The 115343-nt window shown below is 61.7% G+C and carries 103 protein-coding genes, 4 tRNA genes and 1 riboswitch (1 of these 108 running past the window's edge); of the genes, 74 read left to right on the forward strand and 33 right to left on the reverse strand.

Translation table 11 applies throughout. The annotated features are described in order from the left end of the window. Window positions 1–307 precede the first annotated feature (307 nt). Both L4X63_RS15630 and L4X63_RS15635 read left to right on the forward strand, forming a co-directional pair. Window positions 308–1021 (forward strand): response regulator, encoded by a 714-nt coding sequence (locus tag L4X63_RS15630; protein WP_250679585.1) that lies wholly within the window; start codon window positions 308–310, stop codon window positions 1019–1021. A gap of 13 nt (window positions 1022–1034) precedes the next feature. After that, window positions 1035–2435: an ATP-binding protein gene (locus tag L4X63_RS15635; RefSeq protein WP_250679586.1), complete on the forward strand. Its 1401-nt coding sequence runs from the start codon at window positions 1035–1037 to the stop codon at window positions 2433–2435. A 380-nt stretch (window positions 2436–2815) separates the two neighbouring features. Here the strand turns inward: L4X63_RS15635 and L4X63_RS15640 are convergent, their stop codons facing one another. Next, a complete protein-coding gene (locus tag L4X63_RS15640; RefSeq protein WP_250679587.1) occupies window positions 2816–3526 on the reverse strand; it encodes a response regulator transcription factor in 711 nt (236 codons plus the stop codon). Between the two features lie 217 nt (window positions 3527–3743). Between L4X63_RS15640 and L4X63_RS15645 the strand changes: the two genes are divergently transcribed. The 3 genes from L4X63_RS15645 to L4X63_RS15655 all read left to right on the forward strand — a co-directional run bounded on the left by L4X63_RS15645 (window position 3744) and on the right by L4X63_RS15655 (window position 8738). Continuing rightward, complete coding sequence (locus L4X63_RS15645; protein ID WP_250679588.1) at window positions 3744–4973, forward strand: molybdopterin molybdotransferase MoeA; 1230 nt, start codon at window positions 3744–3746, stop codon at window positions 4971–4973. Window positions 4974–5000: 27 nt separating this feature from the next. Then, on the forward strand, window positions 5001–6950 hold the full coding sequence (locus L4X63_RS15650; RefSeq protein ID WP_250679589.1) for a molybdopterin biosynthesis protein: 1950 nt from the start codon (window positions 5001–5003) through the stop codon (window positions 6948–6950). Window positions 6951–7115: 165 nt separating this feature from the next. Further along, on the forward strand, window positions 7116–8738 hold the full coding sequence (locus tag L4X63_RS15655) for an NADP-dependent glyceraldehyde-3-phosphate dehydrogenase (RefSeq protein WP_250679590.1): 1623 nt from the start codon (window positions 7116–7118) through the stop codon (window positions 8736–8738). Window positions 8739–9473: 735 nt separating this feature from the next. Here L4X63_RS15655 and nhaA read toward each other — a convergent pair. Further along, window positions 9474–10670, reverse strand: a complete 1197-nt coding sequence (gene nhaA / locus L4X63_RS15660; RefSeq protein WP_250679591.1) for a Na+/H+ antiporter NhaA — start codon at window positions 10668–10670, stop codon at window positions 9474–9476. Between the two features lie 317 nt (window positions 10671–10987). On the opposite strand from nhaA, the gene speD reads away from it, so the two are divergent. Genes speD through L4X63_RS15685 form a run of 5 tightly spaced genes read left to right on the forward strand, consistent with a single transcriptional unit; the run spans window position 10988 to window position 15362 of the window. Continuing rightward, window positions 10988–11368 carry an adenosylmethionine decarboxylase gene (gene speD, locus L4X63_RS15665; protein ID WP_250679592.1) on the forward strand — a complete coding sequence of 127 codons (381 nt, stop codon included), beginning with the start codon at window positions 10988–10990 and terminating at the stop codon, window positions 11366–11368. Further along, window positions 11358–12005 (forward strand): DUF4178 domain-containing protein, encoded by a 648-nt coding sequence (locus L4X63_RS15670; RefSeq protein WP_250679593.1) that lies wholly within the window; start codon window positions 11358–11360, stop codon window positions 12003–12005. The genes speD and L4X63_RS15670 overlap by 11 nt, the downstream gene beginning before the upstream one ends. Further along, the gene (locus L4X63_RS15675) at window positions 12002–13417 is read left to right on the forward strand and encodes a spermine/spermidine synthase domain-containing protein (protein WP_250679594.1); all 1416 of its coding nucleotides are present in this window, start codon (window positions 12002–12004) and stop codon (window positions 13415–13417) included. The genes L4X63_RS15670 and L4X63_RS15675 overlap by 4 nt, the downstream gene beginning before the upstream one ends. Next, window positions 13414–14493: a lipid II:glycine glycyltransferase FemX gene (locus L4X63_RS15680; RefSeq protein ID WP_250679595.1), complete on the forward strand. Its 1080-nt coding sequence runs from the start codon at window positions 13414–13416 to the stop codon at window positions 14491–14493. Before L4X63_RS15675 ends, L4X63_RS15680 begins: the two co-directional genes overlap by 4 nt. Beyond that, window positions 14490–15362, forward strand: coding sequence for a DUF350 domain-containing protein (locus L4X63_RS15685; protein ID WP_250679596.1), 873 nt, complete (start codon window positions 14490–14492; stop codon window positions 15360–15362). Before L4X63_RS15680 ends, L4X63_RS15685 begins: the two co-directional genes overlap by 4 nt. Here L4X63_RS15685 and L4X63_RS15690 read toward each other — a convergent pair. The 3 genes from L4X63_RS15690 to L4X63_RS15700 form a co-directional block, all read right to left on the reverse strand. After that, a complete protein-coding gene (locus L4X63_RS15690) occupies window positions 15317–16153 on the reverse strand; it encodes a hypothetical protein (RefSeq protein WP_250679597.1) in 837 nt (278 codons plus the stop codon). The two genes, L4X63_RS15685 and L4X63_RS15690, sit on opposite strands and share 46 nt — an antisense overlap. Before the next feature lie 119 nt (window positions 16154–16272). Beyond that, the gene (locus L4X63_RS15695; protein ID WP_250679598.1) at window positions 16273–16647 is read right to left on the reverse strand and encodes an HVO_A0114 family putative DNA-binding protein; all 375 of its coding nucleotides are present in this window, start codon (window positions 16645–16647) and stop codon (window positions 16273–16275) included. Next, window positions 16628–16951: a toxin-antitoxin system TumE family protein gene (locus L4X63_RS15700; RefSeq protein ID WP_250679599.1), complete on the reverse strand. Its 324-nt coding sequence runs from the start codon at window positions 16949–16951 to the stop codon at window positions 16628–16630. The genes L4X63_RS15695 and L4X63_RS15700 overlap by 20 nt, the downstream gene beginning before the upstream one ends. Before the next feature lie 38 nt (window positions 16952–16989). Here L4X63_RS15700 and L4X63_RS15705 point away from each other — a divergent pair, with 38 nt between their 5' ends. Continuing rightward, on the forward strand, window positions 16990–17175 hold the full coding sequence (locus L4X63_RS15705) for a hypothetical protein (RefSeq protein WP_250679600.1): 186 nt from the start codon (window positions 16990–16992) through the stop codon (window positions 17173–17175). A 140-nt stretch (window positions 17176–17315) separates the two neighbouring features. On the opposite strand, the gene L4X63_RS15710 is transcribed toward L4X63_RS15705, so the two are convergent. Continuing rightward, the gene (locus tag L4X63_RS15710; RefSeq protein ID WP_250679601.1) at window positions 17316–17753 is read right to left on the reverse strand and encodes a DUF2442 domain-containing protein; all 438 of its coding nucleotides are present in this window, start codon (window positions 17751–17753) and stop codon (window positions 17316–17318) included. A 297-nt stretch (window positions 17754–18050) separates the two neighbouring features. On the opposite strand from L4X63_RS15710, the gene L4X63_RS15715 reads away from it, so the two are divergent. Further along, window positions 18051–18215, forward strand: a complete 165-nt coding sequence (locus tag L4X63_RS15715; RefSeq protein WP_250679602.1) for a hypothetical protein — start codon at window positions 18051–18053, stop codon at window positions 18213–18215. 394 nt (window positions 18216–18609) lie between these two features. Here the strand turns inward: L4X63_RS15715 and L4X63_RS15720 are convergent, their stop codons facing one another. The 3 genes from L4X63_RS15720 to L4X63_RS15730 all read right to left on the reverse strand — a co-directional run bounded on the left by L4X63_RS15720 (window position 18610) and on the right by L4X63_RS15730 (window position 20918). Beyond that, window positions 18610–19323 carry a caspase family protein gene (locus L4X63_RS15720; RefSeq protein WP_250679603.1) on the reverse strand — a complete coding sequence of 238 codons (714 nt, stop codon included), beginning with the start codon at window positions 19321–19323 and terminating at the stop codon, window positions 18610–18612. A gap of 23 nt (window positions 19324–19346) precedes the next feature. After that, on the reverse strand, window positions 19347–20129 hold the full coding sequence (locus tag L4X63_RS15725) for a hypothetical protein (RefSeq protein WP_250679604.1): 783 nt from the start codon (window positions 20127–20129) through the stop codon (window positions 19347–19349). Window positions 20130–20831: 702 nt separating this feature from the next. Then, a tRNA-Leu gene (locus tag L4X63_RS15730) sits at window positions 20832–20918 on the reverse strand. Between the two features lie 270 nt (window positions 20919–21188). Here L4X63_RS15730 and cydD point away from each other — a divergent pair. After that, on the forward strand, window positions 21189–22913 hold the full coding sequence (gene cydD, locus L4X63_RS15735; protein ID WP_250679605.1) for a thiol reductant ABC exporter subunit CydD: 1725 nt from the start codon (window positions 21189–21191) through the stop codon (window positions 22911–22913). After that, a complete protein-coding gene (gene cydC / locus L4X63_RS15740; protein WP_250679606.1) occupies window positions 22910–24550 on the forward strand; it encodes a thiol reductant ABC exporter subunit CydC in 1641 nt (546 codons plus the stop codon). Before cydD ends, cydC begins: the two co-directional genes overlap by 4 nt. 63 nt (window positions 24551–24613) lie before the next feature. Here cydC and L4X63_RS15745 read toward each other — a convergent pair whose 3' ends face one another. The 5 genes from L4X63_RS15745 to L4X63_RS15765 form a co-directional block, all read right to left on the reverse strand. Further along, window positions 24614–26929 (reverse strand): ATP-binding protein, encoded by a 2316-nt coding sequence (locus tag L4X63_RS15745; RefSeq protein WP_250679607.1) that lies wholly within the window; start codon window positions 26927–26929, stop codon window positions 24614–24616. A gap of 431 nt (window positions 26930–27360) precedes the next feature. Then, window positions 27361–27642, reverse strand: coding sequence for a hypothetical protein (locus L4X63_RS15750; RefSeq protein WP_250679608.1), 282 nt, complete (start codon window positions 27640–27642; stop codon window positions 27361–27363). Between the two features lie 28 nt (window positions 27643–27670). Beyond that, on the reverse strand, window positions 27671–28141 hold the full coding sequence (locus L4X63_RS15755) for an ankyrin repeat domain-containing protein (protein ID WP_250679609.1): 471 nt from the start codon (window positions 28139–28141) through the stop codon (window positions 27671–27673). Next, window positions 28128–28484: a hypothetical protein gene (locus L4X63_RS15760; RefSeq protein WP_250679610.1), complete on the reverse strand. Its 357-nt coding sequence runs from the start codon at window positions 28482–28484 to the stop codon at window positions 28128–28130. Before L4X63_RS15760 ends, L4X63_RS15755 begins: the two co-directional genes overlap by 14 nt. A 93-nt stretch (window positions 28485–28577) precedes the next feature. Beyond that, a complete protein-coding gene (locus L4X63_RS15765; protein ID WP_250679611.1) occupies window positions 28578–29018 on the reverse strand; it encodes a hypothetical protein in 441 nt (146 codons plus the stop codon). Window positions 29019–29294: 276 nt separating this feature from the next. Between L4X63_RS15765 and L4X63_RS15770 the strand changes: the two genes are divergently transcribed. The 4 genes from L4X63_RS15770 (at window position 29295) to L4X63_RS15785 (ending at window position 31488) form a co-directional block, all read left to right on the forward strand. Next, complete coding sequence (locus L4X63_RS15770) at window positions 29295–29834, forward strand: hypothetical protein (protein ID WP_250679612.1); 540 nt, start codon at window positions 29295–29297, stop codon at window positions 29832–29834. Window positions 29835–30126: 292 nt separating this feature from the next. Then, window positions 30127–30585: a hypothetical protein gene (locus L4X63_RS15775; protein WP_250679613.1), complete on the forward strand. Its 459-nt coding sequence runs from the start codon at window positions 30127–30129 to the stop codon at window positions 30583–30585. Between the two features lie 105 nt (window positions 30586–30690). Beyond that, on the forward strand, window positions 30691–31008 hold the full coding sequence (locus L4X63_RS15780) for a hypothetical protein (protein WP_250679614.1): 318 nt from the start codon (window positions 30691–30693) through the stop codon (window positions 31006–31008). A 126-nt stretch (window positions 31009–31134) separates the two neighbouring features. Then, complete coding sequence (locus tag L4X63_RS15785) at window positions 31135–31488, forward strand: hypothetical protein (RefSeq protein WP_250679615.1); 354 nt, start codon at window positions 31135–31137, stop codon at window positions 31486–31488. Window positions 31489–31878: 390 nt separating this feature from the next. On the opposite strand, the gene L4X63_RS15790 is transcribed toward L4X63_RS15785, so the two are convergent. Beyond that, window positions 31879–32202, reverse strand: a complete 324-nt coding sequence (locus tag L4X63_RS15790) for a hypothetical protein (RefSeq protein WP_250679616.1) — start codon at window positions 32200–32202, stop codon at window positions 31879–31881. Between the two features lie 56 nt (window positions 32203–32258). On the opposite strand from L4X63_RS15790, the gene L4X63_RS15795 reads away from it, so the two are divergent. Both L4X63_RS15795 and L4X63_RS15800 read left to right on the forward strand, forming a co-directional pair. Then, window positions 32259–33167, forward strand: coding sequence for a site-specific integrase (locus tag L4X63_RS15795; RefSeq protein ID WP_250679617.1), 909 nt, complete (start codon window positions 32259–32261; stop codon window positions 33165–33167). Continuing rightward, a complete protein-coding gene (locus L4X63_RS15800) occupies window positions 33164–33565 on the forward strand; it encodes a hypothetical protein (RefSeq protein WP_250679618.1) in 402 nt (133 codons plus the stop codon). The genes L4X63_RS15795 and L4X63_RS15800 overlap by 4 nt, the downstream gene beginning before the upstream one ends. Window positions 33566–34462: 897 nt before the next feature. Here the strand turns inward: L4X63_RS15800 and L4X63_RS15805 are convergent. The 9 genes from L4X63_RS15805 to gap form a co-directional block, all read right to left on the reverse strand. Continuing rightward, a complete protein-coding gene (locus L4X63_RS15805; RefSeq protein ID WP_250679619.1) occupies window positions 34463–36043 on the reverse strand; it encodes a site-specific integrase in 1581 nt (526 codons plus the stop codon). A 101-nt stretch (window positions 36044–36144) separates the two neighbouring features. Then, window positions 36145–36231 (reverse strand) — tRNA-Leu (locus L4X63_RS15810). An 81-nt stretch (window positions 36232–36312) separates the two neighbouring features. Beyond that, window positions 36313–36801, reverse strand: coding sequence for a ferritin-like domain-containing protein (locus tag L4X63_RS15815; protein WP_250679620.1), 489 nt, complete (start codon window positions 36799–36801; stop codon window positions 36313–36315). 244 nt (window positions 36802–37045) lie between these two features. After that, window positions 37046–37132, reverse strand: a tRNA-Leu gene (locus tag L4X63_RS15820). 130 nt (window positions 37133–37262) lie between these two features. Further along, window positions 37263–37349 (reverse strand) — tRNA-Leu (locus tag L4X63_RS15825). A gap of 51 nt (window positions 37350–37400) precedes the next feature. Then, complete coding sequence (gene secG / locus L4X63_RS15830; protein WP_250679621.1) at window positions 37401–37838, reverse strand: preprotein translocase subunit SecG; 438 nt, start codon at window positions 37836–37838, stop codon at window positions 37401–37403. Window positions 37839–38084: 246 nt separating this feature from the next. After that, on the reverse strand, window positions 38085–38840 hold the full coding sequence (gene tpiA, locus L4X63_RS15835) for a triose-phosphate isomerase (RefSeq protein ID WP_250679622.1): 756 nt from the start codon (window positions 38838–38840) through the stop codon (window positions 38085–38087). A 257-nt stretch (window positions 38841–39097) separates the two neighbouring features. After that, on the reverse strand, window positions 39098–40297 hold the full coding sequence (gene pgk / locus L4X63_RS15840) for a phosphoglycerate kinase (protein ID WP_250679623.1): 1200 nt from the start codon (window positions 40295–40297) through the stop codon (window positions 39098–39100). Window positions 40298–40384: 87 nt separating this feature from the next. Continuing rightward, window positions 40385–41380, reverse strand: coding sequence for a type I glyceraldehyde-3-phosphate dehydrogenase (gap, locus tag L4X63_RS15845; RefSeq protein ID WP_250679624.1), 996 nt, complete (start codon window positions 41378–41380; stop codon window positions 40385–40387). A 273-nt stretch (window positions 41381–41653) separates the two neighbouring features. Here gap and L4X63_RS15850 point away from each other — a divergent pair, with 273 nt between their 5' ends. From L4X63_RS15850 to L4X63_RS15895, 10 genes are all read left to right on the forward strand, one after another. After that, window positions 41654–43729 carry an ATP-binding protein gene (locus L4X63_RS15850; RefSeq protein ID WP_250679625.1) on the forward strand — a complete coding sequence of 692 codons (2076 nt, stop codon included), beginning with the start codon at window positions 41654–41656 and terminating at the stop codon, window positions 43727–43729. A 117-nt stretch (window positions 43730–43846) separates the two neighbouring features. Beyond that, complete coding sequence (locus L4X63_RS15855; protein ID WP_250679626.1) at window positions 43847–44620, forward strand: MBL fold metallo-hydrolase; 774 nt, start codon at window positions 43847–43849, stop codon at window positions 44618–44620. 185 nt (window positions 44621–44805) lie between these two features. After that, complete coding sequence (gene purB, locus L4X63_RS15860; RefSeq protein ID WP_250679627.1) at window positions 44806–46101, forward strand: adenylosuccinate lyase; 1296 nt, start codon at window positions 44806–44808, stop codon at window positions 46099–46101. Next, window positions 46094–47173, forward strand: coding sequence for a mechanosensitive ion channel family protein (locus tag L4X63_RS15865; RefSeq protein ID WP_250679870.1), 1080 nt, complete (start codon window positions 46094–46096; stop codon window positions 47171–47173). Before purB ends, L4X63_RS15865 begins: the two co-directional genes overlap by 8 nt. Next, complete coding sequence (locus tag L4X63_RS15870; protein WP_250679628.1) at window positions 47163–50150, forward strand: phosphoribosylformylglycinamidine synthase subunit PurS; 2988 nt, start codon at window positions 47163–47165, stop codon at window positions 50148–50150. The genes L4X63_RS15865 and L4X63_RS15870 overlap by 11 nt, the downstream gene beginning before the upstream one ends. Before the next feature lie 304 nt (window positions 50151–50454). Then, window positions 50455–51279, forward strand: a complete 825-nt coding sequence (locus L4X63_RS15875) for a phosphoribosylformylglycinamidine synthase subunit PurQ (RefSeq protein WP_250679629.1) — start codon at window positions 50455–50457, stop codon at window positions 51277–51279. Between the two features lie 149 nt (window positions 51280–51428). Continuing rightward, on the forward strand, window positions 51429–52856 hold the full coding sequence (gene purF / locus L4X63_RS15880) for an amidophosphoribosyltransferase (protein ID WP_250679871.1): 1428 nt from the start codon (window positions 51429–51431) through the stop codon (window positions 52854–52856). Beyond that, entirely contained in the window at window positions 52853–53401 is a 549-nt protein-coding gene (gene pyrE / locus L4X63_RS15885) for an orotate phosphoribosyltransferase (RefSeq protein ID WP_250679630.1), read from the forward strand. The genes purF and pyrE overlap by 4 nt, the downstream gene beginning before the upstream one ends. 242 nt (window positions 53402–53643) lie before the next feature. Further along, entirely contained in the window at window positions 53644–54336 is a 693-nt protein-coding gene (locus tag L4X63_RS15890) for a YkgJ family cysteine cluster protein (protein WP_250679631.1), read from the forward strand. 2 nt (window positions 54337–54338) lie between these two features. Then, complete coding sequence (locus L4X63_RS15895) at window positions 54339–54887, forward strand: YaeQ family protein (RefSeq protein WP_250679632.1); 549 nt, start codon at window positions 54339–54341, stop codon at window positions 54885–54887. A 237-nt stretch (window positions 54888–55124) separates the two neighbouring features. Here the strand turns inward: L4X63_RS15895 and L4X63_RS15900 are convergent, their stop codons facing one another. Next, window positions 55125–55325, reverse strand: a complete 201-nt coding sequence (locus L4X63_RS15900) for a cold-shock protein (protein WP_250679633.1) — start codon at window positions 55323–55325, stop codon at window positions 55125–55127. A gap of 215 nt (window positions 55326–55540) precedes the next feature. Next, a complete protein-coding gene (locus L4X63_RS15905) occupies window positions 55541–56488 on the reverse strand; it encodes an ADP-ribosylglycohydrolase family protein (protein WP_250679634.1) in 948 nt (315 codons plus the stop codon). A 310-nt stretch (window positions 56489–56798) separates the two neighbouring features. On the opposite strand from L4X63_RS15905, the gene L4X63_RS15910 reads away from it, so the two are divergent. Next, window positions 56799–57935, forward strand: coding sequence for a molecular chaperone DnaJ (locus L4X63_RS15910; RefSeq protein WP_250679635.1), 1137 nt, complete (start codon window positions 56799–56801; stop codon window positions 57933–57935). Window positions 57936–58096: 161 nt separating this feature from the next. Here the strand turns inward: L4X63_RS15910 and L4X63_RS15915 are convergent, their stop codons facing one another. Continuing rightward, complete coding sequence (locus L4X63_RS15915; protein WP_250679636.1) at window positions 58097–59233, reverse strand: trans-sulfuration enzyme family protein; 1137 nt, start codon at window positions 59231–59233, stop codon at window positions 58097–58099. Further along, window positions 59230–60378, reverse strand: a complete 1149-nt coding sequence (locus L4X63_RS15920; RefSeq protein WP_250679637.1) for a trans-sulfuration enzyme family protein — start codon at window positions 60376–60378, stop codon at window positions 59230–59232. The genes L4X63_RS15915 and L4X63_RS15920 overlap by 4 nt, the downstream gene beginning before the upstream one ends. Window positions 60379–60445: 67 nt before the next feature. Continuing rightward, window positions 60446–60549, reverse strand: a riboswitch (SAM riboswitch). A 502-nt stretch (window positions 60550–61051) separates the two neighbouring features. Here L4X63_RS15920 and L4X63_RS15925 point away from each other — a divergent pair. Next, window positions 61052–61579, forward strand: coding sequence for a Ros/MucR family transcriptional regulator (locus L4X63_RS15925; RefSeq protein WP_250679638.1), 528 nt, complete (start codon window positions 61052–61054; stop codon window positions 61577–61579). 367 nt (window positions 61580–61946) lie between these two features. Here L4X63_RS15925 and L4X63_RS15930 read toward each other — a convergent pair whose 3' ends face one another. Then, window positions 61947–62954, reverse strand: a complete 1008-nt coding sequence (locus tag L4X63_RS15930; RefSeq protein ID WP_250679639.1) for a sodium:calcium antiporter — start codon at window positions 62952–62954, stop codon at window positions 61947–61949. A gap of 111 nt (window positions 62955–63065) precedes the next feature. Continuing rightward, entirely contained in the window at window positions 63066–64628 is a 1563-nt protein-coding gene (locus tag L4X63_RS15935) for a DUF3943 domain-containing protein (RefSeq protein WP_250679640.1), read from the reverse strand. Window positions 64629–64854: 226 nt separating this feature from the next. Between L4X63_RS15935 and L4X63_RS23715 the strand changes: the two genes are divergently transcribed. From L4X63_RS23715 to L4X63_RS23720, 21 genes are all read left to right on the forward strand, one after another. Further along, on the forward strand, window positions 64855–67332 hold the full coding sequence (locus tag L4X63_RS23715) for an AMP-binding protein (RefSeq protein ID WP_284694670.1): 2478 nt from the start codon (window positions 64855–64857) through the stop codon (window positions 67330–67332). 185 nt (window positions 67333–67517) lie between these two features. Then, complete coding sequence (locus L4X63_RS15950; protein ID WP_250679641.1) at window positions 67518–68783, forward strand: spinster family MFS transporter; 1266 nt, start codon at window positions 67518–67520, stop codon at window positions 68781–68783. A gap of 11 nt (window positions 68784–68794) precedes the next feature. After that, window positions 68795–69535, forward strand: a complete 741-nt coding sequence (locus tag L4X63_RS15955; RefSeq protein WP_250679642.1) for a class I SAM-dependent methyltransferase — start codon at window positions 68795–68797, stop codon at window positions 69533–69535. 106 nt (window positions 69536–69641) lie between these two features. Next, window positions 69642–70463: a polysaccharide deacetylase family protein gene (locus L4X63_RS15960; protein WP_250679643.1), complete on the forward strand. Its 822-nt coding sequence runs from the start codon at window positions 69642–69644 to the stop codon at window positions 70461–70463. Then, window positions 70448–71110, forward strand: a complete 663-nt coding sequence (locus L4X63_RS15965; RefSeq protein ID WP_250679644.1) for a glycosyltransferase family 2 protein — start codon at window positions 70448–70450, stop codon at window positions 71108–71110. Before L4X63_RS15960 ends, L4X63_RS15965 begins: the two co-directional genes overlap by 16 nt. Before the next feature lie 238 nt (window positions 71111–71348). Beyond that, complete coding sequence (locus L4X63_RS15970) at window positions 71349–72722, forward strand: radical SAM protein (RefSeq protein ID WP_250679645.1); 1374 nt, start codon at window positions 71349–71351, stop codon at window positions 72720–72722. Window positions 72723–72853: 131 nt separating this feature from the next. Beyond that, window positions 72854–73864 carry a lysophospholipid acyltransferase family protein gene (locus L4X63_RS15975; protein ID WP_250679646.1) on the forward strand — a complete coding sequence of 337 codons (1011 nt, stop codon included), beginning with the start codon at window positions 72854–72856 and terminating at the stop codon, window positions 73862–73864. Then, window positions 73788–74045: a phosphopantetheine-binding protein gene (locus L4X63_RS15980; RefSeq protein ID WP_250679647.1), complete on the forward strand. Its 258-nt coding sequence runs from the start codon at window positions 73788–73790 to the stop codon at window positions 74043–74045. The genes L4X63_RS15975 and L4X63_RS15980 overlap by 77 nt, the downstream gene beginning before the upstream one ends. Continuing rightward, a complete protein-coding gene (locus L4X63_RS15985; protein WP_250679648.1) occupies window positions 74042–75331 on the forward strand; it encodes a B12-binding domain-containing radical SAM protein in 1290 nt (429 codons plus the stop codon). The genes L4X63_RS15980 and L4X63_RS15985 overlap by 4 nt, the downstream gene beginning before the upstream one ends. Continuing rightward, window positions 75328–76170 (forward strand): ACP S-malonyltransferase, encoded by an 843-nt coding sequence (locus L4X63_RS15990; protein ID WP_250679649.1) that lies wholly within the window; start codon window positions 75328–75330, stop codon window positions 76168–76170. Before L4X63_RS15985 ends, L4X63_RS15990 begins: the two co-directional genes overlap by 4 nt. After that, on the forward strand, window positions 76160–76600 hold the full coding sequence (locus L4X63_RS15995) for an acyl-CoA thioesterase (RefSeq protein ID WP_250679650.1): 441 nt from the start codon (window positions 76160–76162) through the stop codon (window positions 76598–76600). The genes L4X63_RS15990 and L4X63_RS15995 overlap by 11 nt, the downstream gene beginning before the upstream one ends. Then, window positions 76600–77976, forward strand: a complete 1377-nt coding sequence (locus L4X63_RS16000; RefSeq protein WP_250679651.1) for a lipid biosynthesis B12-binding/radical SAM protein — start codon at window positions 76600–76602, stop codon at window positions 77974–77976. Before L4X63_RS15995 ends, L4X63_RS16000 begins: the two co-directional genes overlap by 1 nt. A gap of 9 nt (window positions 77977–77985) precedes the next feature. After that, entirely contained in the window at window positions 77986–78726 is a 741-nt protein-coding gene (gene fabG, locus L4X63_RS16005; protein WP_250679652.1) for a 3-oxoacyl-ACP reductase FabG, read from the forward strand. 68 nt (window positions 78727–78794) lie between these two features. Continuing rightward, window positions 78795–80009, forward strand: coding sequence for a beta-ketoacyl-[acyl-carrier-protein] synthase family protein (locus tag L4X63_RS16010; RefSeq protein ID WP_250679653.1), 1215 nt, complete (start codon window positions 78795–78797; stop codon window positions 80007–80009). Beyond that, window positions 80006–81124: a beta-ketoacyl synthase N-terminal-like domain-containing protein gene (locus L4X63_RS16015; protein ID WP_250679654.1), complete on the forward strand. Its 1119-nt coding sequence runs from the start codon at window positions 80006–80008 to the stop codon at window positions 81122–81124. Before L4X63_RS16010 ends, L4X63_RS16015 begins: the two co-directional genes overlap by 4 nt. A gap of 46 nt (window positions 81125–81170) precedes the next feature. Next, entirely contained in the window at window positions 81171–81491 is a 321-nt protein-coding gene (locus L4X63_RS16020; protein ID WP_250679655.1) for a 3-hydroxyacyl-ACP dehydratase FabZ family protein, read from the forward strand. Between the two features lie 2 nt (window positions 81492–81493). After that, window positions 81494–82093, forward strand: coding sequence for an outer membrane lipoprotein carrier protein LolA (locus L4X63_RS16025; protein WP_250679656.1), 600 nt, complete (start codon window positions 81494–81496; stop codon window positions 82091–82093). A 114-nt stretch (window positions 82094–82207) separates the two neighbouring features. Continuing rightward, window positions 82208–82906 (forward strand): outer membrane lipoprotein LolB, encoded by a 699-nt coding sequence (locus L4X63_RS16030; protein WP_250679657.1) that lies wholly within the window; start codon window positions 82208–82210, stop codon window positions 82904–82906. A 427-nt stretch (window positions 82907–83333) separates the two neighbouring features. Continuing rightward, a complete protein-coding gene (locus L4X63_RS16035; RefSeq protein ID WP_250679658.1) occupies window positions 83334–85085 on the forward strand; it encodes an ATP-binding protein in 1752 nt (583 codons plus the stop codon). Further along, a complete protein-coding gene (locus tag L4X63_RS16040; protein ID WP_250679659.1) occupies window positions 85082–85720 on the forward strand; it encodes a response regulator in 639 nt (212 codons plus the stop codon). The genes L4X63_RS16035 and L4X63_RS16040 overlap by 4 nt, the downstream gene beginning before the upstream one ends. A gap of 245 nt (window positions 85721–85965) precedes the next feature. Continuing rightward, window positions 85966–87981 (forward strand): bacteriohemerythrin, encoded by a 2016-nt coding sequence (locus tag L4X63_RS23720; RefSeq protein WP_284694671.1) that lies wholly within the window; start codon window positions 85966–85968, stop codon window positions 87979–87981. On the opposite strand, the gene L4X63_RS16055 is transcribed toward L4X63_RS23720, so the two are convergent. Further along, complete coding sequence (locus L4X63_RS16055) at window positions 87982–88374, reverse strand: acyloxyacyl hydrolase (RefSeq protein WP_250679660.1); 393 nt, start codon at window positions 88372–88374, stop codon at window positions 87982–87984. Window positions 88375–88542: 168 nt separating this feature from the next. On the opposite strand from L4X63_RS16055, the gene L4X63_RS16060 reads away from it, so the two are divergent. The 4 genes from L4X63_RS16060 to L4X63_RS16075 all read left to right on the forward strand — a co-directional run bounded on the left by L4X63_RS16060 (window position 88543) and on the right by L4X63_RS16075 (window position 91869). Further along, complete coding sequence (locus L4X63_RS16060) at window positions 88543–88821, forward strand: hypothetical protein (protein ID WP_250679661.1); 279 nt, start codon at window positions 88543–88545, stop codon at window positions 88819–88821. Between the two features lie 52 nt (window positions 88822–88873). Then, window positions 88874–89947, forward strand: a complete 1074-nt coding sequence (locus L4X63_RS16065; protein ID WP_250679662.1) for an AI-2E family transporter — start codon at window positions 88874–88876, stop codon at window positions 89945–89947. A 466-nt stretch (window positions 89948–90413) separates the two neighbouring features. Beyond that, window positions 90414–91442 carry a hypothetical protein gene (locus tag L4X63_RS16070; RefSeq protein ID WP_250679663.1) on the forward strand — a complete coding sequence of 343 codons (1029 nt, stop codon included), beginning with the start codon at window positions 90414–90416 and terminating at the stop codon, window positions 91440–91442. Window positions 91443–91536: 94 nt separating this feature from the next. Then, the gene (locus L4X63_RS16075) at window positions 91537–91869 is read left to right on the forward strand and encodes a hypothetical protein (RefSeq protein ID WP_250679664.1); all 333 of its coding nucleotides are present in this window, start codon (window positions 91537–91539) and stop codon (window positions 91867–91869) included. A 149-nt stretch (window positions 91870–92018) separates the two neighbouring features. Here L4X63_RS16075 and L4X63_RS16080 read toward each other — a convergent pair whose 3' ends face one another. Beyond that, on the reverse strand, window positions 92019–92879 hold the full coding sequence (locus L4X63_RS16080; protein ID WP_250679665.1) for a sensor histidine kinase: 861 nt from the start codon (window positions 92877–92879) through the stop codon (window positions 92019–92021). 247 nt (window positions 92880–93126) lie between these two features. Between L4X63_RS16080 and L4X63_RS16085 the strand changes: the two genes are divergently transcribed. The 17 genes from L4X63_RS16085 (at window position 93127) to L4X63_RS16165 (ending at window position 114536) form a co-directional block, all read left to right on the forward strand. Further along, complete coding sequence (locus L4X63_RS16085) at window positions 93127–93825, forward strand: ABC transporter ATP-binding protein (protein ID WP_250679666.1); 699 nt, start codon at window positions 93127–93129, stop codon at window positions 93823–93825. Beyond that, window positions 93822–96362: an FtsX-like permease family protein gene (locus L4X63_RS16090; protein ID WP_250679667.1), complete on the forward strand. Its 2541-nt coding sequence runs from the start codon at window positions 93822–93824 to the stop codon at window positions 96360–96362. Before L4X63_RS16085 ends, L4X63_RS16090 begins: the two co-directional genes overlap by 4 nt. 2 nt (window positions 96363–96364) lie before the next feature. Then, window positions 96365–97501 carry a lipocalin-like domain-containing protein gene (locus tag L4X63_RS16095; RefSeq protein ID WP_250679668.1) on the forward strand — a complete coding sequence of 379 codons (1137 nt, stop codon included), beginning with the start codon at window positions 96365–96367 and terminating at the stop codon, window positions 97499–97501. Window positions 97502–97712: 211 nt separating this feature from the next. After that, complete coding sequence (locus L4X63_RS16100; RefSeq protein WP_250679669.1) at window positions 97713–99158, forward strand: ammonia-forming cytochrome c nitrite reductase subunit c552; 1446 nt, start codon at window positions 97713–97715, stop codon at window positions 99156–99158. A gap of 264 nt (window positions 99159–99422) precedes the next feature. Next, window positions 99423–99899 (forward strand): desulfoferrodoxin family protein, encoded by a 477-nt coding sequence (locus L4X63_RS16105; RefSeq protein ID WP_250679670.1) that lies wholly within the window; start codon window positions 99423–99425, stop codon window positions 99897–99899. A gap of 103 nt (window positions 99900–100002) precedes the next feature. Next, a complete protein-coding gene (locus tag L4X63_RS16110; RefSeq protein WP_250679671.1) occupies window positions 100003–101001 on the forward strand; it encodes a methyltransferase in 999 nt (332 codons plus the stop codon). 157 nt (window positions 101002–101158) lie between these two features. Next, entirely contained in the window at window positions 101159–101974 is an 816-nt protein-coding gene (locus tag L4X63_RS16115) for a DUF1499 domain-containing protein (protein ID WP_250679672.1), read from the forward strand. Between the two features lie 217 nt (window positions 101975–102191). Then, window positions 102192–103505 (forward strand): HAMP domain-containing protein, encoded by a 1314-nt coding sequence (locus tag L4X63_RS16120; protein WP_250679673.1) that lies wholly within the window; start codon window positions 102192–102194, stop codon window positions 103503–103505. Beyond that, complete coding sequence (locus tag L4X63_RS16125; protein WP_250679674.1) at window positions 103502–103984, forward strand: tetratricopeptide repeat protein; 483 nt, start codon at window positions 103502–103504, stop codon at window positions 103982–103984. The genes L4X63_RS16120 and L4X63_RS16125 overlap by 4 nt, the downstream gene beginning before the upstream one ends. A 348-nt stretch (window positions 103985–104332) precedes the next feature. Further along, window positions 104333–105478: a homocitrate synthase gene (gene nifV / locus L4X63_RS16130; protein ID WP_250679675.1), complete on the forward strand. Its 1146-nt coding sequence runs from the start codon at window positions 104333–104335 to the stop codon at window positions 105476–105478. Window positions 105479–106139: 661 nt separating this feature from the next. Continuing rightward, a complete protein-coding gene (gene nifH, locus L4X63_RS16135) occupies window positions 106140–107009 on the forward strand; it encodes a nitrogenase iron protein (RefSeq protein WP_250679676.1) in 870 nt (289 codons plus the stop codon). A gap of 246 nt (window positions 107010–107255) precedes the next feature. Beyond that, window positions 107256–108701 (forward strand): nitrogenase molybdenum-iron protein alpha chain, encoded by a 1446-nt coding sequence (gene nifD / locus L4X63_RS16140; protein WP_250679677.1) that lies wholly within the window; start codon window positions 107256–107258, stop codon window positions 108699–108701. A gap of 57 nt (window positions 108702–108758) precedes the next feature. Further along, window positions 108759–110228, forward strand: coding sequence for a nitrogenase molybdenum-iron protein subunit beta (nifK, locus tag L4X63_RS16145; protein ID WP_250679678.1), 1470 nt, complete (start codon window positions 108759–108761; stop codon window positions 110226–110228). Between the two features lie 146 nt (window positions 110229–110374). Beyond that, window positions 110375–113131 (forward strand): bifunctional nitrogenase iron-molybdenum cofactor biosynthesis protein NifEN, encoded by a 2757-nt coding sequence (locus L4X63_RS16150; RefSeq protein ID WP_250679679.1) that lies wholly within the window; start codon window positions 110375–110377, stop codon window positions 113129–113131. Between the two features lie 147 nt (window positions 113132–113278). Further along, the gene (nifX, locus tag L4X63_RS16155; RefSeq protein WP_250679680.1) at window positions 113279–113668 is read left to right on the forward strand and encodes a nitrogen fixation protein NifX; all 390 of its coding nucleotides are present in this window, start codon (window positions 113279–113281) and stop codon (window positions 113666–113668) included. A gap of 105 nt (window positions 113669–113773) precedes the next feature. Next, window positions 113774–114037, forward strand: a complete 264-nt coding sequence (gene fdxB / locus L4X63_RS16160; protein WP_250679681.1) for a ferredoxin III, nif-specific — start codon at window positions 113774–113776, stop codon at window positions 114035–114037. A 169-nt stretch (window positions 114038–114206) separates the two neighbouring features. After that, complete coding sequence (locus tag L4X63_RS16165) at window positions 114207–114536, forward strand: NifB/NifX family molybdenum-iron cluster-binding protein (RefSeq protein ID WP_250679682.1); 330 nt, start codon at window positions 114207–114209, stop codon at window positions 114534–114536. A gap of 140 nt (window positions 114537–114676) precedes the next feature. Here the strand turns inward: L4X63_RS16165 and L4X63_RS16170 are convergent, their stop codons facing one another. Next, a protein-coding gene (locus L4X63_RS16170) for an efflux RND transporter periplasmic adaptor subunit (protein WP_250679683.1) crosses the window boundary here: on the reverse strand, window positions 114677–115343 show its 3' portion. 479 nt of this gene lie beyond the right edge of the window; the window shows 667 of its 1146 coding nt (coding positions 480–1146); its start codon lies beyond the right edge, outside the window — the gene reads right to left on this strand; the stop codon is at window positions 114677–114679.

Consider the following 115343-nt stretch of genomic DNA (forward strand, 5'->3'; position numbering starts at 1 on the left):
CTTCATCCTTGAACTGCGGAGAGTAACGGTTGCGAGTCTTCTTTTGTGCTTCTGCTTTCTTCACGGATCACCTCTGTCGCGAACTTTACTCGCTTAACAAGGCGTCCGTCAATGGCGGGCAAGATCAATTTTTACCTGCGCCGGCCGTCCTGATGAAGCTCTGTGTATTTTTGTGAGGCGGGATGCCCGGACCGGCTGCCCGGTAAGTTTCGGTGAAGGGTTTTTACCCTCTTTTACAATTCTTAACAGTAACGGCGGCGGAGTTACCGTTTATACTGCGGATGAAAAAGGGCGGGATATACTGACCATGCTAAAGAGATTGCTGCTCATCGATGACGACGCCGGACTATGCGAGCTTCTCGCGAGTTACCTGCTTCCCGAAGGCATGGAGGTTCAAGCGGTCCACGACGGTGGCGAGGGGGCCGCGCTCGCCCTGGCTGGGAGTTTCGACATCGTGGTGCTCGATGTGATGCTCCCGACCCTGGGCGGTTTCGAGGTGCTGCGCAGGATCCGGCAGAGTTCGCGGGTCCCGGTGCTCATGCTGACCGCCTGCGGTGACGAGGTCGACCGCATCGTTGGCCTGGAGATGGGGGCCGACGACTACCTCGCCAAGCCGTTCAATCCGCGCGAGCTATTGGCCAGGCTGCGCGCCATCCAGCGGCGCTCGGCGGAACTCCAGCCGGTTGCCGAGGAGAAGCCGTCCTTTCTCGAGGTGGACGACGTGGCGATGAATCTGGGGACGAGGACGGTGCAGCGGGGCGGGGGTCCGCTGGAAGTCACCTCACTGGAGTTCTCGGTTCTCGAGGTGCTGTTACGGCTGGCCGGAACGGTGGTGACCCGCGAGGAGCTGACGCGGCAGGCATTGGGGCGGGACTTCAGGAGTTACGATCGTAGCATCGATGTTCATATCAGCAGCCTGCGCCGCAAGATGGGCCCGGCTGTGAACGGGGGCGAACGGATCAAGTCGGTACGGGGGGTTGGATACCTGTACAGCCATTCCGCGCCCGGGTATGGCCGCTGAACGGAGGTAGAAGGTGCGAAGTCTGTTCGTAAAATTGTTTCTCTGGTTCCTGCTGACCATCATCGTTTCCGGGGTGGTCTTTTTCTTCTTCGCCTTTAACCTCAGGATTGCGCCGATGCGGGAACAGCACATGCGTCACGTCCGCGAGGAACGCAACCGGACCGTGGCCCAGGCGCTGGTATTGGCCGGACGCGCTGGCGCCGCTCTCGAGGAAAAGGGTGGGAAGGCTGCGCTCTCCGTTTGGCAGCCGCAAGGGGCGGGGACCCTGAAGGTCTATCTCTTCACCAGCAGTGCCGTCCCTCTATCGGACGGAGCGCCGACCCAGGTATGGGATGCCGTTCGTCATTTCTCCGAGACGGGTCAGCAGGAACCGGGTGCGCCGGGCGGCCGGGATGTCATTGTCGAGAGGGTAACCGCTCCCTCCGGGACCCCCTACCTGGCGGCCACCCGGGCCATCCCGCTGCCGGGCTCTCCGGAGCCGCGCCGTTTTCCCTTCCCTCCCGATTTCTGGCTGCAGATGGCGATCACCCTGGTGGTGAGCGCGCTGGTCTGTTTCGGGCTCTCCTGGCATATTACCGCTCCGGTCCGCAAGCTCCGGTTCGCCGTGCAGGGATTCGCCCTGGGCGACCTCGGAACGAGGGTGGCCGTCACCGGTTCTAAGACCGGCGATGAACTGACCGACCTCGGCCGGGATTTTAACCTGATGGCGATCCGCATCGAGAAACTGGTCAACGCCCATAAGAACCTGGTGAGGGATGTCTCCCACGAGCTCCGTTCGCCGTTGGCGCGCCTCAACGTTGCCCTGGGGATCGCGCGCAACCAGACCTGCCCGGGTCAGGAGGCCGCCCTCGACCGTATCGAACAGGAAAGCGAGCGGCTCAACGTCCTGGTGGGCGAACTGCTCACCCTGAGCCAATTGGACGGCGGGGTCACCGGGGAGAAGAGCGTCTTCGATCTCACCCTGTTGGCCGAGGAAGTCGCCAGCGATGCCCATTTCGAGGCATCCGGCTGCAACCGCCGGGTGGATATGGTTTCACCCGCTCCGTCCCTGCCGGTTGAGGGGAACCGGGAGCTGCTGCGCAGGGCTCTCGAAAACGTATTCCGAAATGCCATCCGCTACACCCCGGAGGGGAGCCCGGTTGAACTGCGGATCGCCGCAAGTGCTGGGCGGGCGGTGGTCACCGTGCGGGACTTCGGGCCAGGCGTCCCCGAGGACCAGCTCTCCGACATCTTCCGTCCATTCCACCGGGTCGCGGATGCGCGGGACCGGAAAAGCGGCGGCACCGGCATCGGCCTGGCCATCTCCGAAAGAGCCGTCACCCTCCATGGCGGAACCATCGGTGCCACCAACGCCCCCGGCGGCGGTCTGCAAGTCGACATCAAACTCCCCCTGACCGATAAACCGCTATCCTAGGGACGCAGCCCTCCTTTGTCGACGCCGTTCCCCCCTTTGGAAAAGGGGGGACAGGGGGGATTTTAGCCCAAGCCGGCCCTGCCGCCGTACCTGCCTCGCTAAACCCAGCCCAAGCCCGGTCCTGCAGGAGAGCGAGAAAGGGGGAAAAAGGGGAGAACAGAGGGGGCGAAAAGGGGGAGTGGAAGTCGAAAGCGAAGGAAGGCGAAAGAAGGCGAAAGAAGGCGAAAGAAGGGAAAGAAGGGAAAGAAGGGAAAGAAGGGAAAGAAGGGAAAGAAGGGAAAGGAAGGGAAAGGAAGGGAAAGGAAGGGAAAGGAAGGGAAAGGAAGGGAAAGGAAGGGAAAGGAAGGGAAAGGAAGGGAAAGGAAGGGAAAGGAAGGCGGTCATCGTCCCGACGCCGCGAGCGCGTAGATGTACCCAACGCCGCGCACGGCCTTGATCCTTTCGCTTCCGTCGGCGAAGTTGCCGAGCTTACGCCTGATGTTGCTGATGTGGACGTCGATGGTCCGGTCCTGGTAGTTGAGGGTGCGGCCGAGCGCCTGGAGAGACAGATCGTCGCGGCTGATCACTTTCCCCGCCTGGCGGAGGAGGGTTTCCAGCACGCCGAACTCCACCGAGGTGAGCTCCACGAGATGCTCTCCGCAACGGGTGGTGCGCGCTCCCATGTCGAGAGTGACATCGCCAACGGCAAGGGTTTCGGGGTGAGGAGCGTCGGGCTGGGTGGATGAGGGGACCCGCCGCTGGATGGCGCGCAGGCGGGCAATCAATTCACGGGGGTTGAACGGTTTAGGGAGGTAGTCGTCCGCGCCCAGCTCCAGGCCGACGATCCGGTCGACGTCGTCGCCGCGAGCGGTCAGCATGATGACCGGAACCGACGACCCGCTCCTGATCGAGCGGAGGACCTCCAGCCCGTTCATTCCGGGCAGCATCACGTCGAGGATGACCATGTCGTACCGCTGGGAGAGGGCCTGCTGAACCCCGTCGCGCCCGTCATGGACCGACTCGACCACCAGCCCCTCGGCGCCCAGGTATTCCTCCAGAAGGGCGCAGAGCTCAACATCGTCATCGATTATCAGAATGGTACTGGAATTCACCGCCTCTCCTTTCGCCCGCCACTATACCTCAAAGCATCCACCCTCTGGGTAAAGATTTGTAAATAGGGGCTCTCTTGCCGTTTATACGGGTGAGCCGGCCGCCACCACCCTGCTTCTACTGGCAAAAATCTTCCTTTTGAGGTAACAAAGGGCTGACAATGGCTGCCGGTTGAAGCATACTGACGCGGCAGGTTTGGCTTAATGGTAAGGAGCAGCAATGCCGGAAATGTTCAATGTGCTTCCCCCCGCGGATGCTCTTAAAGTCCTTCTTGACCGTCTCGCCATCACCATCCGATCCGAGAATGTCCTCACCGCCGAAGCACTCGGCCGCGTCCTGGCTGAAGATCTGACCGCGCCGCACTCGCTTCCCGCCTTCCCCCGCAGCACCATGGACGGCTATGCCGTGCTCGCCGAATCCACCTACGGCGCGACCGAAACGCTTCCCGCCTGCCTCACCATCACCGGCGAGGCCCCCATGGGGCGTCAATGCACGCTTGCGGTCTCGGCCGCCGAGGCGGTGCTCGTCCATACCGGGGGGATGATTCCGCAGGGGGCCGACGCCGTCGTCATGGTGGAGAGGACCCAGAAGGTCGACGCCACCACCCTGGAGGTCCTCCGTCCGGTTGCCCCGGGGGAGAACGTCGTCGGGGTGGGGGAGGACGTCATGGAGGGAAGCCCGCTCTTCCCGGCGGGGCACCTGCTCAGGCCGCAGGATATCGGCGGGCTCATGGCTCTTGGGTTGACCACGGTGAAGGTGGCCGCGAGGCCGCGGGTGGCCATCGTCTCGACCGGCGACGAGGTCGTCCCGCCGGAGAGCGTCCCCGGCCCCGGCCAGATACGCGACATCAACAGTTACACGGTGGCTTCCCTCGTGAGCCGTGCGGGCGGCACCCCCATCCTGTGCGGGATCGTCGGGGACGATTACGGCCAGCTCCTCGATGCTCTCACTGCTGCTCTTAAAGAAGCCGACATGGTGGTGGTATCCGCAGGCTCCTCGGTTTCCGCCCGGGACCTGACCGCCAAGGTGGTAGGCCAGCTCGGCGAACCTGGCGTCGTGGTGCATGGCGTTGCGGTAAAGCCCGGAAAGCCGACCATCCTCGCCGTATGCGGCGGGAAACCGGTAGTGGGGCTTCCCGGGAACCCGGTTAGTGCCATGGTCGTGGCGAGCCTGTTTGTCACGCCGGTAGTGGAGCGGTTGCAGGGAATGAAGCAAACGCTACGCCGGACGGTGACCGCGAAGCTCACCCGTAACGTCGCCTCCGCGCCCGGCCGCGAGGACTTCGTGCAGGCGAGGCTCGTGGAACGGGATGGCGAGCGGTGGGCGGAGCCGGTCTTCGGAAAGTCGAACCTGATCTATACCCTGGTCCGGGCGGACGGAACCGTGAAGGTGCCGCTCAATGCGAGCGGGCTTTACCAGGGGGACCAGGTCGAGGTGGAATTATACTGACGGCACTGATGCCGGTTGGAGTATGCGATGAGCAAGAGGAAAAATTTCTATCTTGAGAACATACCGCTCGATGAGGCGTGGGCACGCTTCATCGCTGCCATGGAAGCGGCCGGTTGCTGGAAGGCACTCGATGGCGAGGAGGTGCCGATCGACCAGGCCCTCGGCCGGGTGACGGCGAAACCGGTCTGGGCGGCACTTTCCTCTCCCGGGTACCATGCAAGCGCCATGGACGGTTACGCGGTCAGGTCGTCCGATACCATCGGCGCCACCGAGACGGCCCCGCTGCGGCTTGCGGTAGGCGAAGAGGCCCAGTACGTGGACACCGGGGATCCAATCCCCGCCTGGGCCGATGCCGTCATCATGATAGAGAATGTCCAGCCGATGGAGGAGGACGGCGGCGCATCCATAGAGATCCAGGCTAGCGTCGCCCCCTGGACCGCCATCCGGCCGATGGGCGAGGACATGGTGGCGACCGAGCTGGTGCTTCCCGCCAACCACCTCCTGAAGCCGGTCGATCTCGGCGCGCTGGCCGGATGCGGGCATCCCACCGTCAGCGTCCGCAGACGCCCGCGGGTGGCGGTGATCCCGACCGGGACCGAGCTGGTGACGGTCGAGAGTGCGGCCCGGGCCGGCATCAAGCCGGGAGACATCATCGAGTACAACTCGCTGGTGCTTTCCGCCAAGGTCCGCGAGTGGGGAGGGGAGGCCACCCGCTATCCCGTCACCGTCGACGATTTCGAGCTCATCAAGGAAACCGTGCGCGAGGCGGCGGCGGGGCACGACCTCGTGGTGATCAACGCCGGTTCCTCGGCGGGGAGCGAGGATTTCACCTCCAGCGTGGTCGAGAGACTCGGTACCCTGTTGGTGCATGGGGTCGCCGTCCGTCCGGGGCATCCGGTCATTCTCGGAATGCTCGAGGGAGGCACCCCCGTGGTCGGTACCCCCGGCTACCCGGTCTCCTGCGCGCTTACCGCTGACACCTTCATCGAGCCGCTCCTCGCCCGTCTCCTCGGGCAAACCCCGGCCCGCAAGCCCAAGGTCGAAGCGGTCATCACCCGGAAGCTCCTCTCTCCCATCGGCGAGGACGAGACGGTTCGCGTGACGGTCGGGCGGGTAGGCGAGCGGATGGTCGCCGCTCCCCTTTCCCGCGGCGCGGCCGCCATCACCTCGCTGGTCCGCGCGGACGGCATCGTCCGCATCCCGCGCTTTTCCGAAGGGGTCGATGCCGGCGACACCGTCGACGTGGAGCTGTTCCGCGATCCCTCCGACCTGGAACGGACCCTCGTCCATATCGGAAGCCACGACCTCTGCCTCGATCTCTTGGCCCAGTTCCTCGCCGACCGGGGACGCCGCTTCACCAGCGCCAACGCCGGGAGCCTCGGGGGATTGCTGGCGCTGCGCCGCGGCGATGCGCACCTGGCCGGCTCCCACCTGCTCGATCCCGCCACCGGGGAGTACAACGCCGCCTACGTGAAGCAGCACCTGGGAGCCCTCCCGGTGGTGCTGGTAACCTTCATGCACCGCGAGCAGGGGCTGATGGTGGCCCCCGGCAATCCCAAGGGGATCTCCTGTCTCTCCGATCTCACCCGCGACGACATCCGGATGGTCAACAGGCAGCGGGGGGCGGGGACCCGCGTCCTCCTCGACTACCGCCTGGAAAAACTCGGCATCGAGACCGGCCGGATCAAGGGATACCGGCGGGAGGAATTCACCCACATGGCGGTGGCCGTTGCCGTCCAGTCCGGGATCGCCGACTGCGGATTGGGTATCGCGGCGGCCGCGCGTGCCTTGGGGCTCGATTTCGTTCCCCTGGAGAAAGAGCGTTACGACCTGGTCATCCCGCTCAAGCACTACGAGAGCGATCTCCTCCGGCCCCTGCTCGATCTCCTGCATGATCAGAGCTTGCGCGATGCTATCGGAGCCCTCGACGGTTACGACACCGCGCAGATGGGGGAAATCGTGGCCGAACTGCGGTGACCCCGGCCATCTCTTGTTTCATGCGGCCATCGGTGCTACTATTCCCCCTTCCCAAAAATCCCATCTCGCGGTGGGAGGGCAACGCCCCCCCATCCTCACCTTGTCCCTCTCCTTGAAGGAGAGGGTACCTGCCGCGGGATATCCCACTGCATTGCGAGAGTTGTGATGACCAACGAATTGAAGACCCTGTTTCCCACCGTAGAAGAGATCCCCGCCCCGTACCGCTTTGAAGCTCCCCTTCGCCAGGATTACTTTCTGATCGACGGCGAGCTCCGCCATTGGCCGGGCCCCATGCAGCCGATCAATTCCCCCGTGCAGGTGCGGGAAGGGGAGGGGGAGGCGACGCCGCACCTCGTGGGTGAGGCTCCCTTGCTCGACCAGGCGGCCGCCCTCGAAGCGCTCTCCGCCGCCGTCCGCGCCTATAACAACGGGCGCGGCAAATGGCCGACCATGACGGTGGGGGAGCGGATTCAAGCCGTGCAATGTTTTTACGGGGAGGTGGCCAAGGCCAAGGACGAGGTGGTCAGGCTCTTGATGTGGGAGATCGGCAAGTCGGTGAAGGAGGCGACGGCCGAATTCGACCGCGCGCTGGCGTACGTCCGCGACACGCTGGAGGCCCTGAAGGACCTCGATCGGCAGTCGTCCCGGTTCGTCATCCAGCAGGGGATCATCGGCCAGATCCGGCGTGCCCCCCTTGGCGTGGTCCTCTGCATGGGCCCCTACAACTTCCCCCTCTATGAGACCTTCACCACCATGATCCCGGCGCTGGTGATGGGGAACACCATCCTGCTTAAACCGCCCCGCTTCGGGATCCTGGTATTCCAGCCGCTATTGAAGGCCTTCAAGGAGTGCTTCCCCCCGGGAGTGGTGAACACGGTCTATGGGGACGGGGATACCGTGGTCCCGCCGCTGATGGCCTCGGGGAAGGTCGATGTGCTCGGCTTTATCGGCACCCACAAGGTGGCCGATGCCCTGCGTGCCATTCACCCGCGCCCCCACAGGCTCCGTTGCGTGCTGGGGCTGGACGCCAAGAATCCTGCCATCATCCTGCCCGATGCCGACCTGGAACTGACGGTTGATGAATGCATAAGGGGAAGCCTGACCTTCAACGGGCAGCGCTGCACGGCGCTCAAGACGATCTTCGCGCCCCGCTCGCTGGCGGACAAGCTGGTGGCCGGCATGTCCGAAGGAATCGCCAAGCTCGCCTGCGGGATGCCGTGGGAGGAGGGGGTGACGGTGACCCCGTTGCCGGAGCCGGAAAAGCCCGCCTATCTCAAGGGGCTGATCGACGATGCCCAGGCCAAGGGGGCGCGGGTCGCCAACCCGGGTGGAGGAGCCGCCGCCGGTTCGCTCGTCTACCCCGCGCTCCTCTTCCCGGTGACCTCTGCGATGAGGGTCTACCACGAGGAGCAGTTCGGACCGGTGGTGCCGGTGGTGCCGTACGACGATCTCAGCGAGGTGATCGACTACGTCGTCTCATCCCCCTACGGTCAGCAGGCCAGCATCTTCGGCCAGGACCGTAACCTCATAGCCCGGCTGGTCGATGCGCTGGTGAACCAGGTTTGCCGCATCAACATCAACAGCCAATGTCAGCGCAGCCCCGACAGTTTCCCCTTTAACGGCCGGAAGAACTCCGCCGAGGGGACCCAGTCCGTCGCCGACGCCCTGCGTGTCTTCTCCATCCGGATCGTGGTCGCCGCGCGCGAAACCGAGCTCAACCGGGACATCATCAACGACATAGTCCGTGAGCGCAAATCCCACTTCCTGACCACCGACTTCATCCTCTAAACAGGGAAAAGGACATTAGAACGCGGATGACGCGGATTTAGCGGATCAACGCGGATACTTCCAAGTCAAGTACTACAAGATCCGGGGGGAACCCCATTGAATCTAGGGGGAATACCTTTGAATCTGGGGGTAACCCCTTTAAAGTTTATCCGCGCGAATCCGCGCCGGCCGCGTCATACGCGTTCAATTTTTGTGAGATTACCTCTGCGTTTTCTCCTTTTTCTCGGTTACCGTGAAGTCATCTCCCTCCGCGGGTCCGCGAAATGGGGTCCCCTGTTCCCACCGCTCATGAGTCGGTGACATGATGTCCATGTCGGGCCCCTCCGCGGGCGCCCGTCCCGGTGTCATATCGGTCCCGGTCATTCTGCCGAAACCTTCCCTGTCTTTTTCTATTTGCTTTCTCATATCCAAACCCCTTCTCTGTCTCAGAGGCGCAGGTCTCCTGAGTCGATTGGCTGGCAGCTCTACACCAGCCTTTCTTATATTACTCCTTTTCCTCTAACCAATGCGTGAGTCGACACTCAGTCAACGGTCATGAACATCGCGCAGGAATCACCGGGGCATGCATTGATAAACGCCACCCGACAGGTACTATCGCCCCACCCCGGAGAGGGGAGGTATTCTCTGTAGATCTGTGGCTGGTACTCTGGGAGGTTGATGGGGTGCGCGTAAGGTAGGGGCTTTAAGGTAGCGACGGGAGAATTTAGGAGCGGCGAAGTTATGGCCGGGAGTTCGCTAAGCCCCGCTATGGTCTGGCTTCACGCTCCGGCCAGGCCTGGTAACGCGGTTCAAAAGAAAATATCCGGTTGTCCCCGCCACCAGTGACGAGAGCAAAATACTGAGCTTGGACGCCTCGATCACTTCCGGCGTGCCGAAAGCGAGCAGGGTTATGAAGATCGACATGGTGAACCCTATGCCGCCCAGGAACGCCACGCTGAAGATATGTTTCCATCCGACGCCGGTTGGCAGTTTCGCCAGCCCCGATTTGACGGTGAGGTAGCTGAAAAGACCGATTCCGAGGGGTTTGCCCGCCATCAAGCCGGCGAAAATGCCGAGACTGTTCGCCGTTACCAGCCCCTGCGCCCAATTTCCGGTCAGGGTGATGCCGGTATTGGACAGTGCGAACAGCGGCATGATGATGAAGGCAACCGGTTTATGTAAAAAGTGCTGGAGCCGGTAGGAGGGGGAGCAGGAATCACCATCCCGGAAGGGGATGGCAAAGGCCAGTAGGACCCCGGCAATGGTGGCGTGGACCCCGGACTTCAGCATGAAGTACCACATGACCGTACCGAGGGCGAGATAAATGGAGAGCCAATGTACCTTGCAGCGCTTCAATACCAGGAGTAGTGCAAAAATTGCCAAGGCGGCGGCGAGGTACGGCGGCGAAAAACCCGCAACGTAAAAAACGGCGATGACGACAATGGCGCCCAGATCGTCGATTATCGCCAGTGCGGCAAGAAAGATTTTCAGCGAGGTGGGGACCCTTTTCCCCAACAGCGATATTGCTCCCAGCGCAAAAGCGATGTCGGTAGCCATGGGGATACCGGCGCCTTGGGCGGTTGCCGTACCTCGGTTAAGGAGAAAGTGGAACAGCGCCGGCGTCACCATGCCGCCGATTGCCGCGGCAACCGGGAGCATGGCGTTTTGCGGTGTGGATAGTTCGCCCACATACAGTTCCCGCTTGATTTCCAGTCCGATCAGCAGGAAAAATATCGCCATCAAACCGTCATTGATCCAGTGCGAAAGGTCGTGATTCAGCAACGGCATATGCCAAAAGTCGTGGTAATCCGAACCCAAAGGTGAATTGGCAATAATAATGGAAGTCGCGGTACAGACGAGGAGGAGGATTCCCGATGCTCGCTCATTCTCGAAAAATTCGCCAAAAAGGGTAACGAGGTTGCGGATCTTCTTTTTAACGTGCCTGACAGCCACAGGTGTGGACCTCCACGCTTTATGAGCGCTGGTTTTGGAAGGTGAACCGTAAGTGATTACGGAGAGACTGTCAAGTTCGGTAGAGTGGCAGGGACAAGGTGACCAGGGGTAATCACCAGGGATGAGCAATTACCAAGGGATTAGAGGACATCGACAACGAGGCGCTTTCCCAAGGCAGCAAGTGCAGTCTCGATCTGCTTTTCGGACAGGCAGGCATCAGCGCAGAGCGTGCAGGCAGGCAAAATGCCCCCGCCGGGCCGGAAACGCTCCGAATTGCCGTTGACGACTCTTATTAAAAGATGATAGAGAAACCGGTCATGAAACGATTCGGGACCCACTTCATCGTCGACGGCTGGCTGGCCCCCGCGGATCTCCTCAACGACGCGGAGGCAATCCGTGCCGCCCTTTTGGAGGCGGTCGAGGCCGCCGGGGCCACCCTGATCGAGCTCTGCGTTCACCGCTTCAGCCCGGTCGGCGTTACCGCCACCGCTACCCTCGCCGAGTCCCACATAGCGCTCCACACCTGGCCCGAGGAGGGGTACTTCGCCGCCGACTTCTTTTTTTGCGGAAGCGGCAACCCCAAAGATGCCCTCCTCCACCTTACCTCGGCTCTCGGGGCGGAAAAGTACGCCATCCGGGAAGTGGAGCGGGGGAGGGGGCTCCTTCCCCCCGGTCAAGGATCCCCGCATGAACAGTGACCAGCTCGAACAACTGGCGGTGGGAGACAGCTTCATCCTCTCCGGTGTGCAATGGGCCGTCCGGGAATTGAACCTTTTCCAGGATCCCTCCGGCTACCGGACCGTGGAGTGGCGGGTGCAATCCTCGCGCGCCGGTGAGTACTACCTGATGGTCGAGCACGACCCCGCCCACCCGGCAGGCCCGATCTGGTATCTCAGCGAAAGGCTCCCTTCCCCCAAGCTGATCCGTCCCGACACCGGCGGGAACGTTTTCGGCAAGCTCCAGGAAACCTTCTCCTCCCACGCGGCTCCCCCTCCCGCCCTGGCCGTCAACGGCACGACCTTCCTCTTCGAAAGCAGTTCGAGCGGGACCTTTACCTCGGACGGCGAGACCCAGCACCGCTCCACCTGGGAGTACTGGGACCAGACCCACTCCCGGAACCTCGCCCTCGAGTTCTGGGACGACGGGAATCTGCTGGTGTATCAGGCCAGGACCATCCGGCCGGAGTCGGTGATCACCCTGCAGAAGGGGGGAGCGAAGGAGGTCCCCGACCGCTTCTTCGGGCAGAGCAAACCGGGCACCGCCGAGTGGATCTGTGCGCTGGCCTTGACCATCATCGGGTTGATGATGTTCTTTGCGGGGATCTCCAGGCCATGAGAAAACCGTCCCTCTTTGTTGAGCAGAATACCGACCGCATTGCCTTCTACCTCGACGGCGACCTCCAGTTCGACAGTTCCGACGAAGCCGTCTACCACGAATACCTCGTCGTCCCCGCTCTCGATCTTGCCCGCCGCCGTCACCCGGCCGAGCGTCTGCGGGTGCTCATCTGCGGGGGCGGGGACGGCCTGGCCGCCCGCGATGTCCTCCGCTTCCCCGAGGTCGGGGGAATCGACCTGGTCGATTACAACCCGGAGGTGGTTCACCTCGGCCGCACCCGTTTCGCCCCCTTCAACAAGGACTCCTTCTCCTCTCCACGACTCTCCGTCCACGAGGAGGACGCTCTCTCCTTCGTGGAAAGGCTCGCCGAGGGCTCCTACCACCTGGTCGTTTGCGATTTCACCCATCCCCGCTGCGAGGAAGACGCCGCCGTCTACAGCGTCGAATGGTTCGAGGCGCTCCGGCGGATCCTGGTGCCGGGAGGAATCGTCGCCACCAACGCGACCTCGCCCGAAAACTCCCCCGAGGCGTTCTGGTGCATCCACCAGTCCATCCTGGCGGCGGGGCTCGGTTCCTTTCCCCTGCACCGGGACATCCCCTCCTTCACCCTGGCGGGATACGGGCGCTGGGGCTTCTTCCTTGCCTCGCCCGAACCGCTTACCGCGCTGGAGGCGAAGGGGATCGTCCCGGCCGTTCCCACCGTCAGCTTCCGCACCCATGACTTCCTGGCCGCCTGCTGTTTCCCCCGAAGCCATGCCGAGGTCCGTTACAGCGTGACCTGTCATACCCGCAGCGTCCCCAGCCTTTGCCACTACCTCTGGAACTCCGAGCGCGACGACGCCTTGCGCGGCTGTTTCTCGGCTCCTCCCCGCGACACGGTCGAGTTCTACACCGCCCCCGACCGGTGGAATTCCCTTCGTCCCGAACATTCCCTGGGGTCGCTTGCGCACCTCGCCCGGACCTGGCTGGAGCTCTCCAAAGGGGAGGGCGGGGGCGAGGCGGCGCCGAACCTCTTCCCGGTCCGCCACCCCTACCACACCACCGAGATGACCAACTCCTGGGTGGCCTCCCTCCCCGACGCCGTCAGAGGGGTCGATCTGGCCGAGCTGGTGCGGCAGATGCTGAAGAGGGCCAAGTCGCTCCCCGCCGGCATCGTAGACGACCTGCGTGTACTGGCGGCCTCCCTGCAGTGCGGAACCCTCCCGAAGGAGCTTCCGCCCCGGCTGCAGAACATCCTCTGGCTGGTCGTCGCCACCCTGCTCACCTTGAACCTTTCCCATCCCGACGCCGTCTTTGCCAAAGGGGGAGGCGGGGGAGGCTCATCGGACGGCGACGACCTGACCTTCTGGGGGACCATGGCTTCCGGAGGCGGGATCGCGTGGCTGATCAATCTCTACAACAGGTCCAAATGATGGACGGGACGAAGGTATCTCCTACCCCGCTGGCCGAAGGGTGCTACTCCGTGTCCCTTCTTTCTCCCGGGGAGATCGACGGCTGGGATGAGCTTGCCGAGGCGATACCCGACTCCTGCTTCATGCAGTCCGCCTCCTGGGCGCGCTTCAAGGAGCGGGAAGGGTACCGCGTCTTCTTCGCAGGGGTGCGCAAGGAGGGCGAGCCGGTCGGAGGCATCGTCTTATACTGCTACCCTGGCGGCCGGGGCCCATCGCTATTGGCCGCTCCGGGCGGGCCACTTCTTCCCCCCGGGGAGTATGCCGCCGGCTTGCGGCTTTTGACCCGTTTCTGCGGGGATCTGGCGGGGCAACTCGGGGTGGCATCGCTGCGGATCGAACCGGCGGTTCCGGTCACCGCGCGGCACCGGATGCCGCTTCCCCGGCTGCTGGACGAACTGGGCTTTGTCCGGTCGCCTGCCGACATCCTCCCTTCCGAAAGCTGGGTGGTCGACCTCGACCGGGACGAGGCGGCACTCTCTGCGGGGATGAAGCCCAAGGGGCGCTACAATGTGCGGGTGGCGCGCCGCCACGGCGTACAGGTCCGCTTCTCCACCGAAGACCGGGACATCCCGCTCTTTTACCGGATCTTCGAGGAGACCGCGCGCCGCAAGCGGTTCTTCGGCGAGCCGTACGCCCACTTCATCAACCTCTGCCAGACCCTCTTCGCCGCCGGGCGGGCCGAGCTCGTCTTCGCCACCCTCGATGGCGAGACGCTGGCCGCCATCCTGGTGGTCTACTGGGGGGGGAGGGCGACCTACCTGTACGGCGGACGCTCCTTCGAAAAGCGGGAGGCGATGGCTCCCTACCTGCTGCACTGGGAGGCGATGCTGAATGCCAAGGCGCGCGGCTGCAGACTCTACGATTTCTACGGCTATTCCGGCGATCCGCGCCACTCGTACTTTCCCTTCTCCCGCTTCAAGAGGCAGTTCGGCGGCCGTCCGGTGGCCTATCACGGCGCCCATGATCGCTACTATTACGGCATTCTCGCCGACACCATGGTGAATCTCCTTCGCGACCTTTCAGGAGAACTGGCATGACTGAATTCTTCGGCACCCCCATCGGCAGGTACGGGCTGGTCCTGATCCAGGTGGTATCCGGGCTCCTATTCTTCTGGCTTGCCCAGCGCCTCTATCAGCTGCTGTTCCGCCGCATCCACCTGAACGAGGAGCTCTTCGTCCGTGACAACGTCGCCGCCGCGGTGGCCCTGTCCGGCTTTTTCCTCGGCGTGCTGCTGGCCCTTTCCGGCGCCGCCACCGCGAGCGCCCTGACCGGGCTGGACGCGCTGGAGGACTTCTTCTATCACGCCGCCGCCGTCATCGTCTTCATGCTGCTCGGGGCCTTCGCCGGCGACCGGCTGATCCTCAAACGGTGCGACTGCTTTCGCGAGATCTGCGATCACCGCAACCTCGGAGCGGGATTCGTCGAAGGGGGAACGCACGTCGCCAACGGCCTCTTGCTGAGCTCGGCCCTGGCGGGAGATTCCGGTAGCTGGGCGGCGGGGGTGGTCTGCTGGATGGCGGGGATGGTGGTACTGTGGGGGGCGGCGCTGGTGTACCCGGTGGTGGCCCGTTTCGACGTCAACGGAGAGATCCGCAACCGGAACAACGTGGCGGCCGGGATCGCCCTGGCCGGATTCCTGGTCGGGGTCGGAAACATCCTGCGCATTTCGCTGGAGGGGGAGTTTACCCGGTGGCAGGAGATGCTGCCGCAGTACGCCTTGACGCTGGCGGTCTCCCTGCTGCTGATGGGTCTCGTGAGGTGGCTTGCCGACCTGATCCTGGTCCCGGGGGTGACCTTGTCGGGGGAGATCGCCGGGCAGGCGGTACCCAACGCCGGCGCCGGGTTAATCGAGGCCTTCTGCTACATCGCCGCTTCCTTTCTCATCGGGTTCGCCTTTGTGGGGTGATTCCGCGCCCCGGGCTTCTCGCTTGGCGGCACCGCCGGCGGCATGAACAGCTCGGGTGGAATCTTGCGGTTGATGGCGATGTCGTCGAGAACGATCCCCGCCAGCCGGAGACCACCGGCTGAGGTGGTCAGCCTGAAGGGGAACTGCACTCCGGCGACCGGGCGATAGTCGCCGTATTCGGTGGAGAGTTTGCCGGTTCCTCCCATGCCCACCCCGAAAATGGCATCGATACGAACGATGAGGCTGGTTTTCGCGTCGACGAGGACTCCCATGGTGGGAGCATCTTTCGGCTCGACCAGCAGGAGCTGGGTTTCCTTCCCCTGGTAAAGCTGTTTGCCGCCGTACCTTGCGTGGTAGCTTCCGTTGATGAGCGCCATGGGGAGATTCAAATAGCTGTACTGGTACAGCATGGACTGCAGTTCCAGGTCGGTTACCGGGACGAACCCTTTCCCGGTGGCTTGCCAGCCGCGCCCCTTGTTGAGAATCCTCACCTCACCCTTCTGTTCCGGCATGACCTCGATCCGCAGCTTCCCCGGGTGCTCGAAGTAGCGGGCGTACTCTCCGCTCTTGCCGGTCACGAAATCGGTGATCCTTCCCTTGGCGGTCACCGAGACGACCTTCCTGATCGCATCGGTACCTCCGTAGGCCTTGATCATGGAGGCGACGATCCCGGCGGCGTGTTCGTTGTCCGCTCCTTTCCCCCGTTCCTCACCGCGTGCGGTGCCCCACACCACGAGCAACACCAGCGCCAAAATCGAAGCGGTCCTCGCCGCGAAGCCACGGTATCTCATCTAGTCTCCTCTCCTTGCTCGTCTCATCTGTTTTCTCGACCGGCTGCATGGAAAGCCGGTGATCCGTCAGCGGTCTCAGGCTGCCGCCCCCAACCTACGGCTCAGCGGGCGAACAGCGCTCACGCGACCACAGCCTGCAGGAAGATGACGTCCGCCGCCGCTTTGACGAATTTTTGCCGTCCGTGTCCGGGGAGAGGAACTTCTTCGACGTCGAGCAGACCGGCTGCGACGAGGACATCGACATCCTTTTTGACGGTACTCCGGTCACGATGCAGCCGTTGGGCAATTGCGGTAATCGATGCCGGGTCGGCCTTGGCCGCACGGAATACTTCCAACCGTGCCGGTGTCATGACCGCAAACATATCCGCCGGGTCTTCAAAGGTAAGGGTAAACTCGGGCTCGGGAACCTCACCGCGGTCGATCTGCCTGGCGATCTCTCGTACACGATCGAAATATTCTCCGGTGCTTCCGGTCTTAACGGTTACGTTGCGCATTGTATTCCTCCAGGACCTTGGTCCAATCCTGCCTGAATCGCTCCTCGATCTCCTCGAAGCTCGTCGTCTCCACCGGTTCCACGACTCCTTTGAAATGGCGATGATGTCCATGTCTGTTGTCATACCCGACAACCCGGCCATTATCGCCACTGAAAATGAGATGGTTCATGTACGCGAGGTTGTAACGGGTTACGGCGCCGTTCTCCTCCCATACCTCGTATCTGAGAGTGCCGTCCCCTCGCTTGCGGGAGATCATCATTGATTGGTCGATGATCCTTTTCTCAGCCATGGTTTCTTTTACCATAGCTGCCGTCTCCCGACAACCGTGGCGTTAGCGGGGGAGTGAAAGGAAAGCTCTTTGCTACCCTCGAGGCGAAAAAAAGTTGGGGCGGGAGTTTTCGCCGGAAAAAAATCCGGAAACTCGCCGGACCGGCCGCTAAACTTTCGCTGTTGGAAGTTATCGCGAAAAATTTCCCGATAACTGGAAGACGCATCGCGAAAAAAGTCGGCCCGGCAGTTTTCGCCTGAAATCTGGCGCGAGTTGCGAAGCCGAGAGGAGGGGGGAAAGACCGGCTAAAGAAAAGGGCTACGGTGTATTTCGTAACCCTTAGATCCAGCAATGTTTATCTAACCTATCCATCCACTACCGGTTGTCGCGTAGCTGGCAATCAGGCGGCGTTGTTGAGGGCATCCCAACCAATGCAGGCGAGTTGAACCGTTTTAGGGATCGGCTTCGAGCCTGAGCGGTAATGGGCTATCATTCTGCGAGTCATTCCCAGTGCATCCGCTGCTGTAGTCAGAGAGAGCCGGTTCTTCTTCATCCATTCATCGAATCCAGCCGGAGAAAGTAAGCCGGCTTGCTCTCGACAGAGTTGATAAAGTCGTTCAGCCCCCATGTCGAGCCCTTCCGGCCAATCCAGGCCGTGCCCCCACTCTTCGACTGTAACCTGAGAGAACACGCCAGCCGCGGCAAGCGGAGCCAGAGCAGTGTGTCGGCTGATCACATCGGCTAAATCACAGTCGAGCGTTTCGCCAGTGTTCCAGCCGATGACCAGACGCTGGTTATCGGCTACCTGCACTGATTGGATCAAAGGGGCCTTGCTCATCGGTTTAGCCTCCGGTACTCGACCAGCAGTAGTAATTCTTCGGGCTCTGCGGTCACAGGGGCGAGAGACTAGGTGTTGAGTCTCTATTGTGGATTACTTCCAATTCAACATAGTCGCATTTTATGAGAGCGTCATGCCCGTTGATTTCAGGGTGTGATGGGCAATTGACAATCCTCACTCGGTAAAACTCGAGATTGCGCCAACCTAATAGATCATAATCAAAGAACGATATGGGTCTGATGTCTGGTCCTTCTTCTGGATCAATCCAGTCAATCGGGTAGTCCCAGTACCCTGAAGATGGATTGTCTCGATTTATGTAAAGTGGAATTTTTCCTTGGTGCGACGCAAAGATGCGATATCCAGCAAGTGGAGCGTCGTGGCTATCCATCGGGATTGGTGGTACTGATAGTTCCAAGCGAGATGTTATTTGCTCTTCAAAAAGTTGGTGGCAAATTGAATTGAAGGTGTCAACAGTATCGAAGTCTGCTTGACGCATTAAGTATGTGTTCCATAGGTGTCGTGCCACCTCTCGAAATAGATGGATATCGTCTGTTATATTCATATTTGCCTTTATCGCAGCGACGAGCTGGGGGAGCGGGAGAGGGGAACCTCCCGCTGTGGATGAGGACGGGTGGCTTGCCTAAAGGGTGATCCTGAGTTTTTTGGCGAGTTGATGGATGAGGTTGCTGATATTGAAAAACTCAGTCACGCCGACTACTGAACCACATGTGGAGCATTGGATAAAGTAATGCCTGTAGGCCGCGCCTGTAATTTTAGCTTCTGCCATTTCAAATGAAGTACCGTCACATTTAGGGCATCGTGATGTTCGAGCCATTGTTGCGCCTCCCGCACTGCTTTACCCTTTTATAGAAAGGATAAGCTGTTGTTGACTTAAGCATTTTGGCAGTACGCATTCTGGCGTCTGCCGACCATCGTTCTTGGTCAAGCTATGGTAGAAAGTAGGACCCTGCGCTTCCTCGTGTGCTGCTCCAACAAGTTTGAATTTGTTGTCAAACTTGCTTGCAGCTTTTAAAAGATTAGTAAGGTAAATCCCTCCATCAGGTGTATCGTAGGAAACCTGTCCGACAGAACAGGAATACAATTGAGCTTGCTGAGGTACGGCTTGCATGATCCTGCTTTCGTACCGGAATCTTACTGATGACGCGGACTCCATGAAAGCGGCTTGCATCCTTTCTACGGATTCAGCTTTCTGGATGGGTTCCAGGTAGCAGCGGCAGCAATCGAAAATGGTGAGTTGGCGGGGTGCGAGTCCTCTTAGAACGCTCTCCTCAATTGTTTCACCACTCTTATTTAACTCCAGCACCGTCTCTTTTCTGAACTGTCCACCATGTCCGCTGAACAGAACGACAGCGTAGTCCAATCCCTTATTCTTTAATTGTGTTAATCTTGTCACAAGATTGACGCGGGCGACGTCGGTATGGACTTCAATCTCATGTGTATACCAAGCACCGCCAGTGTTACTTGCCAGAAACCCACTAAATCTACGTAAATCTACTTTTACGCCGGGTAACCCACTCGTGTTGCCAATCAATATTGCTTTTCTCTTCACTATTACCTCCCACCATACGAGCGTTAATCAACGTCTAGGATCAATGGACGCTTGCGTTGAATACCTAAAAACTGACGTTTTAGTAACCACCACCATTTGCAGAACCCCTTATGCAGTCCTTCATACTCTTCACATTTGGTAGCTATGTACTGAAGGCCGCCGTAGTAGTACAAATCTGCCTGATTTGCACCTCCTGTACATTCTTGACGCATAGAATTTATGTACTTTCTTATGTCATTATAGTTGAAAACTCTTTGAAGATAGTAACTGAAACCGGAGTATACCATGTCGAAGCTAACTATTCCCTTTGTTTCTAACATACCCACATCTTCCAGTGGCGACAGAAGAAAGTCGTCAATTTCCCATGCAGAGTAATGAGCTTTTGCTGCCAAGGTATCCATGATTTGTTGAGGCAGATGGGCTTTTTTTAGGATGTTCAGATCAACAGTGAAGTATGGCTGCGTCTTTATTAAACCATCGCTTGTAATTTCAGGATCAGGCAAGGTAGCCGCAGGGACGAATTTTAAAGATCCGCAGTCAATAATGCTCATCAAGGTACGGGCCTCTGAGGTAAAGAAGTCCTGGGTGAGCCTATGGATAAAATCTGCAGATGACGTTTGGCTCAGCTTGCTCCATTGCTCCCAAGCAACCCAAACCATGAAAGCAGCAAATAGCGTCGCCAGGACGTTTCCCAACAACCCAGAGTACATGGGGTTCGCGAGGCAGGCCTGCTGATCCTTTAGCAGGTAAAAAACCGCGACAGCAAAAATAGCCGTCACGATAAAAAGCCGGAATTGCTGTTTCATTTATTCGCCTACCTATCCAAGAAAGAAAGTTCGATTATCGTTGGCTTCATTGAGATCTTTCCGGCAGTCACGTTGACTGAGCACTTCCCTCTGCTGAATTAATCGTATCACTAATCAACATGTGCAACCGGTTCAACAGAGCGTTGCATTCGTGATCGATGTTTACAACAAAGGCAGGGCTTAGAATGATGATATCAGGAATTAGGGTTCTCCACCCCCATGAGTGCATTTGCTTAAAGAATTTCTCCTATTTCCGTGTCTTTATAGCATAGATTTTTTCAGGATTAAAGCCTTTGGAGGCATTTTTCGCGATTATCGTCGAAGATGAGGGGGCTTTCGCGAATTTCGGTTTTAGGAGGAAGAAAGGGGGGCAGGCTCTTAATCGGGACCATAGCAGTGCGCGGAAAATTTATTGGGGGGGCGAGTAGACCGATCAAGCAGCGGTAACTTTCAGACGCGCCCGTTGACGTGAAGACGGTTTGGGCTTGACGGGAAAAAAGGGGCCATTTGCAGAAGATCAGTAGGATCAAGCCGCCCTTGGCAAGAGGCAAATCCCCCCTGTCCCCCCTTTGACAAGGGGGGGGGCGTGCTTCCGGCGGCCGTGCCACGGATTATTCACTCCGATGACCTTGACGATCCTGATCAGCTGACCGGCAGAAAAAGAAAAAGGGTTATGGCGTGTGCCATAACCCTTTGATCTTTTGGTGCCGAAGACTGGAATCGAACCAGCACACCCTTGCGAGTACTAGAACCTGAATCTAGCGCGTCTACCAATTCCGCCACTCCGGCTTGCGAGACACCTCTTATAACATTAGAGATGCCCGCTATGCAAGAAAAAGTTGCCGGAGAACTTCTTTTACCGGGTCGAAATGCCAGGGGCCTTGTCCGTTAGCCTTTTCAACCCGGGCATTAGTGATAACCTTCCGATGGGTAACCACAGTCCTACCTGCCTTACTCTAACGGGCGGCGAAGGACCGGACAGGGGCCCTAGATAGCGGCTTGTACAAATGGCACAAATCCCTTGTTTCGTCAGAGGGCTTGGACTAAATTGCTGGGATTATGACTGAAAGACTGAACACCGCAGAAACAACCCCCGAGCAGTGGCTTAAAAAGGAATGCCTGGCCCTTCGTCCTCTCTTGTTACAGGCGGCCGGCTTCGGCGCCGTCGCCGGTTTTCTCATCGTGCTCCAGGCGCGCCTGCTCGCATCGGGGTGCCACCAGGTCATCATGGAAAAGGCCCCGGTCGCCCGGATCGTGCCCCTGGCCGCCTTCGCCGCCCTGACCGTGCTCGTCCGCACCATTTTCACGCTCTTTGCCGAACGCCAAGCCGCGGCGGCCTCCGCTTCCCTCAAGAGCCGGGTGCGCAGCCGTCTCTACCGGCGCCTCCAGGAGCTTGGCCCGGCAGGTACGGTCGGGGAGGAGGCGGCTCCGCTGGTCGAGACGGTGACCACTGCGGTGGACGGGCTCGACGGATACATCTCGCGATTCCTCCCCCAGATGGTGCTGGCCGCGGCGATCCCTCTCTGCATGATGCTCTTCGTCCTCGGCGTCGAATGGCGGGCTGCCCTGGTGCTCCTCTTCTCCGCTCCCTTCATCCCGTTCTTCATGATACTGATCGGCAAGGGATCCGAAGCGATCCACCGGCGCCAATGGGAACAGCTCTCCCGCATGGCCGGATACCTCCTCGACCTCATCCAGGGCCTTCCCGACCTGCGCATGTTCCAGGCGGCCAAGAGAGAGGCGTCGGAGGTGGCGCGTGTCTCGGCCGAGTACCGGCACGCTACCATGGCGGTTTTGCGCATTGCCTTCCTCTCCGCGCTCACCCTCGAATTCTTTTCCACCATGGGAACGGCCATTGTGGCGGTCGTGGTCGGCTTCCGCCTGCTGTCCGGGGCGCTCCCCCTGGTGGACGGACTCTTTGTGCTGTTCATCGCCCCCGAGTTTTACCTGCCGCTGAGAAACCTGGGACTCTCCCACCATGCCCGGATGCAGTCGCTTACCGCGGCGGAGCGAATTTTCCGGCTGTTGTCGCTTCCCGACGTCTCGGGTTACCAGGGGACTTCGGCGCTTCCGCCGGGTCCTCCCTCCATCCGTTTCCAATCGGTTACCTTCCGTTACGGCGGCAATCGCGGCGGCATTACCGAGTTGGACCTCGATATCCCGGGCGGCAGCATCACGGCGCTGGCCGGAGAGAGCGGTGCCGGGAAGACGACGGTTGCCCGTCTCCTGGTCGGCCTTAGCCGTCCGGAATCGGGGCGCATCACCGTGAACGGGGCGGATCTTGCCGATCTTTCCCCCAGGGCCTGGCACGCTTCGATCGCCTGGGTTCCGCAGAAGCCATTCTTTTTCAAGGGGACGGTGCGGGAAAACCTTCTTCTTGGCTGTCCCTCTGCCAGCGAAGAGGAGATCCAAACGGCGCTCGCCGATGCGTCGGCGGACTTCGTCGAGCGGCTCCCCCTTGGATTGGAGACCCCGCTCGGGGGAGGCGGAGCTGGGCTCTCGGGAGGGGAGCAGCGGCGGCTCGCCTTGGCCCGGGCGTTTTTGAGGCAGGCGTCCCTGGTGGTCCTCGACGAGCCGACTGCCGGTCTCGATGCCGCCAACGAAGAGATGGTCGGGAACGCTCTCAGACGGCTGGCCAAGGGGCGGACCGTGCTCGTTATCAGCCATCGCGAGGAAACCCTGCGCCTTGTGCAGCGAGTGGCGGTGATGACCGGCGGCCGGTTGCAGGGCGTTATGACGGCGGCCGATTTCCTCGACCGGGTTTCGCTTACGGAGGCCGTATGAGAGCCATACGGCGCATCCTGTCGCTTGCCCGGCAGCAGTGGTTATGGATGACCGGCGGGATAGCCCTCGGCTTTTCCGCCATCGCCGTCAACTGCATCCTCATGGCCGTCTCCGGGTGGTTTATCGCATCCATGGCCATCGCAGGCGTGGCAAAGTCGGAGTTCGATTACTTCTTTCCGGCGGCTGCCATCCGCATCCTGGCCATTTTCAGGACCGCAGGGCGCTATGCCGAACGCCTGGTGAGTCACGAGGCCACTCTGCGCATGCTGGCCGATCTCCGGGTCTGGCTCTTTAAGCGGCTGGAGCCCCTCGCTCCTGCGGTACTGGAGAAATACGCAGGGGGGGACGTGGCGGGAAGGCTCCGCTCCGATGTCGATTCGCTTGAGAACGTCTACCTCCGCGTGGTCGCTCCCATCGTTACCGGCCTCCTTGCCATCGGTGCCGCCTTACTGTTCGTCTTCTACCTCGATACCGTTGCCGCCTTGAGCCTCGCCTCGGTGCTGTTCATTTCTGCAATGGTGCTTCCCGCCGTTACCGGGCGATTGTCGCGGCAGCCGGGTGAGGAGGCCGCGGAGCTGAGTGGAAAGTTGCGCAACCTCGCGACCGACGGCTTTCAGGGGGCTGAGGAGTTGTTCCTGCTGGGGGCGGCCGAGCGCCAGGCCGCGGAGGTGGAACGTGTTTCGGAACAGTTGGTGGCGGCACAGGAGAGGCTTGCCCGCATAAGCGCCTGGAGCCTGTCCGCCAACGTCTTGTGCGCCGGGGGCGGAGGCGCGGCCATGCTGCTGGCCGGAGGAGCCGCTGTCCGGCACGGGACTTTGGCCCCGGCTGCGCTGGCCATGCTGGTGATCTTTGCCGCGGCTACCTTCGAAGCGGTTGGTCCGATGGCCGGTGCACTTCAGCATCTGCCCGCCGCCACGGCGAACTTCGATCGTCTGCTCGAATTGGCCGACAGCGCCCTTCCGGTTGCGGACCCGCCGAGCCCCAAGGCTCTTCCCGCTTCGAAAGAGATTTCCATTCGCGATCTGCGCTTTGCTTACCAGGAAGGGAAAAAGGTGCTGGATGGTTTCCATCTCGAACTGGCTCAAGGGGAGCGGGTCGCGCTGGTCGGCCCCAGCGGTTGCGGGAAGAGCACCTTGGTCGACGTTCTGCTCCGTTTCCGGGATTACCAGGGGAGCGTTTGTCTGGGGGGCGTGGAGGTTCGCGACCTGGCGGCCGACGAACTGCGCCGGGAGATGGCGGTCCTTCCGCAGCGGCCGCACCTTTTCAACACGACCATCAGGGAGAATATCCTGGCCGGTAACCGGGAGGCGGACGCCGCGCAACTTGAGAGGGCGCTTGAGGATGCCGGTCTCTCGAATTGGGTGGCCGGGCTTCCCGCCGGACTCGATACTCCGGTTGGCGAAGGGGGAGGGGAGGTGTCAGGCGGAGAGGGGAGGAGGATCGCCCTGGCGCGCGCTCTTATCAAAGACGCTCCGATTCTGATCCTCGACGAGCCGACGGAGGGGATGGACGCCGCCACCGAACGCCTGGTGGTGGCCCGGCTGGCCGAACGCACCGCCGGAAAAACGGTGCTGATCGTCACTCACCGCCCCGCCTGTCTCCCGCTGGCCGACCGGGTCGTCCGGATGCCGGCGTGACGCATCGGGCCTTACCTGATCGACCGGCCGCTGCATTTGCCGGCGGCCTTGGGGGAGCCCCGCCTAATCGAGCGGGAGACCGGCGCCGGGTGTAGCTCCGGAAAGAGGTGGGGCGGGGGGGGCGAGCGGCAGCCGCAGATGGAAGGTGGTCCCGCTCCCGACGGTGCTTTCCGCCCAGAGATCGCCCCCGTGTTTTTGCACGATGGCGTAGCTGATGCTGAGCCCCAGGCCGGTTCCCTTCCCGGCCTCCTTGGTGGTGAAGAAAGGTTCGAAGATCCGCGTGAGGTTCTCTTCGGGAATGCCGCAGCCGGTGTCGGAGATGGCGATGTAGATGAAATCCCCCTCCTGGCGGGTGGCGACCACGATCTCGCCGTCCTTTTCGATGGCATGGGCCGCATTGACGAGCAGGTTCATGAAAACCTGGTTCAGCTGTTGGGGATAACAGGTTACCGGCGGGATGTCCCCGTACTTCCTGGTCAGCCGGGCCTTGTACTTGAGCTCGTTCCACACGATGTTGATGGTGCTCTCCAGGCACTCCCTGAGGTCGCTCACCACCGGAGTCCCGCTGTCGCTGCGGGAGAACCCCTTCATGTCCTGGACGATCTTCTTCATCCGGTCGGCTCCCTCCATCGTCTCGGCGACGAGCGACGGCAGGTCCTCGATGATCCGGTCGATCTTCAGCAGCTTCCGCTGTTCTGCGAGGGGGGCGGGGGGAGGGGAGCCCGCCTCCTCTTGCAGAAGGCCGAGGTATTGGACCAGCCGCTCGCCGTACTTCTTCATGGTTCCCAGGTTGGAGATGATGAAGCCGGTGGGATTGTTGATCTCGTGTGCGATCCCGGCCGCCAGCTGCCCGAGGGACGCCATCTTTTCCTGCTGCAGGAGGAAGGCGTGGGTCTCTTTGAGGTCGCTGTAGGCCTTCTCAAGCTCGACGGCGGCACGTTTCCTCTGGGTCGTGTCGTGGACGGTGACCACCGCACCGATGTCGACCCGGGGATCGTCGTTAGGGTAGGGGTAGCTCGTGTAAAGAAACCAGCGGCCGGTCATCTCGTGGTAGACCTCCCGGCTTTGCTCCTCCGGTGCCGGTTCGGGAAAATCCTTGTCCCGGAGCAGATCGGTCCAGACCCTCCCGGTAACCTGGTGGACCGAAAACCCGAAGAACGTGGCGGTGGCGAGGTTGCACCGCTTGACCCTTCCCCGGGAGTCCAGCAGGACCACGATATCCTTGATGCAGTCGATGGTCAGCTCCCACTCGCGTTTTACCGTCTCGATGTTGCGGAAAACGGCGGCGAGCTGCTCGTGTTTGACCAGGAGCTCGGCCCGGCTTTTCTTAAGCTGACGCTCGTTTTCCTTCACCGCCGTTATGTCCCGCAGGTTGACGATGAGGCATTCGTCGCTTTTGAAGTCGATGACGGCCGACGACCAGAGGCAGGTTACCACCGCCCCGCTCTTGGCTCTGAGATGGATCTCGATGTCGTGTGCCTCTCCCCCATCTTCCATCATCGACACGATCTTGGTGCGCTGCTCCGGATTGACCCATAGCCCGATGTCCAGCGAGGCGTGGCCGATGATCTCGTCGCGGACGTACCCGAGCATCCGGAAGAACGACTCGTTGGCCTCCAGGAAGGTGCCGTCCGCCTTCCTGCTGATGACGACCGCGTCGGGGCCGCACTGGAAGGCCTTGAAGAACTTCTCCTCGGAACATCTGACCGCTTCCTCGGCGAGCTTGCGGTCGGTGACGTCCTCGAAGGTCTCGATGACGGCGATCAGCTCGTTTTTCTTGTTGTGCAGCGGGACGGCCCGGATGGCCAAGTACCTTCTTTTGCCGCCGATGTTCGGGTACCACCCCTCGCTGCGGAGCCCGGAATCCAAGGGGGCTTCACCGTTCCCCCGCGCCGATTCGGCGTCCGCCACCATGTCCGCCAGCGTTTTCTCCTCGTGCCCGAAGAAGGCCTTCCATTGCTTGTTTTTACCCACCATCGCCGCCGGGTTCAGACCGGTCAGCGCCTCGCACGCCTTGTTCCAGACGATGACGGTGTGGTCGGGCTTGATGACGAAGCAGGGGATGACCAGGTTGTCGACCAGTTGGGAGGAAAATTCCGCCTGCTCGCTGACCGCGGACTCCATGTTCTGCACGAGGAGGGTCGCCTGGGTGACCTCGTCCATGGCTGCCGCCCGTAGCGGGCGGATGATCATGAGCCAGAGAAACGGTGCACACAGGACAGCCAAAAGCGAAGCGTCGGCGAGATCCTGGTAATACTCGGGCTCCCCTAAGAGGAGGTGCGGCAGGAGGAGCATGATGAGCGCTTCCACCAGGAAAATGACCACCATCAGGATGGCGAAGACCATCAAGGGCTGGAATCTCTTGTAAATCTGCCTCATCGAATCTCTCTCCTGCTTCGTCGAGCCGGGGGGGACGGTATGTCCTGCTTTTCGGCCAGCCGGCGAAAAACTTGAAGATATCGAAGGGGGAGCAGGCGAAAACCCGTGAAGGGAGATCCCGGTAAGGAATCAGGGGGAGGAAGGAGGAAGGGGAACCGGTGACGGAATGTGCTGTTGCCGGGGGAAAAAGAAAAGGGGCGACGGTGTGGACCGTTACCCCTTTCGATCTTTTGGTGCCGAAGACTGGAATCAGACCAAAGCCGGTCCTACAGGTCAACCACCTGAAATCATTGCCATAAAGGTTCCGAAGTGAACGGCACCAAGCGCGGATTGTGTGCGCTGCGTGTGCGCCAATGGCCGCAATGAAAACACCTTTTCTGCCAGATGTCAAACGCTTCGAAGACGATCAATCAAGCTGCGCCCCACGTTGATTATAGCTCATCCTCATCGCCATAGGTCGTAACGTCATCAAGCCCAGATGGAAACAAACCCCATGCCTTGAAGTCGTCTTCGGTCATGGTCCTATAACTATCGGTTTTGGCATGTCTTGCATTCCAAGCGGTATTTAGGTGATGGTATGCATGTCTAAGGGAAAGCTCAAGCTCTGTCTCGTCTGGCTTTTTAGAGGAAGCTATTCGAGACTCGATCTTTTCCAGTTCTTCTCTGGCTTCTTGTACGTTCGACAGGATCACTTTCCAATTCAGTCTATTCATGCCTTTCTCCACGGAATAAGCGACGGCTCTAGCGGCGTCTAGGGTCTCGCATTGCTTCCTTCAGCACTTCGGCAGTTGAAGGATGCCCAGCTTCCTGCGCTCTCTGAATCGCTGTCTTACCTGCTGAATCAGGCAGTTCAGGCCTTGCGCCTTTTTCTAGTAGAAGTTTCACGACTTCTGTATGCCCCGCAGCAGCTGCACTCACCAAGGCTGTACTCACTCCATCGGGTCCAGTTGCATCAGGCGATGCTCCTTTTGCTAGCAATTGTGACACATTGGCAAAGTCGCCCTCTCCGGCTGCAATTGCCATGGGTTCATCAATGAAGAAAGCCTTCCTGACGCCAAGTCCGACTATCGCGGCGACTATAAGTGATGCTGTTCCTAAAAAGATATGAGTTTTTCTTTGTCGTGGGAGAAATCGTGCGGCCAGAAGAAAGGCAATACCAACTATGAGCGCCAATGCACATGCAAAGAATGGAAAGAACTCAGGTGCCATCATTCTGTCCTTTTCGTAGCTTTTTGAACGAAATGTAAATTGCAGCAATTATACACGTCCAAAAAAATATGGAACATGTTGTTGCGATGAGCAGAAAAGCAGGTCCTCCTCCATCGGGAACAAGCGCATAAATGAGTGCTGACGGAATGACGCGAGCAACTGCGCCTCCAATATACACTCCGGGCCAAAGGTACACCGTGACCATCGGTGGTAGCATAAATAGGCACACGGCACCTAAACTGACTGCGCCGAGAAAAGCAAATAGTAGCGGCACCAGGATTGATTTTACTTTCATGGTGTTATCTTTTTCCATTTCGTCAGTTGTCTCATATTTTGCTTCTGCCAACCAGTTCTGGACGCTCAGGAGTGCTCCTGCTTTGACATAACGATGGAGGCGCAGCGGCTAGATGGCGTAACGTAATGCTGGCTGCTGTCAATTTTAGGTGCATTTGTATTCGAATCGATACCCGTCGAAAAACCTGAACCGGTCGATTCCAATTTCAGACAGATCGAATGCGATGTCACCGACTAATTCGTGACTCATCTCTTCATCCTGCATCCATGCGGTCACACTGTCTACCGCGTCGCCATCCCTTATGATCGAGGTTATGACCTCAAAGGCTGCACGGGTCGCCGAGATGTCGTCCTCATCTTCTGGTGACCATTCCTGGGGTTGCGAAAATCCGAGTAGATCAACGTTCCATCGTTCGACGTATCGGAAACCACAACTGCAACTTCCTCCAGGTGTGGTGAGAAACCATTTGTTTGGGTATCTCAGGAACCTGCTCTCGATAACATCCGGAATTTCTTGTGAAAAAGTGACAGAAGTGGTATTCCGTTCAGCCAGATCGCTTTGCGAAGTTGTACTAATCATAGTCATGTAGCACAAGAGGTTGAATCTCCTTAACATGGCTCTGGCACGGTTGGCCGGATTTATGGGATTGCGCTAACGAGTCAATCTACCACAAGAATGACGTTCAGGCTATTGATATCAGCCAGGGCCGTCCACTTTGCGCGCAAGCACACGCCTCGTTGGTCCTAAATGCGAGAGCAACTCCGAGGGACTATGCCTTACGGAGCGACGGCCTTGTCCAGCTACGGGGAAACATGAACCGCAAAGAACAGCAAAGCAAGTCGATTACTAAAAGGGGGCGCTATGGCAGGCAGAAGTGTGAAGTTTGACAAGAGGGTTGCTGAAGCTTTGCGTGAAGGGAGGTTTGAGGATATATCGGTTGAAGAACGAAATGCATTGGCTGCTCTCATTGAACCAAAGAAAAGGGGTCCCAGTCCAGAAACACAAGAGAAAATTGCACTAAGAAACAAAAAAATGGCTAAATTGATTAAAAGATTAAAAGCAGAGCGCTGGAGGTACGAAGATATCATAGAGAAGATCTTGGAAATGGACGATTTTCCTATGATTACTCGTAGTACGATCAGAACAGTTATAACTAAAGTAAACAAGGGTGAAATTACAATAGATTACGTTACTTTGGTAACCTTTGCTAACACTTTATCAATTTTAAGGACCCTGATAGGTGATTATGATTTCGACGAGGATACTGTTATTGCCAAGCTTTTACAATTAATGGAAATTCGTCAACCCGACACTGCTACAGTGCCTGACTTTGACGATAAAGACGAGGAAATAAGTGATGCTGAGTTTTTGAACATTCTTAAGCCCCGATTCGGCTTGTAGTGGCCTATGATGTGCTGAAAAAAGAGTTCCTTCTCCTTCTGCTACACCGACTGCCCACAAAAGAGGCCCACCGCCTGACCGTTGCCTTGCCTCTTCAGGTCTGGCTCGCCAAGGCGGGGGCCTAGCAGCATCTCCTTCCAAAATCCATCCAAAAAATTCACCCGTAATTAATAGTCCATTTGTATCCTGCTTAATTTCCTGTACTTTTTTGCGCTCTCGAGATGTGCGAACATGTCCATACCAGGCTGTTGAGGACTGCGGCCTACTTCCACAGCTAAAAGGAGAACATGCAATGACAGCACAAGAACCCGGCACCCAGAGCGGCAACCTGTTCGAGTCCCTCTTCGGCGTCAACCCTCATACCGTTGATATGCATGCGGTGCGGGAGTTTTTCAGCACAAGAGGTCTGGCCCTTGAATTCCGCATAGCGGAGGAGGAAAGAAAAGCGCTGTTCACAGACGCATGGCGGCGTGGCGTCCAAAAGGTTGGCCGTTGCTTCTTTCACGGCGACCCGGAAACCGCCACCAACTACAAGGAAATGGCACCGAAATGGGATGCCTTTCGCGAAGCTATATCTTATGCCTCTTCTGGCGAGGTCGCCCTGATGCGTGCGATGTACAGCCTGTACTGCCGCTACGATGCTCGCGACCTGCTGGATAGGCCCATGAGTCTGCTCGACATGGTCGTCGACCTCGACCCAGATTGTCGGAAAATCGTTACCGACATGTTGCTGCTGCATCCTGGGTGGTAGGCATTTCTGACCACTTTCCCGACGGAGCAATGCCAGTGGTGGCCGAGCAGATCGGCCCCCCCTGCTTTCCCGGTCTGGCGACCGGTTACAAAAGGAGAATTGCGGATGTATTTGATAGCGGCTGACAGTTTCATGAAGCAATGGGAGCGGGTGTTGTGCCAGAACGCATCCATATTGTGCTCAGGCGGCACGTTGAAGGAGGCGCTGCTGGCATACCAGTACCCTCGCAATCTGCCCAACCTCACCAAGGACAAAACTTCCGATGTCATTCCGGACATGGAAAACGGCGAGTTGTATTTCCCTCAGTACGACGAAACGGTACGTCTCTACTGGGAGGTTTCCAGCTCCGAAGAGGTGGGCACCTACTGGTTTAACACCCGTTATGCACTGTGCCCTGACGGTACCGTCCTCATGTTCGATTAACGAAGCTACCACCATGACGGCATCGTGCACTTATGCGCGATGCCGTCAGTAATCCGCCTGTAGAGGCGGACGTGAAGAAGGTGATGGGCGCCATGACGGCCAAAGCCACTAAAGGGGAAGGGAGCCATGAGAAGAGATGATCTGCAAAAGGCAATCAGCCACGCGGCCGCAACCGGCCTGGGTGCCGTAGATAGCAAAGCTTTTGAGAAGACGGCGGCCGGCACCTGGAAAATCAGGCCGAAGTGCCTATCAGAATACTACAGCTCCGGGGAAAAGGTGGTTTGCGGTATTCTCCTGGTCCTGTATTGGGAACTGTACGGCTCCCACCAGGGAGTGAAGTTGCCTGAAACTGTAACTTGGGAAAACCACCCCGTTGATCTGGTTTGGCCGGGGGCTTACTGGTTCCTGAAGGCGCTGGATAACCTCACCCATGAGGGGGCCTGGTCGGCCCTCAAGACGCTACTGCCAGGGAAGGGTTAAAATTCCTGTGGTCCTGAAGTGGCCATGCGCTGCGATGGATAGGTATTAGCCTATTAATTCTTACCCCAGCACACAACAATAGCCGTAATCTGGTCGAGCAGGGCCAGGGCGCGGCTGTTGCCATTTCTGCCCGCCTAAATCTGCCAACATCTGCAACATGCCATCCTAGATAGATCTCCATCGAGGCCCAACCCTCGACGCGGTGCTAGCACCGACTCGCCCACGATCTAGCCCTAACGGGCCGGGTGCGGACTGTTCACCACCCCTTTCTGCCCTGCATGCATCGTTTCACCATGGCGGTGATGCCTCCCTACGCAGTGTCGCCCTCCTACGACTTGCCCCCGGCTGCGTCCAGTTTATGCGACTCTCATAGCTTAATGGCATGCGGTGTCAATCGTTTTGTTGCGCTTCAAAGTATAGGCCTTTCAGGCCGTCTGCCGACGCTATGTCAGGCATCCGCCCGACATAGCGCGGCAGCCTAAATACTGGGTTGCGCTGTCCTATGCGCAACGGGGAGGCGCAACGATGCTGCGCATCGATCCAGCCGCCGAACTGGCGGCTGTCAAGGAATTCGTCGCTCTTACCCGTCGTCGACGGTACAGGCCGAGGCGCTTGGACCTCTACCGTGCCGAGCTTGTCGCTTTGCGGCGAGCTGGTGCGTCGCTTCGCGAAATCGTTGTATGGCTCCGTCGAATGCGCCGCTGTGATGTCCATAAATCAACTCTATGCCGCTATCTGCGGTCACTGCCGGAACTTGGGGGCGAACAGTTATGAGCGTAAGCTTCAGATCGGCCAAATCTCAGGCGCAACACATCGTGAAGCAGCTGGCTAGCCACGGTATCGACCGCCATAGCCATAAACGCGAGGGGCGGATTCACGGTCTCGGCACTGAGCGCTGTACAAAAGACGCCCTTGCTGTCTTTTGTGGCTGGCTGAAAGGCGAAGCCAGAGGTGATTTGAATCACGTCACACGACGGGATTGCGTTGACTACCTGGAGCAGCGTAGCGAAGCGGTCGGGCAGTCAGCACTAAATGCGGACCGACAGGCATTGAACCGACTGCTGTCAGTAACTCACCCCGGTGATAGCAAACTGCCAGTAGTACGGTCAGAAATTCCTAAGATATTAGCAGGTCGGGCATACACAGAGGCTCAGGTTGCTGCAATCGCCGAGAGGCAAAATATTAGAAACGCTTTAGTGTCTGAGCTGGCTTTCAGGACTGGCATACGTGCCCATGAGGCGCTGTCGATACGGCCAATTGCGGAACAGCCGCGTACGCATCGTCAATGGCGGTCAGATTTGTCATCTGGCCGAGAAGACCACGTCCAATACACAGTGCAAGGGAAGGGGGGATTGATTAGGGCAATTTTTATACCGGTTGATCTGGCTGAACGCCTTGAAGCGCGGAGACTGACCGAGCCGGTCCTGGTGGTCGATCGCGGCATAATGTATCAATCTCACTACGATATTTCTGGTGGGCAAAAGTTTTCACAGTCGTTTTCAGCGGCTTCGGTCAGAGCACTTGGCTTCAGCCACGGAGCCCATGGTTGTCGTCACGCTTTCGTCCAGGATTCAATGGAAGCTCTTAAAAAAGGTGGCTATTCAGATGTCGATGCCAGAGAGATAACGGCCAATCTCGTCGGCCATTTCAGGGACCTTATTGGGGCATACTTACGATGATCATCCGAATCATGGGGATAGCGCGGATTGTCCTTGTTGTCAGCTTTGTGGCGTTGGCGACCGTACATTACAGTTCCATACCCGGCGTTGTCTGCGGCATAGTCGGCTGTGTCGTCGGTTACTGGTGGTCTAGACAGGTACATAAGGCTCGAATCGCGGCATTGGAGAGCGAGCGCTCTGCTGCTGCCAGTGTGTTTGATGGCCTTCGAGCTGACTTACGGCGGGAGGAGATTTCCCGGCTGACGCTTGCCGCAGAGACGCGCCAGGCTCAAAGGATAATAAGGGAGGCGAACGCTGAGCTATTTAATTTGCGTCGCGATAACGAAAGGTTAAGGGGAGAGCTTGTCGGGGCGAGAGAGAAAAGCAAGAGAATACGGAGCGGACAAGATAAAAAGTGACATGTCGGCATTGATTTTGGCAAGGCGCTTGCTGAAGTAGTGACGTTGAAATGTTGAATCCCCCCTGCAAGCGGTCGGCGCAAACCGGTGGCGCTTGTAGGTAATGCCTACCATGGGGAACGGGGCAATAGGGCAAAGCGTGGGGCTCAAGGCTCAGAGCGCGCCCCGAGTCGAGTCGCAACCTCGATTATAGTCTGAGCGAAGCCGACCCAGTTGCGAGGGTGGTCGGCCCCCTTCCTCAACGTGGCTCCGTCGGAGTTGTGATAGAGGGTTGGGGTAAGGGCCGCCGAATCGAACCGACAACCCGCACGGCTCGCCAACGCGAGTCGGGTTGTCCAGGGCGAGGGATGGCGGAGCCTTGCCCCAACCCCGTTCCGTTTCCATCGGAGTTAGCCGGAACGGCTGACTCCAGTAGGAAGCCAGCTAGCCGCTGGCTTCCGGTAAAGCAAAAGCGAACCCAAAAGCTGACTTAATACCCTGTCTACATAAAACGCATGCGCGAAATCGCGATGCCAACTCCTGTAGCGATGCCATCTCCTTGTTCGGATTCACCTGCACAACGGACAATGCAAAAAAACGGCACGAATGCAAGAAAATGGCACCGAAAAGTACTAAAAATTGTCATACAAGCAAGACGGGAACCATTTCTTGCCTTTAACGATATCATCCTAGCATCCAGGCCGCGCACGTTGCTGCCCCCGCAGCGGTAAGCTGCGAAGATGCCGGACCATAGGGCACTGACGAAGCAAGAGAGGCGGAAACGACGGGAGGGGCGACGGCCCTAACCAGAGCAGGGGAACATCCCTGATGGGCATAGAAGCCCAAACAGCACCGAACATTGACCCATCAGAGCCCCGGTGACGACCGGGGCTCTTCGTGTTACCGACCGCTTTCCATCTATGACGCCTTAGCTTTGTTGCATCTTTTGCTTTCTGCCTGCCTGTTCCGACGCCGTGCTTTTTTTGCCATGGCTGCCAATGCTTCCTTACTTGGCGGCCATGGCTTTACGTTTGCCATCGGGGTTGTGAAATCAAGTTGATGCACAAGCTGCTGCATGATCTTAATGTTGAACTCGTCGCCATAGACCGCCTCACTCATGTTGTTTTGATCGGGGGCATGTCCTGCGAGTTGTGCTCTCTGCTCTGCCGTGACATTTTTCTGCTTAAGTTCATTCAGGGTGGTGTGGCGCATCGAGTACAGAGTTTTTACCTGTTTGCTTTTGATTCCGGTGCGCGGCAGGATGAACTCGTTAAAGCGTCGACATGGCGTTTTGGCAAGTTTTCCAACGATAGGAACAATGTCGGGAAATAGTCGACCGGATGGCGCTTCCTCTACGAAGTTCTTGAACCCTACATCGATCAGATGTGAGTGAATAGGTATATCCCGCAGAGAGTTCTCTGTCTTCACCCGCTTCGGCCAAACGTCTTCGGGCTCATCTTTCGTTTTTATGTCATTGATTGACATTACCCATACGTCCTCAACCAGTCGAAAATCCTTTTTTTCTAGCTGGCAGAACTCTGTTACCCGTACACCTGAATAGAGCAATACCAGTGGCAGCCAGTACTCCCACACGTAATCGAAATCATGCTTCGACCAGATAGCGTCGCTGAAAAGCCTTTGTAGCTCAACAGCAGTGAAAGGAAGGCGTTTTTTCATTTTATTTCCGGCAGTGGTTTCACCTTCAGCTGCCTTGACTTGCATGTCTTCAAACGGGTTGTCCTGAAGAGAGCTGTTACGTTTTTTCAGCCACTTAAAAAGAGAACTAATCGTCTCCATCCTCTGATTTACAGTTTCAGAGCTGACCTTAACGGGGTCGTTTTCCGCGACCAGTTCGGCAACGGTCATGTTAACCCGCTCCTTAGTCGTTCGGTATCGTGGGAGCTTGAGGTAGGTATCACGGAATTTTTCTGCCTTGTAGTAGTCCACGGCGCCGATTGGCAAGTCACCAATGATCTCTTGCAAAAGGGTCAACTTCGAGAGAAGTTGTTTCTCCTTCTCTTCATCGAACCGTGCATCGCGGCCTTTCAGGTCGCGAATGTAGACTTTGATCGCGGTCGAGAGCGGCATGTTTCCATCGATACGAGTTTCGACCGGAGCTTCGGGGAGCCCGAACTTTAGAGGCTTTTCAACGGGGAACTGATCGACGGCACCTGGACGGATGATGCCGCGATGGATCAGCATATCCAACTCCTCTGCAGTTTTTTCTTTGTCGAGCTGGTAGGTGGCGTTACCCACCGTGACCACCATGTCCTGTCGATGTTGTGACACTGGAAATCCCTCCAACGCATGAAATAGCTCAAAAGCTTGTGCAGCATACAGGATTGCCTGTCGCTCGGCAAGTTGGCGATTGGTGCCTGCAATTGCTTTTTTCAGCTCGCGTTTGCCGAGCTTTGCCTGGAGCCTTCGCGGCACCCGCATTCTGAAGAAGTAGCCTTTGGGGGTGAGGGTGAGGTAGGAGTTGCGCGGAACGTCGGACATAAAAAAAACCTCCCGATGTGTGCGCCTTGTGTGCGCTACTTCGGGAGGTTTTTATGGGGATAACCCTAAGAGGTTGAATTCAAAGGGTTATCGATTTCTTGTGGTGCCGAAGACTGGAATCGAACCAGCACACCCTTGCGAGTACTAGAACCTGAATCTAGCGCGTCTACCAATTCCGCCACTCCGGCTTGAGAGACCACCCTTATACCACCAGAGAGACTGTCATGCAAGGGAAAAGTGCCAGTCTTTTCCCCGCGTTGAAAAATCGCCTACTCCCGTACGTAGGTGTCCATGTCCGATTCGTCGACCATGGCCATCCGCCTCTGGTACTCGGATTCGATGGTGAGGTAGTGGTTGTGGGTCTCGCGGGCGTTGATCTCGAAGATCTCCCTGATCGACGCGTCGTTAATGCGTGCCGCCGTCTCCAGCAGCGCCTGCTCGAGGTTGGTCTCTTTCTCCATGGCGACCTCGAGCGCCTTTTCCTCGGTGAAGTCGGAGTTGATCACCTGCTGGATGGAGGTGAGCCAGACGGAATCGCGCTCGGGCGGCGCCTCGATGAAGTCGTCGAAGGGACCGAGGTCGTGGCCGAGATAGGCCCGGTAGAAGTGGTGGGCGTGTTCGCGTTCTTCGTTGGCAAGCTGTTCGAAGATGCGGCGAGCCTCCCTGTCCCTCATCTGCTTGGCACCAAGCTGATAAAAGTTCATCGCGTTCTTTTCAGTCTGTATTGCCTGCTTGATGGCGTCCTGTGCGTTCTTCATGGCCCCTCCCTCCGGTGTGAGAAATTTCAGTTACCGTGAATTATAGGGTATGGGCCTTTCTTGTCAAATTCGGACGGCTTAGTTAGGCGGGATTATTGGTGAAAAAGGACAGCTCTATAGTGTTGGGGGCGTCTATGACTATTGTCTTGTCCGGAAAGGGAAGGGGAGGTTCAGCGAAGGGCAAAAAGTAGAGGGCAAAAAGAAAAGCGTCCCGGGATTCCCGAACGCTTTTCTGGTCGTTAGATGGTGCCGAAGACGAGACTCGAACTCGTACAGGCTGTCGCCCGCCACCCCCTCAAGATGGTGTGTCTACCAATTCCACCACTTCGGCTTAGGAACGTCTTTCTAACATTTTCGTCTCCGCAAGTCAAGGCGGAAATGAGGATTTAAATCAATATTATCAGCTGCTTGGAATAAAACAGGGCCCGTCTGGAACAACGGGCCCTGCGGTTTTCAATCGATGGTGCCGAAGACGAGACTCGAACTCGTACAGGCTGTCGCCCGCCACCCCCTCAAGATGGTGTGTCTACCAATTCCACCACTTCGGCATCGAGACTCAGCAATTTACCAGCAGTTGATCAGGAAGTCAACCGAAAAAGTTACTTCTGCTGGGCCGGAGCTGCCGGGAAGGCCGGAGCTTTGGCCGGAGCGCCCGGCGCAGCCGGAACGGCCGGAGTCTGACCCGGAGCGGCAGGGGCGGCCGGAGCGGCACCGGGAGCACCCGGCATCTGCTGCAGCGGCATCCCGCCCATGGGAGCGGTCTTGGCCTTCTTGACCGTCTTGCCGGACATGATGGAGGAGCCGCCACCTTTGCCGGAGACGAAGGCGAGGGAGAGCGAGGTGAGCATGAAGATCACGGCGGCGTAGGTGGTCAGCTTACTCATGAAAGTGCTGCCGCCGCCCGCACCGAAGACCGACTGGCTGCCGCTGGCGCCGAAGGATGCGCCCATCTCGGCCCCTTTCCCGGACTGAAGAAGAACGACGATGATGAGGGCGAAGCATACGATGATGTGCAGGGTTACCAGTAAGATAGTCATTAAAACCGTTACCTCCGACGAAATTCAAAAAGACTATTTAACACAATTCCCCGCAAAAGACAACCTCATAAGGAGGCTATGCAACTCCCCCTCGGTAAAAGAGGGGTTTAGGGGGATTTCTCCTGTCGCCACAACTGCTGCAAATCCCCCCTGTCCCCCTTTTTCAAAGGGGGGGACCTCATTTCCGCTAATACCCCCCGGTATTCGCCGAACCCTTTCTAAAGGGGGGGACGGGTCCCGGAGGAGCTAGTCGCGGAAGCGGACGATGGGGGCGAAGGTGGCAGCCTTGAGGCTCGCACCCCCGACCAGGGCGCCGTCGATGTCGGCGCAGGACATGAGCCCCTTGACGTTCTCGGCCTTCACGCTCCCGCCGTAGAGGATGCGGGTCTTGCCGGCGGTTTCCTGGCCGTAGAGGGAGGCCAGCACGCCGCGGATGAAGGCATGGGCTTCCTGGGCCTGGTCGTCGGTGGCGGTCTTGCCGGTACCGATCGCCCAGACCGGTTCGTAGGCGACGATGACCGGCGCGAACTGGCTGGCGGTCAGACCTTCAAGCCCACCTTTGAGCTGGGTCTCGAGCACCTTGAAGGTGTCGCCCGCCTCGCGGGCATCGAGGGTCTCCCCGATGCACATGATGGGGACCAAGGCCCCCGCGAGGGCGGCCTTGGTCTTCTTGTTGACGGTGGCCTCGGTCTCGCCGAAGTACTGCCTGCGCTCGGAGTGTCCGATGATCACGTGGCTTGCCCCGGCATCGAGGAGCATGCGGGAGGAAACTTCACCGGTAAAGGCGCCTTCCTCTTCCCAGAAGACGTCCTGGGCAGCCAGGCTGATGTTGGTGCCGGCGGTGGCGGGAACCAGCGAGGGGAGCACGGTGAACACGGGGGCCACGATGATTTCCACGTTGTCGACGTCTTTGACCTGCGGGGCGAGCTCCTCGATGAGGGCGAGCGCCTCGTTCTTGGTCTTGAAAAGCTTCCAGTTGCCAGCGATCACCGGCTTGCGCATGAATGACCTCCAAGTAAATCCAATTGATAGTAATTTTAAATATGAGACTGTGGAGCCCATCCTCACCCTGTCCCTCCCCTTGAAGGGGAGGGGACGTAAGGCCCGGGTTTTCCCCCGCCCCTTGAGGGAGGGGGGTAGGGGGTGGGGTACGTTTCCACGCAGTGCCGAAGCCGGCTTCCCCCCCACCCTGACCCTCCCCCTCAAGGGGGGAGGGTCAGGGTGGGGGGGAACGGTGGGGCCGGCGGTTACTTGAGCGGTTACTTGCTCCCGTTTTCGTCGAGGGCCTGGATGCCGGGGAGGATCTTTCCTTCGAGGAGTTCGAGGAAGGCGCCGCCGCCGGTGGAGATGTAGCTGATCTTGGCGTACTCGCCGGCACGGTGGACGGCTACGTCGGTGTCGCCGCCCCCTACGATGGTAAGGGCGTAGGAGTTAGCCACCGCGCTCACCATGGCGAAGGTGCCGCGGGAGAAGGCGTCCATCTCGAAGACCCCCATCGGGCCGTTCCAGACGATGGTCTTGGCGTTTTGCAGCGCCTCGGAGAAGAGGGTGACGGTGGCGGGTCCGATGTCGAGCGCCATCCACCCCTCCGGGATCTCCTGGATCGGGGTCACCTTGTTCTCGGCCGCCGCATGGAACTGGTCGGCCACCACGCAGTCGACCGGGAGGTAGAACTTGACCCCTTTCTCGCGGGCCTTCTGGTAGGTCTTCATGGCGGTCTCGATCAGGTCCTCTTCGACGAGCGACTTGCCGACGTTGTACCCCATCCCTTTCAGGAAGGTGAAGGCCATGCCGCCGCCGATGATGATCTTGTCGACCTTGTCGCAGAGGTTTTCCAGCACCTCGATCTTGCCGGAGACCTTGGCACCGCCGAGGATGGCGACCAGCGGGCGGATCGGGTTCTGCATCGCCTTGTCGAAGTAGTTCATCTCGTTTTTCATCAGGAAGCCGGCGGCCACCACGGGGAAGTAGTTGGTGATGGCGTGTACCGAGGCGTGGGCGCGGTGGGAGACGGCGAAGGCGTCGTTTACGTAGATCTCGCAGCCGTTCACCAGGTCTTTGGCGAAGTTCGCGTCGTTTTTCTCCTCACCCTGGTAGAAGCGGACGTTTTCAAGCATGATCACGTCGCCCGGCTGCATGGCGTCGATCATCGCCTTGGTCTCGGCCCCGATGCAGTCGGGGGCGAGCTTCACCTCTTTGCCGAGCAGGCGGGAGAGGCGCTTGGCGGCCGGGGCCATCGAGTACTTCTCCTTGCGCTCCCCTTTCGGGCGGCCGAGGTGGGAGGCGAGGACTATCTTGGCCTTCTGGTCCAGCGCGTAGTTGATGGTCGGCAGCACGGCGCGGATCCTGGTGTCTTCGGTGATGTTCTGGTGTTCGTCGAGCGGCACGTTGAAGTCCACCCGCATGAAGATCTTTTTCCCCTCGAGATTGGCGATCTCGTCGATGTAACGAATCGTCATGGCAAATCCTCCTTGAATTGCAGATTCTTAAACGGAAAAAAAGGGGGGAGTAATCTCCCCCCTTCGGGTTTTCCGGGACGTCCTTTTTTAGAAGAGCATCTTAATAAGGCCGACCACCCGGCTGGAGAAGCCCGCTTCGTTGTCGTACCAGGAGATGACCTTCACCATGTTGCCGCCGATCACCTTGGTGGAGGGGGCGTCGACGATGGAGGAGAGCTGGCAGCCGTTGAAGTCGATGGAGACCAGGGGCTCGGTGCTGAAGCCGAGGATACCCTTGAGCGGCCCTTCGGAGGCTTCCTTCAGTTTGGCGTTGACCTCTTCGGCGGTGGTTTCCTTGGAGAGGGTGCAGACCAGGTCGACCACCGAGACGTTCGGGGTCGGAACGCGGATGGCCATGCCGTCCAGCTTCCCTTTGAGGGCCGGGAGCACCAGGGAGACCGCCTTGGCGGCGCCGGTGGTAGTCGGGATCATGGAGAGGGCGGCGGCGCGGGCGCGGCGGAGGTCCTTGTGCGGCAGGTCGAGGATGTTCTGGTCGTTGGTGTAGGAGTGGACGGTGGTGACCAGGCCTTTCTCGATTCCCCAGTTGTCCTGGAGGACCTTGGCGACCGGGGCCAGGCAGTTGGTGGTGCAGGAGGCGTTGGAGACGATGTGGTGCTTCTCCTTGTTGTACTCCTTGTCGTTCACGCCGAGCACGACGGTGAGATCCGGGTCGGTGGCCGGGGCGGAGATGACGACTTTCTTGGCGCCTGCGGTGAGGTGCATGGCGGCCTTGTCGCGGGCGGTGAAGAGGCCGGTCGATTCGAGGACCGCGTCGACCTTCATCTCTTTCCAGGGGAGTTCGGCCGGGTTTCTCACGGCGAGGATCTTGATGGCCTTGCCGTTGACGACGATCTGGTCGTCCTTGGCCACCACTTCGCCGGGGAAGGTGCCGTGAACCGAGTCGTACTTAAGAAGATGGGCCAGGGTCTTTGCGTCGGTGAGGTCGTTGATTGCAACAAACTCGATACCCGGATCCTGTATAGCCGCTCTCAGGACGCAACGTCCGATCCTGCCGAAGCCGTTGATAGCAACTCTCAAAGCCATAAGCACTCCTCCTGGTTAATTAGATTATTCCTACCCAGTCCCGGATAGTAAACAATAGGCCCGGTGGCCGTCAAGTTTTTATTCAAGAATTCTCAAAATTGCCCGATACCGCTGCTGTGCGTCCCGATTCCGCCGCCGCCGGAGGGAGGTCCCGCCCGAGGTGTGTTTACAATAAACGCCCGATAATAATTGACTTTTCAGGGATTACTCTCTATGCTCTAGTGGCGCTTTGTCTATCTCTTTCAACCGTCGAGGATTGGAACCGCCTTCTTGATGAACATGACCCTCGAAAAAAGAATCTTCCTCTTCTCCTTCCTGATTCTCTTTCTCACCATATTTGCCAGCTCCGGCATGGATATCATGGCCCTGCGCAAGGACCAGATCCAGAACCTGAACCTCCGTTCCCAGAGCCTGGCCGGTACCCTTGCCGCCAACATCGAGAAGGTGCTGAACCTGGGGCTTGAGCTAAAGGATATGAGCGGTCTGTCGGAGAAGTGCCGGGAGATCATCGAGGGCAATCCCGATATCGCCTACAGCCTGGTCACCGACCTAAACGGCAACGTCATATTCGCCAGCAGCCGGCCTTTCTTCTCCTTTCCCAAGCGTCCCTGGGTCCCCGATAACCCTTCCGCCTCCCCGAGCGACGCCGTGGTCGAACAGATCCCGGTGCCGTTGGACGGGAGAAAGGAGGTCTTCTACGACAGCTCGCTGCCGGTGAAGTCCCCCTACGGCAAGCCCATCGCCCGGGTCCACGTCGGCTTCAGCGAAGACGTCGTGTTCGAGCGGATCAGGGGGATGGTGTACAAGACCCTCTACCTTTTGGCGCTCGCCCTCCTTGCCTCCTTTACCTTCGTGATGATCTTCGTCAAGAGGGCCGTCACCCATCCCATCTCCATCCTTCTCAAGGGAGTGAAGCAGATCTCCCAGGGCTCCTTCGATACCAAGATCACCGAGGTAGGGGCCTTCGAGTTTGCCGAGCTCGGCAAGAGCATCAACATCATGTCCGAATCGCTCAAGGCCCGCGACGCCGAGCTCAACAAGAGCTACCAGGAGATGGAGCGGACCTTCGAGGAGCTGCAGGCCTCCTACCAGAAGCTGGAAACGCTCAGTGCCGAGCTTGAGCGCTCCGAGGAGCTGTACAAGTCGCTCATGGAGGACGCAAGCGACGCCATCGTGGTCATCGACGCCGACGAGTCCATCCGCATGGTCAACAAGATGGCGGAGGATTTCTTCGGCTACGAGTCGAAGGAGGTCGTGGGGCTCCCGCTCACCAAGCTGCTTTTGCTTTTGAACATCGCCAATATCCCCAAAGTCCAGCGGATGTTCAGGGAGGCGGCGGGCGGAAACCACGTGGCCGACGAGATGCAGCTCTCCCGCAAGGAGGGTGGGGCGGTGGTGGCGCTTCTGCACGCTTCGAGCGTGAAAAGCGGCAACGAGACCCTGGTCCAGGCGATCTTCCGCGACGTAACCCGCGAGCGCGAGATCATCGCCAACCTCGAGAAGAGCTCCGCCGACCTCGCCCGGCTGAACAGGATGAAGGACTCCTTCCTGGGGCTCGCCTCCCACGAGCTGAAGACCCCGCTCACCGTCATCATGGGGTATTCCGAACTGATCACCACCGACCTCGCCGAAACGGTCGACAAGACGGTGCTGGAGATGGTGGCCAACATCGCCAACGCCGCCTCGCGGCTGGACAACATCATCAAGGACATGGTCGACGTCTCGATGATCGACGAGAAGAGGCTGCAACTGAAGATGGAGGAGGTCCACCTCAACCGCCTGATCGAGTCCTCGGTCAACGAACTCCGCTTCTTCTTCTCGATGCGGAAGCAAGAGGTGGTGCTCCGGCTCGACGAATCGATTCCGACCATCCGCGGCGACGCCTTGCGGCTCATGCAGCTTTTGTCGAACATCCTCGGCAATGCCATCAAATTCACCCCCGACGGCGGCCGCATCACGGTCTCCACCTCGGCGAAGTACCTTTTGCGGTCCTCGCCGGGAAGCGACCCGCTGGCGCCGCCGCGCGAGCACCATCTTTTCCTGGAGATCACCGTCACCGACACCGGGATCGGCATCGACCGCGAGGACCAGGTCCGCATCTTCGAGAAGTTCTACGAGGTCGGCAACATCCAGGAACACTCCAGCGGAAAAGTCGCCTTCAAGGCCAAGGGGGCCGGGCTCGGCCTTTCCATCGCCAAAGGGGTGGTGGACATGCACGGCGGCGAGATCTGGGTGGAGTCGACCGGCTACGACCCGGAGAGCTTCCCCGGCTCCACCTTCCATATCCTGCTCCCGGTCACCACCGGGCTGGCCCAGGAACCTCCCCGCTACGCGACGCTTCTCCATTAGGCACTCCTCAGCAAGTAGGCCTTGAATCGGGTCATCGTTTCCTGTATAAAAAATAGGTTTTTCACCCAGGTTTTTTCAGGGCGCCCGCCCCGGTTAACGGGCACGTTGGAGGGATGCGTGAAGGTCAGCCTGCTGGCGAGCGGCAGCAAGGGGAACTCCCTGTACCTGGAATCCGATTCTTGCCGGCTGCTGATCGATGCCGGTCTTTCCTGCCGCGAGACGCTGGTCAGGCTTTCGAGCCTCGGCGTGGCTCCCGAGACCCTCGACGGGATCCTGGTCACCCACGAGCACAGCGACCACGTGCGCGGGGTGGGGACGGTGGCCAGAAAGCTGAAGATCCCGATTCTGGGCGCCGCCAAGACCTTGGAGGCGTCGCGCTCCTGCATCGGGAAGGCGCAGCAGATCGAGTTCGAGCCCGGTATCTCTTTCGAGTTCAAGGGGCTCACTATCGATCCCTTCCCGATCACCCACGACGCCTGCGACCCGGTCGGCTACCGCATCGAGGGGAGCCTCGGCATCTTCGGCTTCGCCACCGATCTCGGCGTCGCCACCCGGCTGGTCGAGGAGAAGCTCAAGGGGTGCCGCGCGCTGGTCCTGGAGTTCAACCACGACGAGCGGATGCTGCAGGAGGGGCCGTATCCCTGGCATCTCAAGCAGCGCATCCGTTCCCGGCACGGCCACCTCTCGAACGAACAGGGGGCGAATCTCCTGGCCGAGCTTCTTCATCCCGGGCTCGAGGGAGTCTTCCTCTCCCATCTTTCGGAAGTGAACAACGACCCGGCGCTGGCCCTTGCGTCGGCACGGGGACTCTTGGATAGCCAGAACGTCTGCGCACCGCAGGTTTTCGTCGGCAACCAGTACCAGGCGAGCGGCATGCTCGCCATTGCATAACCATGTAACCAAGGATCCTTCAAGCCCGGCATCGACCATGCCGGATCTAGGGGGATTTTCTTTTTGCAGTTGGTCCGCCCTTGAAGTCCTCTTCGACCAGGGGGGATTTAGGGGCATTGGCGATAAAGCAAGCGATTTCATCGTAGGCATTCATACAGCACACACATAGCAAGGGGGATATCAAGTTGATCGAACGTTACAGCCGGGCCGAAATGACCCGCATCTGGGAACCGGAAAACCGCTACAGCAAGTGGCTTGAGATCGAGATACTGGCCTGCGAGGCCCACGCCGAGATGGGGAGGATCCCGAAGGACGCCGTGGACCGCATCCGCGCCAAGGCGAGCTTCGACGTCGAGCGCATCGACGAGATCGAGCGCACCGTCAAGCACGACGTGATCGCCTTTTTGACCTCGGTGGCCGACTACATCGGTGACGACTCCCGCTTCGTCCACCTCGGTCTCACCTCCTCCGACGTCCTCGACACCTCCTTCGCCATGCTCCTCAAGGAGGCGGGCGAGCTGATCGTCGAGGACATCAAGAAGCTCATGGTGGTCATCAAGAAGAGGGCCTTCGAGCACAAGATGACCCCGATGATGGGGCGCTCCCACGGCATCCACGCCGAGCCGGTCACCTTCGGCCTCAAGATGGCGCTCTGGTACGACGAGATGGCCCGTAACCTGAAGAGGATGCAGGCCGCCAACGAGGTCATCGCCTACGGCAAGCTTTCCGGCGCGGTCGGCACCTTCGCCAACATCGACCCCAAGGTAGAGGAATACGTCTGCCGCAAGGCGGGCTTGAAGCCCGCTCCCTGCTCCACCCAGGTCCTCCAGCGCGACCGTCACGCCGAGTACTTCACCACCCTGGCCATCGTGGCCTCCTCCATCGAGAAGTTCGCCGTCGAGATCCGCCACCTGCAGAGGACCGAGGTGCTGGAAGCCGAGGAGTTCTTCAGCAAGGGGCAGAAAGGCTCCTCCGCCATGCCGCACAAGCGTAATCCGGTCCTCTCCGAGAACCTGACCGGCCTGGCCCGCCTGATCCGCGGCTACGCGGTCTCAGCCATGGAGAACGTGCCGCTGTGGCACGAGCGCGACATCTCCCACTCCTCGGTGGAGAGGGTGATCGGCCCCGACGCCACCATCCTGATGGACTTCATGCTTAACCGCGCCATCGGCCTCATCGAAAACCTGGTGGTCTACCCGGAAAACATGATGCGGAACCTGAACCAGATGCGCGGCCTGATCTTCTCCCAGCGCGTGCTCCTGAAACTTGCCGAGGCCGGCGCTTCCCGCGAGAAAGCCTACGCGCTGGTGCAGAGAAACGCCATGAAGGTCTGGGAAGAAGGGAAAGATTTCCAGACCGAGCTTCTGAACGATGCCGACGTGACCGGGTTCCTGGCCGCCGAGGAGATCAAGGAAGCCTTCGATCTCGGCTACCACATGAAAAACGTAGACACCATCTTCACGAGGGTCTTTGGTGGATAACATCCTCTCCTTCTTCGCGCCCGACGAGGGGGATATCTTCTTCCTCTTCTGGGCTAAGCAGACGCTGATTTCGGTGGCCGTCCTGGCCGTCTTCTACCTGCTCTCCCGCCTTTTGCGGAGACTGCTGGCCAGGGTTGGTGCGCACTACACCCGGCTGACCAAACACGACCTGGTCGAGACCACGCTGGAGAGGATATCCTCTCCGGCGGCTCTCCTTCTGAACTTCGCCGGCCTCCACCTGGTCATCAAGAGGCTTCCGCTTCCGGAGCGGCTCACCGCCATCGCGGCGGGGATCGTCTTCGTCATCAACATCGTCATCGTCGCCAACATCGTCTATCGCGTGATGGACGAGATGCTCAAGCGCTACGGGAACAAGCTCGGGCCGGACATGAGCCGCCAGCTGATCCCGCTCGTGCAGAAGCTCTTCAGCATCTTCCTGGTCGGCACCGCACTCATCATCACCCTTAAGCACTTCAACTACGACATCCTGTCGCTGGTCACCGCCCTCGGCGTCGGATCCTTGGCCATCGGCCTTGCCGCCAAGGATACGCTTGCCAACATGATCTCGGGCTTCACGCTGATGATCGACATGCCGTTCCGGATCGGCGACCGGATCCAGCTGGGGAACAAGCAGGGGGACGTGGTCGATATCGGCCTGCGGAGCACCCGGATCAAGGCGGTCGACAACACCTTCCTGATCATCCCAAACTCCGAGCTCTGCAACTCCACGGTGATCAACATGGACTTCCCCGATCTCAGGGCGACCGGATCGGTGAGCCTCGGGGTGACCGTGGGGAGCGATCTGGATAAGGCGAGAAAGGTAATGGAAGAGGCCGCCCTCGCGGTTTCCGACATTCTCAAGGATCCCGCCCCCAAGGCGCTTTGCACCGGCTTCGGCGACGGGGTCGTTCATCTCTCCCTGGGCTTCTGGGTCTCCGGTTCCCGGTCGCTCGCCATCGCCACCGACAGCGTGGTGTTAGCCGTAGCGGCCGCCTTCCGCGAGCACGGCATCAACATACCGTACCCCACCAGGACGGTTTTCATGGAAAAGGACGCTAACCATGCCCCATAGGATAGAAATTACCCTCAAGGACCAGGTCCGCGACCCGCGCGGTGAGCGGATCAAGCGCGAGATCGAGCACTTCCTCCACCTGGAGGTCGCCTCGGTCCGCACCATCGACGTCTACACGGTCGACGCTGCGCTTAGCGCCGGGGATCTCGACAAGGTGGCCGCCGGTCCCTTCTGCGATCCGGTCATCCAGGAGTACCACGTCGATAAGCCTGCCGCCGCGGGCTTCGACTTCCTGATCGAAGTTGGCTTTCGCCCCGGCGTCACCGACAACGTCGGCCGCACCGCCGGCGAGGCGATCGGCTACCTCCTCGGCCAGCCTTTGGCCCAAGGGGAGGCGGTCTACTCCTCGGTGCAGTACCTGATCTCCGGCGCCCTTTCCGCCGCCGATGCCGAGAAGATCGCCACCGGCCTTCTCTGCAACACGCTGATCCAGCGCTACCAGATCCTGGACGCCGCCACCTTCGCCAAGCAGGGCGGGGTTGCCGCTTACGTCCCGAAGGTGCAGGGGGTGGCTAAGGCCGAGGTCAACACCATCGACCTCGAGGTGAGCGACGAGGAGCTGATGCGCATCAGCCGCGACGGCGTGCTGGCCCTGACTCTCGACGAGATGAAGATCATCCAGGCCCACTACCGCGACCCCGAGGTCCGGAAGAAGCGCGCCGAGATCGGCCTGGGTGCCGCCCCGACCGACGTGGAGCTGGAGGCCCTGGCCCAGACCTGGTCGGAGCACTGCAAGCACAAGATCTTCTCCGCCGACGTCGATTACCAGGACGAAAAGGGGAACAGCGAGAAGATCAAGTCGCTGTTCAAGAGCTACATCCAGCGGACCACCGCCGACGTGCGGGCCGCCCAGGGCGACCGCGATTACTGCCTCTCGGTCTTCAAGGACAACGCGGGGGTCATCAAGTTCAACGACGACTGGTCGCTGGTCTTCAAGGTCGAGACCCACAACTCTCCCTCCGCCCTCGATCCCTACGGCGGGGCGCTGACCGGCATCGTGGGGGTCAACCGCGACCCGTTCGGGACCGGCATGGGTGCCAAGCTCATCTTCAACACCGACGTCTTCTGCTTCGCCGATCCGTTCTACTCCAAGGAGCTCCCGAAGCGCCTGCTGCATCCGCGCCGCATCTATGAAGGTGTCGTCGAGGGTGTCGAGCACGGTGGCAACAAGAGCGGCATCCCGACGGTCAACGGCTCGCTGGTCTTCGACGACCGCTTCGCCGGTAAGCCGCTCGTCTTCTGCGGCACCGCCGGAATCATGCCGGCCAAGATCCAGGGCGAGCCTGCCCACCAGAAGGAGATCCTTCCGGGCGACCTGATCGTGATGGCCGGCGGCCGGATCGGCAAGGACGGCATCCACGGCGCGACCTTCTCCTCCGAGGAGCTGAACGAGAATTCCCCGGTCTCGGCGGTCCAGATCGGCGACCCGATCACCCAGAAGCGGATGTTCGACTTCCTGATCCGGGCCCGCGACAAAAAGCTCTACCGCTTCATCACCGACAACGGGGCAGGGGGGCTCTCCTCCTCGATCGGCGAGATGTCGGAAGAGTGCGGCGGCTGCCAGCTCGACCTCGCCAAGGCTCCGCTCAAGTACCCGGGGCTCGCTCCCTGGGAGATCCTGATCTCCGAGGCCCAGGAGCGGATGAGCATGGCGGTTCCGCCCGAGTCGCTCGACGCCTTCATGGAAATGGCCAAGCGCTTCGGCGTCGAGGCCACCGTGCTCGGTACCTTCACCGATTCCGGCGTCTTCCACATGATGTACGGCGAGAAGACGGTCGCTTACCTGCCGCTCTCCTTCATGCACGCCGGGCTTCCCCCCATGCAGATCCCTGCCAAGTGGGAGCCGCCGGTCAACCCGGAGCCGCAGATCGCTCCCGCCGCCGACTACACCGGCGACCTCTTGGGGCTCCTCTCTTCTTTGAACATCTGCTCCAAGGAGAGCGTGGTGCGCCGCTACGACCATGAGGTTCAGGGTGGCAGCGTGGTGAAACCGTTCACCGGCGCCGACAACGACGGTCCCTCCGACGCGGCCGTCGTCCGTCCCATCCTCGACTCCTTCGAGGGGGTGGTGGTCGGCCACGGTATCTCGCCGCGTTACAGCGACATCGACGCCTACCACATGGCGGCCAACGCCATCGACGAAGGCTTCCGTAACTACATCGCCGTCGGCGGCTCGCCCGACCTGGTCGCCGGCCTCGACAACTTCTGCTGGTGCGACCCGGTCCTCTCCGACCGGACCCCGGACGGGCCGTACAAGATGGCCCAGCTGGTCCGCGCCAACAAGGCGCTCTACGACTACTGCACCGCCTTCTCCATGCCGCTCATCTCCGGCAAGGACTCCATGAAGAACGACTTCTACGACGGGACCACCAAGATCTCCATCCCGCCGACGCTGCTCTTCTCCGTCATCGGAAAGATGGAGGACGCACGCAAGGCGGTCACCATGGACGTCAAGCGCCCGGGTGACCTCGTGTTCCTCCTCGGTGCCACCGCCGACGAGCTGGGCGGCTCCGAGTACCTGGCCGCCAAGGGGTTCGTCGGGAACAACGTGCCGAAGGTAGACGCGCAGGCGGCGCTCGCCACCTATCGCGCCTACCATGGCGCTCTCAACAAGGGGCTGGTCGCCTCCTGCCACGACCTTTCCGACGGCGGCCTCGCGGTTGCCGCAGCCGAGGCGGCCTTCGCCGGCGGCTTCGGGATGTCGGTGGAGCTCTCCCAGGTTCCGGTCAAGGGCGGCGCCAAACTCTCCGACGCCGTGCTCCTCTTCTCGGAATCGGCTTCCCGTCTCCTCGTGTCCGTGAAGCCGGAGAATGCCGACGCCTTCGAGAAGGCGATGGCCGGGACGGTCTGCGCCCGGATCGGGGTGGTCACCAGCGACCAGCTCCTCGCCATCGGCGGCGTGGACGGGAAGCAGGTGGTCAAGTCGGATCTCGCCAAGCTGAAGGAAGCCTGGCAGGCGCCGCTGAGGGAGCTGTAACAGGCTCGCTGGAGTTCTCCCTCTTCGGGGAAGGTGAAGAGCAAATCCCCCCTGTCCCCCCTTTGACAAGGGGGGGACCTGTTCCCCTCTGCAACAAAGGGGCGAGGTAGGTCGCGTTGAGGGACGAAACGCGACAGGTTTTGTTTCTTGGTTGGACGGGTTTTGTTTCCTGGTTGAACGGGGTTTATATTTGGTTGGACGAAGTTCGTTAACTCTTTGGAATTGTTTCCCCGAGTGACAAAAATATTTCGATTATGCCATAATGGGACGTTCTGCGCGTTCCGCACATACAGAGGACTACTAGATGACAAAGGCTAAAGCTCTGGTCATAACGGGCAACGGCACCAACTGTGAAATGGAAGCCGCCCACGCCTGCAGGCTGGGGGGCTTCGATGAGGCCCGCATCGCCCACATCTCCGAACTCATGTCGGGCGAAGTCACCCTCGACGATTACCACTTCCTGAACCTTACCGGCGGCTTCCTGGACGGCGACGACCTCGGGAGCGCCAAGGCCCAGGCCAACCGTCTCCGCTATGCCGCGGTGGAAGGGAGCGGCGAGCCTCTCGTCGAGCAGCTCCTTCGCTTCATCGGCGACGGCAAGCTCATCCTCGGCGTTTGCAACGGTTTCCAGCTGATGGTCAAGATGGGGATGCTCCCGGCGCTCGGCAGCGATTACCTCAAGCAGACCGCCACTCTCACCTACAACGCCAACGGCCGCTTCCAGGACCGCTGGTGCTACCTGAAAGTCGATCCCGCCTCGCCGTCTCTCTACACCAAGGGAGTCGAAGGGGGCGTTTACCTTCCGATCCGTCACGGCGAAGGGAAGTTTCTCGTCGACTGCCAGGAGACCCTGGACGCCATCGAAGGAAAGCACCTCTCCTGCCTGAAGTACTCGGACAAGAACTACCAGGCTTCCACCATGGAGTTCCCGGAGAACCCGAACGGCTCCATCAACGCCATTGCCGGTGTCTGCGACGAGACCGGCAGGATCATGGGACTGATGCCCCATCCGGAGGCTTTCGTGCATCGCACCCAGCACCCGCGCTGGACCCGCGAGGAGCTTCCCGAGGAAGGGGACGGCCTGATCTTCTTCAGGAATGCTGCACAGTACGTGAGGCAGAACCTGTAGGCTCCCGTTACACCGGTACCAGACGATACCTTTCGTCCAGGCACTCAGCTGCGGGCCTGGGACGACATACGGCGGGGCTTGACGCTTCGCAGGTTAATCGGCGGCACATAGGCAGTATCCGATCTTAATAAGGAGAGCATGTGGAAGAGATGAAGTTGTTGAGGCCTGAAGAAGAGTGCGGCATTTTCGGTGTATTCAACCACCCGGAGGCGTCGAACCTTACCTATCTCGGACTCTACGCCCTGCAGCACCGCGGGCAGGAGAGCTGCGGGATAGTCTCCTCGGACGGAGCCGCCCTCCATGCCCACAAGAGCATGGGACTCGTGGCCGACGTCTTCGGTAACCAGGAAATCTTCAAATCCCTCCCCGGCAAATCCGCCATCGGCCACGTCCGCTACTCGACCACCGGTTCTTCGGTTATCAAGAACGTGCAGCCGATCATGGTCGACTATTCCCGCGGCTCCATCGCCGTGGCCCATAACGGCAATATCGTCAACGCCCAGATCATCAAGGACGAGCTCGAGGCGTACGGATCCATCTTCCAGACCACCATGGACACCGAGATCATCGTTCACCTTTTGGCCACCTCCAAGGCGAACTCCCTCCTCGACCGGCTTACCGACGCCCTCAACCGGATCCTCGGCGCTTACTGCCTGCTCTTTTTGACCGAGACCAGGATGATCGCGGTGCGCGACCCCAACGGTTTCCGTCCGCTCTGCCTCGGCCGTCTGGGCGGCGGGTACGTCATTGCCTCCGAGAGCTGCGCCCTCGACCTGATCGACGCCGAGTTTGTCCGCGAGGTCGAGCCGGGCGAGGTGATCGTCATCGACAAGAACGGGATGAATTCCTTCTTTCCGCTCAAAAAGACCACCCCCAGCCCCTGCATCTTCGAGTTCGTCTACTTCGCCCGTCCCGACTCCCACGTCTTTGGCCGCAACGTCTACCAGGTCAGGAAGGAGCAGGGGAGGCAGCTCGCCCGCGAGCACAAGGTCGATGCCGACATCGTCGTACCGATTCCGGACTCCGGCGTGCCGGCGGCCCTTGGCTACGCCGAGGAGTCGGGTCTTCCCTTCGAGCTGGGGCTCATCCGCAACCATTACGTGGGACGTACCTTCATCGAGCCGCAGCAGGCGATCCGCCACTTCGGCGTGAAGATCAAGCTGAACCCGGTCCGCGAAGTCCTCAAGGGGAAACGGGTGGTGGTCATCGACGACTCCATCGTGCGCGGCACCACCTCGAGAAAGATCGTCAAGATGGTGCGTAATGCCGGGGCCTCCGAGGTCCACGTGAGGATCTCCTCGCCTCCCACCAGCTATCCCTGCTACTACGGGATCGATACCCCCAACCGCAAGGAGCTGATCTCTTCCTCCCATTCCATCGACGAGATCCGCCGCTACATCACCGCCGATTCGCTTGGCTACCTCTCCGAAGAAGGGCTCATGAAATCGGTGGGGGCCGATAACGGCGGCTACTGCAACGCCTGCTTTACCGGGGGGTACCCGGTTAAATTCCCGCGTCTCGAAATGGATGATGACTCGCAGATGGGGCTATTCGAAAAGGAGATTGAGAAGATATGACCGAGAAGGAAAGGCTGAAGAAGATCATCATCGAACTCTCGTACGAGAAGCGCAACGTCACCCTGGCCTCCGGCCGTCAGAGCGATTTCTATTTCGACGGGAAACAGACCACCCTCCATCCGGAAGGGGGCTACCTGACCGGCAAGCTGTTCTTCGAGGCCGTCAAGGACGTGGAAGGGCTCGAAGGGGTAGGGGGGCTCACCCTGGGCGCCGACCCGATCGCCACTGCCACTTCGGTGGTGAGCTTCCTGGAAGGGAAGCCGGTTCCCGCTTTCATCATCCGCAAGGAGCCCAAAGGCCACGGCACCGGTGCCTGGCTGGAAGGGCGGAAGAACTTCAAGCCCGGCTCCCGCGTCGTCATCGTCGAGGACGTGGTGACCAGCGGCGGCTCCTCCATGAAGGCCATCAAGAGGGCCGAAGAGGAAGGGCTCAAGGTGCTCGGCGTGGTGACCCTGGTCGACCGCGAAGAGGGTGGCCGCGAGAACATCGAGAAGGAAGGGTACTGGCTTAAGGCGATCTTCACCAAGTCGGAGATCCTCGCCTAGAGGCACGGGCCAATGTTAGATAATGGAGGCGGCATTTATGCCGCCTTCGTTGTTTGTAGCGTCGATTGCTTCCCCCTCCCCTGGAGGGAGGGGGCGAGGGGGTGGGGGAAGCCGGGGGAAGCGACACTTCCGGCAGCTCAAAAATCCCCCCTGTCCCCCCTTTGCAAAGGGGGGGACTGAGGCCAGCGGGGGGTGACCCCTGCGGGGAGCATCCTTTCCTGCGGGGGGATGAGGAGTAGAGCATGGAAGAGATTCTCGCCGAATACAACAAGCTGTTGAGCCTCATCGACGAATGGTTCGCCCGCTGCATGGAGCGCTACCCGGACAAGATTGCCTGCGGGACCGGGTGCTCGTCTTGCTGCCGCGGGCTTTTCGACATCACGCTGCTGGACGCCCTTTTCCTCAAGAGGGGATTCGATGCGCTCTCCCCGGAGGTAAAGGGGCGGGTACTCGCCAAGTGCGGGGAGCGGCTCGGCTTGATGCGGGAGGAGTGGCCGGAGCTCGCCCACCCCTTCCTTCTCAATCACCGCCCCGACGAGGATTGGGAGGCGCTGATGCCGGACGAGGACGAGACTCCCTGTGTGCTGCTGGATGGCGATGGCCGCTGCCTGGTCTACGATAACCGTCCGATGACCTGCCGGCTGCACGGGATTCCGTTCGTCGATACCAGCGGCGACGTCATGCACGACGAGTGGTGCACCATGAATTTCACGGAGACCGATCCGCTCTCGCTGCCGGGGATATCCGCACCGTTCGACGCCATCTTCCGCCAGGAGGTCGCCCTTTTCCGCCAGTTGACCTCCGAACTGGTCGGGGAGCGGGTGCAGGAGCTGGATACCTTCATCCCGCTGGCCCTGATGATCGATTTCGATAACTTCGACTGGCCCGGGTGGTTCGCCGATTTCCGCCCCTGCAATAACGAAAGCGAGGAGTAAGCGTGGCACTTCCTTCAACTATTTACCGGGCTTCGGTCAACCTGTCCGATCTCGACCGCCAGGTCTACGAGCAACTGCAGGCTACCGTCGCCAAACATCCCTCGGAAACGGAGGAGCGGCTGGTGGCGAGGCTTCTTGCGTATTGCCTCTGCTACGAGGAGGAGCTCAACTTCGCCAAAGGGGTCGGTTCCGGTGACGAGCCGGATCTCTGGAGCAAGGGGCCGGACGGCCGAGTGCGCCTTTGGGTGGAGGTCGGGCTCCCCGACCCGGACCGGCTGGCCAAGTCGTGCCGCCACGTCGAGCGGGCGGTGCTCTTCACGTTTGGCCGGGACAAGGACCGGTGGTTAGGGCAACATCTCGGGAAATTGGCCGGTGCCGCGAACCTTACGGTGGTGGGGCTCGACTCGGCGTTTGTCGCCGGGCTCGCCGCCGGTTTGCAGAGGGTGATCGACTGGTCGCTGACGGTTACCGAGGGGAATCTCTATCTGACGGCAGGGGGGGAGACGGTCGAGAGTGCGGTGGAAGTTTTAAGCGGGACGCCGCTCGCTTAAATTGGGAACTGGGGGCTCTCTTACAGGCAAATCCCCCCTGTCCCCCCTTCGCAAAGGGGGGGACCTTTCGTCAGCATTCTTGGGACGCATCCTCGGAAGAAGCTTCTTTGCAATTTCGGGGCTTGAGGATGACGGGGGAGGTACTTCGGCGGGGGACAGCTTTGGAGAGATGGGGTTGAAATAAGAAAAGCCCCGGAAATATCCGGGGCTTCTCGATAATGTTCTACGCTATGTGGATTAGCCCCTGGAAACGTTGGCTGCCTGAAGACCTTTCGGGCCTTTCACGATTTCGAACGTTACGCTGTCGCCTTCGGTGAGGGATTTGAAGCCTTCGCCAGTGATAGCGGAGAAGTGAACGAATACGTCCTCGCCATTCTCCTGCTCGATGAAGCCAAACCCTTTGCTGTCGTTAAACCATTTCACAGTTCCGTTTACCATTTACTTACTTCTCCCATATACTTCTTTGAGGTTGATCCCGGGTAAATCCACGGATGGTGCACTCTACCAGTGTTGTCCAGTTAATGTCAATATAATTATTTTAAAAAAATCGGACTGAATTAATACAGTCCTGCAAACGCTATGAGAAAGGTCTCCCGGCTAGTCCAGTGGGAGCCAGCGGGAGGCCTTTGGGGACGGCTAACTATCTTGAGACCTTACGGTTTTATTGCAGTGGCAATCACCTTCTCGATGCAGCTTCCGATCCCGTCCTTCCCGTGAATCATTCCTGCCCAGCCTGCCGGTATCCCCTGGAGACCGAGTAGCGCACCCAGCCAGGCCCCGGCCATGGCCCCCCGGGCAGTGGCGTCGCCGCCCGCCTGGGATGTCTCTTCTATGGCCATTCTGAAATCGTTCTGGTTCCGTAGCGCGCAGTGGAGCGCGGCCGGGAACGATTGCCGGAGGGGAGAGCCTGTCCCGAACTGGGCGGTCATCTCCCGGACCGGCCGGTCAAGCCTGGAGAAGACGGCTTCGATGGCGGCCGCTATCTCCCGCCCCACTTCACCTTCCCCCGATACCGCCTTGGCCGCACCTTTCACCGCCTCCCCGAATTCCTTGCCGTTCAAAAGGTCGCGCATGATGAGCGCATGGCACTTGGCATAGGCGACCGCGCGCTGGTTGTCCTGGCAGACCCGGGTGGCTATCTCCACCACCTTCAGGAGGGAACCCTCCAGGCTGCGGTTGACGACCACGGGAGCGAGCCGGGTGAGGGTGGACGGTCCGTCGTCGTCGGCTCCTCCCTGGTAGTGGTAGGAGGAGCTGCGGCGATGGGCTGCAAAGGTCAGGTAGTTATTGATCGTGCCGCGGGCCGCCTGGTCGAGCTTGCCGCGGTACCCTTCGGCGGAAAAGTAGGCCACGAAGCGCGGACCGAAATCGGGGGCCGAAAAGTAGCCGAGCTCGGCTACCGACTGGAGCAGCAGTAGCGCCGCTTCCCCGTTGGGTGAGAGTTCGCCCGGGTGGCGGACGTCCACCTTCACCCCCTGGGCGGGTTCTTCGAACGCCTTGACCGTCGCGCGGCAGGCGGCATCACCGATGAATTGTCCCCATATCGCTCCCCGGCAGCGGTCGGCGAAAGCGGTAGCGGTCATTCCCTTTTCGACATCCATGGCTCTCTCCTTTGCATCGCTTGGCGTTGGTTGGGAAGTGCCGGCCGTCACCTAATAGGGATAGCATAGATTGCGTAAGCGGCAAGGGGGATGGGCTCCTCAAAGGCTTTGTGTATGATCTCCAATCGTGGTAACGTAGGGCCAAATGAAGGATGACCTGTGTCAGGAAAAAAGGATGTGACTCTGTATGTCCGGTTTTGGCCACAAGTTGAGCGAGCACCCCATACTCGAACAGAAGGTCGCCCAATTGAACAGTGTCCGGCGCCGTCTTGCGGAAACCCGCGCACAGTTGCAGCAGGTTCAGGATGAATTGTCAGATATCGACTCCTTCTATGACCGTACACTGGGCCAAAGGCTGGCCGAACTCCAGTCGATCGAGGCCGAAATAGCGCAATTGACCGTCGACGGTTCCGGCGACGGTAACGACCTCGATTCCGCCGCGCTCGCCGCCTGCCGCGGGTGGCGTTCCGATGCCAGAGATATCAAGACCCTCTACCGCGAGGTTGCCAAGACCGTACACCCCGACCTGGCCGACGCGACCGTCAGCCAGGACGAGCGGACGGAGCTGATGTCCCGTGCCAACCGGGCCTACGCCGAGGAGGATGCCCGGACCCTGGAAGGCATCTTGCGGGAGTGGTGGCGTTCGCGTCCGGGCGCCCTGGAGGAGCTTCGCCGGCTGGACCGGGTGATCGCGGCCGAAAAGGTCGAGCTTGCCGAGCTTACTGCCCGGCTTGCGGAGGTGCAGGGAAGCCTCGCGGTCCGGCTGAAGCTCAGGCTCGATGGGGGAGTGGTGAGTGAGAGTCTGCTGGCGGACCTGGTGACGGCGGTCGATCTCAACATAGACCGCGGCCGACGCAGGCTCGCGCGCTTGCGGGGGGGCGAAAAGGCGCCGGGGGCGCAATCCCGGGCTTCCCGTCCGTGGCCGGGGAAGACGGTGGTGTTTCCTGCCGGGCTGGGCGACGGACTCGCCTACCTGAGGGAGCGCGGTTCGGTCAACTACAGCAAGTGGAAGAAATGGGGGTGCGCCGCGGGGGCTTTACCGGTTCCGGAAGGTGCGGAGGTGCGGCTCGATATCAATGGCGGGAAGGTGGGGGGATTGCAGTCGCTGTCGGCGCTTCGTCCCGACGACCTGCAGGCTCTCTATCTCTACGGCTTCAGTGACGCCGACCTCCCCGCGCTGGCCAGGCTGACCGGGGTGGAGGAACTCTACCTTTCGGGTGCGGGGCTCACGGACCAGGCGCTTTCCTCTATCAGGCCGCTCGTCAATCTGAAGCGGATTTACCTGTACCAGACGTCGATTTCCGACCGGGGGCTGCTGGCCCTGCGGGACTTCCCGCGGCTTACCGGGCTCACCACCTCCGGCAGCGGTATCACCGAGGCCGGGCTGGCCAGGCTCAAACTGGCAGTACCGGGGGTGAAGACGGTCAGTTTTAGCTGGAACCGCTAAGCCGGAGTGATCCGACTGAGGGCGAAAAGGTAACGCCAACGTCACAAATCCCCCCTGTCCCCCCTTTTCCAAAGGGGGGGAGCTTTTATCCCCCAGTTTTTCCCGATGAACCAAAGAAAAGGGGGGCTGGCACGCGGTGGCCAGTCCCCCTTCTGTTTTCACTAGGCGCCGAGGGCGGCGGCTAGGTCGGCGATAAGATCCTCCGGGTCCTCCAGGCCTACCGAGAGGCGAACCAGGGTGTCCTTGATCCCGCGTGCCTCCCGCTCGGCGGGGGGCATGGCGGCATGGGACATCTTGGCGGGGTAGGAGAGGATGCTCTCGACACCGCCGAGACTGACCGCGAAGGCAGCCAGCTTCACGCCGGCCACCAGCTTGGCGGTCGTTTCATAGCTGTCGAGCTCGAAGGAAAGGACCGCCCCCGGACCCGACGACTGCGCCCGGTGGGCTTCATACCCCGGGTGTTCCGGCAGCCCCGGGTAATAGATCTTCGCCACCTTCTCCTGCGTCTTGAGCCACTCCACGATCCTGATCGCCCCGGCCTGGCTCTCCTCCATCCTCACCTTCAAGGTCCTCAATCCCCTCAAGACCAGCCAGCAGTCCTGCGGCCCCAGCACGGCGCCGAAAGCGTTCTGCACGTATTTCAGCCTCTTGCCGAGCTCGGGATCCTTGGCGACTGCGAAGCCGCAGATGACGTCGGAATGGCCGTTTAAAAACTTGGTCCCGCTATGGAGCACGATGTCGCAGCCAAGCTCTAGCGGCCGCTGCAGATACGGGGTCATGAAGGTGTTGTCGACGATGGTCAAAAGCCCCTTCTCCTTGGCCAGGCTGGTGGCGGCCTTGAGGTCGATGACCTTTAAAAGGGGATTGGAAGGGGTTTCCAGGTAGAGCGCCTTGGTGCGCGGGGTGACGGCGGCGGCGATGGCGGCGGGGTCGGTCGCGTCGACGAAGGTGGCCTCCAGGCCCCAGTTCTTCATCACCGTGGAGAGAAGGCGGAAGGTTCCGCCGTAGACGTCCTCGCAGACCACCAGGTGATCGCCCGGCGAAAAGATCATGAAGGTGGAGCCGATGGCTGCCATTCCCGAGGCGAAGGCGAGCCCGGTGGTCCCTCCTTCCAGTCCCGCCACCGCTTCCTCGACCGCCTCGCGGGTGGGGTTGCCGGAGCGGGCGTAGTCGTAGCGGCCGAACTCGTCCATGGAGCGCTGGGCGAAGGTCGAGCTGTGGTAGATGGGGTGGCTCAGGGAGCCAAACTCCGGGTCGATGGGGCTTTTGCCGTGGATCAGTTCGGTCGCGAACTTCATGCCGGTTCTCCTTCTTCGAATGCCTGCGCCAGGTCGGCGATCAGGTCGTCCTTGTCTTCGATTCCCACCGACAGCCTCAGCAGGAGGTGGTTGATCCCCAGACGGTCCAGGGTCTCCGGCTCGATGTCGGCGTGGGTCTGCACCTGCGGGAAGGTGATCAGGCTCTCGACGCCACCGAGGCTCTCCGCGAAGGAGATCACCCGGGTGTTCATCAAGAGCCGGTCCACCAGTTGCGGCTCGGTCACCTCGAAGGCGATCATCGCCCCGAAGCCGTTGCCGCGCTCCTTCAGTATCCGGTGCCCCGGATGGTCGGGGAGCCCGGGGTAGTAAACCTTTCCCACCCGGGGGTGGGTGAAGAGCCACTCGGCGACCGCCTGGGCGTTCTCCTGCTGGCGCTCCATCCTCAGGGTCAGGGTCTTCATCCCACGGATGGTGAGGAAGGAATCCTGGGGGCCTAGCACCGCGCCGATGCCGTTCTGATGGAAGTAGACCTTCTCGGCCAGTGCCGGGTCCTTAACCGCCACCAGTCCGCAGACGGTGTCGTTGTGGCCTGCCAGGTACTTGCTCCCCGAGTAGACGGTGATGTCGGCGCCAAGGTCGAAGGAGCGCAAAAGGTACGGGGTGAGGAAGGTGTTGTCCACGATGTGAAGAAGACTGTGCTTCTTACAGAGCGCGGAAAGCGCGGCGATATCGGCCACCTTCAGAAGCGGGTTGGTGAGCGACTCGACGAAGAGCGCCTTGGTGTTGGGGCGGATCGCCGCTTCCACCGCGGCAACGTCGCTCGTGTCCACGTAGCTGAAGGTGAGGCCGAACTGGAGGAAGGTCTTCTCGAACAGCCGGTAACTCCCGCCGTAGAGATCCTCGGTGACGATCAGGTGGTCGCCCTGGCTGAAGAGGAACATGAGGCTCGTGATGGCGGCCATGCCGGAGGCATAGGCGAAGCCGCGGCAGCCACCCTCCAGTTGGGCGAGCCCCTCCTCGAGCGCCTGGCGGGTCGGGTTTCCGGAACGGCTGTAGTCGTAGCCGGTGCTTTGCCCAAGGCCCGGATGGCGGAAGGTCGCGGTCTGGTAGATGGGGACGGTGACCGCGCCGGTTCTCGATTCCCTCTGCAAGCCGATGTGTGCTGCGGTGGTAGCTACTTTCATCGTTTCCTCCAAATGAAAAGTCCCCTTCCGGGGTGTCGGAAGGGGACTCGTAGAGGTGGTCCGCGCTTCCTTATCTTCCGGAACTTAGTTCCGCTGGAATTGGCACCTTCCCCAGGTGGGGAGGTTGCCGCGACGTCGTAGGGCCAGTCCCTCGGTCGCTCTCGATAAGTGCAGTGCCGGAGCGATGCTCCGTTATGTTGTGCTACTAATACTTAATCAGACAGATCCTGTCAACAATTTGTTGTGTTATTAATACTGAAAACTATCGATCCTGTCAACAATGATGATGCGGGTTACTCGGCAGGATGGCCGGGGGGTGGGGGGTGGGGGGTGGGGGGTGGGGTGGGGTGCCGAAGCAGGAACCGCCCCCCATGAGTGAATGTTATCCGCGGGCACATTCTGCGGACCGTGCCTTGCTTTACAGGAATTGGCTGCCAAGACAACGGCCGCCGCTTTATCCTCACTGATTTACATAAAACGGACAAGGGACCTCCCCGATACCTTTCAACGCGGCTGCTGTAACTAGGGAGCGAAGGCCGATAGCGAAGGAGGAAAAACGTTGCTGGCAATTAATCAGGGTTTATTAGGCAAAAATAAAAAAATAATTTGACAACGATCATGAACTGCGTCAATAATATCTCATTGTCGAATTATTATGTATGGAGGATACTACATGGCTACTCTCGTGGAAATCGCAGCACAGATTGTGGCGTCGCATGCCTCTAGTACACCGATGACCTCTGACCAACTGATCTTCGAGATCAACAAGGTACACAATGCTCTGAAGAATTTGGAAGCAGGGGAGTCTGCTGAAGTATTAGAGGAGCCGGCCAAGAGTAGTACTTCGCTGACCGTGAAGGAAGCTTTCCGCAAAGGAGAGATCGCCTGCATGGTATGCGGCAAGGGGGGATTCAAGACGCTGGCCCGCCATCTGAGCAGCTCGCACGGTCTCAAACCGGGCGAGTACAAGAAGATGTTCGGGATCCCCAGCAAGCAGGCGCTGTCGGCCAAGAACTACTCCGATTCCCGCCGCAAAATGGCGCAGGAGCGGGGGCTTGCCGACAACCTCGCCAAGGCGCGGGAGGTCCGGATGGCCAACATCAAGGCCCGCAAGGCGGCCGCCACCAAGCCGGTGAAGGCAGCCAAGGCACCGCGCACCGCTACGGCCGCGGCCGCCAGGGCAGCCAAGGCCGCGCTCTAGACGGGCGCCTGGCGCAAAAAACAAAAAAGCCGCTTCCCTTACAGGGGGGGCGGCTTTTTGCGTTCTGGACGGGGGGGAAGGTGTGGAAAACACACCTAGATTGCCACTCGATCCGTGATTCAAATCCCCCCTGTCCCCCCTTCGCAAAGGGGGGGACCTGAGGCCTGATTTCTCGGTCTTTGACCAAGGGGGGGATTGGGGGGGCGGGTGAAAAAATATACCTGGATGGGCAATTGGTCGGTGAGGCAAATCCCCCCTGTCCCCCCTTTGACAAGGGGGGGACCTGTCGCTCCTTTGAAACTGGGAGGAGGGGACGCGGTGGCCTGACCGAACTAACTTCCCGTCACGAGCGGGCGGGCCATCCTGGCTATTTGTCGAGGTGGCCGGTGAGCACCAGGGTCACGAAGGCGGCGTAGAAGATCCCCCCGGCCAAGAGGGTGAACGGGGTGAGCTGCTTTTTAAGCCTGATCTGTGCGTAGGCGAGCCCGACCGAGGCGAAGGTGAGGAACACGGTGATGAGAGCCGGCCGCGAGAGCTCCCAGCTGGTCATCATGATCCCGATCGCGGTGATCACCGAGCTCTGAAAGACCATGGCGCCGGTGATGTTGCCGATGGCGAGGGTGTCCTTTCCCTTCCTGATCCAGATGACGCTGTTGAACTTCTCCGGGAGCTCGGTGGCGATAGGGGCGATGATCATGGCGAGGATGAAGGAGGAGATGCCGACCTCGGACGAGATCACCTGGACCTTCTCGACGAAGATGTAGGAGCCCCAGACGATCAAAAAGAGCGAGCTCATCACCTGGAACAGGATGATGGCGAAATGGGGATCGTGGGCCTTGGGGGCGAAGTAGCAGGGATCCAGGTCGGCCTCCTCGACCGGTCCTTCGTTGTTCCCCTTGATGGTCTTCAGGGCGTAGGCGCCGTAACAGACGAAGAGGGTCATGGCGATGAAGACCTTGAGGACCGGATGGTGGAGGAAGGTGCAGATCACGGCCACGAAATACAGGGCAAGGAAGTACTCGATGTCGCGCCGCATTACCACGGTGTCCACCCGCATGACCGGGTAGTCGCTGCGCCGGGAGCGGTTGAAGATGACCGCCACGCCGCTTATGAAGAGGGCCAGGGTGCCGAGCATGAAGGGGGCACCGATGATGGCGCCCACCCCGATGGAGTGTCCCGCTTCTTTGGAGCCGAAGGTGATGGCGATGATCGGGATGAGGGTTTCCGGAAGGGCGGTTCCGATCGCGGCGAAGATGCTTCCGACCGCGCCGTCGGAGAGGTTCATCTTCTTGCCGAACCATTCGAGGCCGTTGGTGAAGACGGTGGCGCCGACCAGGATGATGATCAGGGCCACCAGCAGCATGAGGTAGTTCATGGGGATCGCTTTCTTGACAGGGGAGAGGAGTGCGGCCGGCGGGAGGGATACTCCTCCGGACCAAGGGGGCGATTGTAGCTCATTAGCCTTTTGGCCGCAAGGAAAAGGGGCTCAGCGGGCTCCGTAGCCGTCCCACTCGACCGCGCCGAGGTGGGCATCCCCCAGGAAGGTGTAGAAGATGCCGACCGTCCCGTTACTCTGGCGGCGGGTCGGGAGGTTGCCGTACTTGGCGACCCTGAGTGCCTCGATGTACTGGAACCCCAGCCCATGGCGGCGGAAGATGCGGAAGATGAGGTTGGTGTTGGAGCGGACGATCGCCTCGGACCCTTCCGCGTTGTCGGAGCCGGTGCCGCTCACGAAGTAGCCGCGGGCCACACTTTCCAGCGCCACCCGGTTGGCCATGATGAGCCGCAGGGAGAGCGTTCCCTGCGGAGTGATGCCGTAGTGGTAGTCGCGCTGCCCGTCGGCCCGCGGCGTGACGCCGGCGGCGCCGTAACCGGCCCCGGCCAGCGCCGATCCCTGCAAAGCCACCTCGGGGGCCAGCCAGTTCTGCCAGGTGGTGCCCAGGGACAGGGCGGTGTTGGAGACCCGGAAGATGGTGGGGGAGATGTAGTCGTAGCTTCCGTACAGACCCCAGATGCCGCGGGTGCCTTCGCTCGGCTCGTAGCTCTTTCCGTAGAGGAGCCCGCGCAAAAGGACGTTTCCCACCGGGTTGGACTCCCTTGCCTGGCCGCTGATTTGGAAGTCGAAGTAATCGAGGGGGCGGGTATAGGTGTAACCTGGCTTGCCGGGGAGGCCGTAGGACATGGCGAAATCGATGGTGGCGTCCTGCTGGGAGTCGATCATCGCCCCCAGCCGGAAGCGCCAGAAGGTGGCCGGGTCGTGGCTGGGGAAGAGCGGTTTGAAGCGGTCGCCGAAGGCAAAGCGGTTGAAGGAGGTGGTGGGGGATACGATGGCCGCCCCCAGCTCGTGGCCGAGGTCCGGGGTGGAGCCCTGTTCCTTGAGGATCAGTTGCGACATGCGGAAAAGCGCTTCGCCGAGGAGGCTTCCCGAGTTGCCGGTGGTGGCCATGTCGTTGATGGAGGGGCGGCCGGTCTCTCCCGCCATCTTCCAGAGGAAGCTCCCCGCGTTGGAGTAGGCCCAGGACTCCCAGAAGCCGAGTCCGCAGGAGCGGGCGAGGCCGTACATGGTGGCCCCCTGGTACGGGTGGGCGAACTGGTTCACGTTGAAGGGATCCTGGTCGTACCCCCATTCCTGGCGGCTCAGGTGCCGCCAGATGGTGTCGAAGTTGGAATAGTAGGTGCGCTCGCCGGTGTCGGAGTGATCGTCGTCGTAGACCACCCGGTCGTACATGTTCAGCAAAAAGAGAAAGGCGGGAATCTCCACCGCGGGGATCAGATAGCTCTTTCCCTCTCCGGTCTCCCAGGAGTGCACGACATCGCCCGGATCGCGTAATTGCCGGGGAGCCGCTTCGGCCCCCGTGGCCGCCGCCGGAGTACCGGTATCGGTTCGCCTCAGCCCGTCCGGGAGCGGACGGGAGGGGGAGTAGGCCAGCGCGGGCGGGACCCCATCGGTGGCCGCCGCGGTCCCGGTGACGGTGAGCGGAAGAAGCAGCGCGATCAGCATGCCGAGCATGAAGCGGCGGTATCGGCATGAACCGGAAGCAGTTCTCATGGAACACTCCGAAGAAAGCGGTGAATTTATGGATACTGAGCAAGGACCGAAGTGTTGGCGGGCCTGGCGGCAGACAAAGATAATGTGAACTTTATCATAAAACTTTCAGCTTTCACTCAGCAGGTCGAAATCACGGAGTAATTCCTGTACACTTGAGTAGCAGTCCTCTCTGTCACCGTATCTATGCCCGATATTGCCGGCGGTCATGACATTGCAAGGAGCCTTCATGCAGACCCTGGTTGATCTCTTCGAAACTTTTGAGCCAAGGGGAGAGCAGCGCGCTCTGGTCAACCGGACCGGAGTGCGACGGCTGGAGATGAGCTACCGCGAACTGGCCGATCTCTCCTTGCGGATGGCGGCCCTGCTCGCCCGGCGCGGGGTGGCGGAGGGGGACCGGGTCCTCCTGTGGGGGCCCAACTCCCCGTGGTGGGGGGTGGCGTACTGGGGGATCATCGTGCGGGGGGCGGTGGCGGTGCCGGTCGACTTCATGTCCGACCGCGCCCGGGCCGAGAACATCGCCAAGCTGACCGAGGCGAAGCTCCTCGTCCAGAGCCGGTTCAAGCCGGAACGGATCCCCGCCGGGGAGACCCTTCTTCTGGAAGAGCTCCCGTTTCTCCTGGCGGAAATCCCCCCGGCTACCGCCGTCCATCATCCGGCCCCGGACGACCTGGCGCAACTGATCTATACCTCGGGTACCACCGGCAACCCCAAGGGGGTGATGCTCACCCACCGCAACCTGGTGGCCAACCTCGAGCAGATCAACCGCCATATCCCGATCATCGACCGCGACTTCACCTTCCTCTCGCTTTTGCCCCTTTCCCACATGTTCGAGCAGATGGGAGGCTTCTTCACTCCCCTCTACCAGGGCGCCTCCGTCATCTACCTCAGGACGCTGAAGCCCTCGGCGATCATGGAAGCCCTCGGGGATGAGGACGTCTTCGTCATCATGGCGGTCCCCCGGCTGATGCAGCTTCTGAAGAGCTCCATCGAGCGGGAACTGGCCGAGAAGCACCTGGACGGAGCCTTCCGGTCGCTGGCGGAAGTGGGGCGCCGGCTCCCCCAGCGGTTAAGAAAACTCCTCTTTTTCCCGGTTCAGCACAAGTTCGGCCGCGACTTCACCCTCTTCGTATCGGGAGGGGCGGCGCTCGACCCCGAGGTCTTCGGTTTCTGGAGCGACATGGGGTTCATCGTCATCGAAGGGTACGGACTCACCGAATGCTCGCCGGTTCTCTGCGCCAACACCATCGGCCGGCAGGTGGCGGGGGCGGTGGGGCCAGCGCTCCCCGGCGTCCAGCTGAAGATCGCCCAGGAGGGGAAGGAGCTTCTCGCCCGCGGCGCCAACGTCTTCCCCGGCTACTACCAGAACGAAAACGCCTCACGGGACGCCTTCACCGGCGACGGATGGTTCCGGACCGGCGACATCGCCGAGATCGACCAGACCGGCTGGGTCCATATCAAGGGGAGGGAAAAGGAGCTGATCGTCACCGGCGCCGGCGTCAACGTCTACCCCGACGAGCTGGAGGGGGTACTCAACAAGATCCCCGGCGTGAAGGAGTCGTGCGTGATCGGGCTTGACAGGGGAGGGGGGGAAGAGGTACATGCGGTGCTGCTCCTTGGCTCTCCCGACGCCCGTCCCGACGAGATCGTGGCCCGCGCCAACCAGTCGCTCGATTCCCTGCACCAGATCACCGGCTTCACGATCTGGAAGGAGCCGGAGTTCCCGAAGACCACCACCCTGAAGATCAGGAAGTTCCAGGTCAAGGAAGAGATCGTCAAGGGGGGCAAAGAGGGGCAGGGCGCCTCGCGGGACCAGCTGGTGAACCTCTTGGCCCGGGTGACCGGGACCGGCACCGATGAAATCGCCGAGGACTCCCTGCTGGTGGGGGACCTGGGGCTCACCTCCATCGGGAGGCTCGAGCTGGTGAACTTCCTGGAACAGGAGTTCCGGATGGACATCGAGGACTCCCAGATCGGCCCTCAGACCCGCGTGCGCGACGTGCGGGAGGTCATCGCCAAAAGGGAAAAAGTCCGCTCCTCGAAGCGGCTCCGTTTCTGGACCAACAGCTGGCCGGTGCGGGCGCTCCGGATGCTGGGGGATGCCTTTTTCGTCTATCCCCTCTACAGCATGTTCGCCGACCTGGAGACGGTCGGGGCGGAGAAGCTCGAGAAGATCGACGGGCCGGTTGTGTTCATCGCCAACCACTTGAGCTATTTCGACCAGCCGTCGGTCATGTTCTCCCTCCCTGCCGGGATCCGCTACCGCACCGCCTCGGCCGCCTGGGAGGAGTTCTTCTTCGGCCAGTACCACGGCCTCGACAAGCTCTGGCGGATGTTCTGCTACCAGTACGGGACCATCTTCCTGAACCTCTTCCCGCTGCCGACCATCGGCGGCTTCAGCAGGGCCCTGAGCTTCATGGGCAAGCTGGCCGACCACGGGGTGAGCACCCTCATCTTCCCGGAAGGGGCCCATTCCCGGGATGGGAAGATGCACGACTTCCAGCTCGGCCTCGGGGTGATCGTGAAGGAACTCGGGATCCCGGTGGTGCCGATCAAGATCGCCGGGACCGAGCGGGTGCTCCCGCCCGAGGCGGGCTTTCCGAAGCGGGGGAAGGTGACCGTCACCTTCGGGGAGCCGATGCGCTTCACCCTGGAGGAGCCGCGGGAGATCGTGGAGAAGGCGCAGCGGGCGGTGAAAGAGCTGTAAGTTCGCCTCTTTGAAAGGTTGCCGGTAATTTCGGGGGCAGGTTCAAAGTCCCCCTTTGACAAAGGGGGACTTAGGGGGATTTCTCCTGCTGCCACTGTCACAAATCCCCCCTGTCCCCCCTTTTTCAAAGGGGGGGACCAGAACGGGGGGAGTAATTCAATGCAATTCCTGGAGGGTCCTTTTTCATGGCTGATGCGAGCCTCTCGCTTTCTTACCGGCGCTATGCGCTGGGGCTTCTTTTGGCGGTCAACCTGCTGAACTACATCGACCGGCAGGTTCTGTTCGCCGTCTTCCCGCTGATCAAAATCGATCTCGCCATCTCCGATACCGCCCTCGGCTTTCTCGGGAGCGCCTTCATGTTCAGCTACATGCTGATCGCCCCGCTCTTTGGCTGGCTGGGGGATCGCTGGAGCCGGGTCAAGCTCGCCGCCGGCGGGCTGGTCGTCTGGAGCGTCGCCACCGCCCTGGCCGGTTTCGCCCCCGGCTACCGCACGCTTTTGGCCGCCCGCGCCACCGTGGGCGTGGGGGAGGCGAGCTTCGGCACCGTGTCGCCCGGGCTCATCGCCGACTTTTTCGACCGGGAGCGGCGGGGGAGGGTGCTGTCCTGGTTCTACCTGGCCATTCCCGTCGGGAGCGCGCTCGGCTACCTCCTGGGGGGGATCCTCGGGGAGCGTCTTGGGTGGCACGCCGCCTTCCTGATGGTGGGCCTTCCCGGCCTCGCCCTCGCCATCCCGATCGCCCTCCTGCGCACCCCGCCGCGCGGCGGTGAGGACGCCCCCCACCTGGAGAGCGCCGGGCCTGGGAAGGCGCTTTCCCCGGCGGAAGGGTACCGCACCTTCATCAAGAACCGCTCCTTCGTCTTCAACACCATCGCCATGGCCACCATGACCTTCGCCATCGGCGGGCTCGCCCAGTGGATACCCTCCTTCCTCTACCGCACCCACGCGGTCAGCGTGGAGAAGGGAAACACCCTCTTTGGGGCCGCCACCGTGCTGGCCGGGATCCTCGGAACCCTGATCGGAGGGTGGCTGGGAGACCGCTGGCAAAAGCGCACCCCCAAGGGGTACCTCCTGGTCTCGGGGTGGGGATTCCTGGCCGGGACCCCCTTCGCCGCCTGGGCACTCCTGGCCCAGGACCTCAAGGTCTGCATCGCCGCCATCTTCGTCGCCGAATTCTTCCTCTTTCTCAACACCGGCCCGCTCAACACGGTGATCATCAACGTCACCCATCCCGCCATCCGGGCCATGGCCTTCGCGGTCAACATCTTCTTCATCCATGCTCTGGGGGACGCCATCTCCCCCTCCATCCTGGGGTGGCTTTCCGACCACTGGGGGCTGCGTAACGCGCTCCTCTCTACCCCGCTGGTGATGGCCTTGGCCGGGATCTTCTGCTTTGTCTGCGGCCGGTACATCGAAGAGGACATGAAGCGGGCGGAGGTGGAACCCTCCTGAAAGGGGCAGCGATGCCACGGGCTTTAAACTGCGAAAAGCGCGCGAGCGCGATCGAGGAGAACCGGCGTTTCTACGAGGCGCTCTGGTCGGGATGCCGTCTGTCCCGGCCGGAGAGCTTCAACACCTGGCCGCTCATCTCCTCGCTGGTCCCCGGCTGTCCCATCCGGCTGGAGGTAGGCCCCGGCCTGCGCCCCCGGCTCCCCTTGAAGGGGACCCACTTCCTCGACCTGAGCCAGACGGTGGTCGACCGGCTCAGAAAGGGGGGAGGGGTGGCCACCCCGGGGGATGCCACCAGGCTCCCCTTTCCCGACGGGTTCTTCGACCTGGTCTGCGCCTTCGATCTCCTCGAGCACCTGGAGGACGACCGGGAGGCCCTGAAGGAGCTTCGCCGGGTGCTCAGCTTCGGCGGCGTTCTCCTGGTCTCGGTCCCCCTCCACGGCTGCCTCTTTAGCGACTTCGACCGGCTGGTCGGCCACGTCCGGCGCTACCACCCGGGCAATCTGCTGGCCCTTTTCGGGGAGCACGGGCTGACCCTGCAGTCGAGCGCCCCCTTCGGCATGGAGGCCGCGCATCCCAAACTCCTCCGCTTCGGGATGCGCATGCTCACGACCCATCCCGGACAGTCCCTCTTCGTCTACAACTGGCTTCTCCTCCCCTTGGCGCTCCTCTTCCAGAAGAGGCTCGCCTTCTCCCCCGGCCTGGTCGACACCTGCCGCCTCTCCGAAATCGTCCTCTTCCTGCGGGCCAACTGATCCCCTTTCCTCGCTTCCCCGGGCCAATAGAAAAATCGACCCCATTGATTTGACAGGCTAGGTTAAATACTGTATATAACGTTACCTAATTAAAAAAAGGTAATCTATGCCGGGTAACGCGCTTTCCATCGACCTCGAGGACTGGTACCACGGCTGCTGCTCGCGCCCGGTCCCGGCTTGCTTCGCGGGGGAGCGGAGGGTCCGCAGGAACACGGAGCTGATCCTGGCGCTCCTCGCCGAGTTCTCCGTTTCGGCGACCTTCTTCGTCCTCGGATCGGTGGCGGAGGAAGATCCCACCCTGGTCCCCGAGATCGCCGCCGCCGGGCACGAGATCGCCTCCCACGGCTATTCGCACGGCCTGCTCCCCCGGCTGGGGCCCGAGCGGTTCCGCCGGGAGCTCAAACGGACCGCGGCGGTCATCGAGGCGCAGTCGGGGCGCCCCCCGGCCGGCTTCCGCGCTCCGCAGTGGTCGGTGGCCGCCGCCCCCTGGGCCTTCGAGATCCTCTGCGAGGAAGGATACCTCTACGATTCCAGCTGCTCCCCGCTCCCCTTTATCGGGAAACGTCGGGGAGAGCGCCTGCCGCACCTGGTGGAGACGGCGAAGGGGGCCATTCTCGAGTTTCCCCCCCTGGTCACCCCGGCGCCCTTGTGCAACCTTCCCACCGGAGGGGGCTGGGGGTTACGGTTCTTCCCCCGCTCGCTGGTGCGCCGTACGGTGGCCGGGCTGAACGCGGACGGGCATCCCGCCGTCCTTTTTCTCCATCCGCGCGAGCTCGACCCGGACGGCCCCCGGCTCAGCCTGTCCCCCTGGCGCTCCTTCGTAAGTTACGGGCCCCGCTCCTCGGCAGCTGGCACGCTGCGCGAACTGCTGGCCGCCTTTCCGTTCACCACCTTGAGGGAACTGGCAACCACATGGCAACCTGCATAGTCATACCGGCCTTCGACGCCGCCGGGACCATCCTCGAGGTTGCCCGCGAGGCGCTTAAGACCGGGTTGCCGGTGCTGGTGGTCGACGACGGCTCCCGGGACGGCACCGCCGAAAAGCTCTCCGGGCTTCCTCTTTCGCTCATCTCGCTGGGAGAAAACCGCGGCAAGGGGGCGGCGCTCAAGACCGGTTTCCGCTGGGCGCTCGCCAACCGCTTCGACGGGGTGATCACCGCCGATGCCGACGGCCAGCACGACGTGGCCGCCGCACCTCGCCTTGCCACGGCCGGCCGTGACGGCGGCTTCCATATCCTGATCGGTTCCCGGAACTCCCAGTTCGGCCAGATGGCGGGGATCCGCAGCAGCTGGAACCGGTTCGGCGTCTGGTGCGTCCAGAGGCGGACCGGCTTCGCCATCGACGACTGCCAGTCCGGCTTCCGCTACTACTCGGCGGCGCTCTTGCGCCAGCTCAAGCTGGAGGGGCAGGGGTACGACCTGGAGATGGAGGTGCTCCTCAAAGCTTGGCGCGGCGGGCTCAAGGTCGGCACCCTCCCGGTCCCCCCCCGGGTGGCGGACGGGCGCCCTACCAGTCATTACCGTCCCATCCGTGACACCTGGAAGATCTGCATGACATTTCTCCGCTACATGTAGGCTTAGGGAAGCCGCCACTTAGGCATAAGAAAGTTCAAGTAGGGTGGCTGAGAGTGTTATCTTCCCGCCGGCTGTCATTTGCTAAGTTAAAAAAAACTCAAAATACTACTTGCAGAGCTTTGATGGTTAGATAATATTAATGCAAAGAGACTGGCGTCCTCACTGGGCGCCTTTTCTGCCTGACACTCGTTGGTCGGAACTGACCTATCGATGCCACTGACAGTAGGAGAACCGTTCCATGCTTGAGGGCCTTAAAAAGTACTCCCAAGAGAAGGTTGTTTCCATGCTGCTGTCTCTGGCCACCAACGCGTCCAACGAGAACCTCGCCCGCATGACCCACCTGATGGAGCTCATCCCCAAGAAGCAGTACTACAAGGAGCGCATCCGCTGGATCAGGGGGCTCATCCGCGACAACCACCCGAGCATCGAATTTCCCCGCCGCATCATCCGCGAGCTCCATCCCAACCAGCGGGATAAGTGGGTCACCAACCTGCTGGTCAACCATCTTCTCTCCGGCACCAACAAGCGCAAGCTCTGGGAGGAGCGTGAGGGATACTATCCCCCCTCTACCGTGGTGATCAGCCCGACCATGAAGTGCAACCTCGACTGTTACGGCTGCTACGCGGGCGACTACCAGAAGAACCTCGAACTTTCGCTGGAGGAGATCGACTCGGTATTGGTGCAGATGAAGGAGATGGGGGTCTACTTCGCCGTGGTGTCCGGAGGGGAGCCGTTCTTCAAGAAGGATATCTTCGAGATCTTCCGCAAGCACTCCGACATGGCCTTCCTGGTCTTCACCCACGGCGGGCTGATCGACGAGCGGATGGTGGCCGAGCTTACCGCGGTGGGAAACGTGATGCCTTCCTTCTCCCTGGAGGGGTACCGCGAGGAGACCGACGAGCGCAGGGGGGCGGGGCACTTCGACAAGGTGATGAGGGCCATGGACCTTCTGCGGGAAGCGGGGCTCTCCTTCTGCAACTCCTTCACCCAGACGAGCCGCAATACCGGCATCATCGCCGACGAGCGCTTCATCGACATGCTGATTGGCAAGGGGTGCTTCGCAATGTGGCTCTTCTCCTACGTCCCGGTAGGGCGCAATCCCGAAATCGCCCTCATGCCGACCCCGGAGCAGCGGGACTTCATGCGGCGGACCACCATCGAGTACCGGGCGGCGAAGCCGATGCTCTTCATCGATTTCTGGAACGACGGCCCGATCATCAGCGGCTGCATCGCGGGGGGGCGCAAGTACTTCCACGTGAACGCCAACGGCGACATCGAGCCGTGCGTCTTCTGCCACTTCGCCGCCGACAACATCAGGACTGCCTCGCTCAAGGATGCGCTCCGCTCCCCGCTCTTCGAGAGCATCCGGAGGCGGCAGGGGGAGCACGAGAACCTGCTCCGCCCCTGCATGCTGATCGACCACCCCGAGGTGGGAAGGGAGATCTTCGCCAGCGAAGGGGCCTATCCGACCCACGAGGGGGCGGCGGAGATCTTCACCGGCCTGGCCGGGGCCATGGACGACTACGCCGACCGCTACGGCGAGATCGCCGACCCCGCCTGGGAAAGGGAGTTCGCCGGGCCGGAGCTTAGGTCGGGGAACGTCAACGGGTAGTTCCCCGTGAGAGATGCGGAAGTTCTCCCTCCTCCCTCGATGGGGAGGGCCGGCTTTGGCACTTTGTGGGAGCTTCCCCCACCCCCTGCCCCCCTCCCGCGAGGGGAGGGGGAAGCTTGTGAGGGGAGCCGTTGGGGACGATAGCGAGAGGGGGGGACCGGGACGTGGCGCTCTACAGTAGCCTGAACCTCTTTTTCATACGGGTCCTGACCATGCTGGTCCCCCGTACGCTCTATCCCCTCTGCGCCTTTTGCTGGAGCGCCCTTTTTTACCTCGCCCTCCACCGGCAGCGGCGGGACATGAGGACGAACCTCCGCGTGGTGACCGGACGGTACCAGGTGGAGCGGCTGGTCTTCTCCTGTTTCTACAAGTTCAGCCGCAACTGGTGCGATCAGCTCCTCATGATGCGGCTTTCCGGCGACCGGCTGCTCGGGCTGATCGGGCGCTGGACCACGGAAAAGCCGCTCGATGACGCCCTGGCCGCCGGGCGGGGGGCCATCCTGCTCTCCATCCACCTCGGGAACTGGGAGCTGGGCGGGCTGGGCCTCGCCGCCAAAGGTTACCCGATGAACATCCTCACCTTCCGCGAGCCCGACGAGCGGGTCAACGCCCAGCGCGAGGTGGTCCGCCGGGAGCGGGGAGTCAACTTCATCTATGTCGACCGCGACTCCACCTCGGCCTTGGCCATCGTCGAGGCGGTGAGCGCCTTGAACCGCAACGAGGTGGTGGCCATCCTCGGGGACCGGGACGGCTCCTCCCACACCGGTGTCTTCGAATTCTTCGGGCGCCCGACCCAGATTCCGCTCGGGGCCGCCTACCTGGCCCTCGCCACCGGCGCCCCGGTGATCCCGGTCTTCGTGCCGCTCGAAGGGGGGCGCTACGCGGCCGTCATGGAGTCCCCCGTCTTTTTCCGGGCCGGCCGGCGGGACCGGGACCGGGAGATCCGGGAGCGGACCGGCCAGATCCTCCGGCTCTTCGAACGCTACATCCGGACCTACCCCGACCAGTGGTACAACTTCTTCGACTATTGGGGACGAGCATTAGAGGACGAGAAAGGAGCATCAGATGAGCGACGAACTAATCTTCCAGGTGAAACAGCTGATCATCGACAGCCTTCGCATCGAGGGGCTCTCTACCCATGACATCGAGACCGATGCCCCCCTCTTCGGCGAGGGGCTCGGGCTCGACTCCATCGACGCCCTCCAGCTGGTGGTGGGGATGGAGAATGCCTTCGGGGTGGTGGTTCCCGACGCGGCGGTGGGGACCAAGGTCTTCCAGTCGGTGCGGACCATGGCCGACTACATCGCCCAACACGCGGCATGAAGCTTCTGCTGATCTCCCCGGGATGGCCGAAGGGGCGGCTTTGGGGCGAGCTCGGCTTCAAGTTCCCCTCCCTGTCGCTTGCCGCCATCGCGGCGGCGACCCCGGAAGGGTGGGACATCTTCCTCGGGGACGAGAACCTGGCGCCGCTCGACTTCTCCGCCGATGCGGACCTGGTGGGGATCACCGCCATGACGCCGCAGGCGCCGAGGGCCTACGAGATCGCCGCCGCCTTCCGCAGCCGCGGCATCCCGGTCGTGATGGGGGGCTTTCACGCGAGTAACCTCCCCGAGGAGGCGCTCGAGCACGTGGACGCGGTGGTGGTGGGGGAGGGGGAGCCGGTCTGGCCGCTGCTGGTGGCCGACCTGGAGGAAGGGAAGCTTAAGCGAAGCTACCGGGGCGCCTCCCGTGCCGGCCTCTCGGGACTGCCGCGGGCCCGCCGGGAGATCTTCACCGGCGACCGCTACCTCCTCACCAACACCATCCAGACCACCCGGGGGTGCCCCCACGACTGCGAGTTCTGCTCGGTCACCACCTTCTTCGGCCGCCGCTACCGCGAGCGCCCGATTCCCGAGGTGCTCGGCGAGCTCGCGGAGATGCGCAAAGACGGCTCCTTCGTCTTCTTCGTGGACGACAACCTGGTCGGGAACCGTTCCTATGCGCTGGAGCTTTTCCGGGGGATGCGGGGGATGGGGTTCAAATGGCTCTCCCACGCCCCCATCGACTTGGGCGCCGATGCCGAGCTCCTGCAAAGTGCCGGGGAGGCAGGCTGCGTCGGGATGTTCGTCGGGTTCGAGTCGCTATCCCAGAAGACCCTGGCCGCCATCGGCAAGAGGACCAACCAGGCGGCGCGTTACCTGGAGCAGGCCCGCGCCTTCCGGGACCACGGCATCGGGATCCTCGGCTCCTTCGTTTTGGGGTGCGACGGCGACACCCCGGCCGTCTTCGAGCAGATCAGCGGTTTCTGCGAGAGCGCTCGCCTTGAGGCCGCCATCTTCCCCATCCTCACCCCCTACCCGGGGACCCGGGTGCGGCAGCGGCTGGAGGCCGATGGGCGGATCGTCTCCAACGAGTGGCGCGACTACGACATGGGGCACGTCACCTACCGGCCGGTGGGGATGAGCGGGCGGGAGCTCCAGGAAGGGCACGACCGGCTGAACCGCTCCTTCTACTCGTTTCCCTCCATGTTCCGCCGGATCTTCCGGTGGCACCGCTCGCTGCAGGTCTTCGCCCCCATGAACCTCGGCTTTCGTGCCGCCCTGGGAAGGGTGGAGGGGGGAGCCCGATGATCTGTTTCATGTTTCCCGGACAGCCCCTCTCCCGGCCGGTCCCGGCCGCCGGCGACCCTGACGCCGCCGAGCTCGCCGCCATGGTGGCCCGGGTCGCCGGGCTCGACATCGCTGGCTTCCGCTGGCTTTCCGGTGAGGGGAGCGAAAATGTGAAGCTCCAGGTGAGCGGGGTGGCCGACAGCCTCCACCGCTTGAGGCGTCTGCGCCGCTACGAGGGGCCTCCCGGCCTGGTCGCCCAGCACAGCATGGGGATCTACGCGGCGCTGGTGGCCTGCGGTGCGCTCCGGGAGGAGGAGGCCATCGAGGTGACCTGGCGGGTGGGGATGGCCATGACCCCCCTGCAGCGGGAGGGGGAGTACGCCCTGGGATGCGTGACCGGCCTGACCGAGGATCCGCTCCTCGCCCTGGCCAGAAACCACCGGATCTACCTTGCCAACCACAACACCTCCCGGCACTTCCTCCTCTGCGGGAAAAAAGGGGACATCGCCGCCGCCGTCGAGGAAGCGGGGGCGATCGGCGCCTTTTCCAGCCGGATGTTCGACTGCGACGCCCCCCTCCACACCCCGCTCATGGCGCCGGTGGCCGGAGAGCTCAACGAGATCTTCGCGGGCTACCGCTACCGCGACCCCTGGTCGAGGCTCATGAACCACCTCGACCAGCGATTTCTGACCCGGGAGGAGATCGCCCCTTTCATGCTGAGGGAGCTGATGGCGCCGGTGTACTGGGAGAGGACCTACCGGGCCCTGCGCCGGGAAGGGGTCACCACCTTCTACGAGGTCGGCTCCGGGGAATCGCTCAGGAAATACAACCGCTGGATCGAGGTGCAAGGTGGGGAGTGAGAAGGGGATCAGATTCCACGAGTGCGCCGTCCGGGTCCGCTTCAACGAGGTGGACGCCTACCGGATCGCCTGGCACGGCCACTACGTGACCTGGATGGAGGAGGGGCGCCATGCCCTCGCCCGTGAGTTCGGGCTCGACCCCGCCCAGATGGCGGAGGCCGGTTTCTTCGCCCCGGTGGTGGAGCTCTCGGTACGCTTCCTCAGGGCGGCCCGCTACGGCGAGGAGCTCCTGGTGCAGAGCTGGCCGGTCCGCCGGGAGACCGCCACCATCGAGTTCCGCTGCCGGATGGTCGGCGCCGATGGCAAGGTGGCCGCCACCGGGCGGGCCGTGCATGCCCTCACCGACCTGGAGGGGGCCCTGCAGTACCGGCTCCCTCCCGTGATCGCCGACCGGCTCGGCGCGCTGTTCTACCACCACCTGGAGGCCTGATGGACGTGCTCCTCGTCTCCGCCAACCGGGAGAGGAATCCCTACCCGGTCTTTCCCCTGGGGCTCTCCTTCCTGGCCGGGCCGCTCGAGCGTCACGGGCACCGGCTCCGGGTGCTCGACCTGGGCTTTGCCGCCGACCCCGGTGGCGAGCTCGCCGCCGCCCTCGACGAGTTCGCCCCGCAGGTGGTGGCCCTCTCCCTCCGCAACATCGACAACGTCACCTATCCGGGGAGCCGCTCCTACGTGGCCGAGGCCAAGGAGCTGGCGGAGCGCTGCCGCGGCAGGGCGCTGGTGGTACTCGGAGGATCCGGTTTCTCGCTCATGCCGGTCGAGCTCATGGCCCGCCTGGACGCCGATTACGGCGTGGTGGGGGAGGGGGAGGAAGCCCTTCCCGGGCTCCTTGGCTGCCTCGAACGTGGAGAGCAGCCGGGCTCCATCCCCGGCGTCATGGCCCGGGGCGGCAGCGTCGTGCCGGTCGCCTACCTCGAGTCGTTCGGTGCCCCGGACCGCCGGCTGTTTCCGCTTGGTCGCTACCGGGCCGAGGGGGGGATGGCCAACGTGCAGACCAAGCGGGGGTGCCCGTTTTCCTGCCTGTACTGCAACTATCCGTTTTTGGAAGGGAGGAAGGTGAGGCTTCGGGGGGTGAGCGAGATCGTGGACGAGGTCAACGTCCTCGTGAAGGAGGAGGGGGTCGATTACTTCTCCTTCGTCGACGACGTCTTCAATTTCCCCCCCGAGTTCGCCGAGCAGCTCTGCCGTGCCCTCGCCCGCGAGAAACTCAAGGTAGGCTGGTCGGCCTTTATCAATCCCGGCTACCTCACCCCGCACCTGGTGGATGCCATGGCCGAGGCGGGATGCGACGCCATCGAGTTCGGCAGCGAGTCCGGCTCCGATGTCGTTCTGGAGGCGCTCGGCAAGTCGTTCCAGGCGGTAGATCTCCGGGCCGCATCCCGGCTGGCCCGCCGGGCCGGGATCGCCTTCGCCCACTACTTCCTCTTCGGGGGGCCGGGCGAGAGCGAGGCAACCGTGGAGGAGACCTTCGCCGTGGCCGACGAGCTCGACGCCGATGCCAACATCGCCATGACCGGCATCCGCATCTTTCCCGGGACCGGGCTCTACCACCGGGCGCTTGCCGACGGGGTGATTACCGCCGAAACCTCGCTCCTGGAGCCGGTCTTCTACCTGTCGCCCCCGGTGGCCGCGACCCTCTGCGCCCTGGTGGCCGACCGGGCGCTTTCCCGCAAGAACTGGGTCGCCCCGGGGATGGAGCTCAACATGAGCGATGCCATGCTGGAGGCGCTCCGCCGGTTCCCGGTGCGGGGGCCGCTCTGGAAACAGGTCCGGCGGCTCTCCCGGAGCCGGCTCAAACCGATGTGAGGGGGGGCTATGGAATTTCACGAAAAGTCGGTCATCGTCACGGGAGGAACCCGTGGCATCGGCTGGGCCACCTCGCTGCACTTCGCGAGGCTCGGGGCCCGGGTGACCGCCGCCTACCTCAGTAACGACGCGGCGGCGCAGCAGCTTGCCGAAGAGGCGGCCGGGCTTCCCGGTTCCATCACCGTGGTGAAGGGGGACGTCTCCACCTCCGAGGGGGCCCGCGCCCTGGTGGACGAGGCCTGCCGGGTCAACGGCGCGCTCGACGTGCTGGTCAACAACGCCGGCATCATCAAGGACGTCTATCTCCCGATGATGTCGGACGCCGACTGGGACACGGTGCTCAAGGGGAACCTCTACCCTCTCTTCCACTGCTGCAAGTGGGCGCTCAGGAAGATGGTCGCCTCCCGCCGCGGGGTGATCGTCAATATCTCGTCGGTAGCTGCCATTTCCGGCAACGCCGGGCAGACCAACTACGCGGCCAGCAAAGGGGCTGCGCTGAGCTTCACCAAGTCGCTCGCCCGCGAGGTGGGGGGGCTCGGGATCCGGGTCAACGCGGTGGCGCCGGGGCTGATCGAGACCGATATGATCGCGGCCATCAAACAGGACCACCTCGACCGCATCGTCAAGAGCTCCTCGCTGGGGCGGGTCGGGCGTGCCGAAGAAGTTGCCGAGGCGGTCGCCTTCCTGGCCTCCGACCGCGCCTCCTACATCACCGGCCAGTGCCTGGTGGTGGACGGGGGGATCGTGTAGTTATCCGGCCGATCGGCCCGATTCGTCGGATCTGACAGATCGGGCCGATCTCACCCCTGCGAGGTGCCATGAGAGTCGTCAAAAGGAAAAAGATCGCCATCACCGGCCTGGGGGTCTTCTCGGCCGCCGGGAAGGACATCCCCTCCTTCACCAGGAGCCTTCGCAGCGGCCAAAGCGCCATCGGGCCGGTGGATCTCTTCGACGTCGCCCCGTTCCCCTCCCGGATCGGCGCCCAGGTCCCCGGCTACGATCCCCTCGACTACTTCGCGGCGCGCGATGCCCGCAAGATGTCCCGGGTGGACCAGTTCGGCGTGCTGGCGGCCGGCGAGGCGCTCAGGAAAAGCGGCGCCCTCGGGCACTACTCCCCCTACGAGATCGGGGTCTGCGTAGGGGCGGGGGCCTCGGGGATGCTTCAGTGCGAGGAGTGGCTGCAGGGAACCCTGGCGGGTAAGCGTCCGAGGCCGTCGCTTTTGCGGGGGCTTCTCCCCGACCGCACCGCCACCTGCATCGCCTCGAGCTACAACCTCTGCGGCTACCAGTCGAGCATCACCACCGCCTGCTCCTCCTCGGCCTCCTCCATCGGCTGGGGCGCCGACCTGGTCGCCACCGGGGTGGTCAAGGCCGTCCTCTGCGGGGGCTCGGACTGTCTTTCGCTCCTTACCTTCGCGGGCTTCAACACCCTGAGGGTGGTCGACCCCGAGCCCTGCTCCCCCTTCAGCCAGGGGCGCCAGGGGATTTCGCTCGGGGAGGGAGCCGCCTTCCTGGTGCTCGAGGAGGAAGAGGAGGCCAAGCGGAGAGGGGCGGAGATCCACGGCTACCTGGCGGGCTACGCGGTGGCTGGGGAGGGGTTCCACATGACCGCCCCCGACCCGTCCGGCGAGGACTCCGCACGGGTGATGGCCGAGGCCCTGAAGCGGAGCGGGGTGGGGGTGGAGGAGGTCGGCTGGGTGAACGCCCACGGTACCGGCACCCCCTTGAACGACGCCATCGAGTCCAAGGCGATGAAGCTGGTCTTCGGCGAGCGGTCCCGCGAGGTCCCGCTGGTTTCCGTCAAGGGGCTGACCGGCCATTGCCTGGGGGCGGCCGGGGCTGTCGAGGCGCTCGCCACCATCATTGCCCTCAACCAGCGCTTCATCCCCCAGACCCTCAACTTCCGCGGGATGGACCCGGAGTGCGACCTCGACTACTGTCACGACGGCAGCCGGAGCTGCCAGGCGCGGGCGGCCCTCTCCAACTCGTTCGCCTTCGGCGGCAATACCACCTGCCTGGTCATCACGGTATGAGGCGCTACGAGACCCCGGGGCGCAGGCCCCGCACCCACCGCAGGAACTGCCTGGAAGGAGACAACGTGACCATCTGCTATCACGACATCGTCGTCACCGGCGTGGCCGCCATCTCGCCGGCCGGGGTGGGGACCGGTCCGCTTATGCGGGCGCTCGAGGAAGGGGTGAGCCGCCTGACCCCGGTCCCCGAGGAGCTCCTGGGGGAGGCGGGGTATCACTGGGGAAAAGCGGAGGGGTTCCGGGCCGCCGATTTCATCTCCCCCCTCAAGGCCAGAAAGCTCGACCGCTGCAGCCTGCTGGCGGTGGCCGCCACCGGCCTCGCCCTGCAAAGCGCCCGCCTCGAGCCAGGCTCCATTCCTCCCTCCCGGATCGGCATCGTGCTCGGCTGCGGCTTCGGCGGCATCGCCAACGCCGAGGAGTTTCTCTCCGGCTACTTCGCCGCGGGAGCCGAAGGGCTCGTCCCCATGCTCTTTCCCAACATCGTCCCCAACGCCTCGGCCAGTAACGCCTCCATCGAGTACCGGCTCAAGGGGCCGAACGTCACCGCCATCCAGCGCTTCTGCTCGGCCGAATCCGCCTTCATGATGGCCAAGCGGTTCATCGAGGAGGACCGGGCCGACGTGGTGATCACCGGCGGGGTGGACGAGGTCTTCCCGGGGATACTCAAGGGGTTGAAGGCCATGGGGCAGCTTGGCCGTGCAGGCTCGGGGTTCAGCGAAGGGGCCGGGCTCCTCGTTCTCGAGAAGGGGGACCATGCCCGCCTGCGCAAGGCCCCGGTCTTCGCCCTGGTCGAGGAGCTCCGCACCATCGGACGGCTCTCGCTGGGCAACGAAGGGGAGGGGTACCGGATGCTCCTCCCCCGTCACCTGCGTCCCGACGTGGTCTCCCTCTCGGGGAGCGCGCCCTTCGAAAAGGGGCTGATGGCGCGCCTTCCCGGGACCCGCACCATCGATACCGGTCAGGTGCTCGGCCGCTCCCTCGCCATGGGGGGGCTTGCCCTGGCCGCCCTGGTGCTGAACCTGAAGGATGGGAGCTTCGGCACCCACCTGGCCTCCTCCCCCGAGGGGCCTTACTACGCGATCGATCTCATCGGAGGCGACCCTGTTCCCTTCTGACCCGCGCTGCTATCTCCCGCACCGCCCCCCGTTTCTGTTCGTCGACGTGGTGACTGCCCTGGAACCGGGGCTGGGGGCCACCGGGGAGTACCGGCTGGCGGATGACGTGATCTTTCCCCCCATCCTGCTGGTGGAGGCCATGGCCCAGGTCGGGGGGATCGCCTCCGGACAGCGGGGCGGCAAGCCCGGGGTGCTGGCGGCGCGGCGCCAGGTCAGGCTCCCGGCCGGACTCAGACCGGGGGGGAGACTGACGGTGACCGCCACCATCGTCAGGTCCTACGGGACCATGGTGCTGGTGGCGGGCGAAGCCTCCCTCGACGGGGAGCCGGTCGCCTCGGCCACCTTGACGCTCGCCCTGGAGGAGTAACGATGGCGCGGCTGATGGCACTTTTGGCACTGGTACTGATGACCGCCCGGGCGCTGGCCGCCGCCTCCCCCGCCGTGGAGGCGCTGGAGACCCTGCGCCGCTCGTTCCGGGATACCGCCGGTTTCACCGCCGACGTGGTGCAGGAGAAGCGGCTTTCCCTCATGAAGAAGCGGCTGGTCTCCCGCGGGGTGGTCCGCTTCCGCACGCCGGACACCTTCTTCATGGAGCTCTATCCCCCCCACGCGAGCCGCCTCCTCTTGAAAGACAACCTCCTCCTCATGCATCTCCCCGGCCAGGCTACCCAGCGGGTGGTGCTTCCCCCCGGGGAGGGGCTCGGCAAGTGGTTCGCCTTCCTCTCCCGGCCGGTCAACGCGGTTCCCGAGGGGGCCGAGGTCACCGCGACCCGCCAGGGGGGGCTCTGGCAGCTGCAGCTCGCCCCCAAGGGGGAGGGAGGTGTGCGGCGGATCGCCATCGTTTTCGACGGGGAGGGGCGCATCTTCCGGGTGGCCATCGACGAGCGAAACGGCGACCGGACCGAACTCGCCTTCCGTAACTTCCGGCGCAACGTCCCGCTCACCGAGCGAGATTTCCGGGTGGAGTGACCATCCTTGGCCTTGCTTTTCCGCCTCCAAGCCGCTACCCTGTCACGGTTTGCCGTCCGCCGCTTCCGGCGGGCTGATCCCGGCCGTCTGCCGGCCGTCGAACGAGAGGCTTTCGTGACCAACAAACCGCACTCCACCGTCCGCATCCTGCTGCTCTTCCTGCTGCTGGCCGTTTCCCTCTCCGCCTGCGCCACCGCCCCCAAACCGTTGACCGGGATCGTCCCTGGGCGCGAGGTAGAGACCCTGCAGTCCTCCATCTCCGTCTCTGTGAAAAGCGGCGAGTACAGTACCAGCGGGAGGGGATTTCTGATCTTCCGGCAGCCCGGCCGTTTCCACCTGGCCCTTCTTTCCCCCTTCGGGCTGACCGTCTTCGAGGTCTTCATCGACGGCGACCGGCTCACCTGCCTGGTCCCCTCCCGCGACGAGGCCTACCGGGGGCTCTTCTCCGAGCTTCCGCCGGAAAGCCCTTTGCAGAGCATGGCCATGATGAAATGGGTGACCGCCAAGCCTCCCCAGCCGGTTGGCGCTCCCCGCGTGCTGGTGAACGCCGGGGGGGACCGCTTCTACCTCGGACCCCAGCACCTGGTCGAGCGGAAGGTCTCCCCGGCCGGCGACCAGGTGAGCTACGAGAACTACCGCAACGTGAACGGGGTCGCCTTTCCCGAGGCTATCCTGATCGCCAGCCGGTTCGGGAGCTCGGTCCGCATCGTCTTCGAGGATCCCGAGATCAACCAGCCGGTCGACGAGAGCACCCTCACCCCCGCCCTGGAGGGGCTGAAGGTCCTCCCGCTATCCTCCTTCAAGGGGTTCTGACATGATACCCGCTCCATGACCGCAGGCCGCGCCCCGCTTCTCTACCTGCCTTCTTCTCACCCAGTCGGGGAATCCCTGACAATCAATCGCGGATTTACCTTGTTGTAAACTTGCCACGTTTGAGATATCGTTAAGGTATTTCTAGATACAATTAATGCTCCGGGTAGAGACAGTACTCGGCATCTTCTTCCGTCGTAACTTCCATGATACAGACTGACAGAGCCTTCGCTTTGACAGTGGAGCCTGTTGCTGATCCTTTACCGCGTTTTTCCGGCCCGGCTCCGGGCGGTGGACGCCGGACTTCCGTCATCGCCCAGGGAACTGCTGGGACGGTTCAATAACGAACATGCCCGATACCTCCAGACGACACCAGCGCGCCGCGACCGGCCGCCTTGCGTACCGGCCCCACCGCCGGTCTCCCTGGCCGGTGCTGCTTTTGGTCCTTTTCGCGCTCCTTTTGCAGACGGCGGCCGCCCACGCCGCCATCTCGCACAAGAAGCTGGTGATCCTCTCCTCGTACGGCTTCTCCTCGGCGGGGGTGCAGACGTTGATGCGCGGCATCACCGAATCGGTGAAGCAGGACGACCGGACCGAGGTCCAGATCTTCACCGAATTTCTCGACCTGGACAGCTTCCCCTCCTCCGGCCACACGGAGCGGATGGTCGAGATGCTCAAGGCGAAGTACGCGGTGAACCGGCCCGACCTGGTGGTGGCGGTCTTCCGGCCGGCCCACGACCTGCTCCTCCGTTACCGGGACTCGATCTTCCCGGGGGCGCCGGTGATCACCTTCGATCTCAAGCGCAACTTCGACGTCTCGCAGCTGCCGGAGGGATTCACCCCGGTGCTCGGGGACCTGAGGCCCGGGGCGGTGCTGGATGCCATCGCCACCATGCAACCCCGGGTCAATAAGATCGTGGTGGTGACCGGAACCGGCCATCTCGACCGGCTGTTCCAGACCGCCTTCGCCGGCGACTTCGAGAGTGCCTCCGGCCGGTTTTCCTTCAGCCATACCGACCGGATGAGCTACGAAGAGCTCTGCGCCATGGCTTCCAAGCTCCCCAACGACACCGCCATGCTCTACCTGAGCTTCAGCCGGGACCGCGGGGGGATGACCTTCGTGTCGCGGGAGGTGATCAAGGAGCTGGCCCAGCAGGCGACCGTGCCGCTCTACGTCCTGTGGGACACCGCCGCCGAGTCCGGCGGGATCGGCGGCTACCTTTTCAAGCTCGAGGAGGCGGGGAAGACCATCGGGGACGTCGCGCTGAAGCGCTTCCGCGGCGAAAGGACCCCTCCGGTGCTGCTCGACGACAACGCCGGCTTCATGTTCAACGAACACGAGCTCTCCCGTTGGGGGATCAGCCGGAGCGATCTTCCCCCCGGCAGCTCGCTCTACAACCGTCAGCCGAACCCCTGGGTGGAGTACCGGGTCTACCTGGTAGCCGTCGGGATCGCGCTCGTTTTGCAGTCGGTGACCATTGCCCTGTTGCTTAAGAACCGGCAACGCAAGCGCAGGGTCCAGGAGGATCTCAACTCTTCCCGGGACCAGCTCGCCGCCCTCACCGCCGAACTGAGCCTCTCCGAGGAGCGCGAGCGGAGAAAGATCGCGGTCGCCTTGCACGACAAGGTGGTCCAGAACCTGGCCCTGGGGAAGATGAGGCTCGACCAGGCCATGCTGAAGGGGGTGGTGGCCCCCGAGCCCGCGGTCATCTCGGTCTGCCGCATCCTTGACGTCACCATGCACGACCTGCGGGAGCTGAGCACCGACCTGAGCTCGCCGCTGCTCTACGAGTTCGGCCTGAAGGCCGCCATCGAGGATTTCGGCGCCCGCCTCTCCGTCGAGCACGGCTTCGACTTCGCCGTGAACGGCGACGAGTTGCCCCTTGGCGAGGAGCTCAGGATCACCCTGTTCCAGGTCGCCCGCGAGCTCCTCTACAACCTGGTCAAGCATGCCCGGGCCAGCATGGTCACCGTCTCCGTGGTGGGCGAGCCCGGGTGGGTGGTCCTGGAGGTGGAGGACAACGGCGTCGGCTTCGACCCCCTTACCTCGAAGAAGGGGTTCGGTCTACAGTTCATTAACCAGCGGGTCGCTTCCTTGGGAGGATCCATCAACATAACGACCAACAATCCGAAGGGGACCCAGGTGCTGATCAAGGTCCCCTCCGATCAGGAGAGAAAATGAGTAACACAGTTCTTTTGGTGGACGATCATCTGATGTTCAGGGACGGCCTGAAGGCCATTCTCGAGGCCGAGCCGGGCTTCACGGTGGTGGGAGAGGCTGCCAACGGCAAAATGGCCCTGGAACTCTGCCGGGAGCTGGCCCCCGACGTGGTGGTGATGGACATCTCCATGCCGGAGATGAACGGGATCGAGGCGACCAAACTGATCGCCGCCGAGAAGCTGAAGTCCAGAGTGGTGATCCTCTCCATGCACTCCGAGCGGATCTTCCTGGTCGAGGCCCTGCGCGCCGGCGCCCGCGGCATCCTGATCAAGAGCTGCGCCTCCGCCGAGCTGGTCAGCGCCCTCAACACCGTGCTCGCCGACCAGACCTACCTGAGCCCGGCCATCAGCCATCTCATCCTCGACGAGGTGATCGGCTCCCCGACCTCCGAGCGCCAGCAGACGCTCACCCCCCGCGAGCGCCAGATCCTCAAGCTTTTGGCCCTCGGGGAAAACGTCAAGTCGATCGGCTATACCCTCGGCATCAGCTACAAGACGGTGGAGACCCACCGGATGCAGCTCATGAAAAAGCTCGACCTCAAATCGATGGTCGATCTGGTGAAGTACGCCGCCCGCCAGGGGGTCATCGAGCTCTAAGCCCTTGTCCTGCTTGCCCTCGCCCGGGCCGTGCCGCCACGGCCGGCCCGGCGCCCCGGTAAATGTCCTTTCGCAACTTATCGTTTTCCCGTTACTTTCCCCGCCGGATAAATTTCTCTCAATCTTTCCCCCTGTGAATCCGAAGAGTTAAAGCGAAACCCGCTTCCATTTCTGTTCCCGTGTACCCTGAACGCTCCCCCGGGAGGCCTTGTTCGGGAAAGCCTTTGGGCTGTAAGGAGAACGTGATGTTCCGAGGACTCTCAATCGGCACCAAGATGATCGCCACCTTTGCGATGGTGATCTGCCTCGCCGCCGCCTCCGGTATCTTTTCCATGGTCCGGATAGCCACTCTCAAGGACACCGTCAACCAGACGGTGACCTCCGATATCCCAAGCATCCACCTGGTGACGGACATCCAGCGGCTGGTAGCCGCCCACAGCCGTGGCGAACTGGCCTTCCTGGCCGCCGCCGCGGGGGAGGAGAAGGCTCGCTATCTGAAGGAGAACGGCGAGGTCCTCGGCGAGCTCCGGAAAATGCAGGGAGCGTACGAGAAGGCCATGGACACCCCCCAGGAGAAGGAGCTCTACGGACAGTTCCAGGAGGCCTGGCGGCAGTACCTCGACGGTTACGGAAAAATGACCGCGGCGGGCGCTCCCCCGCCGGTCTCCCTGGCCGCCAGCAACGAGCAGTTCGGTAAGGTGATGGGAATCCTCGACAAGCTCGTGCAGTCCAACATCGACCAGTCCCACAACGAGAGCAGCCGGGCCTTCCGGCTCGCCCACTCCACCTCGCTTGCCATCGTCGTCATCCTGGTTGTCTGCGTCGCCCTCGGCATCTCCTTCGTGGTCGCCTTTTCCCGGGCCATGAGCGCGCCGCTCAGACGCCTCTCCGCCGATGCCGAGCTGGTCGCCTCGGGGGACCTCGGGGTGGCGGTCCACGTCGGCTCCGACGACGAGATCGGGCTCCTCGCCCAGTCTTTCGAGAAGATGGTCAACAACCTCCGGGAGATGATCGGCACCCTGGCCGACTCCTCCTCCCAGGTCTCCCGCTCCTCCGCCGACATGCAGACCAACGCCTCCGCCATGGCCGACGGTGCCGAAATGGTGGCCGGGCAGGCCATCGCGGTGGCCACCGCCGGGGAGGAGATGTCGGCCACCTCGGCGGACATCGCCAGAAGCTGCCTGGTGGCGGCCGAAGGGGCCAAACGGGCCGACCAGGCGGCGGGAGACGGCGCCCAGGTGGTGGAGAGATCGATCGAGGTGATGAGCCGCATCGCCTCCCAGGTGCAGGCCTCCGCCCGCACGGTCGACAACCTCGGCAAGCGCTCCGACCAGATCGGGGCCATCGTCGGGACCATCGGGGACATCGCCGACCAGACCAACCTCCTGGCCCTGAACGCCGCCATCGAGGCCGCCCGGGCCGGCGAGCAGGGGCGCGGCTTCGCCGTGGTGGCCGACGAGGTCCGGGCCCTGGCCGAGCGGACCACCAAGGCCACCCGCGAGGTGGAAGCGGTCATCGTGGCTATCCAGCAGGAAACCCGGAGCGCCGTCGAGGCCATGGAGGAGGGTGTCAACGAGGTGGAGAAGGGGACCGAGGAGGCGACCCGTTCGGGAGAGGCACTGCACCGGATCCAGGAAGAGATCAACGCGCTGAACCTCCAGGTCCAGCAAATCGCCACCGCCGCCGAGGAGCAGACCGCAACCACCACCGAGATCAGCAACAGCATCCACAGCATCACCGATCTCGCCCAGGGGACCGTGGAAGGGGCCCGGAAGACCTCCGACGCCGCCGGTCATCTCTTGAGGCTCTCCGCCGAGCTCGAGCGCCTGGTGGGGCAGTTCCGGCTGGCCGATTCCGGGAAGATGATCACCTGGAGCCGGAGCTTCAGCGTGGGGGTGAGCCAGATGGACGCCGAGCACCAGCGGCTGGTGGACATCATCAACAACCTCTACTCCTCCATGCGCAGCGGTCAGGGGAACACCGCCATCGGCCGCGTGCTCGACGAGCTCGTCGACTACACGAAGACCCACTTCGCCCACGAGGAAAAGATGATGCGGGAGGTGGGATACGCCGGTTTCGACGACCAGAAGCGGGCCCACGAGGCGCTGGTGGCCAAGGTGGTGGAGATCCAGGGGAAATACCACTCCGGGACCGCCTTGGGGCAGGAGGTGATGAACTTCCTGAAGAACTGGCTCTTGAACCACATCCAGGGGATGGACAAGGAGTACGGCCCGGTCGTGAACAAGCGGGGGTACCGGTAGTCAGCGGAAGACGGAGATGCCCACCAGCACCTTGCTCGAGTTCAGCGGCTCGTTGGGCTCGGCGGTGCTGGCGTTGGAGATGTGATGGTAGCTCCTCGTGGCGGGATCCACCGCCAGGTCGAGGGGGATCTCCAGCACGTGCTCGAACTCCCCCCGGTACCACCCCCTCCCTAACTCGCCGCTCTGGAAGTATCCCACCCTCCCGATGAAATCCACCGTCTGCACCTGCGTCCTGGTCGCCCCGAACCCGCGGTGGGTGATCCCGTACCCCACCTGATAGCCGAGCTCGAAGGTCCGCGGGGGGAAGGGGAGGGGACCGGCCCCGCGGGCGGGGGAAGCGGTGGCGGTCAAAAAGAGCAGGCCGGCTACCGGAAGGTGGGTAACGATTGACATGGGTTCGTCCGCCATTGGCAGGAAGTGGGAAGTTATTGGATTAATAGCGGCAAATCTTAAGTAATATCTCTCCCAACACTGTCAAATCACTTAACATCTTGGTATGCTTGTGGTACTAGGGTGATGGGCCTTGCTTTGAGGCCGTTTCGGTAAAGGAGGAGCTAGATCATGACAAAGACAACGGTTGCCGCGCTCTGCGCCGGGCTGTTCCTGATGAGCGGGTGCACCATATTCCAGGCCAAGGAACCGCAGGCCCCTCCCGTCCAGCCGAAGAAGATCTCCGTACCGGTCGGCAAGAACTGGCAGGTGATCGAGGAGCCTCCCGCCCTGACCAACGAACGGACCGAGCAGTCGCTCCCCTTCCAGAAGCCGCAGTCGGTCGAGCCTCCTGGCGCTCCGCCGGTGGCACCCTCCACCGATAAACGCAAGATCGAGACCCCGCAGTGAGGCAGGCGCTTCCCGCTGCCCCAGTACCGCTATTCCGCCCGGGAGGACGGTGATGCGCAAAGACATCTACCTGAGCGTGGTGACCGCCCTGGCCACCGTGGCCGCCATAGTCCTCTTCCTGATGCTGGCCGCGCCGGTCGCCAAGCCGTTCGCCTGGGCGGTGATCATCGGCATCTCCACCATGCCGCACTATAACCGGCTGGCGGCCCGGATGCCGCGCCACCCCGGCGGCTCGGCCGGCCTCATGGTGCTCATCGTCGCCATCTGCTTCATCCTCCCCATCGTCGCCTTGGTGGTCAACGCCACCCTCAACGCCGACGAATGGTACCGTGACATCGCCAATATGGTGTCGACCGTGGCCAAGAGCGGGGCCGCCACCATCAGCGACATCCCGGTGGTGGACCGCCTCCTCGTGCTTGGCAAGAAGTTCGGGGTCGAGCTCTCCACCGTCGGCTCCAAGCTCGCGGCGGCCAGCTCCAGCTTCCTGGTCGGGCTGGCCACCGAGGCGGCCAAGAACCTCCTCGACCTGCTGGTTACCCTGGTCATCGCCCTCTTCATCCTCTTTTTCGTCTACCGCGACGGCGAGCGGCTGGTCGAGGTCCTGATCGGCAAGCTCGCCTCCAACCGGGAGAAGGCCGAGAGCTACGTCTCCGAGATCCGCTCCATCACCACCGCGGTGACGGTAGGGACCATCTTCACCTGTGCCACCCAGGGGGTCACCGCCGGGATCGGCTACTACGTGGCCGGAGTCCCGGCCCCCATCTTCTGCGGCGCGCTGACCGCCATCGCCGCCCTGGTTCCGGTGGTGGGGACCGGGGTGATCTGGGTGCCGGTTACCGCCTTCGTCGCCCTCAACGGCTCCTACCTCTCGGCCGCGCTGCTGGCCCTTTGGTGCATGATCTTCGTGGGGCTGGCCGACAACGCCATCCGTCCGCTCGCCATCGGCGCCGCCACCGATATCCCGGTGCTCGCCATCGTGCTCGGCGCCATCTGCGGCGTGGTCACCATGGGGCTTCTCGGGCTGATCCTGGGCCCGGTCCTCTTCGCCATCCTGATGACCACCTGGTCGCGCGCGGTCTCCGACGTGGAGGGGGCTTCCGGCGACGCCCCCCCGTCCGGGAGCTGACCGCCGGCGCCACCCCGCTTCCTGACTGACACTTCCCACCTTAGCGCTCTCTTAACTTTCCGGCCCGCGGCTCACATTCCTTTACCGGCGCCACCGGCTCTGTCACTGGCGAGCGCAGGCTCCCCTTCCCATGCTTTAAGACCTATCCCCGATTGTCTCCCGGACCCCTCCCTTTATCGGTACTGTCTCTTTGCCAAAAGGTATATACTTTGAGTGAATCCAACCAAGACAGAGGTGCTTTATGACACGACGAGCGATTGCCGTGCCGTTGTGTGTTCTTGTGGCGGCAACGGCTCTATCCGGCTGTATTTTTCCTTATGACGACGGCGGCTACGGTCGTGGATACCACGAGGGGTATCACGAGGGGTACCACGAGCACGACCGGGGGCACGACGAGTGGCGAGGCCGGGATCACGAGGGTGAGCGGCGCTGATCCCGCGGGAAGCAGAGGGCGCGGAGAGTTGTCATGATCGGGAGGATGATCAGGAAGACCTTGGCGGCGGCCGCATCACTTTTCCTTTTCACCTGGACGGCCGCAACCGCGGCGGAATCTCCCACGGAGCGCCCCGCCGCGTCGAAGCTTTATCTTCAAAACGACCGCGGCCCCGCCCTGAGCGCCGGGGGAGGGGAACAGGCCCTTTTGGCCAAGTATCCCGCCATCAAGGGAAGCCTCGAGAAGAACCAGTTCGGCTCCCCGATCTACCTGGAGTCCAAGGAGAGCGATAACAGCGTCCGGGTCGACATGTACGGGATTTTCGACTACCGCTTCGACCAGATCCGGGAGGCCGTCATCTCCCCCGCGAACTGGTGCGACATCACCTTTCTCCACGTCAACATCAAGTCCTGCACCAGCGAGAAGGAGGGGGGGCAGTGGTATATCACCCTCTACAGCGGACGCAAGTACTACCAGCCCCCTTCCGACGCCTACCCGCTCAAACTGAAATTCCGCGTGATTTCCCAGCAGCCCCGCTATTTCAACCTCTCCCTCACCGCCGACAGCGGCCCCCTGCACACCAAGGATCACCGGATCAAGGTGGAGGCCGCCCCGCTGGACGAAGGGAAGACCTTCCTCCACTTCAGCTACTCCTACAGCTACGGAACGCTGGCTCGCATGGCCATCAAGACGTATTTCTCCACCATTGCGCGCGACAAGGTCGGCTTCAGCAACGTGCGGGGTAAAGATGGGAGCCAGACCCTGGTGACCGGTGTCCGGGGGGCGGTGGAGCGGAACTGCGTCCGCTACTACCTTGCGATGGAGACCTATATCGACTCGCTGAAACTGCCCGCGGGCCATCGCCTGGAGGCGAGACTCAACCGCTGGTACGACCTGACGGCGAGGTATCCACGGCAACTCAGGGAGATGGACAAGGCCGAGTACCTTTCGGCCAAGCACCGCGAGCGTGAAAACCAGATCAGGCTTCAGAAGGATCTTGCGCGCGATGGGGCACGGAGCAGGGAGCGTGACGCCCAAAGCGGCGCGGCGGAGCCGGGTTGACCAAGCAGCATAAAACCACAGCCTGAACGGGTTCGTCCAATGGCGTGCCTGCGGCATCGAAAGGAGGGATCCGTTCGGTGACAGGAGGTGGACCATGCGTATCGTTTTATCGGCTCTACTTATGGTATTGATGGCCGGAGGCGCTGCCTCGGCCCAGACATTCAAGGAGGGTGGCCACGAGATCGGCCAAGGGGGGAAGGATCTCGGTAACGGCGGTGCCAGCGAGGTAGGGGAGGGCGTGAAGGATGTCGGCAAGGCGACCGGTCACGCGGTGAAGAAAACGGCCAAGGCGACCGGCCACGCGGTCAAAAAGTCGGCCAAGGCCACCGGCCATGCCGCCAAGAAAGCGGGCAAAAAGACCGGACATGCCTTCAAAGCGGCCGGCGAGAAGACCAAAGACGCCGTAAAAGGTGAACCGCAGCAGTAAGTTCGAATCGGCAAGGTCCCTTCCCCTCCAGGGGAGCGGGCAGGTGAGGGATGCAACCACTTCCCCAGCCTGCCTCTCCTGGAAGCTGAGGGGCTTTGCTTTTTTTTATGGGCAGGTATCCCGGCCGGCAAGGGAATGGCGAGGGGGAATCAGCCGGGAAGGGTGAAGTAGAACGTCGCTCCCTGTTCCGGTGCTCCTTCGGCCCAGATCCGTCCGCCGTGGCGTTCGATGATCCGTTTGGCCGCGGTGAGCCCCAGTCCCTTCCCCGGGATCTCCGGGCGGTTGTGCAGGCGCTGGAAGGGGTGAAACATGCGCTCGTACTGCTTCATGTCGAAACCGATGCCGTTGTCCCTCAGGTAGAAGATCCTTCCTTCCTCGTGATCCTCCATCGTCCCGAACTCGATCTCCCCATGCGGGCGCAACGAGGTGAACCTCCATGCGTTCTCCAGCAGGTTCCCGACCGCCGTCCTCAGGGTGATGGCATCGCCTTCCGCGGCGAGCCCCGGCTGGATCCTGATGGTTTCCTCGCGCCCCGGTTCCTCCTGCCGCAGCCCGTCGAGGATCTCCTTTGCCATGGCGCTCAGGTTCACCGGCATCGGATGCAGTTCGACATGCTGCAGCCGGGAGACCTGCATGAGGGCCTCGATCAGCTCATCCATCTGCTGCGAGCAGTAGAGGATCTGCTCCAGGTAGCCGCTCCCTTCGGCGTCGAGATCGTTGGAGAAACGGTACTTGATCTCCTTGGAGAAACCGCTGATCCGGTGCAGGGGCGCAAAGAGCTCGTGGGCGACCGAATAGTTGAACTCCTCCAGTACCTTGTTCACCGCATCCAGCCGCATCTCCTGGTCCAGCAGCAGCTGTTCGAGCTGTTCGAGCTGCCGGATCTGTTCACGGCTCTCCCCGGTTTCGCCCGCCTCGCCCCGCAGCATGTTCCGGACCGTTTCCAGTGAGTTGCGGACCTTCTTCATCAGATCGGCCGGATTCGCCGGCTTGATAACGTTCTCGCACATCGCTTACCCCTTCGCGTTACTCACCCCGGCCGTACCCCTCCGATGGCCCAGGAGGAGGGGCGGTGGCATTTACCCATTGATATGGCATAGTTGAAGTGCCGTGTTTTTGCAGGTGCAGGTTTTGGTTAATAACAATTAATTGCGATGTAAATGATACAGCAAAGTGCCGCCTTTACATCAACGTTCGCAGGGCTTGCGGTTATGGCGTCCCGTCCCGGCGTGGGGGCGGGCGGGTAATGGGGGGGAAATGACGGATCCGCTGGTGCAACTGCAAGGGGTATCGAAGAGTTACCGGGAGGGGGAGCGGGAGCGGGTGGTCTTCCGGGATGCCTCCCTCTCCGTCGCCAGGGGGGAGTGGGTATTTCTCCTCGGGAGAAGCGGGAGCGGAAAGTCGACCCTCCTCAACCTGGTGAGCGGTATCGACAGCCCCGACCGTGGCGAAGTGCTGGTCGACGGCCTCCCGATCAACCGGCTCTCCGAAAGGGAGCGCACCATCTTCCGCAGAAACCGCATCGGTTTCGTCTTCCAGTTCTACAACCTGATACCGACCCTGACCGTCGAGGAAAACCTCCTCCTCCCGCTGGAGTTGAGCGATCAGCTCACCCCGGCTTCGAGGAAGCGCGCGGGCGAGCTTCTCGACCAGGTCGCCCTGGCCGACCGGGCCCGCACCTTTCCCGACCGCCTGTCGGGGGGCGAGCAGCAGCGGGTGGCGGTGGCCCGGGCACTCGTCCACCATCCCCAGCTGGTCCTGGCCGACGAGCCGACCGGCAACCTCGATGCCGAGACCGGCTCCCTCGTGCTCGACCTCTTCAAAAGGCTCGTGCGCGAAGCCGGGACCACCATGATCCTGGTGACCCACTCCAACGAGGTGGCGCGGCTCGCCGACCGGGTGCTGACCATCCGGGAGGGGCGGACCGTGGAGATCGGTCCGGTGCCTGTACCATGATCCTTTGGCTTTCCGGTCTAAGGAACGTCCTGCGCCATCCGCTCATCACGCTGCTGGCGGTCATCGGGGTCGCCCTCGGGGTGGCGGTCGTCTGCGCCGTCGACGTCGCCAACCAGGCCGCCGAGCGCTCCTTCCTCGGGGCCGCCAAGACGGTAGCCGGAAAGGCCACCCACCAAGTGGTCGGCGGTCCCCGTGGCCTTCCCGAGGATCTCTACCGCGACCTGCGCGTGGCGGGGGTGATCCCTGCCTCCGCCCCGGTCGTGTCCGGTCCGGCCGTCTTCCCCGGGCGAGGGGGGAGGACCCTGCAGCTCGTGGGGATCGATCCCTTCGCCGAACCTCCCCTCCGTTCCTTCAGTTCCCATTTTTCTGAAAGCTCCGCCCTCACGACCCTTCTCACCCGGCCGGGGGCGATCCTGCTCCTTCCTGCCACCGCCCGGGAACTCGGGCTAAAGCCCGGCGACCGGGTGGCGGTCCAGGCCGACGGCGTGCGGGATCTCGTGGTCGCCGGCTACCTAGAGGCCCCCGACGAGCTCAGCCGGCTGGCGCTGGCCTCGGTAGCCGTGGCGGATATCGCCACCGCCCAGGAAACCCTCGGCATGGTAGGGCGGTTAACCCGCATCGACCTCGTGGTCCCCGAGGGGAAGGGGGGCGAGGCCACCCTCCGGACCATCGCCTCCCGCCTTCCCCCCGAGGCCGCCGTCATCCCCGCCGGTGCACGGGCGGGAGCGCTCGAGAAGATGACCCGCGCCTTCCGGCTCAACCTGACCGCTCTAAGTCTCCTTGCCCTGGTGGTCGGCATGTTCCTCATCTACAACACCATGACCTTCTCGGTCATCCGGCGCCGCCGCCTGATCGGGATGCTCCGCGCGCTCGGTGTGGGGCGGAGGGAGCTCTTCGCGATGATCTGCGTGGAGGCGCTCCTCATCGGGGCGGTGGGGACCGCCATCGGCCTCTTCTGCGGCAACGCGGTGGGAGCCGTACTCGCCAAACTGGTGGCCCGCACCATCAACGACCTGTACTTCTCCGTCGAGGTGGCGAGCCTGCCGCTTTTGCCGGGCACCCTGGTGAAATCCGCCGTGCTGGGAGTGGTGGCCACCCTGGCCGCCACTCTTCCCGCCGCCCTGGAAGCGACCGGCGCCCCTCCGCGGGCGGCACTTTCCCGCTCCGCGCTCGAAACCCGTCACGCGAGGCTTCTGCCGGTTGCCATCGCCGCAGGGATCCTCCTCCTTCTCGCCGGTGCCGCCATCCTTTCCCGGCCGGAGTGGGGGATACCGGGAGGCTTCGCCGGGCTCTTTGCCGTCATCGTCGGCTACGCGCTGGTGGTCCCCGGCTTCATGGTGCTGATGGCGCGGCTGCTCCGCCCCGTGATGGGGCTTCTTTGGGGAGGGATCGGGAGAATGGCAGCCCGCGGGGTGGCCGTCTCCCTCTCCCGCACCGGCGTGGCCACCTCGGCCCTGGTGGTCGCGGTGGCGGCCGGGATCGGCGTGGGGATCATGGTCGGAGGCTTCCGGCTGACCGTCCAGAGCTGGCTGGAAAGCTGGCTGCAGGCGGATGTCTACGTGAGAAGCGCGGACAACTCGGGAGGGAGGATCCGGCCGCCGCTCGATCCTGGCCTGGTCGAGCGCCTGAGAAAGATCCCCGGAATCTCCGGCTATGCCATCACCCGCCGGAGCCAGGTGGAGGGGGAAGACGGCTTCACCGAGATCATGGCCATCGAACTGCCGCGTTCCACCTTCGTGCGTTACCCGTTCAAGGAGGGGAACCCGGCAGAGGCCTGGAAAGGCTTTCTCGACGGGGGAGGGGTGGTGGTCTCCGAGCCCTACGCCAACCGGCACCACCTCCCGGTGGGCGGCCGGGTCTCCCTCCGCACCCGGCTAGGGATCAGGTCCTTCCCCGTTTCCGGCATCGTTTACGACTACGGTTCGGACACCGGCATCGTCATGATGGGGCGCCCCGCCTACCTCGCCTGCTTTGGGGATCCGTCGGTGGACGGCATGTCCTTTTACGCGGCCCCCGGGGGCTCGACCGCCCAGGTGGCAGAGGCGATCAGGGAACGGGGAGGGGGGAGCCGGATCGCTATCATCTCCAACCGCGAGCTCAAAGACGCCACCATGGCCATCTTCGACCGCACCTTTGCCATTACCGGCGTGCTCAGGGTGGTGATCCTGGTGGTCGCCTTCGTCGGGGTCCTCTCGGCACTTATGGCCATGCAGGTGGAAAGGGCCAGGGAACTGGCGGTGCTGCGGGCGATCGGGCTCACCCCCGGCCAGCTCTGGGGGGTGGTCTGCGGGGAGACCGCCCTCATCGGACTGACCGCCGGTCTTCTCTCGCTTCCGCTGGGGATCATCGAGGCACTGATCCTCGTTTTCGTGGTCAACCTCCGCTCCTTCGGGTGGACCATGCAGTTTCACGCCGACCCGGTCTATCTCGGGGAAGCGGTGCTCCTCTCGCTGGCGGCCGCCCTGCTGGCCGGGATCTATCCCTCCGCCCGCATTGCGGGCACCTCGCCCGGCCTTGCCCTCAAGGAGGACGAATAGCCATGCGAAGGATCCTCCTCCTTTCCCTGCTGGTAGTGGCGCTCCTGCTCTCGCTATTCGAGGTGAGGCGGCAGGGGAGGGGGGCGCGTCCCGAAGCCCCCGCTGCGCTTTCGGTCGCCAAGGTGCTTGGCGGTGCTCCTGCGGCAGGTTTTTCCCGTGCCCTTACTCCGCGAACCTTCAGCTTCCCGGCCGACCACGGCCCGCACCACGGCTTCCGGAACGAGTGGTGGTACTTTACCGGCAACCTCCAGAGCGCGGATGGACACCGCTTCGGTTACCAGCTGACCTTCTTCCGGGTGGCACTTGCCCCGGGCAAGGTGGAGCGTGCGTCGCATTGGGCAGCCAACGAGGTTTACATGGCCCACTTCGCCGTCACCGACGTGGGCGGCCAGCGGTTCCGCTTCGCCGAAAGGTTCAGCAGGGAGGCGCTCGGTCTGGCGGGAGCGGGCGGCCAACCCCTCACGGTCTGGCTGGAGAACTGGTCGGCCCGCGAGACCGCATCCTCCCCCTGGAGCATGAAGCTCACCGCCGCCGGAAAGGGGATGGCCATCGACCTCGATCTCACCAGCCTGACCGCTCCCATCCTCAACGGCGAGCACGGCCTCAGCCGCAAGAGTGCTACCCCGGGGAATGCTTCCTACTACTACAGCATCCCCCGCATGAAGAGCACCGGGACCCTCCGCTCCGGAAACCGCAGCTACCAGGTGAGCGGCCTGAGCTGGCTGGACCGCGAATGGAGTACCAGCGCACTGGAGGCGGGGCAGGCCGGGTGGGACTGGCTGGCCCTTCAACTGGCCGACGGCCGCGACCTGATGTTCTACCGGATGAGAAGGCGGGACGGATCGGCCGATCCCTCCTCCAGCGGGACCTTGGTGACCCGCGGCGGAGGCGTCCTTCATCTCACCCGCGAACAGGTCCGGATGGAGGTTTTGCAGTGGTGGACGTCGCCGCATGGCAGCCGCTATCCCGCCAGGTGGAGGGTGACCGTCCCCTCGCAAGGGATCGACCTGGAGGTGGTGCCCCGGCTGGCAGACCAGGAACTGGCCACCAGTTTCCGCTACTGGGAGGGGGCGGTCGAGTCGCGGGGAGCAGGTGGGAGCCCGAGCGGTTCCGGTTACCTTGAGATGACAGGATACTAAAGGGATACTGACAATGCGGTGGCCGTGCATTAATTATGCGGTATACTTTCGCCTGTTTGCCTCAGTTGTTGCCTTTTTGACCTAAGTCAAAGAACAAAACCGATCTTCTTGGTATCTTGCTGCCGCTGCGTCGTGCAGGCATTGCTATGCGCTCTACCTTTGTCACCGCCGGTGACAACAGTGTCGAACATAAAAAACAAGGGGGTACAACATGAAGGTGAAGTACGCAAAGCTTTGTGCGGTTGTGGCAATGGCCGCCGTCACCGCGATCTGGTCCGGCTGCACTCAGAACAAGGTGGAGCCTATGAAGGCCACCGAGATTCCCGACGGCTCCGTAGATCCTGCCGAGTGGGGGAAGGTGTATCCCGAACAGTTCAAGCTTTGGAAGGCGACCAGCGAACAGTCCCCGGCCGGCCTGAGCAAGTACAAGAAAGGCTCCGACGTGGGTGGTCACCCCGACAAGCTGGACGAGTACCCGTTCCTGGCCCTTCTGTACAACGGCTGGGGCTTCGGTTCCGAGTACCACGAACCGCGCGGGCACTACTACATGATCCAGGACCAGCTCGAGGTCGATCCGGGACGCGTGAAGGCCGGCGGTTCCTGCCTGACCTGCAAGACCCCCTACGCCCCGATGCTCGCCAAGGAGATGGGAAGAGCGTACTTCGCCGATCCGTACAAGGATGTCCTCGCCAAGCTTCCCAAGGACCAGCGCACCCTCGGTGTTGCCTGCATCGACTGCCACGACAACCGTACTATGGCGCTGAAGATTTCCCGCGGCTTCACCCTCGGCAAGGCGCTCGATGCCATGGGCGCCGACAAGTCCAAGCTGACCAAGCAGGATATGCGGAACCTGGTCTGCGCCCAGTGCCACGTCACCTACAGCGTCACCAAGGACAAGGAAATGCACTCCACCGACGTGGTCTTCCCGTGGCACGGGAGCAAGGTGGGGAACATCACCATCGAAAACATCATCAAAGACCTCAAGAGCTCGCCTGCTAACGGCGAGTGGGTCCAGAGCGTGACCGGCTTCAAGCTTGCCTTCATCCGCCACCCCGAGTACGAGCTCTTCTCCAACGGCAGCCCGCACTGGATGAACGGTGTCACCTGCGCCGACTGCCACATGCCGCAGATCACCGTGGACGGCAAGAAGGTTTCCGACCATCACATCATGAGCCCGCTGAAAAACGGCCTGGTCGCCTGCGCTGCCTGCCACGAAGAGAAGCCTGAGGTGCTTCGCGCCAAGATCTTCGACATCCAGGATCGCACCATGATCGTTTACCTCCGCGCCGGGTACGCCACCGCCACCGACGCCAAGCTTTTCGAGATGGCCAACAAGGCCGAGAAATCGGGTGCCAAGATCGACAAGGCCCTCTACGCCCAGGCCCGTGAGGATTACGAGCAGGCCTTCTACCGGGTGATCTTCATCGGCGCCGAAAACTCCACCGGTTTCCATAACCCGAAAGAGACCATGCGCGTGCTGACCGACGCCTCGATGTACGCCGCCAACGCCGACGCCAAACTCCGCATGCTGCTGGCCCAGGCCGGGGTGAACGTTCCGGAAAAGATCGACCTGGAGCTTTCCAAGTACACCAACAACCGCGGCTCCAAAAAGCTCATGTTCAAGCCGGAGCATGAGATCAAGTCCCCCACGCGGTAAATAGAAAAAGAGGGCGAAGCAACTTGCTTCGCCCTCTTCGTTTAAGCTTTCCCCCGTCCCCCTCTCTTCAGTCGTTCGCCGCCGTAATTCCCTCTCAAAGATTGCCTTTGACTTGTGTACTTGGAAAGGTTATAGATCTTTCCATTCAGCGCCTTATCCTAATGTCATGATATCATTGATGACTTTAACGGTTTCCTTGACGCTTTGACTGTCCATTGTAGACTTTTGCCTATGCTGGACCACAACTATGAAGCGGGGGGGAATATGGACAGAAGAGAGTTTCTCGTAAGTGCAGTCGCAGGTACCATCGCCGCAGGGTTAGCTGCCACCGCTTCGGCGGACGGTTTTTACCCGCAGCCCGTCGACCAGTCCCTGTTCAAGAACGTCAACCGGGCGAAGGATCCCAACAAGAAGACCCCGCTGGAGATGTCCCACGCTCCGCTGATCAAGGCGCCCGCGTCGGTGAAGGCAGGAGAGCCGTTCGAGGTGACCGTGCAGGTCGGGGAGAAGATGCACGGCATGGCCGAGGTGCATTGGATCGAGTACATCTCGCTGTCCTTTGGTAACGCCCCTGCCGGCAAGCTCGCTCTCGAGCCGAAGGGGTACATGCTCCCGCACGCGACCTTCCTGGTGACCGTCCCGAAGGAGGCCGCACCGAAGGGGATGCTGACCCTGGTGGCGGAGCAGCGCTGCAACCTGCACGGTTTGTGGGAGTCGACGCTGGATATCAAGGTAGTATAGGGAGCCCCGGTCGGCCACTGACTTCGTGCAACAAAATTTTTCCCCTGGTAGGATACTGCCAGGGGATTTCATTACAGACTGTGGAACAGATCAGGAGGCCGAATTGGAAAAGAAAGAATGGACACTCCCCCAGCTTCTTCAACTCTCTGACGCCTATTGGGCAACCTGCACCCTGCACGCGGGCGTCAAGCTCGATGTTTTTACTCCGCTCGCCGCCGCTCCCGGCTTGGCCGGCGACCTGGCCGGTCATCTCGGCTGCAGCGAGCGCGGAATGGGGATGCTCCTCGACGCCCTGGCGGCCCTGGGGCTCCTCAACAAAAAGGATCACCTGTACTCGGCGACCGCATTCTCCGCCAAGTACCTCTCCAAGAGATCTTCCGATTACATGGGGCACATCATCATGCATCACCACCACCTGGTGGCAGGGTGGGGGATGCTCGACCAGGCGGTCAAGACCGGGCGGCCGGTCCGCCAGCGCTCGTCGCACGAGGACGAGATGGAATCCCGGGAAAGCTTCCTGATGGGGATGTTCAACCTGGCCATGCAGATCGCGCCGAGGATCGTGCCGCAGATCGATCTCTCCGGGCGGCGCCGCCTCCTCGACCTGGGTGGCGGCCCGGGGACCTATGCCATTCACTTCTGCCTGCAAAATCCCGAGCTGAGCGCGGTCATCTGCGATCTTCCCACCACCCGCGAGTTTGCCGAAAAGACGGTGGCCAAATTCAACCTCTCCGGCCGGATCAAGTTCGAGGCCGGCGACTTCGAGGTCCAGGAGCTTCCGAAGGGGTTCGATACCGCCTGGCTCTCGCACATCCTGCACGGGGTGGGGCCGGAGATCTGCGTGGAGATCCTCAAGAAGACGATGCGTGCGCTCGACCCGGGCGGGATGATCATGGTGCAGGAGTTCATCCTGGACAACGACAAGGACTCCCCGGTCTTCCCGGCGCTCTTCTCCCTCAACATGCTGGTCGGGACCCCGGAAGGGCAGTCCTACAGCGAGGAGGAGCTCATGGAGATGCTGAAGCAGGCCGGGGCCAAGGAAGTCCGGCGCATACCGCTGGAGCTTCCCAACGGCGCCGGTGTGGTGGCCGGCATCGTGTAAGTTCCTCACCTTCAGAACAAATGCCGTTCCCCGCTATATCCCTCCGTCCGTCCCGGGCGGGGGGATTTTTTGTTCGCGAGGATGTTGGGGCCTTCCTTGGGCCCGCAGTTGTATAATTAATGTGAAAGGTACGCCTCAAGTAACGGGAGGAGATCCAATGCATTCACGTACAACGCACATCGGTTCCCGGGACTTTCATTTCCGGACCGCTCATAACGATTCCCCCAAGTCCGTTCCATCGGCACAAAGGAGCACCCAGCTTGTGCTCCCGCTGATCGCCATTGCCGCGGCGGTCTTTTCGCTGCTGTTGTTGCTTGCCTCCGGGGTTGGGACCCGGCTCGACATCTGGCAGTTCCGCACCGGTCTCGCCCTGGTCAGGTATGCCGGCTACACCGGCCTTGCCTGCGCCTTGCTGGCCATAGCGGTCGGCGTGCTGGCGATCAGGAGCCGCTATCGGCTTGGCATCGCGCTTTCCCTTGCTGCGCTGATCTGTGCCGGGGTGGCTTTCGGCATCCCTTACACGTGGAAGGTGCAAGCCATGCGATACCCGCGCATTCACGACATAACAACCGATGTCGATAACCCGCCCAAATTCGTAGCGGTGCTGCCGCTTCGAAAAGCTTCCGCCGATTATCCCGGCACCGCGGTGGCCATGCAGCAGCTGAAGGCCTATCCCGACCTGAAGACGCTGATCATGCCGGTTACCCAGGACCAAGCTTTTCCATCGGCGCTGGATGCCGCCAAGGAGATGGGATGGGAGATCGTGGCGGCGGTTCCCTCCGAGGGACGGATCGAGGCCGTCGCCACCACTTTCTGGTTCGGCTTCAAGGATGACGTGGTGATCCGGGTGGTTCCGGCGGGTGCCCGGTCGCTGATCGATGTCCGCTCAACCTCGCGGGTAGGGATCAGCGACCTGGGGACCAACGCGAAGAGGATCCGCGCCTATCTCGCCAAGCTGCAGCCGGGGCGCTAGGAGCTTCACCGGTCAGGCAGCTGACAATACGGCCGGGGAGCGCAATGCCAAATCCACATTTGTGGTATCTGTCACACTCTCTCTGCAATGGCCACTGCTTCAGATGGTGATCGTGTCTGAAATAAAGGGCCCCTCAGCCGGTTCGCCTTTGACAAAAATTACAGATATCTCTATAGTGCTCTAATTAGGTATGCGGTAAGTAAAGTACGGGACTCTCATGGCGGACAAGGCACATCGAGGTCGGTTTACCCTGGTTCAGAAGCTTGTGGCCAGCTACTCAGCCATGGTTGTATTTACGACGGCGGCCTTGATCTTTGCCATTCTCGGTCTGTTCTCCCTGAACCGGACCGCGCGCGAAATAGCCCACAACAATCTCGTCTTCATAGATTCCGTCAACAAACTGCGGGCCTCGATCATTGCCCAGGAGCGCTCAGCCGGTAAATACTCCATTTTGAAGGAATCCGAATTCCTCACGCTATTTCAGCGCCGCCAGGTGGAGTTCAATGATGTACTGAAGAGAATCCAGAAGTCGCACCCTGAGGACAAGGCCGTCCTCGACATGATGTATGCGGATTTCGCGAGCAAATCGGCGCCGGTTCTTGCGGGCAAAACAGCGGATATCGGTCCCGTGCAGAATGCCTCCAAGAGAATCGTTACCTTCCTTGATCGTCTCTACGGCCGTGAGCAGGCCATCCTGGGTGTCAAAGTCCAATCTGCAGATCGTGAAGAAACCTCCACCGTCCGATGGGCCGTTGTCCTGGCCCTCAGCGGCTTTATCCTGGCCATTGCCGTGGCAGCCTATTCGGTTTTGAACATTTCGTCGGCCATCGGGAAACTGAAAAAGGCCACTCACCGGATCGCCGACGGGGACTTCGATTACGATCCGAAAATCCCGCCCGGTGACGAGATCGGCGAACTGGCCAGGGATTTCACCGGGATGGCTGCCCGGCTGAAAGTTTTGGAACAGATAAGCCTCGACGCGAGCCCGCTTACCCGGCTGCCGGGCAACATCGCCATCGAGCGTGCCTTGTGCAGGCGTTTGGCGGAAGGCGCCCCCTTTGCCGTCTACTATGCCGATCTTGACAATTTCAAGGCGTTCAACGACCGTTACGGCTGTATCCAGGCTAGCGCGGTGATCAAGATGTCCGGCGAGGTCATCGAACAGGCAGTGAGGATGATTGCCGATGAGGACGCCTTTGTCGGGCACGTGGGTGGCGATGACTTCGTGATCGTGGCCGACTGTGAACCGGCGGACGAGCTCTGCAAGAGAATCATCGCCGATTTTGAGGCCGAAATCGCCAAGTACTATTCCGCAGACGATCTCGCCCGCGGTGCCATTGAAGGTCTCGACCGCTACGGTGTGCAAAGAGTCTTCCCTATCATGACCTTGTCCATTGCAATCGTTGAGTGCAACTGCGGCGAGTACAGTTCGGCAACGGACATTGCCAAGGCAGCGGCGGAAATAAAAGATCACGTCAAAGTCTTCGACGGCAGCAATTACATGTTCAACCGCCGCAGAGTGAGCCTATGAGAGGAATTATCTTCATCATCGTTGCGGCCTTCTGCCTTACCGGTTGCGCGACCTTGCCTCATGGTTCCCATGACAAGGGGGCCGGCAAGGAGATGCCGGCTGCCCTCCAGGAACTGGCAAAGGGTAGGCAGGATGCTGCGGTTGTCCTTTTGGAGAAAGTCGTCGCTGAACCGGGAAGTAAAGGTGTGACGGATGAAGCGCTGTTCCGTTTGAGCGTACTGAGCCTTGGGCACGGCGAAAAGAGTCGGGTCACCTCCATACGTTACCTCGAGCGGTTACGCCGTGAGTATCCTGACAGCAAATGGACGCAGCAGGCGAGACCGCTACTTGATTATCTGAAGAGTGTCGGCGATCTGGTCAGGCAAAACCAGAATCTGAAGTCTCACAACATTTCCCTGTCCAAAGAGAACAAGGAACTCCATCGGAGCATCAACCGGTTGAAGAATCTCGATCTTCAGACGGAGCATAAAACCGAGTGACCGCGCTCCGTGGTACTGTCGAAAGGGCCTTCAGGCTCAATCCTTTCGCCTTCCTCTCTTGCCAAAATTTTAAGCTCCACTGAAGAGCTAACCGGCACCGCGCTGCCGGATAGTTGCCGTATACCTTCCATTCCCCGTCGTACCTCTCACGTCCCTTTCCAATATATCCTACGATTACCGCTGGTTATCCTTCCTGTGTCCGCGGCTGGCACACCTTCTGCTAAATTCCACCTTGGACCGCCGGCGTGGCGGTCGATGGATGCGAGTCAACGGCGACTTGCCCCCAGATTCAGCAGAGGGGACAGGCACCTGCGGAGCCAGTCCCTTGGTCGACGAAGGGAGGCTGACATGAAGAATTTCACGAAACGCCCGGTATTCATTGGCGACACCACCCTGCGTGACGGCGAACAGACCGCCGGCGTTGTGTTCAGCGCAAAAGAAAAGCTCTGCATTGCGCGGCACCTGGACGCGATGGGCGTGCACGAGCTCGAATGCGGCATTCCCGCCATGGGGAAAGATGAGAGGAGCGCGATCCGTGCCCTGGTCGAGCTCGGCCTTAACGCCAGGCTCATCACCTGGAACCGCGCACTCATCCCCGACATCGAGGCGAGCATCTCCTGCGGTATCAAGGCGGTGGATCTCTCTTTGAGCGTCTCGGACATCATGATCGAGAACAAGATCAACAAGAGCCGGGAATGGGTGAAGGCCCAGCTCAAACAGTCGCTCTCTTTTGCCAAGGACCATGATCTCTACGTCTGCATCGGCGGCGAAGATGCCAGCCGCGCGGACCTTGGCTTTCTTGCCGAACTGATGACCATCGCCCGCGACAACGGGGCCAACCGCTTCCGTTTCTGCGACACCCTCGGGATCCTCGATCCGTTCACCATGTTCGAAATGGTGCATGCCCTCACGACCGCAGTGCCGGGAATCGATCTCGAGGTCCACACCCATAACGATCTCGGGCTCGCCACCGCCAACGCGCTGGCCGGGGTGAGGGGAGGGGCGTCCTACATCAGCACTACCGTGAACGGACTGGGTGAGCGGGCCGGGAACGCGGCGCTTGAAGAGGTGGTGATGGCGCTGAAGGTGGCCTGCGGCATCGATGTCGGGATCGACACCCGGAGGCTCTCTTCGGTCTCCAAGCTGGTCGGGCAGGCTTCCAACCGCGAGGTGCCGGCCTGGAAGGCGGTGGTGGGCGAGCGGGTCTTTTCCCACGAGTCCGGGCTCCACACCGATGGGGTCTTGAAGAATCCCACTAACTACGAGGGGTTCCCGCCGGAAGAGGTGGGGCTCACCCGGCACATCGTGGCAGGGAAGCACTCGGGGACCAACGGCATCGTGGAAAGCTACCGCCAGATCGGGATCCCGCTCTCGCGCGAGGAGGCTCGGCTGCTGATTTCCAAGGTGCGGAGCACGTCGCAGAAGATCAAGGGACCGCTCGACCCGGGGGAGCTAAGAAGGCTCCATGCCTCGCTTTCCCTGGCCGCAGCGTAAATCCCTCCCCCGGGCCCTCCTGCATAACTCCGGGCATCGCTAAAATCCCCCCTGTCCCCCCCTTCGCAAAGGGGGGGACCGCCGGCCGGCATTCTGTGAACATTCCCCCCGCGCATCGACGACATCTTGGTAACATTCCCCCTCCCCTGGAGGGAGGGGGAAAGGGGGTGGGGGGAAGGCGGCCCATGCGATAGATAGTCGGCCCTTGATCTTCACGCAATGAAGCCGGGTGAATTGGGGAAGCAGGCCCGGGTGGCGGCAAACGGAACTTTCAGAAGAGCCGGCTGACGGTGCTCACAGAATGACTAAACTTTAGGCAGCTGCCCCGATCGGTACTGAGTAGAACAGAGGCAGAAGCGGTAATTGGCGTAATAACGGTAAGTTATGTATTGGCACGGTACCTGCTATAAGTAAAACAAAACCGAATCGAACACACCGCTGTGTTCAACCATACGAAAGATCGGCAAAGGCGCCCACCGTAAGCAATAACGGAGCGCCTTTTTTGTTGGGGCCTCGAAAATCAAAACAGCCCTGAGCCTTTCCGGATTTGGAAGGGACTACGTCAGGCGGCGGGTTCGTTGGAGTGGCCAAGGATGGCTGCCGAACGGTCCTACCCGAATCGGAAACAAAAGGCCGGCGGGGCAAGAAAAGGAGAAGGAACATGAGACAGATCGCAATCTACGGCAAAGGCGGCATCGGGAAATCCACCACCACCCAGAACACGGTAGCGGGCCTCGCATCGCTCGGCATGAAGGTCATGATCGTCGGCTGCGACCCGAAAGCCGACTCCACCCGCCTTATCCTGCACGCCAAGGCGCAGGCCACCGTCATGGATCTGGTCCGCGACCTGGGCACCGTCGAGGACCTCGAACTGGGCGACGTTCTCAAAGTCGGCTACGGCAACGTGAAGTGCGTCGAGTCCGGCGGTCCGGAGCCGGGTGTCGGCTGCGCAGGGCGCGGCGTCATCACCGCCATCAACTTCCTGGAGGAAAACGGCGCCTACACCCCCGACCTCGACTTCGTCTTCTACGACGTTCTCGGCGACGTCGTCTGCGGCGGGTTCGCCATGCCGATCCGCGAAAACAAGGCGGAAGAGATCTACATCGTCTGCTCCGGCGAGATGATGGCCATGTACGCCGCCAACAACATCGCCAAAGGTATCCTCAAGTACGCCACCACCGGCAAGGTCCGCCTGGGCGGGCTGATCTGCAACTCCCGTAACACCGACCGCGAGGCCGACCTGATCGAGGCCCTGGCCGCCAAGCTCGGCACCCAGATGATCCACTTCGTCCCCCGCGACAACCAGGTCCAGAGGGCCGAGCTCCGCAGGATGACCGTCATCGAGTACTCCCCCGAGCACGCGCAGGCCGAAGAGTACCGCACCCTGGCCAAGAAGATCTCCGAGAACAAGATGCTGGTGGTTCCCAACCCGCTCACCATGGACGAGCTCGAAGAACTGCTGATGGAGTTCGGCATCATGGAAGCCGATGACGAGTCGGTGGTTGGTGTGGCCGAGGCCGCCGCGCAGTAATCGGAAAGTCCCCTTCTTAACGGGGGATCGCCAGAAAGTCCCCCTTGTTAAAGGGGGACTTAGGGGGATTTGAGTTTGGCAGGAGAAGGCAAATCCCCCCCACCCCCCTTTAACAAGGGGGGAGAGGTGATCTCTTTGTCAAAGGGGACCGTTAAACCACTACATCAATAAAGCTGGGCAATCGCTTTGAGTATCATGGCATTCCTTTGACATCAAGCGCGTGGCCCCAAGCCAAAGGAGCTTTTTATGTCCCACGAGATCAAGACCGTTGATGGCATCACGAAAGAGTCGACTCAGGAGATGATCGACAAGGTTCTCGAGGCCTATCCCGAGAAGGGGAAGAAGAAACGCGCGCCGCACCTCGCGCCTAACGACCAGGCTTCCGGCTCGGCCTGCGTGAAGTCCAACAAGAAAACCGTCCCCGGCGTCATGAGCGCCCGCGGCTGCGCTTACGCCGGCGCCAAGGGGGTCGTCTGGGGCCCGATCCGCGACATGGTTCACGTCTCCCACGGCCCGGTCGGCTGCGGGTGGTACTCCTGGGGAACCCGCCGCAACCTGGTCTCCGGCATCAACGGCGTCAACCAGTTCGCGATGCAGTTCACCTCGGACTTCCAGGAGAAGGACGTCGTCTACGGCGGCGACAAGAAGCTCGCCACCCTCCTTAAGGAAGCCAAGGATCTCTTCCCGCTTGCCAAAGGTATCTCGGTTCTTTCCGAGTGCCCGGTCGGCCTGATCGGCGACGACATCAACGCCACCGCCAAGGCGGCCTCGAAGGAGCTCGACCTCCCGATCATCCCCTGCAACTGCGAGGGTTTCCGCGGGGTTTCCCAGTCGCTTGGCCACCACATCTCCAACGACACCATCCGCGACTATATCATCGAGACCCGCGAGTTCCCCGAGCCGATCGGCCCCTACGACATCGCCCTGATCGGCGAGTACAACATCGGTGGCGACGCCTGGTCCACCAAACCGCTCCTCGAGGAGTGCGGGTTCAACGTGAAAGCGGTCTGGACCGGCGACGGCGAGATGGAGAAGATCGCCGCCACCCACCAGGTCAAGCTGAACGTCATCCACTGCTACCGCTCCATGAACTACATGTGCAAGGTGATGGAAGAGAAGTACGGCATCCCCTGGATCGAACTGAACTTCTTCGGCCCGACCAAGATCAAGGAAAGCTTGAGGAAGCTCGCCGAACTGTTTGACGACTCGATCAAAGAGAAGGTCGAGGCGGTCATCGCCAAGTACGACCCGGTCTGCCAGGCGATCATCGACGAAGTGAAGCCGCGTCTGGAAGGTAAGAAGGTCATGCTGTACGTCGGCGGCCTCCGTCCCCGCCACACCATCAACGCCTACGAGGATCTCGGCATGGTCTGCGTCGGCTCCGGCTACGAGTTCGCCCATAACGACGACTACGACCGCACCGCCTCGGAGATGCCCGACGCCACCGTGGTGTACGACGACGCCTCCGAGTTCGAGATGGAACAGTTCGCCCACGTGCTGAAGCCGGATCTCATCGGCTCCGGGATCAAGGAGAAGTACCTGTTCCAGAAGATGGGGATCCCGTTCCGCCAGATGCACTCCTGGGACTACTCCGGCCCCTACCACGGCTACAAAGGTTTCCCGATCTTCGCCCGCGACATCGACATGGCGGTCAACAGCCCGACCTGGAACCTGGTCAAGGCCCCGTTCTAGTTTGTTTAAACAACCTGGTGGTGTGACGGATGAGTCTCCCACCGAAGGAGATATACCATGGCAAACAATCTTGGATTAGCAGTCAAGCCGGTTACCGAGATCCCGGAAGAGGAGGTCAAACGGGTAGCCGAATGGATCAATAGCGAGGATTACAAAGAGAAGAACTTCGCGCGCACCGCGCTGACCATCAACCCCGCCCACGCCTGTCAGCCGCTGGGGGCCGAACTGGCCGCCCACGGCTTCGAAGGGAGCCTTCCCTTCGTACACGGTTCGCAGGGGTGCGCATCCTACTACCGCTCCACCCTTAACCGCCACTTCCGCGAGCCGGCGCCGGCAGTCTCCGACGCCATGACCGAGGACGGTGCCGTATTCGGAGGGCAGAACAACCTGCACGAGGGGCTCGAGAACGCCTTCACCCTGTACAAGCCCAAGATGATTTCGGTCTTCACCTCCTGCATGCCGGAGATCATCGGCGACGACCTGACGGCCTTCATTAAGAACGCCCGCCAGAAAGGGTGCATCCCCAAGGACTTCCCGGTTCCTTACGCCAACACCCCGAGCTTCAACGGCTCCCACGTGCACGGTTACGACGCCATGCTCCTCTCCATCCTGCAGACCCTGACCGAAGGGAAGCAGGTGGAAGGGCGTTGCACCGGGAAGGTGAACCTGCTTCCCGGTTTCGACGCCAACACCGGCAACTACCGCGAGTATAAGCGGATCCTGGAAGCCTTCGGGATTCCGTACACCATCCTGGGGGACATCTCGGACGTCTTCGACTCCCCCAACGACGGCACTTATCGCCCCTACCCGGGCGGCACCAAGCTGGATGACGCCGCCGATTCCATCAACGGCAAGGTGACCCTGGCGCTTGGCACCTACTCCTCCACCAAGACCTTTGCCTGGATCAAGGACCACTACTCCGGGAAGCACGTATCGATGCCGTTGCCCTTCGGCATCGCCAAGACCGATGCTCTCTTGATGAAGCTTTCCGAGCTCTTCGACAAGCCGGTTCCGGAATCCCTGAAGGCCGAGCGCGGACACGCGGTCGACCTCATTACCGACGCCCACCAGTACATCCACGGCAAGAAGTTTGCCGTCTATGGCGACCCCGACTACCTTCTGGGGTACGTCTCCTTCCTGCTGGAGATGGGGGCCAAGCCGGTCCACATCCTCTGCTCCAAGGGGACCAAGAAGCTGGAGAAAGAGCTCAACGCCCTGCTGGAGGCCTCCCCCTTCGGGAAGGAGTCCAAGGTCTACATCAACAAGGACCTCTGGCATCTCCGCAGCCTGGTGATGACCGATCCGGTCGATGCCGTCATCGGCGATACCCACGGCAAGTTCCTCGCCCACGACGCCAAGATCCCGCTCTTCCGCTTCGGCTTCCCGATCTTCGACCGCGTCAACCTGCACCGGGTGCCGCTGGTCGGCTACCAGGGGGCGATCAACATGGTCTCCACCATCTGCAACAAGTTCATCGACGTGGTGGATGACTCCTGCGACGACCGGCATTTCGAGATGATGAGGTAAGAAGAACTCCCCCCTTGTTAAAGGGGGGCTGGGGGGGAGTTGCGGGGCTGAATTCCCCCACCCCCCAGCCCCCTCCCTCAAGGGGAGGGGGAGTGACTGTCCTCGCCCGGCCTGGGTGGGGAGATTACCTCAAAGGAGAGGAGCTCATGGCTAAACCGGATTGGTACGACGCAACCGACTGTGAAACCCACGACGTGGGAGCCCCCAAGTTCTGCAAGAAATCCGAACCGGGGGAGGGGACCGAGCGAAGCTGCGCTTACGACGGCGCCCGCGTGGTCCTGATGCCCATCACCGACGTCATTCACCTGGTCCATGGGCCCATCGCCTGTGCGGGCAACTCCTGGGACAACCGGGGGGCCCGCTCCAGCGAATCCCAGCTTTACCGCCGCGGCTTCACCACCGAGATGCTGCAAAACGACGTGGTCTTCGGCGGCGAGAAGAAACTCTACAAGGCCATCCAGGAGCTGGCCACACGCTACCCGGAAGCCAAAGCGATCTTCGTCTACGCCACCTGCGTGACCTCCATGACTGGGGACGATATCGAAGCGGTCTGCAAGGCGGCCGCCGAAAAGGTCCCCATGCCGGTCATCCCGATCAACACCCCCGGCTTCATAGGGGACAAGAACATCGGCAACCGGCTGGCCGGTGAAGCGCTCTTCAAGTACGTGATCGGCACCGCCGAGCCCGAGTACACCACCGACTACGACATCAACCTTATCGGTGAGTACAACATCGCAGGCGACCTCTGGGGAATGCTCCCGCTCTTTGAAAAACTCGGTATCCGCGTCCTCTCCTGCATCAGCGGCGACTCCAAGTTCGAGGAACTCCGCTACGCCCACCGCGCCAAGCTGAACATCATCGTCTGCTCCAAAAGCCTCACCAACCTCGCCAAGAAGATGCAGAAGAACTGGGGGATCCCGTACCTGGAGGAATCCTTCTATGGACTGACCGATGTGGCCAAGGCACTGCGCGATATCGCCCGCGAGCTGGACGACCGGGTGAATGGCCTCGAGAAGAGGATCATGCAGGACCGGGTCGAGAAGCTGATCTCCGAGTGCGAGTCCTCCTGCCGCGACCTCATCGCCCCCTACCGCGCCCGGCTGGAAGGCAAGAGAGCCGTGCTCTTTACCGGCGGCGTCAAGACCTGGTCGATGGTCAACGCACTCTCCGAGCTGGGGGTCGAGATCCTGGCGGCGGGGACGCAGAATTCGACCCTCGAGGATTTCTACCGGATGAAGGCGCTGATGCATAAGGACGCCACTATCATCGCGGACACGAGTACTGCGGGACTCCTCTCGGTCATGTACGAGAAGCTCCCCGACCTGATCGTCGCCGGGGGCAAGACCAAGTTCCTCGCGCTGAAGACCAAGACCCCGTTCCTCGACATTAACCATGGGCGCTCCCATCCCTATGCCGGTTACGACGGCATGGTCACCTTCGCAAAACAGCTCGACCTGACGGTGAATAACCCCATCTGGCCGGTGCTGAACGCCAAGGCTCCCTGGGAGCTGGATCACGCCGGGACCGAGGAAAGGCTCGCCTATGCGGCCGGGCACGGGGCGCGGCTGGAAGCGGAGGAGATGAAGCTCTCCCGCGTCAAGGTGCCTTCCAAGAATGCCACCGTGAACCCGCAGAAGAACTCCCCCGCGCTGGGCGCGACGCTCGCCTTCCTGGGAATAGACAAGATGCTCGGCCTTTTGCACGGTGCCCAGGGATGTTCGACCTTTATCCGGCTGCAGCTCTCGCGTCACTTCAAGGAATCGATCGCCCTCAACTCGACCAGCATGAGCGAGGAGGCGGCCATTTTCGGCGGGTGGGAAAACCTGAAACTCGGGCTTAACCGGGTGATGGAAAAGTTCAAGCCGGCGGTGGTCGGGGTGATGACCTCCGGGCTGACCGAGACCATGGGCGACGATGTGAGAAGCGCCATCGTGAAGTTCCGCCATGCGCATCCCGAGCACGACGCCATCCCGGTCATCCATGCCTCCACGCCGGACTACTGCGGCTCCATGCAGGAAGGGTACGCGGCCGCGGTGGAAGCCATCGTCGCCACCATTCCCGAGGGGGGATCGGCGGTGAAGGGACAGGTAAACATCCTGCCGGGGTGCCAACTGACCCCCGCCGAGGTGGAGGAGATCACCTCCATATGCGAGGCGTTCGGGCTGGTTCCCATCGTGATTCCCGACATCTCCAACGCACTGGACGGGCACATCGATGCCACGGTTTCTGCGCTGTCGGTTGGCGGGGTTACGGTGGACAGGATCCGCTGGGCAGGAAGAAGTGAGGCGACTCTTTACTTCGGCGATTCCCTCTCCGATGCCGCCAAGATTCTCAAGAGCAAGTTTGGCATTGCCTGCTACGGCTTCACATCGATCACCGGGCTTGAGGAAACCGACCTGCTGATGACGACCCTGTCGGCCATCTCCGAGCGGCCGATTCCGCTCAAATTCCAGCGGTGGAGAAGCAGGCTGATGGACGCGATGGTGGACAGCCACTACCAGTTCGGACAGAAGAAGGTGGCCATCGCACTGGAAGCCGACCATCTGAAGGGGATGACCCGTTTCCTGCTCGTCATGGGGTGCGAGGTTCAGGTCGCCATCTCGGCCACCAGGACCAGGGGGCTCGATGCTCTGCCGGTTGAGAACCTCTTCGTCGGGGACCTTGAGGACCTGGAAAAGACCGCGGCGGGGGCCGATCTGCTGGTCGCCAACTCCAACGGGCGCCAGGCGGCCAAGAAGCTCGGGATCAACGCCCACCTGAGGACGGGGATGCCGGTCTTCGACCGCCTGGGCTCCCATCACAAGATGTGGGTAGGGTACCAGGGGACGCTCAACCTGGTCTTCGAGGTGGCCAACATCTTCCAGGCCAACGCCAAAGAGGCGCAGAAACTGGCGCATAACTAAAAACGACGTTCCCCCCTTTGCGAAGGGGGGACAGGGGGGATTTCAGCACAGTCTGAGGCGCGGACGAAATTTGCCTGGGCGAGCTTCCCCCACCCCCTGACCCCCTCCCTCACGGGGAGGGGGAAACAAAGTCTTAGGAGGTTCATCGTGAAGATTGCATTTACCAGTAAGACCGGCGAGCTCATCGACCTGCACTTTGGGCAGGCAGAAAACTTCTACATCTGGGAGGTGGGGCCGGAAGATGCTCACTTTGTGGAGACCGTAAGCGTCGGCGAGCACGGAGGGGACGAGGAGGATCGTATCGCCGCCCGTGCCACGCTTCTTTCCGGCTGCGCCGTGGTCTACACCATGCAGATCGGGGGCCCGGCGGCTGCCAAACTGGTGGCCAAGCGGATCCACCCCATGAAGACCAACACCGAGGTGAGCCTGAAAGAGTCCGTCGAGCGGATGCAGGAAGTGCTCAGAGGGAACCCTCCTCCCTGGCTTAGGAAGGCGATGAACAAGGATCAGGCGTCCTCCTTCCTCGACGAAGATTGATTGCCATCATTTCAGTAATTTTGCCCCTACCATCTCTCCCTCCCCTTCAAGGTGAGAGGCGGGGTGAGGATGGGGTTAACACTCTACGACAAAAGGAGAACGACCATGGCTTACATCACCGGACTGACCAGAGACAAGAAAGAGTGGACCCCGCAGTTCATCGTGTCCATCGACGATGAAACCTGCATCGGTTGCGGCCGCTGCTTCAAGGTCTGCGCGCACGACGTGCTGGCCTTCGAAGAGGTGGACGAGGACGATTCGGCCAAGATGTTCATGAAGGTCGAGAACGCCGGCAACTGCATCGGCTGCGGCGCCTGCGGCCGCACCTGCTCGAAGAAGTGCTTCACCTTTGAGCCGGTAGTCGCCTAATCTTTACCTTCCTTCCCCCCTCCCCTGGAGGGAGGGGGCGAGGGGGTGGGGGGAGCCGACCTGTAGGAACTCGCTGCAGCTCCAGGCATCGCTAAAATCCCCCCTGTCCCCCCTTCGCAAAGGGGGGAACCGAGCTCCGACCTTTGAGTGGAGGTCTGTGGAGGTACTTATGCTGATCGCGGTGGCATCGAAAGACGGCGTGGAAATCAATCAGCACTTCGGCCATGCCGAGCGCTTCCTTATCTACGAGGTGGATGGGGATAGTGTGAAACTGGTGGACGAGCGGAAGGTCGAACGCTACTGCAGCTTCGACCCCGACCATCCCCTCCGCACGCACACCCTTGCGGCCACTGCGCATGCGCTCGAAGGGGTGCGTGCGGTGGTCTGCTCCATGATGGGGGAGGCTCCCAAGATCGAACTGGATAAGCTTGGGGTTGAGCCGTTCGTGGTGGAAGGGGAGATCAGAAAGGTGCTGGTGGATTTGGCCAAGGTGCTTTGACGCGAAGGGGCGGGGGAGATGCCTTGGCTGCATGTTCTCTGCAGCTGCAGGTATTGCTGAAATCCCCCCTGTCCCCCCTTCGCAAAGGGGGGAACCTGACGCCAACGGGAACTTTGTGCCAACGGGGGGCGGGCGCGGGATTATTGCTGGGTACTGCCTGCGGGCTGGTTTGCCAGGACCGGTTGCACGAGCTCGCCTTCGGTCAGGCCGGTACCGGGGTTGAGGGCAACGCGGTCACCCTCCTGGACTCCTTCGCTTAGTCTCAGCTGCTTCCCGTTGCTGTCGGCCACGGTGACCGGGCGATAGCGGACGCGGTTATCCGGTCCAATGACGGCCACCATCGTTTTTTCTTCCTGCGTGTACACCGCGGTCGCGGGCACCTGCACGTACGGTGGCGCGGCCACCGTCAGCTTCACATCCACAAATCCACCCGCCAACAACGACTGTTCGCCATTGTCCATGTCGACTTCGCAGAGCATGGTCCTCGTCTTGGGATCGAGCTCCCCGCTGATCCTCGCCACCTGCGCGGGCAGCTTCCGTTCCGGCCGGGCCGGCTCGGAAACCGTCGCCTGGTCCCCCACCTTCACCATCCCAGCACTTTTCTGGTCCAGGTAGATGAAGACCCGCAGCCGGTCGGTCTTGGAAAGCGTTACCAGCGGCAGGGCGGCGGTCTGCCCGGCGCTCGCCGTCTGCACCAGCGCCCCGGGATCGGCGAAGCGGGCGGTGACTATGCCGTCAAAGGGAGCCTGGATCACCAGGTAGCGCATCTGGTCACGGAGAGTGGCCGCGTTCGCCTCGGCGGTCTTG

This window comes from Geomonas sp. Red32 (genome assembly GCF_023652955.1).
Taxonomy (GTDB): domain Bacteria; phylum Desulfobacterota; class Desulfuromonadia; order Geobacterales; family Geobacteraceae; genus Geomonas.

Coding starts and splice junctions, on each gene's coding strand:
- L4X63_RS15630 (WP_250679585.1), top strand. CDS start 308: ATGCTAAAGAGATTGCTGCTCATCGATGACGACGCCGGACTATGCGAG.
- L4X63_RS15645 (WP_250679588.1), top strand. CDS start 3,744: ATGCCGGAAATGTTCAATGTGCTTCCCCCCGCGGATGCTCTTAAAGTC.
- L4X63_RS15650 (WP_250679589.1), top strand. CDS start 5,001: ATGAGCAAGAGGAAAAATTTCTATCTTGAGAACATACCGCTCGATGAG.
- L4X63_RS15655 (WP_250679590.1), top strand. CDS start 7,116: ATGACCAACGAATTGAAGACCCTGTTTCCCACCGTAGAAGAGATCCCC.
- speD (WP_250679592.1), top strand. CDS start 10,988: ATGAAACGATTCGGGACCCACTTCATCGTCGACGGCTGGCTGGCCCCC.
- L4X63_RS15670 (WP_250679593.1), top strand. CDS start 11,358: ATGAACAGTGACCAGCTCGAACAACTGGCGGTGGGAGACAGCTTCATC.
- L4X63_RS15675 (WP_250679594.1), top strand. CDS start 12,002: ATGAGAAAACCGTCCCTCTTTGTTGAGCAGAATACCGACCGCATTGCC.
- L4X63_RS15680 (WP_250679595.1), top strand. CDS start 13,414: ATGATGGACGGGACGAAGGTATCTCCTACCCCGCTGGCCGAAGGGTGC.
- L4X63_RS15685 (WP_250679596.1), top strand. CDS start 14,490: ATGACTGAATTCTTCGGCACCCCCATCGGCAGGTACGGGCTGGTCCTG.
- L4X63_RS15690 (WP_250679597.1), bottom strand. CDS start 16,153: ATGAGATACCGTGGCTTCGCGGCGAGGACCGCTTCGATTTTGGCGCTG.
- L4X63_RS15695 (WP_250679598.1), bottom strand. CDS start 16,647: ATGCGCAACGTAACCGTTAAGACCGGAAGCACCGGAGAATATTTCGAT.
- L4X63_RS15700 (WP_250679599.1), bottom strand. CDS start 16,951: ATGGTAAAAGAAACCATGGCTGAGAAAAGGATCATCGACCAATCAATG.
- L4X63_RS15710 (WP_250679601.1), bottom strand. CDS start 17,753: ATGAGCAAGGCCCCTTTGATCCAATCAGTGCAGGTAGCCGATAACCAG.
- L4X63_RS15715 (WP_250679602.1), top strand. CDS start 18,051: ATGGATTGTCTCGATTTATGTAAAGTGGAATTTTTCCTTGGTGCGACG.
- L4X63_RS15725 (WP_250679604.1), bottom strand. CDS start 20,129: ATGAAACAGCAATTCCGGCTTTTTATCGTGACGGCTATTTTTGCTGTC.
- cydD (WP_250679605.1), top strand. CDS start 21,189: ATGACTGAAAGACTGAACACCGCAGAAACAACCCCCGAGCAGTGGCTT.
- cydC (WP_250679606.1), top strand. CDS start 22,910: ATGAGAGCCATACGGCGCATCCTGTCGCTTGCCCGGCAGCAGTGGTTA.
- L4X63_RS15745 (WP_250679607.1), bottom strand. CDS start 26,929: ATGAGGCAGATTTACAAGAGATTCCAGCCCTTGATGGTCTTCGCCATC.
- L4X63_RS15750 (WP_250679608.1), bottom strand. CDS start 27,642: ATGAATAGACTGAATTGGAAAGTGATCCTGTCGAACGTACAAGAAGCC.
- L4X63_RS15755 (WP_250679609.1), bottom strand. CDS start 28,141: ATGATGGCACCTGAGTTCTTTCCATTCTTTGCATGTGCATTGGCGCTC.
- L4X63_RS15765 (WP_250679611.1), bottom strand. CDS start 29,018: ATGACTATGATTAGTACAACTTCGCAAAGCGATCTGGCTGAACGGAAT.
- L4X63_RS15770 (WP_250679612.1), top strand. CDS start 29,295: ATGGCAGGCAGAAGTGTGAAGTTTGACAAGAGGGTTGCTGAAGCTTTG.
- L4X63_RS15775 (WP_250679613.1), top strand. CDS start 30,127: ATGACAGCACAAGAACCCGGCACCCAGAGCGGCAACCTGTTCGAGTCC.
- L4X63_RS15780 (WP_250679614.1), top strand. CDS start 30,691: ATGTATTTGATAGCGGCTGACAGTTTCATGAAGCAATGGGAGCGGGTG.
- L4X63_RS15785 (WP_250679615.1), top strand. CDS start 31,135: ATGAGAAGAGATGATCTGCAAAAGGCAATCAGCCACGCGGCCGCAACC.
- L4X63_RS15790 (WP_250679616.1), bottom strand. CDS start 32,202: ATGGACATCACAGCGGCGCATTCGACGGAGCCATACAACGATTTCGCG.
- L4X63_RS15795 (WP_250679617.1), top strand. CDS start 32,259: ATGAGCGTAAGCTTCAGATCGGCCAAATCTCAGGCGCAACACATCGTG.
- L4X63_RS15800 (WP_250679618.1), top strand. CDS start 33,164: ATGATCATCCGAATCATGGGGATAGCGCGGATTGTCCTTGTTGTCAGC.
- L4X63_RS15805 (WP_250679619.1), bottom strand. CDS start 36,043: ATGTCCGACGTTCCGCGCAACTCCTACCTCACCCTCACCCCCAAAGGC.
- L4X63_RS15815 (WP_250679620.1), bottom strand. CDS start 36,801: ATGAAGAACGCACAGGACGCCATCAAGCAGGCAATACAGACTGAAAAG.
- secG (WP_250679621.1), bottom strand. CDS start 37,838: ATGACTATCTTACTGGTAACCCTGCACATCATCGTATGCTTCGCCCTC.
- tpiA (WP_250679622.1), bottom strand. CDS start 38,840: ATGCGCAAGCCGGTGATCGCTGGCAACTGGAAGCTTTTCAAGACCAAG.
- pgk (WP_250679623.1), bottom strand. CDS start 40,297: ATGACGATTCGTTACATCGACGAGATCGCCAATCTCGAGGGGAAAAAG.
- gap (WP_250679624.1), bottom strand. CDS start 41,380: ATGGCTTTGAGAGTTGCTATCAACGGCTTCGGCAGGATCGGACGTTGC.
- L4X63_RS15850 (WP_250679625.1), top strand. CDS start 41,654: ATGAACATGACCCTCGAAAAAAGAATCTTCCTCTTCTCCTTCCTGATT.
- L4X63_RS15870 (WP_250679628.1), top strand. CDS start 47,163: ATGCCCCATAGGATAGAAATTACCCTCAAGGACCAGGTCCGCGACCCG.
- L4X63_RS15875 (WP_250679629.1), top strand. CDS start 50,455: ATGACAAAGGCTAAAGCTCTGGTCATAACGGGCAACGGCACCAACTGT.
- purF (WP_250679871.1), top strand. CDS start 51,429: ATGAAGTTGTTGAGGCCTGAAGAAGAGTGCGGCATTTTCGGTGTATTC.
- pyrE (WP_250679630.1), top strand. CDS start 52,853: ATGACCGAGAAGGAAAGGCTGAAGAAGATCATCATCGAACTCTCGTAC.
- L4X63_RS15890 (WP_250679631.1), top strand. CDS start 53,644: ATGGAAGAGATTCTCGCCGAATACAACAAGCTGTTGAGCCTCATCGAC.
- L4X63_RS15900 (WP_250679633.1), bottom strand. CDS start 55,325: ATGGTAAACGGAACTGTGAAATGGTTTAACGACAGCAAAGGGTTTGGC.
- L4X63_RS15905 (WP_250679634.1), bottom strand. CDS start 56,488: ATGGATGTCGAAAAGGGAATGACCGCTACCGCTTTCGCCGACCGCTGC.
- L4X63_RS15915 (WP_250679636.1), bottom strand. CDS start 59,233: ATGAAGTTCGCGACCGAACTGATCCACGGCAAAAGCCCCATCGACCCG.
- L4X63_RS15920 (WP_250679637.1), bottom strand. CDS start 60,378: ATGAAAGTAGCTACCACCGCAGCACACATCGGCTTGCAGAGGGAATCG.
- L4X63_RS15925 (WP_250679638.1), top strand. CDS start 61,052: ATGGCTACTCTCGTGGAAATCGCAGCACAGATTGTGGCGTCGCATGCC.
- L4X63_RS15930 (WP_250679639.1), bottom strand. CDS start 62,954: ATGAACTACCTCATGCTGCTGGTGGCCCTGATCATCATCCTGGTCGGC.
- L4X63_RS15935 (WP_250679640.1), bottom strand. CDS start 64,628: ATGAGAACTGCTTCCGGTTCATGCCGATACCGCCGCTTCATGCTCGGC.
- L4X63_RS23715 (WP_284694670.1), top strand. CDS start 64,855: ATGCAGACCCTGGTTGATCTCTTCGAAACTTTTGAGCCAAGGGGAGAG.
- L4X63_RS15950 (WP_250679641.1), top strand. CDS start 67,518: ATGGCTGATGCGAGCCTCTCGCTTTCTTACCGGCGCTATGCGCTGGGG.
- L4X63_RS15955 (WP_250679642.1), top strand. CDS start 68,795: ATGCCACGGGCTTTAAACTGCGAAAAGCGCGCGAGCGCGATCGAGGAG.
- L4X63_RS15960 (WP_250679643.1), top strand. CDS start 69,642: ATGCCGGGTAACGCGCTTTCCATCGACCTCGAGGACTGGTACCACGGC.
- L4X63_RS15965 (WP_250679644.1), top strand. CDS start 70,448: ATGGCAACCTGCATAGTCATACCGGCCTTCGACGCCGCCGGGACCATC.
- L4X63_RS15970 (WP_250679645.1), top strand. CDS start 71,349: ATGCTTGAGGGCCTTAAAAAGTACTCCCAAGAGAAGGTTGTTTCCATG.
- L4X63_RS15980 (WP_250679647.1), top strand. CDS start 73,788: ATGAGCGACGAACTAATCTTCCAGGTGAAACAGCTGATCATCGACAGC.
- L4X63_RS15985 (WP_250679648.1), top strand. CDS start 74,042: ATGAAGCTTCTGCTGATCTCCCCGGGATGGCCGAAGGGGCGGCTTTGG.
- L4X63_RS15990 (WP_250679649.1), top strand. CDS start 75,328: ATGATCTGTTTCATGTTTCCCGGACAGCCCCTCTCCCGGCCGGTCCCG.
- L4X63_RS16000 (WP_250679651.1), top strand. CDS start 76,600: ATGGACGTGCTCCTCGTCTCCGCCAACCGGGAGAGGAATCCCTACCCG.
- fabG (WP_250679652.1), top strand. CDS start 77,986: ATGGAATTTCACGAAAAGTCGGTCATCGTCACGGGAGGAACCCGTGGC.
- L4X63_RS16010 (WP_250679653.1), top strand. CDS start 78,795: ATGAGAGTCGTCAAAAGGAAAAAGATCGCCATCACCGGCCTGGGGGTC.
- L4X63_RS16015 (WP_250679654.1), top strand. CDS start 80,006: ATGAGGCGCTACGAGACCCCGGGGCGCAGGCCCCGCACCCACCGCAGG.
- L4X63_RS16025 (WP_250679656.1), top strand. CDS start 81,494: ATGGCGCGGCTGATGGCACTTTTGGCACTGGTACTGATGACCGCCCGG.
- L4X63_RS16040 (WP_250679659.1), top strand. CDS start 85,082: ATGAGTAACACAGTTCTTTTGGTGGACGATCATCTGATGTTCAGGGAC.
- L4X63_RS23720 (WP_284694671.1), top strand. CDS start 85,966: ATGTTCCGAGGACTCTCAATCGGCACCAAGATGATCGCCACCTTTGCG.
- L4X63_RS16055 (WP_250679660.1), bottom strand. CDS start 88,374: ATGTCAATCGTTACCCACCTTCCGGTAGCCGGCCTGCTCTTTTTGACC.
- L4X63_RS16060 (WP_250679661.1), top strand. CDS start 88,543: ATGACAAAGACAACGGTTGCCGCGCTCTGCGCCGGGCTGTTCCTGATG.
- L4X63_RS16065 (WP_250679662.1), top strand. CDS start 88,874: ATGCGCAAAGACATCTACCTGAGCGTGGTGACCGCCCTGGCCACCGTG.
- L4X63_RS16070 (WP_250679663.1), top strand. CDS start 90,414: ATGATCGGGAGGATGATCAGGAAGACCTTGGCGGCGGCCGCATCACTT.
- L4X63_RS16075 (WP_250679664.1), top strand. CDS start 91,537: ATGCGTATCGTTTTATCGGCTCTACTTATGGTATTGATGGCCGGAGGC.
- L4X63_RS16080 (WP_250679665.1), bottom strand. CDS start 92,879: ATGTGCGAGAACGTTATCAAGCCGGCGAATCCGGCCGATCTGATGAAG.
- L4X63_RS16085 (WP_250679666.1), top strand. CDS start 93,127: ATGACGGATCCGCTGGTGCAACTGCAAGGGGTATCGAAGAGTTACCGG.
- L4X63_RS16090 (WP_250679667.1), top strand. CDS start 93,822: ATGATCCTTTGGCTTTCCGGTCTAAGGAACGTCCTGCGCCATCCGCTC.
- L4X63_RS16095 (WP_250679668.1), top strand. CDS start 96,365: ATGCGAAGGATCCTCCTCCTTTCCCTGCTGGTAGTGGCGCTCCTGCTC.
- L4X63_RS16100 (WP_250679669.1), top strand. CDS start 97,713: ATGAAGGTGAAGTACGCAAAGCTTTGTGCGGTTGTGGCAATGGCCGCC.
- L4X63_RS16105 (WP_250679670.1), top strand. CDS start 99,423: ATGGACAGAAGAGAGTTTCTCGTAAGTGCAGTCGCAGGTACCATCGCC.
- L4X63_RS16115 (WP_250679672.1), top strand. CDS start 101,159: ATGCATTCACGTACAACGCACATCGGTTCCCGGGACTTTCATTTCCGG.
- L4X63_RS16120 (WP_250679673.1), top strand. CDS start 102,192: ATGGCGGACAAGGCACATCGAGGTCGGTTTACCCTGGTTCAGAAGCTT.
- L4X63_RS16125 (WP_250679674.1), top strand. CDS start 103,502: ATGAGAGGAATTATCTTCATCATCGTTGCGGCCTTCTGCCTTACCGGT.
- nifV (WP_250679675.1), top strand. CDS start 104,333: ATGAAGAATTTCACGAAACGCCCGGTATTCATTGGCGACACCACCCTG.
- nifH (WP_250679676.1), top strand. CDS start 106,140: ATGAGACAGATCGCAATCTACGGCAAAGGCGGCATCGGGAAATCCACC.
- nifD (WP_250679677.1), top strand. CDS start 107,256: ATGTCCCACGAGATCAAGACCGTTGATGGCATCACGAAAGAGTCGACT.
- nifK (WP_250679678.1), top strand. CDS start 108,759: ATGGCAAACAATCTTGGATTAGCAGTCAAGCCGGTTACCGAGATCCCG.
- L4X63_RS16150 (WP_250679679.1), top strand. CDS start 110,375: ATGGCTAAACCGGATTGGTACGACGCAACCGACTGTGAAACCCACGAC.
- fdxB (WP_250679681.1), top strand. CDS start 113,774: ATGGCTTACATCACCGGACTGACCAGAGACAAGAAAGAGTGGACCCCG.
- L4X63_RS16165 (WP_250679682.1), top strand. CDS start 114,207: ATGCTGATCGCGGTGGCATCGAAAGACGGCGTGGAAATCAATCAGCAC.